This window comes from Rugamonas aquatica (assembly GCF_009380215.1).
GTDB classification, from domain to species: Bacteria; Pseudomonadota; Gammaproteobacteria; order Burkholderiales; family Burkholderiaceae_D; genus Rugamonas; species Rugamonas aquatica_B.
Genome location: NZ_WHUG01000005.1, coordinates 227,810 through 342,871 on the forward strand (window position 1 = coordinate 227,810; position 115,062 = coordinate 342,871).

A 115,062-nucleotide genomic window follows, 5' to 3' on the forward strand; every position below is an offset into this window, starting at 1 on the left:
TGGCCGAGTAGTCCATGTAGATCGGGAAATGCGGGGCGGTCTGGAACTTCACTGGCGCGATGTTTTTTTCTGGGGCATTCATCTGGTAACTCCGGGTTTTCTGTGTAATCTCTTAACCAAGCGCGGCGTGGTTACGGTGCATCACGACCACGTTTTGTTCAGCATTCTTTTGCTTCTGTTGATCGACCAGATCCTGCAACGAGACGGAATCCAGGTAATCCACCATTTTTTCGTTCAGCGTGGCCCACAGCTCGTGGGTCATGCAGCGCGCGCCGCTGGCGGCGTCCGCGCCGTGGCAATTTTCCTTGCCGCCGCACTGGGTCGCATCGAGCGGCTCATCGACGGCGATGATGATGTCGGCCACCGTGACCTTGTCGGCACGCCGGGCCAGGCTGTAGCCGCCGCCCGGGCCGCGGATCGATTCGACGATCTCATGACGGCGCAGCTTGCCGAACAACTGTTCCAGGTAGGACAGCGAAATGGCCTGGCGCTGGCTGATGCCGGAGAGCGTGACCGGGCCTTTGCCTTGGCGCAAAGCCAGATCGATCATCGCAGTCACAGCAAAACGGCCTTTGGTGGTCAGACGCATCACTACCTCGGTTCAACTGGGTTAAAATATCGACCTTGTCGCTAATCACAAAGGCTGATTAGTTGATCGATTTAGTCAAGTATACCAAACTTTAACAAAGTTTGCCCGGAGGCCCTTGTGCCCAAAGGGTTGCTTAGCGTTTCAACAACTCCATCGGTTTAAACAACTGGTGCATATCCCGATTGCCGATGAAGCTCAGGTTGTAGGGGTGTTCCGCCGCGATCTGCGGGAATTCCTTCATTACCGGCAGCTTGCTCAGCAACTCAGCGATCTTCCCCCACAGAATCATCGTCGGCGTCCTGGATGCCTGCGCGGCCAGGCCGGCCATCACGGTCTGGAAGAACGGCAGCCAGGCCTTGGCATCCTTGGCCGGGGCCACGTGGCTGCGGAACACCAGCGAGGCGTTCAGCAGCAAAAAGCCCTGTTCGGTCAGTTTCTGCTGCATGTCGGCCAGGGTCTGGATGTGGCTGCCTGCGCCGCTGCGGGCGCGGGCGGAGACGGCGGCCATGGCTTCGCCGGCGGTGTTTTCCAGCGCCAGTTGGCCGTCGGCCACCAGCAACATCTTCATGAAGTTGCGCAGCGAGGTGGCCTTGTTGACCGGCTTGGACAGGCCTCCCCCCTCCTCGTTCGACCACAGGCTGCCGACGGCGCCATCCATGAAACAGACGCCGGTGGCGCTTTCCGCGCGCGGATACGGGCCTTCACCGACCAGCACGTAGCGCACCTGCTGCAACGGCAGCGCGAAGGCGGCGAACAGGCGCTGCTCAGTCGGCAGGTATTGGTCGTTGGCCAGTTGCGGCAGGTAGTCGGGCGTGGCGACCATCATCGCCTCCAGGCCTTGCACCAGCAAAGGACGCCAGGAAGCATCTGCGCGCGCCAGCGCATCGAGGATCGAAGTGGGGATCGTCATGAGAGGAAAGCTTTTGGGGAAAGGCGAGATTGTAGCGCCGAACGGCATCGCGGCCCAACATCTAAATGCGGCGGCTCATGCCTCCTGCTGCTGCGCCCCCTGCGCGCGCAGCCAGTCGAATACCTGCCCGACGATCTCCGAACGGGGCTGTTCCGCCACGCCAGACAGCCACCAGGTGGCGCCGGGAGCGCGCGGGTAGTCGGGCAGGATGTGCAAGCGGCCGGACGCCAGGCTGGCGTCCACCAGCAGGCGCGGCAGGCAGGCAATCCCGCGTCCGTCCAGGGTGGCATCGAGCAGCAGACGCGCATCGTCATAAATCGCCCGCTTGCGAAAGTGCACCAACGGCCCCAGGAAGAGCGGCGCCGTGGCGTCACCGGTCAGGCTTTCTTCCAGGCAGACCAGATCCACGTGCTGATGGTGCTGCGCCTGAGGCACGCCGTCCAGCCGCGCCGCCAGCTCACTGTTCGCCACCAGCAACCATTCATCCTGCAACAGCGGGATTTCCTGCAAGTCCGGCTGCAGGATGGGCCGGTCGCTGATGGATATGTCGACATCGATTTCATCGACAAACCGTGCGCTCTCATCCACCGACAGCAGCAGGCACAGCTCAGGCAACTGCGCTTCCAGCGCGCGCAGCCTCGGCTGCAGCCAGCCATGCAGCAACGGCGCCGGACACACCAGCACGACCAGCCCCGGATCGAGGTAAGTGGCGATGCGCCCCAGGCCGCTGCGCAGGACGGTCAGCGAGCGTTGCACGCTGCGCAACAGCACCTCGCCGGCCACCGTCAGCTCGACGCCCCTCCCCGCCCGGCGAAACAATGGCTGCTTGATCTGCTCTTCCAGCAGTTGCACCTGATGGCTGATGGCCGACTGCGTCACATGCAATTCATCGGCCGCACGCGAAAAATTGCCATGGCGAGCCGCCGCCTCGAAGCCCATCAATAGTTTCAGCGAAGGAATACGATGTTCTGACATATGAGAAAACTTAATAGATTAAAGCAAATCATATCATTTGTTCTCATGACTTGATCCGTCCACAATGCCGTTCTTGTTACTCACTCAAGGGATGGATGATGAATACACGTCGATACTTCTTACGTCATTGCATGGCCGGTGGCGGCGCGGTGGCTCTGGGCGGCCTGCTGGCGGCCTGCGGCGGTGGCGGCGACGGCGCCGCAGGCACCGCTCCGGTCACGCCCCCGGCGACCAGCGGCGGCGGCAACAACGGCTCGGCAAACAACACCGACAACTGGCGCATGCCCGACGAGGCCGAAGCCCACAAGGCGACGTGGATGGCCTACGGCGCCTCCAGCGCCATCTGGACGCGGGCCCAGGTGCCGCAAGTGCAACTGGCGCTGGCGCGCATCGCCAACGCGATCGCCGCCTACGAACCCGTCAACATGCTGGTGCGCCAGGACGAACTGGCTAGCGCGCGGCAACTGCTGGACGCGCGCGTCACGCTGATTCCCGCCGAGCTGGACGACCTGTGGATGCGCGATACCGGCCCGGTCTTCGTACGCAAGCCTGGCGGCGAGCGGGTCGGCGTCAAGTTCAACTTCAATGGCTGGGGCAACAAGCAGCAATTCGGCAAAGACGGCCGGGTGGCCGACCTGGTCTGCGCGAGCGCCCAGGTGCCGCTGCTGTCCACGCGCCTGGTGCTCGAAGGCGGCGGGCTGGAAGTCGACGGCAAAGGCACGGCCATCATCACGGAAAGCTGCGTATTGAACAGCAACCGCAACCCGGGCTTGAGCAAGGCCGAGTGCGAGGCGGAGCTGCGCCGCCTGCTGGGCATCCGCAAGGTGATCTGGCTGCCCGGCATCATGAACAAGGACATCACGGATGGCCATACCGACTTCTACGCACGCTTCGTACGCCCCGGCGTGGTGGCGGCGCACCGCGACATGGACCCGGACTCGTACGACTACGCGCTGACTCGCCGTCACCTGGACATCCTGAGTGCCGCCACCGATGCCGACAACCAGCCCTTGCAGATCGTCGTGGTCGATGGTCCCGGCCGCATCCGGCCGGGCAACAATCCAAATACCTTCGCTGCCGGCTACATCAATTACTATGCGACCAGGGGCGCCATTTTCATACCCGAGTTCGGCGATGCACAGGCCGATGCCAGGGCCAAGGCGCAATATGCGGAACTGTACCCGGGGCGGGCGATCGTCCAGATCAATATCGATCCCATCGCGGCCGGTGGCGGCGGCATCCATTGCACCACGCAGCAGGAAATTGCATAAGCCAGGAGAAGACCATGCTACGTCGAAATTTCCTTACCCGTGCGATGCATCTGGCGGCCGGCGCCACCATCGGCCTGCCCGCGCTGCCGGCCCTGGCCGCAGGCGAAGGCTGGCGCATGCCCGACGAAGGCGAGCGCCATGCCGCCACCTGGATGGCCTTCGGCGCCAACGACGAGGTGTGGGGCAAGCGTCTGAAGGCCGGCGCCCAGGCCAACCTGGCGCGCATCGCGCAAACCATCGCCAACTATGAGCCGGTGCACATGCTGGTCAACGAGGAAGATTACGACCTGGCCGCCCGCCTGTGCGGCAACAAGGTCAAGCTGCTGGCGCAGCCGATAGACGACCTGTGGATGCGCGACACCGGCGCCGTTTTCGTCAGGAAGACCGGTGGCGCGCTGGCCGGCGTGAACTTCAACTTCAATGGCTGGGGCGAAAAGCAGGACTACCATGACGATGCGCGGGTGGCCGCTTTCGTGGCCGAACGCGCCGGCGCTGTCGCGCTGGAAAGCAGCCTGGTGCTCGAAGGCGGCGGCATCGAAGTCGATGGCCGTGGCACGGCCATCATCACGGAAAGCTGCGTACTGAACGCCAACCGCAATCCCGGCGTCGGCAAGGCGGCGTGCGAGCGGGAACTGCGCCGGGTGCTGGGCATCGACAAGGTCATCTGGCTGCCAGGCATCGCCGGCCAGGACATCACCGATGGCCACACGGATTTCTATGCGCGTTTTTGCGCACCTGGCGTGGTCGTGGCCGGTTTCGAAAGCGATCCATCCTCGGCCGAACACGCCGTCACCCAGCGCCACCTAGCCATCCTGCGCAAGGCCACGGATGCTCGCGGCCATCCGTTGCAGGTGGTGGTCTTGCCGGGTCCGGCCGACATCCGTCCGCAGTACAGCAACAAGGAGTTCGCCGCTGGTTACATCAACTTCTACGTCTGCAATGGCGCCGTGCTGTGCCCGGAATTCGGCGACGCCAAAGCCGACCGCAACACCAAAGCCATCCTGCACGAGCAGTTTCCCGGACGCGACATCGTGCAGCTGAATATCGACGCCATCGCGGCCGGTGGCGGCGGCATCCATTGCACCACGCAGCAGCAGCCGGTGTAACTCCGGTGAACGCTCAGTTCCATTGCTCCACGCGAGATGCACATCGGCGATTCGGCCTGTCCCATCTAGAGTGAATGGCGGCTTGTACAGCAGACGTTGGCTGGCTCAGTCCGAATCACTCCCAAGTCACGTTGCTGATGCCTGCTTCTTCCGTCAATACATTGCGTAGCGTATCCAACAGTGGTTGCGCACCTTCGGCTGGGGCCTTGTTACGCCCGAACATACTTTTTGCTTTCGGTTCAAGGTAACACCGCCACTTGTTCTGTACACCTTCCCTGTTGGCACAACACAACCAGTATTCGTAGTCATCTTCAGTGCGGTACTCGATGAACCAGCCCCAGTCTTCGCGCTGTGGATATGACGTCATCATGCCCCGCTGTGCAAGCTGTCGAGACAGCCAAAAGGCTAGCTCAGCTCCGTACACTGTCGGATTCACTTGGGCTGCATCAGGCAGAAATGGGATAAATATATTCGACTCAAAGTCGACGCTGGTTTGCATGGGATTTATGTCGGTATTCAAAAGTGATTAACGAAGAAGCAAAGCGTCCGCGCCTGGCCGGCAGCCAACGATAAAGACGCTAACGTCATGCCGGCTGAACCACCAGCCGCACGTCAAATGCCACGCATACACGGATAATGGTGTCGAACCTTGGAGCACCGCCAGGACGTAAGGCCTTGTACAAAGCCTCTCTGGTGATGCCTGCCGCTTCGGCAATTTCGGCCATACCATGTGCGCGGGCTACGTCACCTAACGCCGCTGTCAGCAAACCAGCATCGTGAGCTTCCAATACATCCGTAAGGTACGCCGCAATCGTTACTGCGTTGTTCAGATGAGGAGCAGCATCGAACGCGGGTAGTTCAGCGGCGCGGATACATTTTCTCACCGTAACCTCCTTCAGCGAGCGCTTTCGTTCGGTCAGCGACAGCTTATCTGTAATCAGTCGACCACACAATCTCAGGCATCCAGCTCGGCGCGATTGCGGCTCAATTGCTTGGCGCGGTAGAGCGCGGCGTCGGCTGCGCGCAGCAGTTGTTCGGCCGATTCGCCGGCCTTGGGTGTCCATGCGGCCACGCCGATGCTGGACGGGATCGTCATGAGAGAAAGCTTTTTTTGGGGGGGGAAAGGCGAGATTGTATCGCCTATCCCCTTTTTGCCTACAAGCTGAATTATTCGCCGTCGAGCCAGCCGCCGCTGAAGCCGGCGTTCCGCAATCCATTGCGCAGGTAGGTGTTACGGCGCAGCAGGCTCCAGGGAAAATCGTTTAGATGGTTTTCCACCATGATGACGGTCGGCCCTTCGTTGATGCCGAAATGGTAGGGTGACACCCAGCGCCTGCAGCCGCTTTCGCGCAGATGGAAAATCGTCGAGAACGACGCTTTGAAACCGTAGGGATTGGCCTCGCATAATTGCAGTCCCTGAAAATACGCGATGCTGGGCAGGGCAAGCTCCGGCGCGAACGGCAGCGAGGCCGCCACTGCCCACGGCGCCACAGTCCCGTCGTCGGGACCGTAAGGAGCGCCTCGTCCCACGTAATCGTAGAACTTGCGCTGCACGCCGTCAATCTTGCGGGTGGCCGGGCCGGGACCATCGCTGGCCGTGATGCCCCAGCACAGCGCGCCGTAATCCGGAAAGCCGAGCGGGTTCTCGATCGCGTAGCGCTGCTGGACGTAGACCGCGCGGCGGCTGTTTTCGAAATAGTCGAGATCGTGCTCACGCATGAAGTCGTCGCGGATGCCGCGCAGGTCCAGCCAGATGTGCGACATCTGGTGGATGAACAACGGCCCCGCGTACAGATAATCGATGCCATACACCGTTTTCCATTCATACGTACTGGCCCAGGCGTCGTAGCTTTCGCGCCCGATGGCGAAGATGGGAGATCCCAGCGCCAGCACGTAAAGTATCAGCGCTTCGTCGTAGCCTTCCCAGTGCCAGCGCAGAAAACCGGTCTCCGGCTTCCAACCGTGACACAGCAGCGCCTTGCGCCGGCGCATCCATTGCCAGTCCACCCGCCGGTACAGCATGTGCGCCAGTTCGCGGATCTCACGCTCATCCGCCGACTCGCCGCCGAAGTATTCGGCCGCCGTCAACATGCCGGCGATCAGCAGCGCAGTGTCGATGCTGGACAGCTCACACTTCCAGGCCCGCGCACCGCTCTCCATGTCGAGGAAATGATAGTAGAAACCCTTGTAGCCGGTGGCGCCGGGCGCGTCGCTTTGCTCGCTGCCGGCAAAGAAGCGCAGGGTTGTCAGCGTGCGCAGCACAGCCTCGCTGCGCGGCATGCAGCCCCGTTCGACGCCTATCGTATAGGCGGTCAGCGCCATGCCGACGGCGGCGATGCTGGCCGGCCAGCCCGGTTCGGTCTTGTCGCGTATCAGGCCGTTGGCTGGGTTGATTTCGTGAACGAAGTAATCGAATGAATCCTTCTGCATTTCGGTCAACAGCTTCAGCGCCGCCGCATCGATAGTACTGGGGCGACGCTCAACAGGCGGCATAGTGGTCATAGCGAGCCCGACAGATAAAAACCTCATGCTGTCACAAGGATACGCCTGCGTATGTGCATCAACGTACGAATGGGGAGATCTGCTGCGCGGGATCTTCGAGCACATCCAGGTGCGAGATCAGCACCAGCATGTCGCGCGGGAGCGCGCTCGCATCAACATGCGACTGCAATTCAACTTGCAGCGATTGAAATTTTCTAGCACTATTTGCTAACCTTCCTGTCAACTTATGTGCAACCCAAACCCTGCGAGGCTTTTGTGGCGACTCCCGACATCTCCCGGCTGAAAATCGAGCGCGGCGCGACTCCCCAGGTACCGGGCCAGCGCTCCAAGCGCCGCCGCTGGATCAAGATCGCGCTGGTGGTGATCGTCGCCGGCATCGGCGGCAAGGTCGCCATGGGCCAGTTCAGCGGCAAGACCAGCGTGGACACCGTCACCGTCGCGCAGACCTGGCCGTCGCAAAGCTACACCCTGCTCAACGCCACCGGCTATGTGGTGGCGCAGCGCAAGGCGGCGTTGTCGTCCAAGGCCACCGGCCGGCTGGAGTGGCTGGGCGTACTCGAAGGCAGCAAGGTCAAGAAGGACGAGGTGATCGCGCGGCTGGAAAACCGCGATGTCAGCGCCACGCTGGGCCAGGCGCAGGCCAACGTCAAGGTCGCGCAAGCCAATCTGGAACAGGGCCAGGCCGAACTGCTCGACGCCCAGGCCAACTTCAAGCGCACGGCCGAACTGCTGAACCAGAAATTCATCACCGCCTCTGCCTACGACACCGCGCAGGCGAGGCTGACCAAGGCCAAGGCCAACATCTCGGGCTACAACGCCGCCATCGCCGCCGCCAGGGCCAACGCGCAGGCGGCCCAGGTGGCGCTGGACCAGACCGTGATCCGCGCCCCGTTCGACGGCGTGATCCTGACCAAGAACGCCAACGTCGGCGACAACATCACGCCCTTCTCCTCCGCCGCCGACAGCAAGGGCGCGGTCGTCACCATCGCCGACATGGATACGCTTGAAGTGGAAGCCGATGTCTCCGAGTCCAACCTGAGCAAAATCCGCGTCGACCAGCCGACCGAAATCCTGCTCGACGCCTTCCCCGAGCTGCACCTGGCAGGCACCGTCTCGCGCATGGTGCCGACCATGGACCGCAGCAAGGCGACCTTGCTGGTCAAGGTGCGCTTTGGCGACCGCGATCAGCGCGTGCTGCCGGACATGAGCGCCAAGGTGGCCTTCCTGTCCAAGGCGGTGCCGCCGGAGGACCGGCAGGCCGTGACCGCCGTCCAGGCGGCCGCCATCGTCACGCGCGACGGCAAGCCGGTAGTGTTCCTGCTCGACGGCGACAAGGTCAAACAGGTCGCCGTCACGCAGGGCCGCAAGATCGGCGAGCTCACCGAAGTCAAAGGCGTCAAGCCCGGCGACAAGGTGGTGCTGGCGCCGGACGCCAAGCTGCACGACGGCGCCCCGGTCAGCGTGGCGAAGAAATGACATGAGTGATCCTCTGGTACTGATAGAACACCTGGTCAAGTCCTACCGCCGTGGCGACCAGGTGGTGGAGGTGCTGCGCGATATCAGCCTGGCGATACCGGCCGGCGACTTCACCGCGCTGATGGGGCCTTCCGGCTCCGGCAAGAGCACGCTGCTCAACCTGATCGCCGGCATCGACAAGCCGGATCGCGGCGTGCTGCGCATCGCCGGCCTCGATATCGCCGGCATGGGCGAGACTGACCTGGCGCAATGGCGCGCCGCCAACGTCGGTTTCATCTTCCAGTTCTATAACCTGATGCCGGTACTGTCGGCATTCGAGAACGTCGAACTGCCGCTGCTGCTCACGCCCCTGTCGCGGCGCGAACGGCGCGAGCGCGTCGAGCTGACGCTGGAGATGGTCAACCTTGCCGACCGCATGGACCACACGCCGAACGAACTGTCCGGCGGACAGCAGCAGCGCGTGGCCATCGCCCGCGCCATCGTCACCGATCCGACGATCATCGTGGCCGACGAACCCACCGGCGACCTGGATCGCAACTCGGCTTCCGAGATTCTGGCCTTGCTGCAGCAACTGAACCAGCAACTGGGCAAGACCATCATCATGGTGACGCACGACGCCCACGCGGCGGCGCAGGCGCGCACCATGATCCATCTCGAAAAGGGCGAACTGCTCGACGGCCTGCCGGCCGTACACGCCTGACGCCACCAACGCCATGTACACGCTGCGGCTGATCTTCAAGAACACCATGCGCCACAAGCTGCGCACCTCGCTGACCATCCTCGGCCTGGTGGTGGCGATCTTTTCCTTCGGCCTGCTGCAAACGGTGGTGGACGCGTGGTACGCCGGCGCCGAGGGAGCATCCAACACCACGCTCGTCACGCGCAACAAGACTTCGCTGGTGTTCCCGCTGCCGCTGTCCTACCAGGCGCGCATCCGCGCGGTGCCCGGCGTATCCGGCGTCGGCTTCGCCAACTGGTTCCAGGGCACGTACAAGGATCCGAAGAACTTCTTCGCGCAGTTCGCCATCTCCGGCGAGACCTACCTGAACATCTACCCCGACTACCTGCTGCCGCCCGACGAACGCGCCGCCTTCCTGCGCGACCGCAAGGGCTGCATCGTCGGCCGCAAGCTGGCCGACCAATACGGCTTCAAGGTCGGCGACATCATTCCACTCAAGGGCACCATCTACCCCGGCAACTGGGAGCTGGTGGTGCGCGGCATCTACGACGGCAAGCAAAGCACCACCAACACCGCCACCCTGTTCTTCCACTGGGACTACGTCAACGAAACGATGAAGAAAGTCGCGGCGCGCCGCGCCAACCAGATTGGCGTGTACGTGGTGCAGATCGACCAGCCCGAGAACGCCGCCGCAATTTCCTCCGCCGTCGACAAGGAGTTCGCCAACTCGCTGGCCGAGACGCTGACCGAAACCGAGAAGGCCTTCCAGCTGGGCTTTGTGTCGATGTCGGAGGCGATCGTGGTGGCGATCCGCGTGGTGTCATTCGTGGTCATCATCATTATCGCGGCGGTGATGGCCAACACCATGGCCATGAGCGCGCGCGAGCGGCTGGGAGAGTACGCCACGCTGAAGGCGCTGGGCTTCGGCCCCGGCTTCCTGGCGCTGATGATCTTCGGCGAATCGCTGCTGCTGTCGGCCTTCGGCGCGGCGATAGGCATCGTCATCCTGTTCCCGTTCGCCGCCTTCCTCGGCAAGGTGATGGGCACCATGTTCCCGGTGTTCGAAGTGTCGCAGCTGACGGTGATCCAGCAGGTGCTGGCGGCGCTGGCCATCGGCTCCGTGGCCGCCATCGCGCCCACCGTGCGCGCGGTGCGCATCAACATCGTCGACGGCTTGAGGAGCATAGGTTGAAGATCCCTCTTTCCTACGTCGCCCGCAACCTGTGGGCCCGCCGCCTGACCACCGCGTTGACCGGCGCCGGCCTGGCGCTGGTGGTGTTCGTGTTCGCCACGGTGCTGATGCTGGACGAAGGCCTGCGCAACACCATGGTGACGACCGGCGAATACGACAACGTGATCCTGATACGCCGCTCGGCCGACACCGAAGTCCAGAGCGGCGTCGATCGCACCCAGGCCAGCGTGGCCTCCAGCCACCCGGCCATCGCGCGCGGCGCCGACGGCCAGCCGCTGCTGTCGAAGGAAACCGTGGTGCTCATCTCGCTCAACAAGCGAGGCTCGGCCAAGCCGTCCAACGTCATCATCCGCGGCATCTCGGAGCGCGGCATGATGCTGCGGCCGCAGGTCAAGCTGACGGCCGGCCGCATGTTCCGGCCAGGCGCATCCGAGATCATCGCCGGCGCCAGCATCGCGCGCCGGTTCGAAGGTGCGGGCATTGGCGAGACGCTGCGCTTCGGCCAGCGCGAATGGACCGTGGTCGGCCTGTTCGACGCCGGCAACAGCGGCTTCGATTCCGAGATCTGGGGCGACGCCGACCAGTTGATGCCGGCCTTCCGCCGCAACGCCTATTCGGCCATGGTGCTGCGGCTGGCCGGCACCTCGCTGTTCGACGGCTTCAAGAAGGACATCGAAAGCGACCCGCGCCTGACGCTGGACGCCAAGCGCGAACAGACCTTCTACTCCGACCAGTCGAAGGCGCTGTCCACCTTCATCAGCGTGCTGGGGCTGATCCTGTCGGTGATCTTCTCGATCGGCGCGATGATAGGCGCCACCATCACCATGTACGCCTCGGTCGCCAACCGCGTCGGCGAGATCGGCACCTTGCGCGCGCTGGGCTTCCAGCGCCGCAGCATCCTGGCCGCCTTCCTGGCCGAGTCCATGCTGCTGGCGGTGGCGGGCGGCGCGCTGGGCCTGGCCTGCGCCTCGCTGATGCAGTTCCTGTCCTTCTCGACCACTAATTTCCAGTCCTTCTCCGAGCTGGCCTTCGGCTTCCGGCTGACGCCCGCCATCGTGGTCAAAACGCTCATGTTTTCGCTGGCGATGGGCGTGGTCGGCGGCTTCCTGCCGGCGCTGCGCGCGGCCCGCATGAAAATCGTCGATGCACTGCGGGCAGCATGAAAAAAACGCGGCCCGATATGTACCGGCCAAGCAACAGTAGCGAAAAGAAAGCGTGCTAGACTTGCCTGAATGCAAATTCCGCTGCCCATGCTATTTTGCCTTCGGATACGCCGCCGACCATGCTGCCCCGGGACCGCCCACCTGCCCCGTCAACCGCCGCGCCGCGCCAGCTCTGGCACCGGTTGCTGTTGTGCTGCGCGTTGCTGATGCTGGCGCTGCCGGCGCCGTCGTGGGCGGCCAGGGAGCGCAAGGTGCTGGTGCTGTACTCGCTGGGCGCCGATTCGGCATCGGCCTGGCAACGCCTGATCCACAAGGGCCTGTCCTCCGAGCTGGCCGACAAGAACCTGACCTCGGCGCTGGGCATCTTCGAAGAGCGCTTCGACGCCGTGCGCGTCGGCGACGAGCAGGCGCAGGCCGGCATGGAGCAGTACCTGCGCACCAAGTACGCGCACATCCAGTTCGACGCCATCATCACCGAGAACTATGTGGCGGCCCGCTTCCTCAGCGAGCGCCCCGCCCTGTTCCGCGGCGTGCCGCGCCACTACATGAACCACGGACGCCTGAACTGGCAGCCTGCCGACGGCATCGCCTACCAGGTGCAGGCCGACTTCGGCCGCACCATCGGCATCATCCCGCAGGTGGCGCCGGATGTGCGGCACGTGGTGGTGATCGGCGACAGCACGGAACGCATGCAGGAATCGGTGAACGGCGTGCGCCAGGTGGCCGGCAACTACGCCAGGCAGATGAGCTTTGAATACTGGGACCAGCTAAGCTACGCCGAGATCTTCCGCCAGGCGGCGCTGCTGCGGCCGGGCAGCGCCATCTTCCTGCTGCCCACCTATCACGACAGCACCGGTACGCGGCGCCGGCCGGTGGACATCGCGCGCCAGCTGGCGGCCACCACGCAGGTGCCGATCTTCACCAACTGGGAAGCCATCGTGGTGCCCGGCGTGGTCGGCGGCTACGTGGTCAGCGCAGAGCGCATCGGCCGCGCCATCGCCAAGATCCTGATGCAGCAGCAGCCTGACATCGCCGGCATCCCCGGCTACCTGTTCGACTACGGCGCGGTGCAGCGCTTCCACCTGCAGAATATTCCGCCGACGGCGCAGTGGGTCAACCGGCCGCAGAGCATATTCGAACAGTACCTGTGGCAGATCCTGGCCGGCGCCACGCTGATCGTGCTGGAAGGGATATTGATCTCGGCGCTGATCGTGGCGCTGCGCAGCCGCCGGCAGACGCTGCGCGCGCTGCACGATGAACGCAACCAGCTGGAAGCACGCGTACTTCAGCGCACGCTGGAGCTGATGGTGGCCAACACCAAACTCGAACAGCTGGCCACCACCGACCCGCTGACCGGCATCGGCAACCGCCGCCGCATGACGGAGCAGATCAACAAGGAGCTGGAACGCAGCCGCCGTTTCAAGCATCCGCTGTCGCTGCTGATGGTCGACATCGACCACTTCAAGAACGTCAACGACATCTACGGCCACGAGGCGGGCGACCGCGCCATCGTGGCTGTGGCCCGGGCGCTGGCGGGCGGCATGCGCAATATCGACATGGCGTCGCGCTTCGGCGGCGAGGAGTTCGTGCTGCTGATGCCGGAGACCGATGTCGATGTCGCCAGCGGCGCTGCCGAGCGGCTGCGCACCGATGTCGCGGCGCTGTGCATCGACGGCGACAACGGCGAGCAGATCAAGCTCACCGTCAGCATCGGCGTGGCGGCATCGCTGCCGGAGGGGCCGCCGGACAGCGCCTCCTCGCTGATCTCGCGGGCCGACAAGGCGCTGTACCAGGCCAAGCACGAAGGCCGCGACCGGGTCGTCAGCGCCTGATTCGGCGATTCGCTCGGCATTCGCCGGCGACACAACTTAAATACGAATCATTATCATTTGTATTGACATTACTCTTTGTGAAAGATAAGCTGGCGGCATAGCATTTAAGACAAGCTTTCAATTTTAAGACGCCGCCATGCCCCACACCCTTGCGTTCCTGCCCCACTACGCCGCCGCCCATGCCCGCACGCTGCGCCAATTCATCGAAGCCTTCTGGAATGAGGGCTGCCTGGTCGGCGCCATCGAACCGGAGCAGAGCCGGCTGCGGCTTGAAGGCCGGGACGAGCACGATGCGCCGCTGGTCTACCACATCGATATCGCCGGCCACAGCGCATTCGACCGCCTGCGCCTGAGCGGCGAGGTACGCGCCGCCGGCTCCTCCATGCCGGACATCGCCGCCACGGTGTCGGCGCTGGTGCGGCACCTGCAACCGCAAGCGGAAGCCTTGCGCCGCTTCGTCGCCGAGTTGCAGCAGACGGCGCTCAAGCAGGCCTGGTCGATGACCACTGCGCCGCAGGCCACGCTGCAATCGCCCTACGCCTTGCAGGAAGCGGAATTGGGCGACGGCCATCCTTACCATCCGTGCTTCCGCTCGCGCATCGGCTTCAGCATCGACGAGCACCGGCGCTACGGCCCGGAATTCGCGCAAGCCTTCACGCTGACCTGGCTGGCGATCGACCGCGAAGCCAGCGAAACCCACCAGCTGCCGGAACTCGACTACGACACCTTCATGCGCTCGCAGTTGGGAACGGAGGAGTACCACCGCCTGCTGGGCCGGATCGAAGCACAGGGCCAGGCACCGGCGCGTTACCGCCTGCTGCCGGTGCATCCGTGGCAATGGGAGCACGCCATCGCGCCGCACTTCGCCGACTGGCTGGCCGACGGCACCTTGCTGCACCTGGGCGCAGGCCGCGCCGAATGGATGGCGCAGCAATCGATACGCTCGCTGAGCAGCGTGACAGCCGATGGCCGCTGCAACCTGAAGCTGCCACTGGCCATCGCCAACAGTTCGGCCGACCGCATCCTCTCCGACCATCACGTGCACAACGCGCCTCTGATCTCGCGCTGGCTGGACGCCATCTGCCGCGACGACGCCTTCCTGGCCGACGGCCAGCGGCTGGCGGTACTGGCCGAACCGGCCGGCATCACGGTCGCGGCGCAGCGCCAGCGCAGCGGCGCCTACGGCATGCTGGGCGCGATCTGGCGCAGCGCGCCGGAGTCGGTGCTGACGCAGGGCGAACAGGTGTTCCCGATGACCGCACTGACCACGCTGACCGGCGCCGGCGAACTGACCATCGGCCCATGGCTGGCGCGGCACGGCACGGAACAGTGGGTGGCCGCGTTACTGGAGGCGAGCGTTCCGCCGCTTATGCACCTGATGATGGAGCACGGCGTACTGCTCGAATGCCATGCGCAAAACACCCTGCTGATCTTGCGCGACGGCCTGCCGCGCCGCATCGCCATCCGCGACCTGCCCGGCGGCCTGCACTATCTGCAAGGCGCCACCAACGAAGCGCAGCTGGCCGGACTGCGCACGGCGCCGGCTTACCGAAACGCGCTCAACGCCAGCGCAGGCTTCATGTTCGACTCGACGACGGAGGCGCGCGACTACCTGCTGGAGGTGCTGTTCTTCATCAACCTGGGCGAACTGGCGTGGAGGCTGGAGCGCCATCACGGCTATGCGGAGACGCTGTTCTGGTCCCAGGCCGCGCGCACCATCCTGGCCTATCAGTCGCGCTTCCCGGCGAGCGCCGCGCGCCATCGCGAGTTCGACCTGCTCGGTGCGACACTGCGGATCGAATGCCTGGCGGCGCGCCGCCTGCTCGCGTGGAGCACGCAGCGCCTGCGTACGGTCGCCAACCCGCTGGCCGGCGCGAAGGCGACGCCCGTCGTCAGCGGCGGCAACGCATGAGTGTCGCGCAAGCCGCATCGCGGCAGGCTGGCCTGACGCGTGCGGTGCTGGTCACGGTCGCCGGCCATTTCGGCGCGGCGTTCGCAGCCTTGTGCATGCCGCCGTTCTATGCGCAGATACTGGAATCGAGCTTCCCCGCGAGCGCCCCATCGGCGGCGCTGGCCGGCTGGTACTTCACGCTGCCGACGCTCGCAGCCGCCATCGCCAATCCGGCCTGGGGGCGGCTGGCCGACCGCATCGGCCGCCGCGCGTCGCTGATGCGGGCGCATGCCGGCTTATGCCTCAGCTTTATCCTCACCGGCCTGGCGCGCACGCCGACGGAATTCGCACTGGGCCTGATGCTGCAAGGGCTACTGGGCGGAACCTTCTCCGCGTCCAACGCCTATCTGGCGGAACAACTGCCGCCGGCGCGGCTGGCGACACTGCTCGGCGTGATGCAGGCGTCGGCGCGAACCGCCTTGTTCGCCGGCCCGGCGCTGATCGGCATGATGAGCGGGCACGCCAACATGCTGCAGCTGTTCCTGTACCTGGCCTTGTTCCCCGGTGTCGCCTGCGTGGTGCTGTTCCTGCTGCCAGATGCTGTGGAGCCGCGCAGGCATGCCCATGCGCCGGCCGTATCGAACGCCGGCGCGCCATCGGACGCACAAGCCATCGCCGCCGCCGGCTGCGGCGTCAGCGCAGCGAACCTGTACCGGTTGCAGGCGCTGTTCGCCATCGGCACCGTCCTGTCCTATCCCTATTTTGTCAGCGATCTCGCACAGCGGCTGCAAATCGGCGCCGCCACCGCCGGCATGATGTTCGGCCTGCCGCACGTCCTGTTCCTGCTGCTGGCATGGCCGTTGGGACGCAAGCTCGGTTACGCCAACGCCCGCGCAGCCCTCGGATGGTACGCCGCGCTGACCAGCGCCGGCCTGCTGGCGCAGGCGTTGGCTGACGCGCTGCCTTTGCTGCTGGCCGGCCGCATCCTGATGGGCATAGGCATGACCGGCGCCTACCTTGCCATCAATACGCTGGCCGCTGCTACCTCCACCGTCGCCCGCGCCGGCCGCCACTTCGGCAGCCTGGAAGGAGCCAACAAATGGGGCGCCGTCAGCGCCGGCCTGCTGGCCAGCCTGCTCGCGCCATCGCTCGGTTATGCCGCACCGCTCTGGCTGGGGACAGCCGTCGTCGCCGCGCTGTTTATTTCACTGAAATGGAGACTGCTATGAACTCACCGCTGTTACCCAAGCATCTGCAGCCCGCCCCTTCCGATACCGAGAGCTTCGCCGAACGGCAGCATGGCCGCCTGCTGATCAACTGCTATGCGCGCGAGGTGGCGATGCAGGAGCACACGCTCGCCGTGCTGCCAGCCGGCCGCAACGCGCATCCGGCGATGCCTGCCGCGTATCACGGACAGGTGCTGGAAATCGCCTTGCCGCGCGTGGACAGCCAGTTGTGCGTCGGCGTGCTGCACGTCTCGGCCACCGCCAATTTCGACTACACCACCAGCGTCTACCTGCGCCAGGGACAGGAAGCGTGGCGCGAAGCGGGCTGGCGGGAACTGGCGCGCCTCATCATCGAAGACCTTTCGCTCCGCGCCGCGACACCGTTCAACGACGAACTGCTGCAACAGATCGGCGACAGCATCGCCACCATGCAGGACGTGATGGACCGCCGTCCGACGCCGGCGCTGCCGCCGGCTGTCGCAGTCGCCACGCCGCTGCAAGCCTATATCGAGAGCGAGCAAGGACTGCTGACCGGACATCCCTTCCATCCGGCGCCGAAAAGCCGCGCCGACTGGTCGCCCGCCGAGCAGCGCGACTACTCGCCGGAACACAAGGCCAGCATGCGCCTGCACTACTTCCAGATCCCGCAACAGTGGCTGCTGAGCGACAGCATCGACGCCGGCGCGCTGCAAAGTCTCGCCGCGCAGGGCCTGGAGCCAAGCGACGGCGGAGTGATCGTGCCGCTGCACCCATGGCAAGCCGGCTGGATGCGCCGCCAACCGCGCATCGCCAGCGCCTTGCGCAGAGGCGAGATTCTCGACCTCGGCCCTCATGGCCGCCCCTTCCATCCAACGGCGTCGGTACGCACGCTGCTGGCCGAGGACGCGGGGTCTTTCGTCAAGCTGTCGCTGAATATGCGCATCACCAACTGCATCCGCAACAACGCCCGCCACGAACTGCAAGGCGCGCTGACCGGTTCGCGGGTGTACCGCACCATGCAGGCCGACATGCAAAGCCGCTTCCCCGGTTTCCGCGTGCTGGAGGAACAGGCCTACGTCACCGTCGATCTGCCCGGCGCCGACCCTGCACTGGTCGACGGTTTCGGCGTGCTGCTGCGCGAGGGCGTGTCTGGCCTGCTGCAACAGGGCGTGCAGCCGATCGTGTGCGCAGCCTTGTTCGGCAACGGCGAACAAGGGCGCAAGCGGGTCTTCGCCCAGATCGAGCGCTACGCGCTGCATCGCGGCTACACGCTGGAGCATGCGGCGCGCAGCTGGTTCGCGCGCTATGCGGAGACTGCCGTACATCCCATTCTGTACCTGCTGTTCGAACATGGCGTGGCGTTCGAGCCGCACATGCAGAACACTGTCGTAGGCCTTGACGGCGAAGGCGCGCCCAGCCACTTTATCTTGCGCGATCTGGAGCTCACGCGGCTCGCGCCGCAGGCACATGCGCTGGCCCACGCCATGCAACTGGAACCGGACACGCTGTCGGCCTTGTGCTGCACCGATGAACGGGCCTGGACGCGCATCGGATACTGCCTGTTCGTCAACAACCTGTGCGAGGTCATCGCCTGCATCGCCAACGGCAACCATAGCCTGAACCTGGCCCTGTGGGGAGTGCTGCGCAATTCGCTGCAGGACTACCTGGCGAAATTCCCCAATCCGTCCGCCAGCCGCCGCATCCGGGGTCTGCTGGCAGGCGAGCCTTTGCCGGCCAAAGGCAATCTGCTGACGCGCTTCCTGCGCCAGGCAGACCGCCAGGCCAGCTACCTTCCCTTGTATCACCCGCTTGGCGTCGTCAACGGCGCGGCGGCATCCTTATAACAACCGCTCTCCAAAATAATGAAAACAGTTCTGAAACCTTTACCCCTGCTGCTGGCAGGCTTCGTTTTCTCCGCACAGGCGGACGATATCCAGACCATGCAACAGGTAACCGTGACCGGCAGCAGCGACGGCCTGGCCGCCAGCGCAGGCGGGACCAAGACCCAGGGCAGCCTGCTCGACGCGCCGCAATCGGTCAGCATCGTCAGCCAGGAAAATCTGCGCAACCGCGCCGCGCTGACCAGCAAGGATGCGCTGGACTATGTCAGCAGCGTGGTGGCCGGCCAGGGCGAAGGCCGGCGCGACGAGTTCTATATCCGCGGTTTCTACTCGCTGCGCGACACCAGCCTCGATGGCGTGCGCGACGACACGCTGTACTCGCGCGACCTGGCGACGGTCGAGAAGATCGAAGTAATCAAGGGCGCCGCTGCGGCGCTGTATGGACGCGGCTCGGCCGGTGGCCTGATCAACCGCGTCAGCAAGCAGCCGCGCGCCAAGCAGGAAACCGAAGTCTCCGCCACGGTGGCGTCGGATAACGAGCGGCGCGTCAGCGTCGACGCCGGCGGCGCCCTCGGCGGCGGCATCGACGGCCGCCTGATCGCCGTCTACGATACCGGCGACAGCTATCGCGACGTGGTCGAACACACGCGCAAGCTGCTGGCGCCTTCGCTGAAATTTGCGCTGTCGCCTGCTACCTCGCTGCTGCTCCAGGCGGAGGTGCAGCGCGAGGACCGCACGCCGGATCGCGGCGTGCCGTCGCTGAAGGGCCGGCCGGTCGATGTCTCGCCGTCGACCTACTACGGCGAACGCTACGACTACACTCGCACCGACAGCGATATGGCGAAGGCCAAACTGGAACACCGCTTCAACGATCGCCTGAAGCTGGAAAACACCTTCCAGTACAGCCGCACCGAACTTGAAGGCGTGAACACCCGCAACCGCCGCGTCAATGCGGACAACACCGTGTCGCGTCAGATCACCTACTTCCCGCAGACGCAGCGCAACCTGATCAACCAAACCGAGTTGACCTACACGCTGGACCAGCACGCGCTGCTGGTCGGGCTGGAGCTGTCGGACCAGAAGCGCGATGTCGTCACCGCGCAGACCGGCATCGCCTATCCGGTGAGCCTGTACGCGCCGCAGCATGTACTGCCTGCGCCTAATCTGAGCACTCTGCCGGTCTCGCTGAACAACGCGTTCACGGCCAAGACGCAGGCGCTGTACCTGCAGGACCAGATCAGCATCGCGCCGCAGTGGAAGGCGCTGGCCGGCGTGCGCTTCGACCGCTTCCAGCAGGAGCAGAACAATCGCCTGACCAAGGTGTTCAGCGAACGCACCGATAACGTTGTCTCGCCGCGCGCGGGCCTGGTGTATCAGCCGCTGGACGGCCAGTCGTGGTATCTGAATCTGAGCCGTTCGTCGCAGCCGGGTGGCGGCGACCTGCTGTACAGCGGCAGCACGCCTCTGTCGCAAGTCAAGCCGTTGCAGACCGATTTGCAGGAAGTGGGCTACAAGCAGGAATGGCTGGGTGGACGCTTCTCCACCACCGCCGCGCTGTTCCGCATCGAGCAGCGCAACCAGTTGACGCTGGACCCGAGCGATCCGGCCGGCCTGCGCCAGCTGCAAGTCGGTAAGCAGCGCAATCAGGGCGTGGAGCTGGAACTGCAAGGCGCGCTTTGGCAAGGCGGACGCTTGAACGCATCCTACACCTACAACGATGCGCGCATCGTCGCGTCCAACGATATCCCGAGCGGCAACCGTGCGGAGATGACGCCGCGCCATCGCGCATCGCTGTGGGTGGACCAGGAGTTGGGCGGCGCGTGGAACGCGGGCCTCGGTGTGCTGCTTAGCAGCGCCCAGTTCGCGCTGTCGGACAACGCCGTGCAGCTGCCTGGCTACGGCCGCGTGGATGCGGCGATCGGCTATCGCGGCAAGCAGTATGAGGTGCGCTTCAAGTTGAACAACGTCGGCAATGCGCGCTTCTACGAATCGGCCATCAACAACGTGCAGATCCAGCCGGGTGCGTCGCGCAATGCGAGCGTGACGCTGACCAGCCGGTTCTGATCCAACGGGCGCTTATTCGGCGTCTGGCTGCTGCGACGGGTGCGCCTGCTGGAAGGCAGGCAGCTCGCCGCAGGCGGCGTGGATACGCATGACCGTCGGATACGGCGCCAGATCCACGCCGAAGCGCTGGGCGCTGAATACTTGCGGCACCAGGCAGCAATCGGCCAGCGTCGGCGTGTCGCCGTGGCAGTAGCGGCCGGTGCGCGCGTCGTCGGCCAGCAGGCGCTCCAGTGTCTCCAGGCCGATCTGCAGCCAGTGCTGCTGCCATTGCAGCTTGACCTCTTCGCTTACCTTCAACGGGCCCTTCAGGTACTTCAGCACACGCAGGTTGCCCAGCGGGTGCGTGTCGGCGGCCACCGTCAGCGCCAGCGCGCGCACGCGGGCGCGGTCGGCCGCGCCGGACGGCAGCAGCGGCGCTTGCGGGCGCGTCTCCTCCAGATATTCGATGATGGCCAGCGACTGGCCGATCACGCTGCCGTCGTCATCCAGCGTCGGCAGCAGCGCAGATGGATTGAGCGCGCGGTAGCTATCGGTGAGCTGTTCGCCGCCGTCGCGCAGCAGGTGGACCGGCACGGCGTCGTAGGCCAGCCCCTTCAGGTTCAGCGCAATGCGAACGCGGTAGGCGGCGGAGCTACGGAAGTAGGTATAAAGCTTCATGCAAGTTCTCGTTCAAAAATGTGAGCCGGCTGCGGACGGTCCATCATCCACAGCATGACCGCCGACAGCAGCGCCGGCACGGCGGCGATCACGAAGATGGTGCTGTTCGGCCAGTTCATGCGTATCAGTTCTCCGCCCAGCACCGGGCCGATGATGGAGCCGACGCGGCCCACACCCAGGCTCCAGCCGATGCCGGTCGAGCGCAGCGTGGTCGGATAGTAGTTGGCCGCCAGCGCATTCACTGCCGGCTGACCGCCGACGATGCAGAAGCCCGCCACCAAAATCGCCAGGAACAGGAAGGCCAGCGAAGCCTCGGGACGGCCGATCAGCACTATCGCCACGGACGCCACCAGGAAGCCAGGTATCAGCACGCGGCGGAAGCTGGAGCGGTCGATCAGTTGGCCCATCATCAGCGTGCCGATGGTGCCGCCGATAGGCAGGATGGTGCCGGCCAATACCGCCATGCTGGTCGACATGCCGGCGTCCTTGAGGATGGTCGGCAGCCAGTTGGACAGGAAGTACAGATTGAGCAGGTTGAGGAAGTTGACCAGCCAAAGCAGCACGGTGGTGCGCGCGCGACCTTCACGGAACAGCTCCGCAACCGAACCGCGCTTGCCGGTCTTCTCATGCACCAGGTAGCGGCTGCCCGCATGCACGGTGGACGTCGGATCGATGCGGCGCAGCCACTGCGCCACGCGCTCGACGCGCTTGCCGCTCAGGACCACGTACTGCATCGACTCCGGCAGCATGAAGATCATCAGCATGCCGATCGCCAGCGGCAGCACGCCGCCGACGTAGAACACCGACTGCCAGCCATACGAAGGAATCAGCGCGGCCGAGGCCAGGCCGCCCACAACGGCGCCCACGGTGAAGCCGCAGGAGACCAGCATCATCAGCGTGACGCGGCGGCGCAGCGGGCTGTATTCGCCGGCCAGCGCCATCACGTTGGGCATGATCGCACCGAGACCGACGCCGGTGACGAAGCGCAGCCATTGCAGCTGTTCCAGCGTGGTGCAGGAAGGCGTGAGCAGCATGCAAACCGAGAAGAACATGGTCGCGCCGATCAGCACCGGACGGCGGCCGATCTTATCCGCCATCACGCTGAACACCAGCGAACCAAGCAGCATGCCAAGCAGGCCGGCGCCGAACACCGGCCCCAGACTGGCTTTGCTGACATGCCATTCCTGGATGATGGCCGGCGCCACATAACCCATCGCCTGCACGTCGAAGCCATCCATCAGGATGCACAGGCCGCACAGCAGATACACGCCGATCTGGAAGGCGCTGATCTTGTTGTTGTCGATGAGCGCGGGGATATCTACTTGTTGTTCCATCTTGTCTCCTCCTGCCTCGCCGGCGCTTTAGCTGCGCTCTTGGTAGTGCGTGACGGTTTGTTCGATGGCGCCGAAGATGCTGGCGCCCTGCTCATCGTGCATCTCGATCCGCACGCTGTCGCCGAACTTGAGGAAGCCGGTCTGCGGCTTGCCGCTCTCGATGGTCTCGTACATGCGGACTTCGGCCAGGCAGCAGTAGCCCACGCCGCCGTTGGCGATGCTCGATCCATGCAGGCTGCCCTGCTTGTTCGACACCGTGCCGGAGCCGATGATGGTGCCGGCCGCCAGCTCACGCGTGGCGGCGGCGTGCGCCACCAGTTGCGCGAAGTTGAAGGTCATGTCTTCGCCGGCGTTCGGCTTGCCGAAAGGCTGCTTGTTCAGATCGACCAGCAGCGGCAGATGCAGCTTGGTGTCGGCCCAGTGCGCGCCCAGTTCGTCCGGCGTGACGGCCACCGGCGAGAAGGCGCTGGCAGCCTTGGACTGGAAGAAGCCGAAGCCCTTGGCCAGTTCGTTCGGGATCAGGTTGCGCAGCGAGACGTCGTTGACCAGCATGACCAGGCGGATCGCCTTGGCGCAGTCGTCGGCGCTGGCGCCCATGCGCACGTCGCCGGTGATGACGGCCACTTCGGCCTCCAGGTCGATGCCCCACTCTTCCGACAGCGCGAAGATCGGATCGCGCGGGCCGATGAAGCTGTCCGAACCGCCCTGGTACATCAGTGGGTCGGTGTAGAACGATGCCGGCACTTCGGCGTTGCGCGCCTTGCGCACCAGCTCAACGTGGTTGATGTAGGCGGAACCGTCGGCCCACTGATAGGCGCGCGGCAGCGGCGAGTGGCAGTACTGCTGGTCGAACGGGTGGGTGTCGACGGCGTCGCCGGCGTTCAGCGATGCGTAGACCTGCTCCAGGCGCGGCGACACCAGCTCCCAGTTGTCCAGCGCGTGCTGCAGCGTGGCGGAGATTTTCGGTACGTGCTGGTAGCGCGACAGGTCGCGGCTGACCACCACCAGGCGGCCATCGCGGCTGCCGTCTTTCAGGGTTGCGAGCTTCATGCTTTCACCTCCGGGGCGTGCATCCAGGCGGCGTGCTTGGGCGCCTTGCGGGTCTGCGACCACTCTTCCAGCATCTCCCATTTGACGGCGTCGAGCTTCTGCATCATCTCCGGCGTGCCGGTGTTGACCGCCAGTTCGAGGCGGTGGCCGTTCGGGTCGAAGAAGTAGATCGATTTGAAGATGGTGTGGTTGATCGGGCCGATGACGCTGATGCCGGCGGCGACCAGGCGCTCCTTGGCGGCCAGCAGTTCGTCCATGGTCTCGACTTCCATCGCCAGGTGCTGCACCCAGGCCGGGGTGTTGTGGTCGCGGTCCATCGGCGCCTGCGTCGGCAGCTCGAAGAAGGCCAGCACGTTACCGTGGCCGGCGTCCAGGAACACGTGCATATACGGGTCCGGCGCTTTGGTGGACGGCACTTCGTCTTCGGCGATCGCCAGCACGAAGTCCATGTTCAGGTGTTTGACGTACCACTCGACGGTCTGCTTGGCGTCGATGCAGCGGTAGGCCACGTGATGTATTTGCTTGATTTTCATGCTTGTCTCCAACTGGGTCATTCCGCATTAAATGCGAATTTCAGATATCATACAAACGATATTTTTCAGCTCACTTATCAGGTTTTCCGATGAATCCTAGTTTGCGCCAGATGCGCGCCCTGGTGGCGCTCGCCAAAACCGGCAGCTTTACGCTGGCCGCCGAGCATCTCAATGTGACGCAGTCCGCGCTCAGCGGACAGATCAAGGAGCTGGAGCAGATGCTGGGGGTGCGCGTCGTTGAGCGTACCACGCGCAAGGCGCAGTTGTCGGAGATCGGCCGCGAGCTGACGCCGCTGTTCGAGAAGATGCTGCAAGACCTGGACCGCGCCATGGCCGACATCGCCAGCCGCAAGGCGCTCAAGCAGGGTTCGGTGCGGGTGGCGGCGCCGCAGATGCTGTCCTGCACGCTGATACCCGAGGTGATCGCCGCCTACAAGACGCGCTATCCGGACGTGCAGGTGTGGCTGGCGGACAGCCCGGTGGAGATGGTGTCGGCGCGGGTATTCAGCGGCGAGGCCGACTTCGGCATCGGCCCGGACCGCGACACCACGGCCGAGATCGAAGCCCAGCCGCTGTTTGAGATGCCCTTCGTGGTGGTGTATCCGCCCGGCCATCCGCTGGAGCAGCGCGAGCGCATCACCTGGGCCGACGTCAACGAGTTCCCGCTGATTTCGCTGCAGGGGCAATTCACCGAGCGGCTGTTGCGCGACATGCACGCCTCGTTCCGCGAACAGTCGCTGAGCCCGTACAACGAAGTGACCTTCATGACCACCGCGCTGGCCATGGTGCATGCGCGGCTGGGCATCACGGTCTGCCTGCCGTACGCGGAAAAAATGGTGCAGCTGTACGGCTTGCAGATGCGGCCGCTGGAATCGCCGGCGCTGACGCGGCGCTTCTTCGTCTACACCCGCAATGCGCGGGCACTGTCGCCGGCGGCCGAGAGCTTCGTCGCCTTCCTGCAAGAGTTTGCCGCAGCCCATCACTGGAATGTGCCGCAGGGCTGATCGTTTTATAATTGATCCATGACAGCAGATACCATCGCCATCAATCAACAGATGGACCAGTTCGACGGCCACCACAGCGTCTGGCTGTTCGGCTACGGTTCCCTGATTTACAAGGCCGACTTCCCCTACCTTGAACGCCGCCCGGCCAGCATCGCCAACTGGACGCGGCGCTTCTGGCAAGGTTCGCACGACCACCGCGGCACGCCGGACGCGCCGGGGCGGGTTGTTACCATCATCGAAGAGGCCGGCGCCATCTGCCACGGCATGGCCTACCTCATCACGCCGGAAGTGTTCGCCCACCTGGACCATCGCGAAAAGAACGGCTATCTGCGGCTGGCGATCGCCATCGCGTTCGAGGAAGGCGACAGCGTGGAAGGCCTGGTCTACATCGCCACGCCGGACAACACGGCCTTCCTGGGCGCAGCCTCCGAACAGGAGATCGCGCGGCACATCGCCCGCTCAGCCGGCCCCAGCGGGCCGAACAGCGATTACCTCAATCACCTGGCCAGCGCCTTGCGAGAGCTGGGCCGCCACGATCAGCACGTGTTCGAGATCGAGCGCCACCTGGCGGCGCTGAAGGACTAGTTGAGACTGGCCAGGTAGGCGCACAGCATGTCGGCCAGCGCTTCCGAGTAGGCGTGGGTTTCTTCCTCCGTGCGCGGCGTTTCCGAAAACTGTTTGCCGACCGCGCCGAAAGTCGTCATGACGAGGTCACTCGCCAAGGCTCGCACGCTGTCCGTAACCGATGGCAGAACTTCCAGCATGAAGGCGTTCATGATGTCATCGACGGCCGACCGCGCAGCGTGGGCTTCGGGACTGTCGCGATAGTATGGCGCGGCGTCGTTGAGCGCGGTGCGGATGTCGGCCTCTTCCACTTCCGAACGCAGAAAGGCATGCACCAGCGCGCGCAGCCGTTCCAGCGGCGGCTTCTGCTTGTCCTGCAGGATGTTGACCAGCATTTCCGTGGTCTGCCGCCACTCGTCCGCTTGCAGCCTGAACAGGATGGACGCCTTATTCGGAAAGTACTGGTACACCGATCCCACGCTCACTCCCGCTCGCTCCGCCACCCGCGTGGTGGTAAATCGGCGCACGCCCTCTTTCGCCAAAACCTGAATAGCCGCCTCCAGAATCGCGGAAACCAGGTCGGCGGAGCGGGCCTGTTTCGGCTTCCTGCGCGAGGAGATTGAGGCTTTGGGGCTGTCTGTCATGGGGAGGATCAGGAACGCGAATTGGAAACATGAAGGATTCTTCATATTATATCCGTTCTTACTTCTAAAGGAATCCAGCATGACTACCCTGACCTCCCAACCTGTTGCCGCCCTGCTCGACCGCTTGTTCGAAGAAACCGCCGCCGTGCGCATCGCCGACATCCCGGCCGTCGCCGAGCTGACCAAGGACGAACGCGAACGCCTGATGCGCAGCAAGACCGAGTACCTGAACCTCTACCATCGCCTGAAGGATGCGCCATTGCCGGTGTCGCGCGAGACCGGCGCGTTGCTGTACATGCTGGCGCGCAGCAGCGGTGCGCGTAATATCATCGAGTTCGGCACGTCGTTCGGTCTCTCGACGTTGTACCTGGCTTCCGCCCTGCGCGACAACGGCGGCGGCCGCTTAATCACCACCGAGTTCGAACTGTCCAAGGTGGAGCGGGCGCGTGACAACCTGATGGCCGGCGGCTTGCTCGACCTGGTGGAAATCCGCGCCGGCGACGCGCTGGAAACGCTGGCCTGCAACCTGCCCGAGCGCATCGACCTGCTGCTGCTCGACGGCGCCAAGGCGCTCTATCCAGAGATCCTGGCGCTGGTGCAAAGCAGGTTGCGTCCGGGTGCGATCATCGTCGCCGACAACGCCGATTACAACCCGGACTATGTGGCGATGGTGCGCTCGCCAGCATCGGGCTTCATGTCGATGCCGTTCGCCGATGATGTCGAACTCTCCGTCTACACCGGTGCAACGGGCGCGTCAGAATAAATCCATCTGCCCCGCTGCGGCCGCCGCCTTGGCGCGTGCGCCCAGCGGCGGCACCACCAGCGGCCGCGTGAACTGCGATGCGTCCATGTTGTAGAAGCGGCTGCCGCGCCCGGTCAGGTCGAGACGCTCGGTGGCGATCTTGAAGCGCTGGCGTATCAGCTCGGCCCATACGCCCTCGCCTTTCATGCGGGCGCCGAAGTCGCTGTCGTAGTCTTTGCCGCCGCGCATTTCACGCACGCGGTTCATCACCCGCTTGGCGCGATCGGGAAAGTGCGCCTGCAACCATTGGTGAAACAAGGGCGCCACTTCCCACGGCAGGCGCAGCACGGTGTAGTGGGCGCTGACGGCGCCGGCTTCCTTGACCGCTTCCAGGATGCGCTCCAGATCAGGCTCCGTGATGAAGGGGATGATCGGCGCGATGCTCACCGCGACCGGTATGCCGGCGTCCGTCAGCGTGCGTATCATGCGCAGGCGGCGGGCAGGTGCGGCGGCGCGCGGTTCCAGCGTGCGCGAGATGGCCGGGTCCAGCGTGGTCAGCGTGATGGCGACGCCGGCCTGCTGCCGGGCCGCCATCGCCGACAGGATGTCGATATCGCGCTCGATCAGCGAGGACTTGGTGATCAGACCCACCGGGTGCTGGCATTCCTGCAGCACCTCCAGCACGCGGCGCGTGAGTTTGCGCTCGCGCTCGCAGGGCTGGTAGGCGTCCGTGTTGACGCCGAGGGCAATCGCGGACGGCTCGTAGGCAGCCTTGGCCAGCTCGCGCCGCAGCACTTCCGGCGCGTTGACCTTGGCGAAGATCTTGCTCTCGAAATCCATGCCCGGCGACAGGCCGAGGTAGCTGTGCGTGGGCCGCGCGAAGCAGTATATGCATCCGTGTTCGCAACCTCTGTACGGATTCAGCGATACGCTGAACGGCAAGTCCGGCGAGGCGTTGCGGCTGAGGATGGATTTGCAGTACTCGTCCGTGACCACAGTCTTCAACGCGGAGGCTTCTTCCTCTTCGCGCTCCCAGCCGTCGTCGTAGGCGACGCGGGCTTTGACCTCGAACCTGCCCTGTAGGTTCGACACCGCGCCACGGCCTTTTTGCGCCTTCAGCGAAGGCGGCGGCAGCATCACTTGTTCATGGTTGTTTTCATCGTGGGACATCGCGGCACCAAACTACTGTATACATATACAGTATTCTAGGCGCTAAAAATGGCGATATCAAGCGAAATATCAATCTCGCGGACTTGCTGTCTTGGGGACAACGTGGTCAAGCTGGTATCATGCGGGCTTCCGGGGGAAGGACTTTCCCCGCGCCACGCGCGCCCCCACCCACGCATCGCCAGGATGCCGCCGATGCGGTATCCCGGCTCACCCAATACGAGCACACACATGAACAACTCGACTCAACCATTGCCGTCTTTTTTTAGCCGGATTTCCATCGCGATCGGCGCGTTCTTCCGCGCCCTGTCCGACGCCGAATACGCAGCGCGCCTGACGCGCATCGACGACGCGCCGCAACCAGCCGCCGCACCTGTCGCCGCGCCGGCTCCAGCACCTGCTCCAGCACCAGCGCCTGCGCCGACGCCTCTGCGCGTCGCCACGCCGGATGCCGCCTTGCAGCTGCTTGGCTTGTTCCAGCGCGAAGCGCGCCTGATCGACTTCACGCAAGAAAACCTGAGCGCCTATTCCGACGCCGACATCGGCGCCGCCGCGCGCGTGGTGCATGAAGGTTGCAGCAAAGTGCTGCGCGAGCACTTCACCATCGAAGCGGTGCGCAGCGAGGCCGAAGGCAGCCGCATCGTGCTGGAAGAAGGCTTCGACGCCAGCGCCGTGCGCCTGACCGGCAACGTGGTCGGCAGCGCGCCGTTCCGTGGCGCCTTGAGCCATCGCGGCTGGCGCGCTTCCAACGTGCGTCTGCCGAAACTGGCCGAAGCACATGACGCAGCCATCCTGGCGCCGGCGGAGGTGGAATTATGAGCGACCCACGCTACGCCATCGGCATCGACCTTGGCACCACGCACAGCGCGCTGTCCTATGTGGACTTGGGCGCCAGCGACGGCGAGAAAACCCAGCACGGCGTGCTGGCCATTCCGCAGCTGACCGCACCGGGCACGGTGGAAGACCTGCCGCTGCTGCCGTCCTTCCTTTACCTGCCGCACGCGGACGAACTGGCGCCGGGCGAATTGAGCCTGCCGTGGCCACAATCCGAACAAGAACAAACCGGCGTGGCCGGCGAGATGGCGCGCAGCCGTGGCGCCACCACGCCTATCCGCCTGGTCTCCAGCGCCAAAAGCTGGTTGAGCCATCCTGGCGTCGACCGCCGCTCCGCCCTGCTGCCGAACGACGCGCCGGAAGAAGTGACGCGCGTCTCGCCGCTGGAAGCATCGACCCGCTATCTGACGCATCTGCGCCAGGCATGGGAGCAAGCCTATCCTGACGCGCCGTTCGGCGAACAGGCAGTGACGGTGACGATTCCCGCATCGTTCGACCCGGGCGCGCGCGAACTGACAGCCGAAGCGGCACGCGCCGCCGGCTACACCAACCTCACCTTGCTGGAAGAGCCGCAAGCGGCCCTGTACAGCTGGATCCAGGGCAGCGAAGGCCGCTGGCGCAAGGAAGTCAAGCCGGGCGACATCATCCTCGTGGTCGACGTCGGCGGCGGCACCAGCGACTTCTCGCTGATCGCCGTGCTGGAACGCGACGGCGTGCTGGAACCGCACCGCATCGCAGTGGGCGACCACATTCTGCTCGGCGGCGACAATATGGATCTGGCGCTGGCGCATCTGGTGGCGCGCAAGCTGGCCGCCAACGGCACGCAGCTCGACGCATGGCAAATGCGCGCGCTGACCTACGGCTGCCGCAGCGCCAAGGAAAAACTGCTGGCCGACGCCAGCGTCGACACCTGGCCTATCGTGGTGCCGAGCCGTGGCTCGAAACTGATCGGCGGTTCGATCCGCACCGAACTGACGCGCGACGAAGTCACCACCTTCATCCTCGACGGCTTCTTCCCGCAGGTGGATGCGGCGGCACGTCCGGCGGTGCGCACGCGCGCAGGCCTTACGCAGCTTGGCCTGCCGTATGCGCAGGACGCGGGCATCACGCGCCATCTTGCTGCATTCCTGGCACGCCAGGTCGGTGCGACCAGCGAACTGGAAGGCTACGCCGGCAAGCAGAACGCCGACGCCACTTTCCTGCATCCGACTGCGGTGCTGTTCAACGGTGGCGTGTTCAAGTCGGAGCTGCTGGCGCAGCGCGTCATGAGCGCCATCAACGACTGGCTGTACATGGAAGGCTCCGAGCCTGCGCGCATGCTCGGCGGCGCGGACCTGGACCTGGCCGTGGCGCGCGGCGCGGCTTACTACTCGTATGTGCGTCGCGGCAGCGGCGTACGCATACGCGGCGGCACGGCGCGCGCCTACTACGTGGCGATCGAATCGTCGATGCCGGCGATTCCAGGCATGGAGCCGCCTATCCAGGCGCTGTGCGTGGCGCCGTTCGGCATGGAAGAAGGCAGCGAGATCGAATTGCCGAATCAGGAATTCGGCCTGGTGGTCGGCGAGCCTGTGCAGTTCCGCTTCTTCGGTTCGTCGGTGCGCCGTCAGGACCAGATCGGCGACCTGCTGGACTTCTGGGGTCCCGATGAGCTGATCGAGATGAACGAGATCCAGGCGACGCTGTCGCCGGAAGGCCGTCTGGCCGGCGACGTGGCGCAGGTTCGCCTGCATGCGATGGCGACCGAATCGGGCACGCTGGAACTGCTGGCAGTGGCCAACGACGGCCAGCGCTGGAAGGTGGAGTTCGACGTGCGCACCGGCGCAGCGTAAGCATCGCTGCCTGAGCATGAGTCAATACGTCGTCAGCATCGACCTGGGCACCACCAATACGGTGCTCGCTTACGCGGAGCCGGGCAGCGCGCAGATACGCCTGTTCGAGATCGAGCAGCTGGTGGCGCCCGGTGAGGTTGCTGCGGGCGCGCTGCTGCCGTCCCTGCGCTACCACCCGGCGCAGGGTGAGCTGGCGGACGGCGATCTGCAACTGCCGTGGCCTGCCGAGGATGTGGCGGGCCTGTCGCAGGTCGTCGTCGGCAGCCTGGCGCGCAAGCTGGGGGCGCAGGTACCGGGGCGCCTGGTTTCCAGCGCCAAGAGCTGGCTGTCGCATCCGCATGTGGACCGCACCGCGCCGATACTGCCGTGGGGCGCGGAGGCCGATGTGGCCAAGGTGTCGCCGGTCGCGGCCAGCGCTTCCTATCTGGCGCATGTGCGCGCTGCGTGGAACGCGCGCTTCCCTGCGCATCCGCTTGAGCACCAGCAGCTGGTACTGACGATACCTGCTTCATTTGACGAAGGCGCGCGCGCGCTGACGCTGGAGGCTGCGCGCATGGCCGGCCTGGCCAGCCTGCGTTTGCTGGAGGAACCGCAGGCAGCCTTCTACGACTGGCTGTACCGCCAGCGCGCAACGCTGGCCGCCGATCTGACGGATACGCGCCTGGTGCTGATCTGCGATGTCGGCGGCGGCACTACCGACTTCAGTTTAATCAAAGTCGACATGGCCGACGGCCAGCCGCAGATCAGCCGCATCGGCGTCGGCAACCACCTGATACTCGGCGGCGACAATATGGACCTGGCGCTGGCGCATCTGGTCGAGGCACGCATGGCGTCGGCGGCCGGGGATGGCGCGGCGCCGGCACGCTTGTCGGCCAGCCGTTTGTCGCAACTGGCGGAGCGCTGCCGGGCCGCGAAGGAACTGCTGCTGGCGGCCGACGCGCCGGAAAGCACCACTGTCACGCTGCTCGGCTCCGGCTCGCGCCTGATCGGCGGCTCACGCTCCGCCGACCTGACGCGTGATGAAGTCGCGGAGCTGGTGGTAGATGGTTTCTTCCCCTTGAATGAAACGCAGGAAGCCGCGCGGCGCGGCCGTGGCGCGATCGTGGAGTTCGGCCTGCCCTACGCCAGCGACGCCGCCATCACGCGCCACCTTGCCAGCTTCCTGCGCCAGCACGCGGCAGCCGCGCGCGAGGCGCTGGGCATACCGGCCGACGACAGCACCAACATCCCCATTCCCGACTCGCTGCTGCTCAACGGCGGAGTGTTCCGCGCGGACGCGCTGGCCAGCCGGCTTGAAGCCACGCTGGCCAACTGGCGCGGACAAGGCCTGAACGTTCTGCACAACGACAATCCCGATGTAGCGGTAGCGCGCGGCGGCGTCGCCTACGCACTGGGCCAGGCGGGGCAAGCGCCGGTGATCGGCGGCGGCTCGCCGCGCAGCTACTTCCTGCTGCTCGACGACGAAGCACGCCCTGACAAGCCACGCCGCGCCATCTGCATCCTGCCACGCGGCAGCGTGGAGAACCGCGAAATCCTGCTGACCGACCGCACCTTCGCGCTGCGCGTCGGGCGGCCGGTGCGCTTCCATCTCGCCTCATCGATCGCCGAAGCGGCAACGCCGCAAGCCGGTGAGCTGGTCGAACTGCAACCCGATGAATACGTCCAGCTTCCGCCTATCGCCACGGTCCTGCGCGACAGCAGCGCCACCGATGCGCGCAAGGAGATCCCTGTACAACTGGCCGCCACGCTGAGTGAAGTCGGTACGTTGGATGTGCATTGCGTCGCCATCGAAGGCGCACAACGCTGGCTGCTGGAGTTCCAGCTACGCGGCGACGCTGCCGCCATCGACGGCGACGGCGACACCGACGCCGCAGCACCACAGGAAGCGCCAATGCCCGCAGGCTTCGACGCCGCCATCGAAAAGATAGACCGCATCTTCGGCAGCCGCGCGCAGCAGGTGGATGTGAAGGAAGTGAAGCAGTTGCGCACGCAGCTCGAACACCTGCTGGGCAGCCGCGAAAGCTGGGCCACGCCGCTGCTGCGCCGCCTGTTCGATGCCTTGATCCAGCGCGCCAAAGGCCGCCGTCGCTCGTCCGAACATGAGCGCGCGTGGCTGAACCTGACCGGCTACTGCCTGCGTCCCGGCTTCGGCTACACGCTGGACGAGTGGCGCATCGAGCAGCTATGGGCGATGTTCGACACCGGCGTCCAGCACCACAAGGACAGCCAGGTCTGCGCCGAATGGTGGACGCTGTGGCGTCGCGTGGCCGGCGGCCTGAGTGTGGAAGCGCAGTTGCGCGTGCTGGACGATTTCGCCTTCAACGTGCAGGCCGACGATCAGGAACGCGGACGCCGTCCGCACACGCTGGTCAACGGCAGCGAGGAAGACATGCTGCGCCTGGGCGCATCGCTGGAGCGCATCCCCGGCAACTACAAGGCCGAAATCGGCGCGTGGATGCTGGGCCAGTTGCAGGCCGCGACCAAGGCCGCAGCGAAAGCCGCCGTCAACAAAACACGCAGCGGCGCCGATGCCGCAGGCAAGGCCGAAGCGGCACAGGCTCGCTTCCTGTGGGGCCTGAGCCGGGTCGGTGCGCGCCAGCCTTTCCACGGCAGCGCGCATGACGTGGTGGAGACTGCCGTGGTCGAGCAATGGCTGGCGGTTATTCTGTCGCTGGATTGGAAGAAGGTGGAGCCGGCCGGTTTCGCCGCAGCCCATCTGGCGCGCATGACGGGCGACCGTTCTCGCGATATCGGCGAAGCGCTGCGGGCCGACATCCTGCGTCGCCTTGCCGCCGTTGGTGCCCCCTCCAACTGGAGCGCGATGGTGCGCGAGGTGGTGCAGCTCGATCAGGCCGACGAGAAGCGCATGCTGGGCGAAGCCCTGCCGCCGGGTCTAAAGCTGATCGCCTGACGGCGGGCGCGCAACGTAGCCCGCCTGCTGCGCGACGAAGCCGTCGAAGGCGTCGATCAGCGGATTGAATTTATTTATATCGTTTTCCAGCTGGGCCAGCGCGTAGACGGTGGCCTCCAGCGTGGACAGCTGGTCCGGCAGATGCGCCTTGCGGATCAGGTAGTGCGACGGCGGCGTGTCACGCAAGGGCAGGCGCGGAAGGCTTTGCAGCGCCGGATTCAGATACAGCATCTTGCGGCTTTTGCGCCAGGTTCCATCCAACACTACCAGCCGCAGATCCTGCGGCGCCTGCAGCCACTCCGCATCGAAGGGCTGCGCTGCGGCCAGGCCCAGCGACTTGTCCTCCACCGTATCAGGATACAGCAGCACGCTGCGCCGCTCAGGCGACAGCAGCTCTTGCAGACGCTCCGGTGCGAACGCCTCCCCTACTTCCAACCGGCTGCTGGACAGACTCAGATGCAGCAGGCGCGCGCTGCCCTTGGCGTTGTTCACTTCCATCGGGTGTTGAAGGATCAGCACCTCCACCTGGTTCGGCAAAGCCGCGACCCAGCGGCAGATGCAGGTCTGCTGCGGACGCAGGCACGCGGCGCAGTGCGCGCGCGTGGAACGTGGAGTGGGAGGTGTGGATGAAGCGGCGGTCGTCATAGACCGCCATTGTACCGAAGCTTAGAATTCTTCCCAGCCGTCCGATTCGCTGGAGGCCACCGTCGCGCGCTTGGGCGCGGCCGCCAACGCTTTCCTGGCCGGTGCGGCTACCGTCGGCGCAGGACGCGTCTTCGGCGCTGCGGCGCGTGGCCGCGCATGCGGCAGGGCTGGCGTCTTCATCGCCATCTGCACCGCATCCAGCTTGAACACGCTGACCACGTCGGCCAGCTTGGCCGACTGCTCCTGCATCGATTCCGCCGCCGCTGCGGCCTGCTCCACCAGCGCCGCGTTCTGCTGCGTCACCTGGTCCATCTGGGTGATCGCATCGTTCACCTGGGCGATGCCGATGCTCTGTTCTTCGCTGGCGTTGCTGATCTGGTTCATGATCTGCGTCACGCGGCCGATGCTGTCGACGATCTCGCTCATGGTCTGGCCAGCCTTGTCGACCAGGTCGGAACCCAGCGCCACCTTCTGCACCGAATCGTCGATCAAGCCTTTGATGTCCTTGGCTGCGGCGGCCGAGCGCTGCGCCAGATTGCGCACTTCGGATGCCACGACCGCGAAGCCCCGCCCCTGCTCGCCCGCGCGCGCGGCCTCCACCGCAGCGTTCAGCGCCAGGATATTGGTCTGGAAGGCGATGCCGTCGATGACCGAAATGATGTCGACGATCTTGCGCGACGAATCGTTGATCGATCCCATCGTGTGAACCACCTCGCCCACGACAGCACCGCCACGGCTGGCGATCTCCGATGCGCTGACGGCCAGCTTGTTGGCTTCGCGAGCATTTTCAGCGTTGAAGCGCACGGTGGACGTCAGCTGCTCCATCGAGGATGCAGTCTCCTGCAGCGAGCTGGCTTGTTCCTCGGTGCGCGAGGACAGGTCGTGGTTACCGGCGGCGATCTCGGAGGACGCGTGGGCCATCAGATCCGTCCCACTGCGAACTTGACCTACGATATTAACCAGGTTCGTGTTCATGTTCTTCAGGGCGGTCATCAGCTGGCCGGTTTCATCGCTGCTGCCGACCGGGATGTCGCTGGTCAGGTCGCCCGACGATACCGTCTCCGCCACCTTCACCGCTTCGTTGATCGGCTGCGTGATGGTGCGCGTGATCCACCAGGCAGCGGTAACACCGAGGATAATCGCGGCCACGCCCAGCAGCATGAGCAGCGTGCGGCCGCTGGTGTACTGGTGCTGGATGTCGACTGCCGCCTGATCGAGCAAGGCGCCCTGGCGGTCGGCGAATTTTTTCAGCGCGTCGAGGTAGAGGGTGCGGCTCTGCGCCATGTCACCCTCGTAAAGCTTCTTGCCCTTTTCCAGATCGCCAGCGTTCTTGGCGGCGAAGACGGACTTGCGGATCTCGGTGTAGGCTTTGCGGGTCTCCAGCACCTTTTGGAACAGGGGCTTGAGTTCTTCGTCTTCTATGTCGGCGCCGATCTGGTCCTGGATCTTGGTAGCGCGGCCGGAGGATTCGGCCATCATGCCTTCAAGCGTCTTCTGGTCGGCGGCATCGGCCACCATCCATGCGCCGGTGGTGCGGGCGGCGTTCACTTCGATGATCTTGCCCCACTCCGCGATCAACCGCTCGTCGCGGATCTTCACGTTAATCATGTGATCGGTCATCGCGCTGGCACTGCTTAGCCGCAGGATGCCGATAATCGTCATCGCGGTCAGCAGTAACAGGATGAGCGAGAAACCGAAGCCGAGGCGTGTGCCAATTTTCAGGTTGTTCATAGCTGCCCTCAAAGCGGATGTGAAGAAACTCTCTAATCCATCCTAGCACCATTTGAGGCGAAACTGTAGCTCTAAAGGAAATATTTTTTTTGAGCAATATGACCTTCACTCGCTCCGGTTTGGGGCTCCCAGCAGCTCCTCCACGCCGGCGATGGCGGCGGGATCCTTGATGACGGCGCGCAGCCAGACGTGCAGCGGCATGTCGCCCCAGCTGGCGGCCCGGTCGGCCAGGTAGGCCACGGGGCTGTGCGGCTCCGTGCGGCGGAAGAAGTCGGCGACGGCGCGCAGCTGCGCCAGCGCCTGATGGCGGTCCTGCAGCGGCCCACCTGCCCTGGCGGGCGCCGCGCCGTTTGCGGCATCCTGTACTGCCGCCAGCGCCGCCGTGCTGCCCACAGGCGCGATGCTGCGGATGACTGCCTGCACGGCGTCCCTGGCGACGCTGAAGCCTGGGCCGTCGGCGCCCAGCCGCTGGTCGACGATGCGTTCCAGGTCGGCCAGCACGGCGAGGCAGTATTCGGCGTCCGGCAGCAGCGCCGAGCCTTCCGTCAACGGCGTCTCCTTCACCAGCGCCGGCGTGCGGGCCAGGAGCCAGAACAGGTTGCCGATGCGCTGATCGTAGTCGCCGTCGTCGGCTTGCGGGTACATGCCGTCCCAATAGCGCTCGCACAATTCGGCCAGCACCGCGTAGCCGTCACCCAAGCCGCGCAGGCCGCGCGTTTTGGCTTGGGCTTCGGCCAGCCAGACGGCCAGCCGCATGTCCTTGCTGCGGCGGGCGATCATGTCGGCGCAGCGCGCGCCGACGAACTCCCAGTCGGCTTCCTTCAAGGCCGACACCCATTCGCCCTGGTCGAGCGTGGGGTCGTCGTACAGGCGCGCTTGCGCGATCTGGTCCACCTCCGCGCTGAAAGCGACATCTTCGCCGCAAGGATCCATTGAGCTGATCGGCTCCAGCAGTTGGGCGACGTTAAACATGGAGGCCTCCGCACTATTTGATGGTGTATTTAAACTGGCCCTGTTTGCTGGCGCCGACCCTGATCCGGGTAATGGCCACGCCTTCCGACATTCGCTGCAGAACCGCCTCGGCGATCTCCGGCAGCAGGCTGCCGTTGAGGATATGGTCGACGTTGCGGGCGCCGGAATCAACTTCGGTGCAGCGCGCCAGCACCGCGTCAACCAGGGCCTGGTCGTAGCCGAATTCCGCGTGGTGGTGATCGCGGATGCGCAGGCCAATGCGGTCCAGCTTGAGCGCGACGATCCGCGCCAGCACTGCGTCCGGAATCGGGTAGTACGGCACCACTTTCAAGCGGCCGAGGAAGGCCGGTTTGAAATGCTTGAACAGATGTGGGCGCAGCAGCGCTTCCAGATCCGCCGCCGCTGGCGGCGCTTCCTTGTTCAGGCAGGCCTGCATGATGGCGGCCGAGCCGGCGTTGGAGGTGGCGATGATGATGGTGTTGCGGAAGTCGATCTCGCGGCCCTCGGCGTCGTCCATCACGCCCTTGTCGAAGACCTGGAAAAACAGTTCGGCCACGTCGGGGTGGGCTTTCTCGATTTCGTCCAGCAGCACCACGCTGTAGGGATTGCGGCGCACCGCCTCGGTCAGCACGCCGCCCTGTCCGTAGCCTACGTAGCCGGGCGGCGAACCTTTCAGGCCGGAGACGCTGTGGGCTTCCTGATACTCGCTCATGTTGATCGTGATGAGTTTGCGCTCGCCGCCGTACAGCAGGTCCGCCAGCGCCAGCGCGGTTTCGGTCTTGCCGACGCCGGACGGGCCGGCGAACAGGAACACGCCCTTTGGTTTGTTGGGGTCATCCAGATTGGCGCGCGCGGTGCGAACGCGCTGGGCAACGGCGGCGATGGCGTGGTCCTGGCCGAGAATGCGCGACTGCAGCGCCTCCTGCAGTTTGAGCACGGTGCGGATCTCGTCCTTGACCATCTTCCCCAGCGGGATACCGGTCCAGCCGGAGACAATGGCGGCGACGGCAGCGGCGTCCACGTCCACCGGTACCAGCGGCGCTTCCCCCTGCAGTGCTGCCAGTTCCTCGCGCAATGCGCGGACCTGCTCCGCACCATCCGCTGCAGCCCGCAGGCGCGCGATGGCAGCAACGATGGATTGCTCGCGCTGCCAGCGTTCGTTGTGTTGTGCGTACTCCGTCTGCAGCAAGTCGTGCGCGCCCTGTAGCTGCGCCAGTCGTTGCGCATGGGTGCGTCCGCAGTCCTCGCGCTTCAGGGCGGCGATTTCAACGCACAGGCGCTCCATGGCCTTGGCCGCGTTCTCCAGCAAGGCCGGCGTTCCGCTCTGCGCCAACGCGACGCGGGCGCAAGCCGTATCGAGCACACTGACCGCCTTGTCCGGCAGCTGTCGGCCGCTAATGTAGCGGTGCGACAGCCGCACCGCCTCGGTGACGGCTTCATCGCGGATGTGGATGCCGAAGTGGCGTTCCATCAGCGGCGTCATGGCGCGCAGCATGGCACTGGCGATCTCCTCGCTCGGCTCTTCGACCTTGACGACCTGAAAGCGCCGCGCCAGCGCCGCATCCTTCTCGAAGTACTTCTTGTACTCGCCCCATGTGGTGGCGGCGATGGTGCGCAGTTCTCCGCGCGCCAGCGCAGGCTTGAGCAGGTTGGCGGCGTCATTCTGGCCGGCTTGGCCGCCCGCGCCTATCATCGTGTGGGCCTCGTCGATGAACAGGATGATGGCATGCGGGCTTTGCTTGACTTCGTCGATCACGTTTTTCAGCCGGTTTTCGAACTCGCCCTTGACGCTGGCGCCGGCCTGCAACAGGCCCATGTCCAGCGTGCGGATCTCGACGCCTTTCAGTACGTCCGGCACATCTCCTTCAGCAATGCGCAGCGCCAAGCCTTCTACCACGGCGGTCTTGCCGACACCAGCCTCGCCGGTCAGAATGGGATTGTTCTGGCGGCGGCGCATCAGGATGTCGATCGCCTGACGTATCTCCGCTTCTCGGCCAATGACGGGATCGAGCTTGCCGTCGCGTGCGAGCTGCGTCAGGCTGGTGGTGTACTGGTCCAGCGCCGGCGTGCGCGGGCTGCTTTGCGGTGCCATGTCGGCAAGCGGGGTGGCGGAGCCTGCGTCGGTTGCGGGCGTTTCTTCCTGCGAGCCATGGGTGTATTTCTCCAGCTTGTGCTTGACCTCATCGATGGGGATTTGTCCGAACAGCGGCGAGGCGCGCTGCGCCAATTGCGCCAGGTCCGGCGTCGTCAACAGCGCCACCAGCAGGTGTGCGCTGCGGATGCGGTCCGGCTGCGGCGTCGCCAGCGAAGCAATCAGCCACGCATGCTCCAGCAGCTGCGGAAGGTGGCGCGAGAAGACCGGCGTGCGGGTGCTGCCGGTCTTGAACTGGCCAACCTCATGGTGCAGATCGGCTTCCAGCATCTCGGGGCTGACGCCGCACTGCAAGGCGATCAGCACCACGTCGCAGCGTTCCTGCTCCAACAGGGCGAGGAACAGATGTTCCACTTCCACTTCGTACTGCCCCAGCGCCACGCAGATGCTGGCGGCGCGGGTGGCGGCCAAGCGGGTGGTGTCATTCAGTTTGCCGATCAGGGTTTTCAGATTGAGGTTCATGCTCAGGCTCCGCGGGTACTGCGGTTGATCGAATAGTGCAGCGACGAGGGCTGCAGGACGGCGTCGAAGCTGACCATCTCGCGCATCGGCAGCCCGGCCAGTGTGGCGCTGATGGCGAAGCTGACCCGGTTGATCGATCCGATCTCGCGCTCCAGGCGGGCCTGCACATTGCGCAGGCGCGGCTCGTGGCGTTCGATTGCGGCCTTCAGGCAGGCGCAGATGCGGGCCCGGTCCTCGCTGCTGCTCAAGCACATGCCGGCGAAGTCGATCAATCCGTAGTTGACGATGGAGCTGGCGCACTCGGGAAAGGCTTGCAGCATTTCCTCTGGTAGCGCGCAGCGGGTGTTGAGCAAGTCCTCAAGATCGCGAGCAACGGCGTCTTTCAACTGCTCTGTTGACAATCCATGCGCAGCGCGGGCATGGTCACTCCGAGGGTCCAGCAAACGGTCGAACAGGCCGCGCGTAAAGCCATTCATCGCATGCTCTCAAAAAGAAAGCCAGGCCAGGCCGGCCTGGCCAGAAAACGCACCGCGGCGAATCGCCGCACACTCCGCAACGGGCGCAAGGGAACAAGGTTCAGACGATGCGGTTGCTGGCCAGATCCCAGCCGCCAGAGGTATTGCCGCCGGCGCCGCCGCTGATTTTCTGTTGGGTGTACTTCCACTTGATCTTCGAGAATTTCAGCGCCACGTCTTCGGTGAGGATGTCGCCTTCCTCAACGGCCGGGGACACCGCGCCGATCAGGACATTCTCGACTTCGATCTCGAAGTACTTAACGCGCTCGCCCTGCGCATCGGCGCGCATGAACTCAAACTTGGCCTTGGGGATGGTGCGGCCCGCCGAGCAGGTTTGCAGCAGGATAGGAGTGGACAGGTCGGCCAGCTTGGAGATCACGATGTCGCGATGCTCGCAGCGTTCCGCTGTGTGGCCGCCGCCGGTGGAAGCTGTGGCCGATTTTGGCTGCTCCACGCCGAAGCTGACAGATTTGCACTCGATCCAGTCCTTGTGACGATCGTCGTTGGACTCGCCCTTGATACCATCAATGTACAGATAAACGTCGATTGCCATTGCATGCTCCTGTCTCAGGTTATAGTGAACATCAGTAGTTGGTCGATTGCGGCAGCTCCGCGACCAGACGGAGGGAAACGGACAATTCATCCAGCTGGAAGTGCGGCCGCAGGAAGGACACGGCGCGGTACACGCCCGGCCGCCCCGCCACCTCATGCACCTGCACCGATGCTTCGCGCAGCGGGAACTGCGCCTTCTGCTCCTGGCTGGCGTTGTCGTCCAGCAGAACGTATTTCATCAGCCAGCGGTTGAGGAAGTCCTCGACATTGGAGGCCGCCGCAAAGCTGCCGATCTTGTCGCGCATCATGGCCTTCATGTAGTGAGCGACACGCGAGACGGCGAAGATGTACTGCAACTGCGACGACAGCACGGCGTTGGCGTTTGCCGCGTCCGAACTGTACTTCTTGGCCTTCTGCGCCGACTGCGCGCCAAAGAAGGCGGCGTAGGCGGTGTTCTTGCAGTGGACCAGCGATATGAAACCGAGATCGCTCAGCTCCTTCTCACGGCGGTCGGTGATGGCGACTTCGGTTGGACACTTGAGCGCTACCTCGCCTTCATCGGTCTTGAAAGTGTGGGTGGGCAAATCGTCCACCAGGCCGCCGCCTTCGACGCCGCGAATCGCTGCGCACCAGCCGAAATCGTCGAAGGCCTTGGTCAGTTTGGCGCCGAAGGCATAGGCGGCGTTACACCACAGGTACTTCTGATGGTCGGTGCCATCCACTTCCTCGACGAAGTTGAAGCCTTCGACCGTGGTGCCATCGACCGGATTGAAAGGCAGGCGCCCCAGGAAACGCGGCAGCGCCAGGCCGACGTAGCGTGAGTCCTCGGATTCGCGGAAGGCCTTCCACTTGGCGTATTCCACCGTATCGAATACCTTGGACAGGTCACGTGGCTTGCTCAAATCGCCGTAACTCTCCAGACCAAAAAGCTCCGGTGCTGCCGACGCGATGAATGGTGCATGCGAAGCGGCGGCGACGTGCGACATCTGCTCGATGAAATACATGTCCTCAGGCTGGCGCGAGACTTCAAAGTCGCCCAGCAGCGCCGCATAGGGCGCGCCGCCGAAGGTGCCGAATTCCTCTTCGTAGACTTTCTTGAACATCGAACTCTGGTCGAACTCCAGCGCGGACTGGAAGTCCTTCACCAGTTCGCGCTTGGTGGCGTTCAGCATACGTATCTTCAGGCCTTGGCCGGTGGCGGAATTCCGCACCAGGTAATGCAGGCCGGTCCAGCTTTGCTCTAGCTTCTGGAAGGCCGGCGCGTGCATGATGGCGCTCAGTTGACTGGAAATCAGCCGGTCCAGTTCCGCCACCCGTGCATCCAGCGTGGCGGACAGGTTATTCGACATCACCACCGTCCCCTCCAACACCTGGCTGACTAACTCGGAGATGATGTCCTTGGCGCGCTCGTGCTCCACGCTGGACTTGGCGACCTTGCTTTGCTCGACGATCTGGTCGAGCAGGTTAAGACCTTCCACCGACGGTACGGCTTCCTGCATCAGGTTTGCTTGTGCGGACATCTCACCCTCCCTTGGCGGACTTCAAGCTGGCCAGCTTGTCGGTATTACTCAGTACATCGCTCAGGATGTCTTCCAGCTTGTCGTTCCCCGCCAGCTTGTTGCGCAGGTCGGCGAGCTTGCTGCGCGCTTCCAGCAGCTTGCTGAGCGGCTCGACCTGCTGCACGATAGCCTCGGGACGAAAATCCGACATCGCCTTGAAACGCAGCTCCACATTGAAGCTGGTGTCGTCGCCGCTGAGCTGATTGGGCACCTGGAACCGCGCCACCGGTTCCACGCCGCCCAACACTTCATCGAAGTTTCCGCTGTCGATGTTGACGAACTTACGGTCTTTGAGGCGTTTCTTTTCCACCTCCGAATTGCCGCCAAAATCGCCGACCACGCCGACGACAAACGGCAGCTCCTTGTTCTCCATCGCGTCGCCGATCTCCACGTCATACGTCATCTGCACACGAGGCGGACGTACTTTGGTCAGGCGCTTTTGAACACTGTCTCCGTTAGCCATACACACTCCATCAAAAGAAAAAACGCGGATAGCGGATTTACTTCAATCCGCCAAAAGGATCATTGCCATTGGATTGCGTTCCGGTCTTGGGCTGAGCTGCCGGAGGAACGGCCACTGTCTTCTTGGCCGCGACGGGAGGGGCTGGCTTGCGCGCGGCATTCGATGTGGGCACAAGAACATCTTCACCCAAACTGTTACGCAGCAGCTTCGCCAAGTCCTGCGCTTCCGAACGCAGCGATCCGCTCAGATTATTCTGCTGGCTCAGGTCCGACAGCGCCTTGGTCGATAGTCGCAATCCGCTGACTGCGACGATGCTGTTACCGAGTTTGTCGTTGGGATCGCGCAGCAACGCCTCCTGCGCATTGATGATCGCCTCGCCGTAGCTGGCGCGGTCGAATTTGATCTGCGCCATATGCAACCAGGGCGTCTTGTCAGCCGGGTAGCTAGTCGCCGCATTCTTCAGGATACTCTGCGCCTTGTCGGCGTGGCCGGATGCCAGCGCGGTATCGGCTTCCGCCAGCGCGTTCTCCAGTGTCGATGCCTGAAGCTTGTCGGCGCGGACCGAGTCGCCATCTGTTGCGCAGCCTGACAGCAGCATCAAGCTCGCCATACAGGGCAGCCATGTTCTTGGCGTGATCATCACTTTCTCCTTTTGCATATGCGGACAAGAAGGGACCCATTATTCATGAATGCCCAAGCCCGCCATTGCGCTTACTCAATCGCCGTGGCGTTTCCGATTTGCTTGCGCCGCCTCAAATTTCTGCTGCGAGGCTTTCGTTCTAATGGCTGAATCGCTTGGAGAAAATATGAACGCGCAGAAGACTATCGTGATCGCGGGACTGCTGGCGTTACAGGGCTGCGCGGCAGGCTCCATCGCGGGCGCGGCGATGGAAATCGTCGGCATCCGAAATCCGCCCGAGCTGCCCGATGCGCAAAAACCGCCGCGCACTGTGGCGATCCGCCTGCACGCGAGCCAGAACCTCAATGCCGGCAATGGTTCCCAGCCTTTGGCGCTTGCGGCGCGCATCTACAAACTTCGGCAGACGGCAACGTTCCAACAAATGACATTCGACGGTTTCCTCAGCGCTCACGGGGAGCGCGAACTGCTTGGCAACGATCTGCTGGAGGTCAAGGAAGTGATGCTGATCCCCGGCCAGCGCTACGAAGTCGTGGAGAAGGTGGGACGCGAAGCCTACTTTATCGGCGTGGTCGCGCTCTTCCGCTCACCCGCAGAACAACGCTGGCGGCTTGCGTTCGCCGCCGGAGATGCGGAGAAGTCCGGCATCACCATAGGCCTGCACGCCTGCGCGATGAGCGTAGGCGCCGGCTCACCGGCTTACGGCGATGCAGGCAAACCACTGGCCACCGTTCATTGTCAATAAAATTGGAGACAGCATGAGTATTCCGTCCAAGGTTCTTTGGGGTGAGGGTTTGTTCCTGCGGCCGCAGCACTTCCAGCAGCAGGACCACTATCATGAGGCGCGGCTGCAGCAGACCGCTCATGCGCTGCATCCCTATCTATGGGGAGTGCGAAAAGTCGAATGGGACCTGGATGCGCTGAAGACCGATCGCCTGCGCCTGCATTCGCTATCGGTGATGTTCCAAGATGGGGAGATCGTCGACGCGCCTGCCAGCGATCCGCTGCCCACCGCCGTCGATCTCTCCACATTGCCGCCGACCTTACAGGAACTGACCTTCTACGCGGCGCTGCCTACGCTGTCGCCAGCCGGCGGCAATGCGGCGACGGCGGATCAACAGAACGGCGCACGCTACCAACAGGCCTCGCGCGAGACGGCGGACCTTTACACGCAGGCGGTCGGCACGGAAGTGAGCTATCTGAAAAAATCCGCGCGGCTGGTATCGGACCAGGAACCGCTGGGTGCCTTCGATTGCATACCGGTGATACGACTGCGGCGCGTGGTGACAGGCGGCTTCGAGCCAGACCCGCAGTTCATCGCCCCGAGCCTGTCGATCGCCAGCGCGCCGGGCTTGAAGGCGCTGCTGGACCGGCTGATGGACGCCTTGCAGGCCAAGGTGCAGTCGCTGCAAGGACATATGCGCGAGCCTAGCCGCAACGTTATCGAGTTCCGTTCCGGCGACGTATCGTCCTTCTGGCTGCTGCACACGGTCAGCACTTCCGCCGCGGCGCTGATGCACTACGTCCGCAATCCCGCGCTGCATCCGGAGCGGCTGTTCGAAGCACTGCTTGCGCTGGCTGGCGCAATGATGACCTACTCGAAGCAGTATTCGCTGATACACCTTCCCTGCTACCAGCATAATGACCCGGCCCAATGCTTCTCCAGCCTGGATCTCATCATCCGCGACCTACTCGACACCGTCATCTCGACGAAGTACTTTTCGATCGCCCTGTCGGAAGAGAAGCCCAGCTACCACCTGGGTAAACTCGATTCCGGCAAGATCGACCAGCGCACCACGCTTTATCTCGCGGTCAGCGCATCGCTGTCCGCGCTGGAGCTGGTGGAAATCGTCCCGTTGCGCGTCAAAGTCGGCGCGCCGGATGACGTTGAAAAATGCGTGCTCTCCGCCATGCCCGGCGTGAAGATCACCCATGCACCGCAAGTGCCGGCTGCTATTCCAGTGCAACCGGATACCTACTACTTCGCATTGGAGGGCAAAGGCATGTTGTATGAGCAGATGTTGAAAGCACAGTCGATTTCGATCTACGTTCCGGCAGGCATACGCGACCTGCGTCTTGGCCTGATAGCGGTGACAGCATGACGCCGCCCGTCGAACGCCGCGCCATCCCCACGCTGATGGGCGGTCAGCGCCGCCAGCAGCAGCCCGGCTACGGCCATGTGCAGACGCTGGTGGACCTGCTGCAGGATGGTTTCTACCTGCTGTTCATGCTGAAGAACGGCAGCGTACCGCCGGGCGAAGCATCCCTGCTCGACACAGTCACCGCCTACCTCGCAGAGTTCGACCGCGAGGCCCGCAAGCTGCGCGCGCAGGGCGAAGACATCGACGCCGCCAAGTACGCCTTCTGCGCGGCGCTGGACGAGATCATCCTGTCGTCATCCTGCCCGATGCGCTTCGCCTGGGAACGCCGCCCGCTGCAACTGGTGATCTTCGGCGACCAGCTGGCCGGCGAGCACTTCTTCGACCGCCTCGAAGCGCTGCGCAGCGCTGGAGGCACGCGCCTCGCCGCGCTGCAGGTTTTTCATATGTGCCTGTTGATCGGATTCCGTGGGAAGTACGTGCTGGACGCCGGTGACAAGCTGGCCTACATGACCGCCCGCGTGGGCGATGAAATCGCCCACATTCAGGGCAAGAGCAAGGGTTTCGCACCGCAGGCCGAACGGCCCGACCAGATCGTCCACAAGCTGCGCAGCAATACCCCGCTGTGGGCCATGTCCGCCGTGTTTGCGCTGATAGGATTGAGCGCCTACCTTGGACTGTCGTCGTCGCTATCGCATTCAACGCAGAACACGTTGGCCGGCTACAGCGACCTGGTGAAACTGGCGCCGCGTCCGGCCTACGTGACGATCACCCTGCCCTGAGCCTTATTGCGCAACGCGGAACTCGATGCGACGGTTACGCGCACGACCTTCCGCGTTGTTGTTTTCAGCGACAGGCCGATCCGGCCCCTGTCCCGACACCATCACCATCTCCGCGGGGATGCCCTTGCCGGCGAGGTAGGTGCGTACGGCTTCGGCGCGCGCCTGGCTCAAGGCGAGATTGCTCTCCCTCAGGCCAACGTTATCGGTATGGCCGATCACCTCAACCTTCTTGCCTTTAACCTTTTGCAGCGCGGCCGCCATTTCATCGAGAATGCCTTGGCCGGACGCGGTCAATGTCGCCTTGCCGCTCTCGAATTCGATGATGCGCTTGGCCAGCGTTTCATCCAGCAGATTCTGCTCGGTCGCGCTGACGCGCAAGCCGTTATTGACGGTGTAACTGGGATTGAGGCTGGTGGCGATATCGCTGGCGATCTGCTGACGCTGCGCCTCGTTGGCCACCTCGCCGCGCAAGGCGACGTTGGTGCCGTCGATCTTCAGCTCTCCCTTGCTGATCAGCTTCAGATTCGGTTGAATCAGCTTTTGCACGTAACCATTCCAGTTGGGCGGCAGCGAGACCGGCGAGATCGCAACCTGGTCGACCACACGGTCCGCTCCGTACAAATCGCGCACACGCTGAAGCAAGGCAGCCTTGCTTGCCTCGTCGGGCACCGCACCGCTGACCAGGATCTGTCCCGGCTTCGGCGTGGCAGGTTGCGGCGCCTGTGCGTCGCAATGGAGTGATATAGACAGCAAAGCCGGCATCACCGCCGGCCAGATGGTCCGCTGGCGCATCGCATGGCTCCTTGTCAGACAAAGGTTTCGTGAAACAGTGCATGGGCCGAGCGCAGCGACAACTGCCCCTGCTCCAGGTATGCCGACAGCTTCTGCACGCCGGCATCACCGACGATGAGTTCATCGACCCATCCCGCGTACTCGAAGGCGATCTGCTGTTCGGCCGCGTAACTGGGGTCGATCAGCGCTTGCAGGACTTCCGGCGCAGCGCCGCAGAAGCCGACCACCAGCGACGACTGCCCGCGCTGTTCGCAGAAGAACAGGCTCAGTTCAAAATCCGCATGCTGCAGAAAGGGCGCGATCAAGTCCAGCCAGAACGACGCCACGAGGTAGCGCTGAGGTGCACCCGGCGGCAATGGCAGCACCAGGCTTTTGTCCAGGCGCGCAGCGCCACTACGACGCACCGGCTGCAACAGCAGACCGACCGCCAGTATCATCTGGCGCACAGAGACGCGGCCCAGCATCGCCTCCAGGCCGGCGACGTTGTGGCGATCGAGGAAATCCATGAAGAGCTGCTCGTGGCCAGCATCGCCAGGATCGATATCGACGGTGGTGGCGGCCATCGTGTGCAGGCTCGCCTCTGGTTCCGCAGCATCGAGCACCTCGCTCGCCAACGGCTCCAGCACGTTCCACAACGGCGCAAACACCAGCGGGCTACGCGCCACGAAACTGCGCGGCTCGTCGATCTCGATGGCGCTCATGCTGAGGAAGGGATAGCGCCGCTGCGACAGGTCGCTGCTGGCCCGCAGATGGCCTGCGATAGCGCGCCTGCTGCGCGTGCCGACGAAGGCGAAGTCCAGCGGAGGCATGGCGTCATAATTGAGCTTCCAGCGCGGGTCGGCGCTCAGCAGGTTCATGACCTCAGCCAGCCAGCCGTCCAGCAGGTTGGCCAGCGCCAGGTTGTCTGCGGCCTTGATAAAGTCGCCGCGCGTCGGCAGCTTGCCGAAGTAGCCGATGCGGGCGGTTTGCGCTGGCCGCTTCATCGCGCAGCTCCGACTATCGTTTCCGGCAGCTTCAATCCACGGAAGCCCTGGTCCTGCGGCGCTGCGCCGCTGCTTTCCGGACTGCTGATGATCTTCAGTCCCATCGTCACCGTGATCGCGCCGCTTGTCCAGCGCAACTCGAACATGCCGCCTTCGCGCTTCTGCTTGGCCGCTGCGTCGATCATGCGCTTCAGGCCAAACTGGCCGGGCTCATTGAACACGTCCACGCTGCGGCCATCGAAGGCCACCGCCGTGATGCGCGCTCCAGGCGCGCCTTGGGGACTCGGATGAACCATGTTCGCCCATTGAGCCGGCGTGTTGCGGTAGCGTAGCTGCTGGCCGTCGATATCGACCGTGTATTCCAGCGTGCCGGGCGCCGGCATCGGCTGGATCTGGAAGATAGTTTGCGCGGCGGCGGACGACGATGCGACGCCGCCGGCGGCTATCGGCGCTATCCATCCGGGGAAACGCGCCACGATCTGTGGGGACAGCGTGATACCCATGTCCGCCCACGTGCGCGGCGCCAGCACGTCGCCGCGCCGCAGCACCAGCGGCCCCATGGCGCCGGTGGCAAACTTGGCGATCAATCCATCCGGCCCGAAGAACTGGGCGATCTCCGCGCTGCCGGCTTCGATGCGGGCGTTCGGCGAGAACGGATATTTGTTCGCCAGCGATTGCTGGAACGGTTCGTAGACCTGCGCTACCCAAGTCTTATTGATCTCCGCCTCGGCCGGGCCGACCAGCACGGCGAAGGTCTGCATCAGCGGCCGCACCAGGATGGGACGGATGGACTGCTTCTGCGCGTCGCTCATCCCGGTCAGCATTTGTTCATCGACGTAGCGCAGCGCATCGGCCAGCTCGGAGCCGCTGCCCTCCAGCGTCTGCTGCATGAACTGGCGCGCGCCGGGGCCGGGATCGCCCTGGTTCTTCAACTGGTTCAAGCGGCTGCGTAGTTTCGACAGCGTCTCCATGTAGGACCGCATCAGCGATGCATCCTTGTCCTTGGCCGCCACCAGCTTGCCGACGCCGGCGAACTCGCGGCCGATGGGCCCCATCGGCTTGTCGGCCCTGGCCTGGTCCAGCTGAACGTTGACGTTGATCTGCGAAGGCCCGCGCCGCAACACACTGTTCTTGACCCAGTTGACGAAACCCGTCTGCGCCTCCTTCAATTCGGCGCTCATGATGGCCGGATTGTCCCACGACGTTTGCTGGTGGATGGCTGTCAGCAGCTTGGAGATGGGCGAGGACTGCGGATCGCCCAGGCGGTTCATCGCCGCCACCGCCGCATCGAAGCCATTCAGGTTGGCGATGGTGACGCCCTGAACGAACTTCTGCCACTCGCGTGCGTAATCGGCCTTGTACAAATCGGTCAGCCCTTTCTGGATTTGTTCGGGGCTGCCTTCCAGCGTCAGATCGTCACGGGCCGCCGTTTTCAAGACCCAGTCGGCGCTTTGCAGTTCGTGCGTGGCCGCTTCGCGGAAGGCGTCCTGCACGAACTTCTCCCATGCCTCGCGGGTGTAAGCGCCGGGGATGGCGTAACTGCCCGTCATCAGCGCCTGATCCTGCTCGCCCACCATGCGGGCCACCGTCATCGCCGGGTAGCGCGTGTTGGCGCGGGCGCGGATGTCGGCGTAGACGCGCTCCCTGGCCGGCATGCCGCGCACCACGCGGCGCAGGTTCTCGCGCGCCTGGTCCACCAGCGCCAGCTTCTGCTCGATGCGCGGCCAGGAGGGATCGGCTGTCTGCGCAAGGTAGAACGTCATCAGCCGTTCGGCGCTATGTATCATCTGCTCGCGCGGCATGGCGCCGCGGTTGTTCTCCAGCCAGCCGCGCCAGTAACGGGTCAACTGGTCGTTCAGGTGGCTGGGCTCAGCGCGGGAAGTATCGGCCAGCATCAGGTAGCTCTTCAAGGCGTTGTAGGCGTCTTCGACACTGACGGCGGAGGCTTCCTGGAACTGGCGGCCCGGCGTGGCTGGAACCGTGGCAGCCTGCGCACCCGGCGCCTGCAGTTGATCGGCATGCGCGTTCATCTCCGACAGCAGCGTCTCCAGATTGGCGACGACAGGCCTGAGCATCACCTCGCGCACGCCGGCGAAGTACTCCTCGCGCAGCTTGCGCTCCAACAGTTCGCCCTGATACAGGCCCATACGCAGCGACCATGGCCGGTCGGTGCGATATTTGTCCAGCTGCTCGATACGATCCTGCAGGATCTCCAGCGCCTCCAGGCGAGATTGCAGATCCAGACGCTTGGCTTGCAGCTTGATCACCTTGTCGAGATCCGCCTGCACGTTGCTGACCAGCTGGCGGTTGCCAAGATACGACCAGCTCCAGCCGCCCAGCGACACGCCCAACAAAACCGCCGCTGCGAAGAAGGCCGCATAAGTCAGGCGCACCTTGTTCTTGCTGGCGTACTGCGATACCAGATCTTTGTCAGCGAAGATCACGTTGCGGAACAGCTTAAGCAGAAAGAATCCCGACTGCCCGCTGCCCGCCACCGGCGGCGCGTCCGGCACCGCCAGGTCGAAGCGCTTCGCCAGCCGGCGCGATTGCTCGCTGACCGCCACACCTTCCTGCAAGGCGCTAGTGAAGTAATAGCCGCGAAACACCGGCTTGAATTGAAAAGGGTTTTCCTCGAACAGCGTGACGAGGAAGCTGCGCAGCGGCGCGCGTATCGTCGCGAACTCCAGCGGAAAGGTGAACACGCCGGGCTCCATGCGCTCGCGCCGCTGCTGGCTCATATTAGCCACGCTCAGTTCTTTCAAGCCGGCGCACAGCTCATCGAAGCTGTGATCGAAGAAGGCCATCATCTGCTGGCTGCTGGCCTTGCGCTTGTAGGGCATCGTGGCGCCCCACACGCGCTCGCGCTCGCCGCGTTCGGCGCGGGCGAAGAACTCGCCGAAGCCCGCGATCAGATCGGCCTTGGTGAACACCACGTACACCGGCGCGAACACTTCCAGCCGCTCGATCAGATCCTGCACCCGCTTGCGCAGGCTGCGCGCCAGCTTGATGCCGACTTCAGGATCGTCGCCGCGCAGCTCGGCGATGCTGACCGCGATCAGGATGCCGTTGATGGGCGCACGGCTGCGGTACTTCTTCAGCAGGTCGAGAAAGCCGTGCCATTCGGCGCGGTGCTCGTCCAGCACTGCGTAGCGCCCTGCCGTGTCGAGCAGGATTCCGTCGGTAGTGAAGAACCAGTCGCAGTTGCGGGTACCGCCCACGCCGTGCACGATCTTGCCGTCGGCGAAGGGGAACTGCAAACCCGAGTTGGTGATGGCCGTGCTCTTGCCCGCTGCGGGATTACCGATAATCATGTACCACGGCAGCTCATACAGCGCGCGCGTGCCGGACACGATGCCCATCTTCGAACCGCGTATGGTCTCGATCGCCTTGAGCATGTTGTCGCGGATCGCCTTGACCTCGGCGCCCGACTGGTCGCGCGCCTGCAATTCCGCCTGCGCGGTGGCGGCCTGCGCGCCGATGGCCGCACCCAGCTCCTCGGACTCGCGCGTGGCCCGCCGGCGCCGCCACAGCCAGACCAGGCCGGCCAGTAGCAGCATCAAGCCGGTCGCCGCCAGCGCCCAGATCAGGGCCAGTTCCAGCACTTGCGCGCCGAGATAAAAAAACGCCGCCATCGCAGTCAGGCCGATGATGGTCAGGTGGCGGGTATCGGTAAGGAAGTACCAGATTCTTCGCATCATGGGACGAGGCCGGCGTGGAAGATAGCGCCTGAGCAGCAAGCGGACCGATCAATGGTGCCACCAACAATGCGGCAATTTCTTGACGCAAAACAACGAAGCCCGTGCGCCGTCTTATTTCCGCACCGTGCCCGCCACGCGCAGCTCGGTGTGGCCGAAGTCCATCATGGTCCAGCGCCCGCCCCAGTGCAGGCCGACCGACTCGGCCGCCTCGCCGTACAGACGGTAGCCGCGCATCGCCCATGGATCGCGCTCCGAGATCAGCAGCTTGCCGTCGCGCAGGAAGGCACAGTCCGCCGCCAGGCCGAACTGGTGATAGCTCTGGAAGGCCTTGGCGTTGGTGACGGCGGGACCGGCTGCCGCCAGCGCATTCTGCCGCTCCGGGCTGCGATAGCCCTCCAGGATCGCCATGTCGTAGCCGTGGTTCTCTTTCATGATCTTGAACACCAGCAGCAGGCGCTGCGCAAAGACGGGATCAAGCAACTGCCAGTTGCGATTGGCGCTGTCGAGCATGGGCCGCACCAGCGTCACCTCCGCCGTGGTGAACACCAGCGGCGGCAATGGTGCCGGGGCCGCCAGTTGCTCGCCTTTCAGCAGGTCCGCGATCTGGTCGTTGATGGCGTGGCTGTCGCTGTCGAAGCCGCCCAGCATATTGCGGCCGCTGAGCACCAGCGCCAGCATCGGCGGCACGGTCAGCAGCACGGCGGCCGACAGCACCAGTAGATATCGACGCCGCAAAAAATGCAGCGCGCGCATCAGACCGCCGCCGGCGCTGCGCCCGGCATGCGCCGCCTGCTGCGCGCCCTGCCGGTAGCCGCCGCGCAGCCCCTGCCCGATGCGGCGACCGATGGCCGACATCGACTGCGTCACCACGTCGCGCCCGGCTGGGAACAGCACCAGCCACGCGCCCACGCATGCCAGCACAAAGAACAGCAGTACCGAAAAGAGAAACATGATGCGCTCCGTCAAAGCGAGGTCGCACCGCAGATCGGACACTGAAGGGCGAGCACGCTTCATCGTAGGCGCTTGCGCCGGCGGCGTGAAAGACCAGATCAAATTCGGAGGAAATACCGTGGATACGTCGAAGCAAAAACCCGACCTGATGAGTTCGAATCGCCCGGCGGCGGACAGCGGCAAGCGCATCCTGGCGAACCTGGAGCATGGTCCCCGCCCCGCCGCCAAGGCGCCGCGCACAACCGGCTGGACCATCGACGGCTGGACCATCGGCCTGGGGCTGCTGCTGGCGACCATGTGCACGGTCGCGTGGTTGATGCACGAGAGGATGCTCACGCCGAGCTCGTTCTCGCACAGCCGCGACAGCGTCAGCGCCAGCACAGAGCGGCGGCAGGCCGAGCCGGATGCCACCGCCTCGGTGCAAGCCGAACAGCCGGCGGCCATCGTCAACGAGGTCGTGGCAAGGCCGCTGGCGGCCGTTCAGGCATCGTCCATACCCAGGCCCGTCATCATCGCGCAGGCCAGGCCCGAGGCGCCGCGCGTAACATCCACGTCGCACAAACCGGCCACAGCAACCAGCGTCATCATCGCAGGCGCCGCGAACACGCGTCCGACGGCGGCGCGCACCACCGCCGCCACTCCGGTGACAAGCGGCGACACCGACGTCGCCCTGCTCACCGCACTGGTCGCCCACTCGGCCAAGCCGGCCACCGTGCTGCCCGAGCGCAGCCGCGACGTGGTCGAGCGTCAGGAAGGCGACAGCACCGCGCAACTGCTGGCGCGCTGCAAGCAGCTGGGGCTGATCGAAGGCATGTTGTGCCGGTCACGCATCTGCTCAGGCCGCTGGGATGCCGACCCGGCCTGCAACGCTCCCTCGCATTGATCAAGGCGCGGCCTTGCCTCCGCGCGCAACCAGTGCATCGATCATGGCTTCGCTGTAGATTTCGCCTTTGCCGTCGGCGGCGGCGATCATGTCACGCCACAGCGGCACGATGCCCACCTTGAGCTTGCTGTAGCGCTCGAAGCCGCAGGCATAGATGCCGCGGTAGGTGGCGAGGCTGTGTTCCAGCTTTTCGCATTCGCCCAGGGTGGCGTCGGTGTAGGCCTTGCCCTGCTCGGCGCTCCAGATGCCGGTATGCAGCAGGCCATCGAGCGCCATCGCCTCGGCTCCGCCCTCGTGCACCCACGGCGGCGACTGCTCGCTGATGCCGCCACGACGCACATCGTTCTGCCACAGGTGCGCCATTTCATGCGCCACCACCTGAGTGATGATCTCCCGTTTCTTGGGGTTTTCGGGTGTCAGCAAGGCCGCGCCGCCAAGGCGGTAGGCGATCTGCGCACCGACCACGCCGCCCTTGAACGACAGGCCAGGCGTGGCGGTATCGTTGACGGCCACCATCAGCAGCATGGGTTTCCTCAATTTATGGCCATACGCCGCGCTGTAGTACACAGACATCTTGGCGGTGGTGTCGAGCAGCAGGCTTTTGGCCCAGTCTGAAAGTTGAGGATCGAGCAGTACCCGCCCTTCACCGGCGGCCACCGGCGACTGCGGGCCGAAGTAGGCATACGGTGTCGCGCTGTCGGACGCTGCGTCTGCTGTGGCAGGCATCAGCACGTTTTCCTTGCCGAGTCCTTCCAGCGTGAAGTTGGCCTCGATATCGCGCACCGCCTTGTCCTGCAATGCCTCGCCCTGCAGGAAGCCCAGGTAAATCAAGCGGCCGCCATCCGAAAACCGGTCGGTCGCCAGGTAGTACTTGCCCAGGGGTTGTTCAATGGCCGAGATTTCCACGCTGAGCTGTCGCAGCGGCTTGCCGTCGGCGGCGGCCAGAGCGTCGTGGGTGGCGTCGGTGGTCAGGGTGACGCCCGGCGTCAGCACCTTCCATGCGGACTTGCGCAAGTCGCCCACCGGCTCGAACCGCATCGCCGTCACCGGCTGCGAAAACTGATAGTCGGCGCGCCAGGTATCGGGCCCCACGTGCGTCAGGCGCACCTGGACCGGCAAGGGCTCCGCACACAGGCCGGCGGCCATCGGCAAGGCCAGTGCCACCGCGACAAACAATCTCTTCAGCATTTGCGCTATCCCGTCAAAGTGGTGAGCCGCAAAATATAGCATAAAAGACATGTCCGGCTCACGTCCGCAGAGATGATTTCCCGTCGGTTATCTGTCTATAATAAAGGAAGGAAACTGGTCTGATGGGGAGCGCCGATGTGGTTAACCGCCGTGGTTTTTACAGCAGCAGCCGCCGCAACTCCGGTCGCCGAGCGAGCATCAGTCAGCTCCAGCCCAGCCTCGGTCAAGATCGGCCTGCAAAGCGTGATTGCGCCATTCGTGCTGTCGGATCACGCATCCGGCTTATATGCGGACGTACTGCGCGCCGCGTTCGCATCGCAGCAAATCGCCGTCGAATTTCTTTATTTGCCCAATGTGCGTTTTGAAGAACAATTTCGTCAAGGCGTGTTCGACATCACAACGGCATCCTCCTCTCAACAAGTGCAGGGAGGTTATCTGAGCCGGTGGCCGGTTTCGTATTTTCACAACATGGCGATTACCTTGCGCAGTCGGATTCCCGCGCTATCCACCGTGGAGGACTTGAAAAAGTATCGGGTGATCGCGTTCCGCAACGCGCAAAAGGTGCTGGGGCCAGCCTACGCCGCAGCGATGGCGAATCATCCGAATTACAGGGAAACGGTAACCATGCCCTCTGGCACCCTCTTCCTGGACCGCACAGACGTCATTATTTCGCAACCCGATGTGTTCCGGTACTACCTCAAACTGCAATTGCCACAGAAGCGCAATGCCGACGCAGAGCTGGCATTCCACGATGTGTTGGGGCCGGGCAGATTTTACTGGATGCGGTTCCGTACAGAAGCCCAGCGTGATGCGTTCGAGCGCGGCATCGCGCAGATTTACACCACAGGGGAGATCGACCGTATTCTGGAGCGCTACCAGCGCGATTACAACGTCACGCGCGATTTCTTTATCGCTCTGGATTGCCATTTCCGACCCGAGCTGGCGCCGCAGAAATGCAAAAAGCTCAGCAAGGCCTGGAACGACACACCCAACTGAACGCGGGCATCTTCACAAAGTAGCGGCGCCAGATGCAAAAAGGCCGCATATGGCATTACAACGATCTTGATCGTTGCAAGCACACATGCCGCCTTTCGTATTCTGGCTCCCGACCTGGACTCGAACCAGGGACCTGCGGATTAACAGTCCGTAGCTCTACCTTCCGTTCGGTCTTTTATCTCATTTCTCTCGTCACGATCTCACTCAGTACGCCAGCACCTTGCCTCATCCCTGTGGGGGATGGCGACGCTTCCCAATTCAGTTCGCCACGCAGCGCCGGTCTCAAATTCTCACAATGCTGTTCAAAGCGTGCATGTAGCGCGGTCAGGTTGTCGCCAACATAGACCACCTTATCCACCGCAAACCAGCCAATCGACGTATTGCAGCCCTTGCCATTGGCGGACCAGTTCAGCCCTCCGAACGCCCGATTCTGGAAGGGCACCCTGGCTACGTGGTCATAGAAGCCTACCTGGAACTTTTTCAGCCCAATCATCGACTGGAATTCACCGGTCCAATCACCCGCCCCCTTCTGCGTGGACTGCGCGGACAAACGGAAATAAGCGTCACTGTTATACGGCGCAGACCAGCCGGCAAAGAAATGAGTATCGTTGCCAGTCATGAGGAAGGTCTTGCCTTCGCCAATCGCGTCAGCCGCGTCGGACTGCACATACAGATAGCTGCCGCTGGATGGCAAGGTTCCCGCAGGTGCGCGCCACAAACCAGCGGGCATGGCAGCCGGCCCCGATGGCTGTTGGGCATCGTTCGCCGCCCAGCGAATTTCACCACGCAGGGCACCTGGGTCATTTTCGCAATGCTGCTCAAACCGCAAGCGCAATTCCACCAACTGATTCCCCACATAGGTCGCCTTATCGACTACCACACCAGAGGTAGCGGTATTACAGCTTCGCCCATCACCGCCCCAACTGAAGTTGCCGCGTGAAGGATCGGCATTTCCAGAATTGCTCAGCCCCGCGTAATAACCAGGCTGAATCTGGCTCGCGTTACGCATCGTCACAAAGTGCCCATTCCAACGTTCGTCACCATACAGGCTCAGGTCAAAGATATTGCCGGTAGCAGTCACATTGATCAAGCTGTCTAATGACGTGTAGAGATAAGAGGACTGGTTTCCGGCAAAGTCGCTGCGGTCGCTTTCCAAATAAACGTAATTTCCCGCAGGCGGGGTATTGGCGGATGACGGGCGCCAGAACAGTGAAGGCACAGCAGACGCAGGTCCGGCAAAGGCATCCGGCTGATCTGCCCGCCAGTGCAGTTGCCCATGCAGCAGCCCGCTATCGTTACCGGCCCCATTAATACCGAGCTCTTCGAAACGCAAGTCCAGCGCCACCACTTTTCCTGCCATATAGCTGATGCTGTCAATGACGGCCCATCCCTGGGGCGAAAACTGCCCATAGCTGTCCAGGGAAACGGTCAGCGCGCCGCCACTCAGCTTGGCGTAATCTCCTTTGACGAACTGGGCCTGCCCTGGTTGGGCAGCCAGGCTTACCGTCCACGTGTGGCCACCATGCACGTTAAATGACAGGCGATTGTTTTGCACATCAACGCTGAACTGGGCGCTGGCACTGGTTTGCAGGTCAATCAGACCTTTAGCCAAGGCCTCGCCCGCATCGCTCTGCATATAAAGATAGTTTCCGCCAGTCGGCAGCGCTGTCGCTGGCGCGCGCCACGAGCCAACTGCTGTGTTGCCAGCGACAGGCTGCCGCGGTACCAACGCAGGACTGATCCAATGGATCGCGCCGCGCAACGCGCCAGCGCGCCCCTCGCAGTGCTGTTCGAAACGCAGATCGATCGCCGTTACGTTGAAATTCTGGTCGCTTGTGACGGAATCGACGACAAACCACCCAGTGGATTTGCTACAGCCCCGTCCAGCGCCGGTCCAGCTTAAGCCCCCCTTGACGGGGTTATCAAAACGCGAACCATGCACGGCTGGATAATAACCTGGCAGCAAATTGTATGAACCAGACATGCCTCGCAACTCGGCCGACCAAAGTTCGCGGCCTTGAATTGCAATGTTCAGATTGACGACGCCACCGTCGACTGTCAGGTTGGCGTTGCGCTGATCGTAGCGATAAGTCTTGCCCAGGCCAACATAATCGCCGTCCTCGCTTTCAAAGTAAGCATAGTTGCCGACACTATTGGCGACATCCGCAGGCGGACGCCACAGAGAAGCTGGCGCCGGCACGACGGGTGCCGGTGGTTTGCTTGCATCATCGGCATAGTATGTAACTTCGCCATGCAGGGCTGCAGCGCCCCCATTGCAATGACGCTCGAAACGAACCTTGATTTCACTGACTTGCGCGCCCACGTATTTCACGCTGTCGATGCTGAACCAGCCGCTGGAACTTGAGCATGCCCGCCCCTCGCCAAACCAGGTGAGTCCACTCTTAGCCCAGTCCATACCATCAGCATATCGCGGCACATCGGCAACCATGCCAGCTTTCAGTTGCGCTTGCTCCGTGCCGCCGGTCTGGAATACACCAGTCCAGGTTTCGTCACCTTCAACTCTGACCACCAGCTGATTATGGTCACTGGTCACGGAAATTTTGGCATCGCTCAGACTGTAACTAAAACTCCCCCCAGCGCCGATCAGATCACCAGCGTCGCTCTGCAGGGTAATTTTTGTCAGCCTGGCCGTGACAGGGGGCGTCACAACCGGCGGAGTGGGTGTACTCGCAGTCGGCGAGCCACTCCCGCCCCCTCCGCAGCCATTCAGCAATACAAGTAACAGGGCAAGCAGGAAGCGGACTAGTCTGATCATGGACAGTAGTTGCAAAATAGTAAAATTCCATTATGCATCACATCCTGTCATTTTGGTATTTTTCACAAGAATACAATTCACGTGCAGACGAAGGATCTTAAGTATTTCCTCTTGGTCGATAGCCTTCAATGAAGCGGCGACATCCCGCCCTACTCGTCGCTCAATGCCGCCTGGTTCGCGCTGCGTCAATAAACAGGCCTAAAACGCAAAAACCCAACCGGGTTAGGGCTGGGTTCTTGGCATGCTACTGTATTCTGGCTCCCCGACCTGGACTCGAACCAGGGACCTGCGGATTAACAGTCCGTCGCTCTACCGACTGAGCTATCAGGGAAAAGAGGCCGCATTATATACGGCCGATTTCTAGCTGTCTAGGCTAGCGGGCAAAATTCCAAAAATCAGAAGCTGCCCTTGAACTGCACACCGAACTGACGCGGTTCGTTGACGAAGCCGGTCAGGTTGTTGAAGTCGATCGCGCCGGTGATGCGCTCGGTGTTGGTGATGTTGCGACCGAACGCCGCCACTTCATACTTGCCGCCCTGCCAGTTGTAACCCACGCGCAGGCCGCCTTCAACCATAGGCTTGCCGGTGAATTCCTTGGCTTCGTACAGGAAGAAGTTGATCTTGCTGCGGTATGCCCAGTCGGTCAGCACGAACAGGTTGCCGTCGGCCAGCGCCCAGTTGTAGCGCGCGGTCGCGTTGACGATGTACTTCGGCGCCTGTGGCAGCGGGTTGCCGTCGATGGCGACGCGGCCGGCCGCGTTCAGCGGATTGGTCACGGTGCACGAACCGCACTTGGCCACGGACAGCGATGGATCCTTGATCTCGGTGAAGTTGTACGAACCGCCAGCCGTGACTTTGAAGTCAGGCGTGATGAAGGCTTCGAAGTCCGCTTCCACGCCACGGCCCACCGTCTTGGCTGCGTTGATCAGCTTGGTGACGTTGGTGTTGCCGCCAACCACGGTCAGCTGCTGATTCTTCACATCGTAGTTGTAGACGCTGACCGATGCGCGGGCGCGGCGGTTGAACAGGTCGGCCTTGATACCGGCTTCGTACGAGGTGATGGTTTCAGCATCGGCCACGGTGATCGGCACCGATGCCGAAGCGGCAGCGATACTCGGCGCGCGGAAGCCGGTCGCTACGCGAGCGTAGGCGTTGACGTCCTTGTTGATCTTGTAGGTCGCGCTCATGTCCCAGTTGGCCTTGCTCTTGCTCTCGTCAACCGAGTCAGGACCGGTCTGCGTGACGTTCATGCGCGCGGTGGTGGCGAAGTCCTTCTTGTCGTGGGTGTAGCGCACGCCGCCGCGCAGCACCAGCTGGTCCGACACATCATAGGTCAGCGAGCCGAACACCGCAGCAGCGGTGTTGTTCTGATGGCTGGCCAGGTGCGAGGTCTGCAACTGGGTGTTGCTGTCGAAGTTGTCGCTGTAACCGCTGGCGCTTTCCTTGAAGTAGTAGACGCCGGTCTGCCAGTTCAGCGGACCCGCGTTTTTCGACTCGACGCGGAATTCCTGGGTGTACTGGTGCAGGCCGCTCAAGCCCCCGCCGGTCTGCACCTGGAACGGGATGAAGCCTGGACCGGCCGGGCTGCCGCCGTCGATGTCGCCGCGGCTGTAGTAGTTGTCCACGGCTTCGTAGCCGGTGATCGAGAACAGCTTGACCGCACCCAGATCCCAGGTCAGGCGGGCGCTGGCGCCGTTGGTGCTCAGGCTCTGCGTGTTCTGGCCGTTGGTGGCGATCTTGGTGAAGTCGTAACCGTCAGCGAAGTCGTTGGTGCCCTTCTTGATCAGGTTGGCGCGGAACAGACGGGCGCTGCCGTCGGTGGTGCGCGAGTGCATGTTGAACAAGGCGCTGAAGGTGGTGCTTGGGGTGTACAGGAACTGCACGCGTTCGGCGTGTTCGTTGTAGCCTTCCAGCACATCGTTCTGCTTGGTGAAGGTGTTGTCGACGAAGTTGTCGCGGTGCTGACGCAGCGTCGATACGCGCATCGCCCACTCGCTCGACAGCGGCACGTTCACGGCGCCTTCGGCGTTGATGGTGTTGTGGGTCGCCCACGACAGGTTGTAGTAACCCTCGATTTTCTTGGTGTTCGGTTTTTCCGATTCAAACTTGACCACGCCGGCCGGGGTGTTGCGGCCGAACAGCGTGCCCTGTGGGCCGCGCAGTACTTCCACGCCAGCCACGTCGAAGATAGGGAAGCCTTTCAGGATGCCGTTTTCCTGCACCACGTCATCATACACCAGCGATACCGGCTGCGAAGCGAAGGTGCTGAAGTCGGTGTTGCCGTAGCCGCGGATGTAGAAGCGCGGGAAGGTACGACCATTCGACGATTCCACGTTCAGCGACGGCACTTTGCCGGCCAGCACGCGGATATCCTGGCCGCCGGACAGCAGCACGTCCAGCTTCTCATCCTTCAGCAGGGTGACGGAGACCGGCACGTCCTTGATGTTCTCGGCACGGCGCTGGGCGGTGACGGTCACGGTTTCCAGCTGTGGCTGGACGGCGGTTTGCGCGATGGCGGAACCGATAGGCATAACGGCGCTCAGCGCCAGCAAGCGCTTGTGCATCTTCGACAGTTTGATCATTCAATATCCCGATTTGAGGTAACGCAAAGAGTAAAAAACAGTGTGTCTCCTGTTCTCTCTTTCTTTTGATACTGTCCGATCATCTGACGTGACCGTGGCAGCGCAAGCGGAGTTGAGGCCGTTTTCGATGCTTAGAATGCACCGACTTGCAAAAAGGCGGTATTTTCTTTCATTGATAGCAGGTATTGCAAGAGCAATATAAGCTTATGCGGATTTACTGTTAGAAATTTGGCGCGCCAGCAGGGCGGACTGAATAATAAAAGGCTAAAACAGTCGGCCCCGCCTGGGCTGGTGATGGATAGATCAAGCTTGCCGTTCAGGCATGGCGGATCGCTAAACGTTGTTGTTTCGCCACAGGCCGCGCGGCCGGACGCGGTGCCGGAGCGCCGCCGCGCTCCTCGGTGCCCAGCACGAAGCGGCTCATCGCCCCCACCAGCTGCTGGGTCTGTTCTTCCAGGCTGGCCGAGGCCGCCGCCGTCTGTTCGACCAGGGCGGCATTCTGCTGGGTCATGTCGTCCATCTGCGTGACAGCCTCGTTGACTTGCTCGATGCCGGTGCCCTGCTCGGCCGATGCGGTCGCGATGTCCGACATGATGATGGTGATGCGCTGCACGCTGCTGACGATCTCGCCCATCGCCTCGCCGGCCTGGTCGGCCAGGCGGTTGCCGATCTCGACCTTCTCGACGCTGCGGCCGATCAGCTCCTTGATTTCCTTGGCTGCCGCGGCCGAGCGCTGCGCCAGGTTGCGCACCTCGCTGGCGACCACCGCGAAGCCACGGCCCTGCTCGCCCGCGCGGGCCGCCTCCACGGCCGCGTTCAGCGCCAGGATGTTGGTCTGGAAGGCGATGCCGTCGATCACGCTGATGATGTCGACGATCTTGTGCGAACTCTCGTTGATCTCGCCCATCGTCTGCACCACCTGCGACACCACCTCGCCGCCGTGGGTGGCGACATCGGCCGCGCTGATCACCAGCTGGTTGGCCTGGCGCGCATTGTCGGCGTTCTGGCGCACGGTCGAGGTCAGCTCTTCCATCGACGACGCGGTCTCCTCCAGATTGGACGCCTGCGATTCCAGCCGCGCCGACACATCGGCATTGCCGCTGGCGATGTCGCGCGTGGCCGCGCTGATATGGTCGATGCTGCCGCGCACCTCGCCGACGATGCCGCGCAGGCTGTCGTTCATGTCCCGCAGCGCGCGCAGCATCTGCCCCACTTCGTTGGGCGCGCCGACATCGAAGTCGTTGACCAGATTGCCGCGCGCCACGCTCTGCGCCACGGCGATCGCATTGTTCAGCGGCCGCGTCACCGAGCGCGAGATCAGCAGCGCCACATAGCCGGCCAGCGCCAGCAAGCCCAGCATGGCGCCCAGCATCGTCCAGCGGGTGACGTAGAAGGCGCGGATCTTGTCGTCGAGGATGGTGTCGAGCTGCTTGCTGGCCGCCGCGTTGAGCGCGAACTGCAGGTCGATGGCCTTGGTCGACAGCGCCACATAATTTTCCGCCGAATAGGTCAGCGCTTCGGGCTGCACGATTTCCTTGTTGGCCAGCTCGATAATCTGGCGCGCGGCCTGGTCGGCGTCGCGCATGGCGGGGGCCAGCGTGGTTTCAAACTCGCCGTTGTAGCGGGTGGCCTTGTAGAACGCGGTCAGCGTCTGGTCCAGGCGGTCGGTCACGCGCGCCACGATGGACGACAGTTGCTGGCGGTCGGCCGTGGTCGCCTCCTTCTTCGCCAGCAGGCCGGCGCCGCGTGCGCGCGTCTTGCCCAGCTCCTCGGCCAGATAGGGCAGCTGATAGAACATGGCCTGGATCAGCTGGTAGGTGTCGCGGTCGGGGTCAAGGCTGAGGCCGTAGAAGTCGCCGATCAGGTCGTTCACCTTGAGCAGCTTGGGCACCAGCGCCGTATGCGCGGCGTAGCTTTGCGTGACCGGGATGCTTTTATTGGCGACCTGGCTGCGTAAGGTTTCCCAATCGCCGCGCGCCTGGGCCCAGGCGGCGTCCAGGGTGGTGTCGTGCAGGCTTTTCACCAGCGCATCGGTGGTCGCATAGGCGCTGTCGGCCTCTTTCTGCTTGGCCGCGCGCTTCTCCTCGGCGGCCGTCACCCCGCCCAGCACCAGCGCCGACAAGCCCCGATGCTGCTGGGTCAGCTGCACCACGCGCAGGCCGTCGAGCACGGCGGGGACGCCGGTACGCTCATCCAGGTAGGCATCCAGCGACTTGCCCGCCTCCCGCATGTAGAGCCAGGTCGGTATGCTCGCCAGTATCACGGCAATCAGGCTCAGGATCAGGAATTTGTGCCCCAGCCGGAGGCCGCCAAGAGAGGAGTGCTTGTCCATGTCGCGCTTTCGTGAGTGCCAATCACTGGACCGCCCCGCTCCAGGCCCCTGCAGCGGTCCCCTGCTTTCGATCATAGTCCGATAAAACTCGGCTGTGGTGGCTTTAAAGGCACAAGCAACCTGATCGCCCCGCCACTACATGCCCAGGGATTTCAGCAGCTCGTCATTGGCCTCGTCCTCGGACGAGCTGTCGGACGCCATCGATGAGCCGCCCTGATTGCTGCGCTCCTGTTCCATCAGCGCGTCCGGATCTGTCACCTCGCTGGAATCGAAGTCGTGCAGACGGATGAACTCGGTTCGGTCGATCGCCAATTCCAGATAAAAGATATTACTCTTTTCCGTGTAGAAGGTGACGCGCCGCATCTCAGGGCGATCCAGCGGCGTGTCGACGCTGAGCATGACCTGCTTGGTCAGCACCAGCATCTTCGGCTGGTTCTGCGTGATATTGGTTTGCAGTTCGCGCCGCACCTTGCCGGTGAAGTCGCCGACGATCTGGTTCATCAGCTCGCCCATGATGTTGGACACCTCGTCCGACGTGTGGGAGCTGGCCAGCTCCGACTTCGGCATGCCCATGTGCAGCATGTAGCGCTCGTAGATTTCCATGGCGGTGTCGGCCGCGAAGTTCAGCACCACCAGGCCGGTGAAGCCGCCGTCGAACAACACGAAACAGCCGATGTCCGGCTTCAGGCCGGTCTTGGTGATGCGCTGCACCATGCCGGAATAATTGACCTTGCTCTGGGTGGCGACGTTCAAGACACGGGTGACTGAATTGCACAGACTCATCAGCAAGTCTTCGGTCCCGTACACGACTTCCTTGTTTTCCTCGCTCATAATCTACCTCTATTTATTTTTAAAAGATGAAAGCACAGTTTCCTGGTCCAGCGAGAGACGGAACAAGACCACTTCGCTCAGCAAGCGGACGACCTCATCTTTCCATTCCTGGTTACTGCCTGCGGCCGGCATGGCGGCCAGCGTATTGCGCAAGAGCGCGACTTCGCGCTCCAAGGCACGCACCCGCTGCACCTGATCGACCGCCTCGGCTGAGATGACCATCGCGTTCCCTTCTGGCCAGAAATAAGATTCAGAATACCGAGGTGCAAGATTCCCGTCTACCGGAATCGCGCATTTCGGTGAGAATTAGCTGCCAAAATGCAAAAACCCCAACGGCTGCAAAAAAACGCTGCAAAGCCCGTGATTTCCGACTGGACAGTAGCCATAATGGCATGACACCGTTCACCAACGAAACGCCCATGCGCGCCCTACTCCTCGCCCTGAGCCTGACGCTGCCCGCCAGTGCGGCGGCCCAGGCTGTGATGACTTGGCTGATGCCGGACCTGCCACCGGCGTCGATACGCGCGCGCGACCAGCCCAGCGCCGGCATCACCGACGCCCAGATCGCCTACGTGCAGGCGCACTGGCCGGAAGTCCAGCACCGCTTCGTGTATGCCAACCTCAAGCGCACCTGGACCATGCTGGATGCGGGCGAGCCGGTGTGCTACTCATTTACCCTGATTAACGCCGAACGCTTGAAGCGCGCCCACATCGTCGAAACCGGCCTGTTGCCGCCGCTGCAGCTGGTGGTGCGGGCCGAGGTCGCGGCGGCGCTGCCGCTCAACGCCAACGGCGAGGTCGACCTGCCGCGGCTGCTGGCGATGCCCGAACTGCGCGGCCTGATCAGCGAGAAGCGCAGCTTCGGCACGCAGCTCGACACGGCGCTGCGCCGGCGCCCGCCGAACTCGACGCTCAAACAGACGGTGATCGGCAGCTACGGCGAAAACATCCTGTCGAAAATGCTGCTGAGCCGGGCCGACTACACCATCGATTACGACTTCATCCTTGCCTATTACAAGGACCGCAACCCCAGGCTGGGGGTGCTGCGCAGCTTCCCTATCGCCGGCAACGCCGAGCCGATCAAGCTCGGCTTCGCCTGTCCGAAGACGGACTGGGGCAAGGCCACGGCGCGCAAGCTGGACGAGCTGCTGGCGAGCAAGGAAGGCGCGCGAGCCCTGCGCAACAGCATCGACAAATGGATCAGCCCGGATGCCCGGCAACGCTACGCCGAGCAGTTCTCGGCCTTCTACCGGCGCCGCGAAAAGCCGATGCTGGCGCCAGGCGGGCCTTAGACCAGGGACGGAGGGCAAATCCATGCACATACTTCTTGCATTAGTGGTAGCCATCATGTGCAACTGCGTCCGCGCGGAAGAGCTGCTTGCGCCCAACTTCAACCAGCGCGAGCCTTGGAAAGCCTACATCCTGGAACTGCTCACCACGGCGCTGGCCAAGGCGCCGGCTGCGGAACCGGATCAATGGCGCTGGGTGGACACACGCATGAACCAGGATCGCGCCTTTGCGATGCTGCGCGCCGGGCGGGATCTGGATATCTACTGGAGCATGACGTCGATGGCCCGCGAACAGGGCGTGATTCCAGTACGCATCCCGCTGATGAAAGGCTTGCTGGGCTGCCGGCTGATGATTATCCGCAAGGATTCGGTCGAGCGCTTCGCGCAGGTCAAGACCATGGCCGACCTGAAGCGCATCAGCATCGGCCAGGGCCTGGATTGGCCGGACACCGCCATCAACCTGGCGGCGGGGCTGCACGTGGTGACATCGTCCTCGTACGAGACGCTGGTGCGCATGTTGACGGCGAAGCGCTTCGACGGCATCGCCCTGGGAGCGAACGAGGTTGATGAGGAGCTGGCCAAGCAAGGGGATGCCGATCTGACCATCGAGAAAACCTTCGCGATCGCCTACCCTGCGCCGGTGTTTTTCTTTGTTTCGCCGAAGAAGAAGGCGCTGGCCGAGCGTATCGAAAAAGGCTTGCGCCTGATGATGGAGGACGGCACGTTCAACGCCATATTCGACCGGCGCTGGAGCAAATCGCTGATTGCCAACAACATGAAACACCGGCTGGTGTTTCACATCCCCAATCCTCTGCTGTCACCGCAGACGGCGGAAATGATACGGCGCCATCCCGAATATTTCCTGTTCCCGCCCGCGCTACCGGAAAAGTAAGCGCTGAAATCGACACGCCATGTAACATTAAGTAACGCACTGTATCTGAAATTGCCAAAATTGATACATTTTACGCTTTCCATATGAGAAAGTGTTTTCATGAAATCAATTTTAGGCCACAGCATGCTGTGCTTGTTGACCGCCGGCCTGCTGGCCAGCCCGCAGGCGGACGCCGGCGAGGTGGCGGCGGGCAAAAAGCCGGTCGTCAGCATCCGTAGAATGAGTGACCTGGTCAAAGAATTGGCCAGCCCGAAATACGCCGGCCGCTTGCCGGGCACAGCGGGGGACCGCCTGTCGCTCAATGTCATCGTCAACGAGTTCAAGGCCATCGGGCTGGTTCCCGCCGGCACCGACGGCTATCTGCAACCCTTCACCACGACCATCGTCGAGCCGGACGGCGAAAGCCACGGCAACCCGGAGAATCCCCTGCTGGGCGAGCGCATGGCGACCAGCAATGTGATCGGCATCATCCCGGGCAACGATCCGGAATTGTCCGATGAAGTCATCATCATCAGCGCCCACCGGGACCATCTGGGGCAGACGCCCGACGACATCCACTACCCCGGCGCCAACGACGACCTGTCCGGACTGGCGGCGACGATGGAGCTGGCGCGCATGTTCATGCAGCACAAGGGGGAAAATAAACGCACGCTGATGTTTGTCGCCTACGGCGCGGAAGAGCAGCATGAAATGGGTTCGATGCACCACGTCGCCCACCCGCTGCCGAACTTCCCGAACGAGAACATCGTGCTGATGATATCGATCGACATGATCGGACTGGGCTACGACAAGTGGAGCAGCTACACGCCGGCGCAGCTGAACCGCTACGCCAACACGTGGTTTGACGAGGTCTACAACGGCGTCAATGACGACAGCGACGACTATTCACACGAATATCCGCCCGAGAAGAGCGGAACATTTTCCTACGATGCCGGCCCCTTCGGCAAAATCGGCATCAACAACCGGGTATTCGGCAAGGCCGAGGGCATCCCCCACTACCACAAGACCACCGACAGCTGGGAGAACGTGCACTTCGGCCCGGCGGCCATAGTCACCAGGACGATTTTTGATTTTCTGTGGAAGGTGGACCAGGATCCAAGAGCGCACGCCAAGCCTTGAGTTAAGCGCCTGCAAGCCAGCCGTTCTAAACAACGGCTACGTCTAATGAGACGGGAACGAAAAAAGGGGATACACGCCGAAACATGTAACCCCTTGATTCTGTACAACTTAAATTCTGGCTCCCCGACCTGGACTCGAACCAGGGACCTGCGGATTAACAGTCCGTCGCTCTACCGACTGAGCTATCAGGGAATTGAGGCCCGAATTATATCTGCTCAAAACGGATTTGGCGACCCCGTCGTGAAATTTTTTATGCTGATTTGCAAGATCGCCAACTTCGCGGCACTAAACAGCGTGCTCCACCGGCGCCACCCTCGGCACGCGCAGCGTGAAGCAGGCACCCTGCCCCGGCTCGCTGTCCACGCGCACGCTGCCGCGCAAGGCGGTCGTTACCTGGTTGTACACAACATGCAAGCCCAGCCCGCCACCGCCCTGCCCCAGCCGGGTGGTGAAGAAGGGATCGAACACGCGCGCCAGATCGATCGCAGGGATGCCGACGCCGTCGTCGGCCACGCTCACTTCAATCCAGTCATCGGCCTGCCGGTGCGCCGCGATCCGGATCTGGCCCTGCACGCCGCCGGGGAACGCATGTATCAACGCATTGTTGACCAGATTGACCAGCGCCTGCCCCAGCGGGTCCGGATAGCTGTCCATGGTGATGCCTTCGTCCACCTCGCACAGCACGCTGTGGCCGCTCTGGCGGATGGCCGACGCCAGCGTCGCCAGGATCTCGCCAAACGTCTTTTTCAAATCGAACTCGCGCCGCCCCGTACCGGACTGGTCCACCGCGACCTGCTTGAAACTGTCGACCAGCTCGGCCGCCCGGCCCAGGCTATTGAGCAGGATATCCGCGCCCCGGTCGACGCCGCCGATGAAGTCGTGCATGCGCGTGCGCGTCACGCCCGCTTCAAGCTCCGTGGAGATCGCCTCGGCATTGCTCTTGAGCGTGCTGGCCACCATCAAGCCATTGCCGATCGGCGTGTTCAGCTCGTGCGCCACGCCCGCCACCAGCTTGCCCAGGGCCGACATTTTCTCAGCCCGCAGCAACTCGGCCTGCATCGTACTGATCCGGTCCAGCGCGGCCTTCAGGTCGCTATTGCTGCGCAACAGCGCCCGGTTGACCTTGAGCAGGTCGGCATTGCTGGCGATGAGTTTCTGCTGCTGGTCCATGACCTGGAAGTCGGCCTCGATCGCCCGCTTGATCTCCCACAGCAGATCGACGTAACGCTGCTGATACACGCGCTTCTTGCTGTCGAGCACACAGATCGTGCCGAACACCTCGTCATCGGGCCACACCAGCGGCACGCCCAGGTAGGAAATCATGTTCAGCGCAACGTCGGGATTGTCTTTCCAGTGCTCGTCTTCCAGCGCGTGAGGCACGTGCAGCATGGCGCGCGTGGCCATCACCGTTTCACAGTACAGGCCGGTGTTCAGATTGGCTTTTTCATCCGCCTCGTAGGGATTGCCGGGCGTATGGCTGGAGACCAGCACTTCGATCTGCTGCGGCAGCACGCGCATGATCAGGCCGGCCGGCACATCGAACACCTCGGCCATCACATTCGTGGTCTTCTGCCACTTCCCCAGGAAATCATCGGAAACAACATGCTCTTGAACCATCACGACAGGCTCCTTGATCAGTCGAAAACTGTGCAGTGATCCAGATGGTAGGCCGATTCGGCGAATAGTTGTAAAAAAATTCTCGCCGCAATGCAAAAAGCCCAACCGGTTAAGGCTGGGCTTTTCTGTGTTCTGGCTCCCCGACCTGGACTCGAACCAGGGACCTGCGGATTAACAGTCCGTCGCTCTACCAACTGAGCTATCAGGGAATTGAGGCAACATTTTATACTGTTTAGATCATTCTATCAAGGTTTCTGACAGAGCAAGTTTTTCAGTATTTGTTGCATCCTTCCGAGTTAAGCTTAGTCGCTCAACCCGAAGAAGCAAGAGTTTAAAGCACTTTGGCGATCGCGTCAATGACGATGTCGATATTGCGGGAATTCAGCGCCGCGACGCAGATGCGGCCGGTATCGACGGCGTAGATCGACTGTTCGCGCAGTTTCTCCACTTGCGCCTTGCTCAGGCCCGAGTACGAGAACATGCCGACCTGGTCGCGCACGAAGGCGAAATCATGGGCTGGCGCCTTGGCCTTGAGCTTGGCCACGAAGGCTTCGCGCATTTCCTTGATACGCACGCGCATGCCGGCCAGCTCGTCTTCCCACAGCTGACGCAGTTCCGGCGTGGTCAGCACGGTGGCCACCACCTTGCCGCCGTGGACCGGAGGATTCGAGTAGTTGGTGCGCACCACGCGCTTCAGCTGCGACATCACGCGGCCAGCCTCTTCGCCGGTGGCGGCGACCACGCTCAGCGCGCCCACGCGTTCGCCGTACAGCGAGAACGACTTCGAGAACGAATTCGACACCAGCAGCGGACCGCCCGCAGCGGCGAAGCGGCGCACCACGGCGCCGTCTTCCGCGATGCCGGCGCCGAAGCCCTGGTAAGCCATGTCCAGGAACGGCACCAGGCCGCCATTGGTGACGGCGGCGATCACTTCATCCCACTGGGCCGAGGTCAGGTCGGCGCCGGTCGGGTTGTGGCAGCAGGCGTGCAGCAGCACGATGGAGCCGCGCGGCATGGCCTTCAGGGCGGCCAGCATGCCGGCGAAGTTCACGCCGTGGGTCGCCGCATCGTAGTAGGCGTAGTTGTTGACGGTGAAGCCGGCGCTCTCGAACAGCGCGCGGTGGTTTTCCCAGCTTGGGTCGCTGATGTAGACCTGCGAATCCGGTGCGAAACGCTTGAGGAAGTCTGCGCCGATCTTCAGCGCGCCGGTGCCGCCGATGGCCTGCACCGTCACCGCCCGCTTCTCTTGAATTACCGCGCTGTCGGCGCCAAATACCAGCTCCTGCACCGCCTTGTCGTAGGCAGCCAGGCCTTCGATCGGCAGGTAGGTGCGCGGGGCCGGCGCGGCGATCAGGATTGCTTCCGCTTTCTGCACGCACGACAGCAGCGGCACTTTGCCGTTGTCGTCATAATAGACGCCCACGCCCAGATTGATTTTGGCCGGATTCTGGTCGGCGTTAAATGCTTCGGTAATGCCCAGGATAGGGTCGCGTGGGGCCATGTCGATGGCGCTGAACAAGCTAGGATTCGTCATGATAAGATTGGATTCGATTGGAAGCGGTACGCAGCGGTTGAAGGTAGACAGCGCCCCTCGAAAAAAACGCTCAGGCCGCTGGCAGGCCATTATTTTAACAAAGGTCGGACAAGATGGCTGATTTACCAGTAGTAGACACCCCAGGCGCAACGGTAGTCACCTTCCCGGACTCGCCGTTCAAGCTGCACCAACCCTTCCCGCCCGCCGGCGACCAGCCCACCGCGATCGACCAGCTGTGCGAGGGCATCGACGACGGCCTGTTCTTCCAGACGCTGCTCGGCGTGACCGGCTCCGGCAAGACCTACACGATGGCCAATGTGATCGCCCGCAAGGGACGTCCCGCCATCGTCTTCGCGCCGAACAAGACGCTGGCCGCGCAGCTGTACTCGGAGTTCCGCGAATTCTTCCCGGAGAACGCGGTCGAGTACTTCGTCTCCTACTACGATTACTACCAGCCGGAAGCCTACGTGCCACAGCGCGACCTGTTCATTGAAAAGGATTCGTCCATCAATGAGCACATCGAGCAGATGCGCCTGTCGTGCACCAAGTCGCTGATGGAGCGGCGCGACGTCATCATCGTCGCCACCGTGTCGGCGATCTACGGTATCGGTAATCCGACCGAATATCACCAGATGATCCTGACCTTGCGCGCCAAGGACCGCGTGTCGCAGCGCGACATCATCGCCCGCCTGATCCAGATGCAGTACACCCGAAACGAAGTGGACTTCGGCCGCGGCACCTTCCGCGTGCGCGGCGACACGCTCGACATCTTCCCGGCGGAGAATGCGGAACTGGCGGTGCGCCTGGACCTGTTCGACGACGAGCTGGAATCGATCCAGCTGTTCGATCCGCTGACCGGCCGCGTCAAGCAGAAGATCCCGCGCTTCACCGTGTATCCGGGTTCGCACTACGTCACGCCGCGTTCGACCGTGCTGCGCGCGATCGAGACCATCAAGGTGGAGCTGCGCGAGCGGCTGGAGTTCTACCGCAAGGAGAACAAGCTGATCGAAGAACAGCGCCTGGAACAGCGCACCCGCTTCGACCTGGAGATGATGACCGAGATCGGCTTCACGAAAGGCATCGAGAACTACTCGCGCCACCTGAGCGGCGCCCAGCCCGGCGAACCGCCGCCGACGCTGGTCGACTACCTGCCGAAGGATGCGCTGATGTTCCTCGACGAGTCGCACGTGCTGATCGGCCAGCTGAGCGCCATGTACAACGGCGACCGCTCGCGCAAGGCCAACCTGGTGGACTACGGCTTCCGCCTGCCGTCCGCGATGGACAACCGGCCGCTGAAGTTCGAGGAGTTCGAGCAGAAGATGCGGCAGACGGTGTTCGTCTCCGCCACGCCGGCCGATTACGAAAAGACCCACGCCGACCAGGTGGTCGAGCAGGTGGTGCGCCCCACCGGCCTGGTGGACCCGCAGATCATCGTGCGCCCGGCCAGCTCGCAGGTGGACGACCTGATGTCCGAGATCACGCTGCGCGTCGCCAAGAACGAGCGCGTGCTGGTGACGACGCTGACCAAGCGCATGTCCGAACAGCTGACCGAATACCTGAGCGACCATGGCATCAAGGTGCGCTACCTGCACAGCGATATCGAGACGGTGGAACGGGTCGAGCTGCTGCGCGACCTGCGCATCGGCACCTTCGACGTGCTGGTGGGGATCAACCTGCTGCGCGAAGGCCTGGACTTGCCCGAGGTGTCGCTGGTGGCAATCCTGGACGCCGACAAGGAAGGCTTCCTGCGTTCCGAGCGTTCGCTGATCCAGACCATCGGCCGCGCCGCGCGTAACCTGAACGGCGTGGCGCTGCTGTATGCGGACCGCATGACCGACTCGATGGAACGCGCCATCGGCGAGACGGAACGCCGGCGCGCCAAGCAGATCGCCTTCAACACCGCCAACGGCATCGTGCCGCGCGGCGTGCACAAGGTGATTCGCGACATGATCGACGGCGTCTACAGCCCGCAGGATGCGCGTGAAGAGCTGCAGGTGGCGCAGGAGACGGCCAAGTACGAATCAATGAGCGAGAAGCAGATCAGCAAGGAGATCAAGCGCCTGGAGAAAGCCATGCTCGATCACGCCAAGAACCTGGAGTTCGAAAAAGCCGCGCAGGTGCGCGACCAGCTGCATGTGCTCAAGCAGCAGCTGTTCGGCGCACCGGGCGCGGACAATATCGCCTGACGCTTATTTGCCGGCCGGCGGCGCCTTGACGAATGTGCTCAAGGCGTCGATCAGTTGCGGCGCCACCGGCAGTTCCGGACTGCCGTAGGATTTCATCTGCAAGGCTTCGTCGCTGCCGACGATCTTCAGCAGGTGATTCATGCCCTCCACTACCACCAGCCTGGCGCGCGGCGCAGCAGCAGCCAGCGCCTGCGCTTCCGAGACCTGCACCTGAATGTCCGATGTCCCTTGCAGGATCAGCACCGGCATGGCCAGCGCCGCGATCGCCGTGCGCGGATCGTACTTCAGCGACGAAATCAGATACGGCTGCACCGACGGATGGTAGAGCATCATCAAGCCTTGCGGCACATCGTCAACCGTCTTGCCCTGCTTGAGCGCGGCCAGTATGCGCTCGCTCTGATCGAAGACCGGCGGCGGCAGCTTGGACTTGAGCTGGTCGTGCAGGATCTCGTCGAGCGGATGGCCGGCGCCGGCGATCAGCACGCAGGCATCGGCCGGCGCCTGCCGGCAAGCCTCGGCGGCGATCTGCGCGCCTTCGCTATGCCCGGCCATCACCACGCGCGAGAAGCGCGGATCGGCGCGCAGCTTGCGCAGCCAGGCGGTGGCGTCTCCGATGTAATCGTCCAGCCGCAGATCCTGCTCCTTCCACACCGGCAGCGCGCTGGCGCCTATGCCGCGCTTGTCGTAACGCACCGAGGCGATGCCGCGCCTGGCCAGCGCCTCGGCCACCATGAGCAGCGAATCGTTAGGCCCCGGCAGCAGCTTGCTGTTGCCGTCGCGGTCAGTCGGGCCGGAGCCTGCGTGCAGCAGCACCACCGGCACCTTGCCGCCGCCATCCGGCAGCAGCTCCGTTCCATACAAGGTGCCGCCGCCTATATCCAGCGACACCGGCCGCTGCGCCGCATGGGCGGACAGCGACACCATCAACAACGACAGCAAGAGCTTGAAGCGCATACCTATTCTCCGATCTGTTGAGGAAGACGTTTATACAGCAGCAGCGAGTACCCCACCGCCAGCGGGGTCCAGGCCATCATCAGCACCAGCAGCACCCACTGCGGGGCGCCCAGCCACAAGGCAAACAGGCCCAGTACGCCGCTGCCCACCATCAGCTGCGCCGCCAGCCGGTGCGTGGCGTACCAAACACGTTCGCTGGCGATGGTCCACGGCGTGCGTATGCCCAGGAAGAAGTTGCGGCGCACCTTGCCCATCGGGTCGCCGGTCAGGATAAGCAGGATGAAGACGCCGGCCGGAATCGCCCGCTCCATCGGCACGGCGATGTGCAGCGTGGCCGCCAGCACCAGCACATAAACATAGGCGAGCATGCCGACGACAACGCCGAACGTGTAGTAGTAAGTCGATTCGAAGCCGGCCATGTCGAAGCGCCGCGGCGAGATGGCCGGCAGCACCACGCCCGTCAGCGCGATCACCGCCATCAGGCCGGGGCCCAGCAGCCATAAGGCCGCGCGCGAACTGTAGCCGTCCACCACGCCGTCGATATTCCAGTGCGTGGGCACCTGCTCGGGCAGCTGCGGCCAGAAGTAGACGGTGGCCGCGCAGGCGGCGGCGATCAATACGAAGCAAAACATCAGATAGCGTGTTCTCATTTTTTCCTCGGTTTGGTTTCGGGGCCGGCCAGGTCCATTATCCACGACAGCACATCCTGAAGCACCGTGGTGTTCAAGCCGTACCAGATGGCCTGCCCTTCGCGGCGGCGGGTAATCAGGTCGGCTTCCGCCAGCACCGCGAAGTGGTGCGACATGGTGGGTTTGCTCATGTCGAAATGCGCCGCCAGGTCGCCGGCCGTCATCTCGCCCGGACGCAGCAGGCGCAATATCTCGCGCCTTGCCGGATCGGCGATCGCCTTGAACGCATTGTTGGAAGCCTTCATATTAAGACAGATATCTAATTAGATAATCATCTAAATATAGACCCGCATCGAACCCCGGTCAAGCGATTTGACGCATGCCGTGAGCATGGCTATGATTTGCTTTTTAATTAACTACGAAAGCAACGACCAATGCGCCTTACCGCCACCCTGGCTTTGATACCCGCCCTGCTCTTCAGCCCCACCGCCGGCGCCTTCGAGCGCCAGGACTGGCTCGACGACTATGCAGCGCTGAAGACGGCACTGGAGCAACGCTACGCCAACCTGGCATGGTTTGCTTCGCCACAGAGCGGCGTCAATCTGCCGGCGCTGGACAAGCGCACCCGCCGCCTGCTGGAGATTGCCGAAGACGATGCGATGGCCAAGGCAGCGCTGTCGGGCTTCATCAATGGCTTCCATGACGGCCACCTGTCCTCCGCCGGCCCGGTGCTGCAAACGAAAATCGCGCAGCCGCTGGCGATGCCCAAGGTCGACTACTCCAAATTGAATGCGACGCAGGCCTGCGCGATACTCGGCTATGCGCCGCAACGCGGCGTGGCGTTCTCGCTGCCGTTCGAGAGCCTGCCCGGCACGGTGCTGGAAGCCGACGGCCTGGCGCGCACCTTCCGCAGCGGCGTGGTGACGGCGCCCGATGGCACGCGCCTGGGCGTGGTGCGCATCTCCCGCTTCCGCGAGCAGGACGCCTCCCCTGCCGCCTGCATGCAAGCCTGGTCGGAGCGCCAGGCCAAGGGCGCGATGAGCGACGCCGACATCAAACCGGTGAAGGAAGCCGCCGGCGCGGCCTGGATGCGTACGCTGGCGGCGCAATTGCAGCACTTCCGCGAGCAGAAGGTGGCGGCGGTGATGGTCGACGTGGGCGGCAACTCTGGCGGCAACGACAGCGGCGACTGGGCCACGCGCCTGTTCACCGCGCGCGACGTGCATTCGGCGCCGATGCTGATGGTGGCGGCGCCGGTGGCGGCACAATACTTCGACGAGCAACTGGGCCAGCTGCGCGCAGCGCAAAAGGAAACGGATGCGACGCCGGAAGCGCAGACGATGCTGGAACAATCGATCGCCGCGTTCGAAGCGCGCAAGGCCGGCATCGCGGCGCGCGGCTGCGACCTGTCGTGGGCGTGGAGCGAGCAGCGGCCGTGGCAGCCGTATGGATGCAGCCGCCTGATCGAGGCCGGCTATGCCAGCGGCCAGGCCAGCTACCTGCCGGCCAAGTCCTTCGGCAACCAGAAAATCGCCTCCAGCATCTACTGGGCGGCCGAGGTGGATGAGTTGCGCGGCGCCTGGAGCGGGCCGGTGTATGTGCTGACCGACGGCGGCACGGCGTCGTCGGCGGAGATGTTTGCGTCGCTGATGCAGGATGCCGTCGGCGCCCGCATCGTCGGCGGCGCCAGCAGCGGCGACGGCTGCGGCTTCATGGCCAGCACGCCGCCGGTGGAGCTGCCGCATTCGCATCTGCGCTACCGCGTGCCCAACTGCACGCGTCTGCGGGCCGACGGCAGCAACGAGGTCACAGGCGTCAAGCCGGACCTGCCCATCCTGCCGGCCGATGGCGAGGGCGACCGCGCCCGCGCCTGGCGTCTGCTGGATACGGTGGCAGCCGACCTGCGCGCGCGCAGCGCCAAACCTTAAAGGGTTTTGACGAACTCGCGTATGCCGCCGAGCAGCATTTCGATGGACATCGCGGTCAGGATCAGGCCCATCAAGCGTTCGAAGGCGGTCATCACCTGAGGGCCGAGGACTTTCTGCAGTTTCTCGGCGCTCAGGAACACCGCCAGCCAGACCAGGCCCACGGCCGCCAGCGCGGCCACGTGCACCAGCACCTCGCCGGTGCTCTCGCGCGAGAACAGCAGCACCGTGGCCAGCGCCGACGGCCCGGCCAGCGCCGGGATCGCCAGCGGCACGATGAACGGCTCGCCGCCCTCGGTGCGGCCCAGCACGCCGTCCGGATGCGGGAAGATCATGCGGATCGAGATCAGCAGCAGTATCACGCTGCCGCCGATGCGCAGCGACACTTCCGACAACTGCAGCGCGGTCAGGAAGTGCCGGCCGAAGAACATGAAGATCAGCAACAGCACGAAGGCGATCGCGCACTCGCGGATGACGATGCGCGAGCGGCGCGCGACCGGCACGGGGTTGAGCACGCTGGCGAACAGCGGCACGTTGCCGAACGGGTCAGTCACCAGCAGCAGCAGGATGAAGGTCTGGAAAAAGTTCTGGGTCATGGCATCCCTGGGTCAAATGAAAAACGGGAGCCGAAGCTCCCGTTTGCAGTGTACCACCAGATTCAGCTTATGCCGATTTGCGGCGGCGTGCTACCACACCAATCAAGCCCAGGCCTGCCAGCAGCATGCCGTAGGTTTCTGGTTCTGGTACTGGCTGCGCGTAAGTGTAAGTCACGTGGGCGTAGCCATTGAAAGCCGTTACGCTCAGCGACTTGGTGTTACCCGAAGTGCCATTGAACGCCGAGCTGGCGGTGCCAACCAGACTGGCGTGCACGGCGCCAGCGCCAGAGAACAGCGACAGCGTGCCGGCGTCCGAGAACACTGCCGAATTGCTGAACAGCGTGGCGCCAGGGGCGTAGGTCGCACCCGACAGGCCGCTGTAGTTGGCGACGCCGTCAAAAGACTCTTCGACGAAGCTCTTGGCAACGGTACCTTGCAGTACCACCAGCGTGCCGGTCGCAGCGCTCAGCACCAGTTTTTCGCTAGCGGAAGCGTCGATCGTCGAGCCGGAACTGGTGCTCATGTTTTCCACCTTCAGCGTCGGCGTGAAGGAGCTGAACAGCTCAACTTTCACCGATTGCAAGGTACCCAGCGTGGTGTCGAATTTGGTCAGGTCCAGCACGCCATTACCAATTTTGGCATTAGCGATGACGTTGGAATTGACGGTAACGGTATGGCTAGCAGCGTGGGCAGCAGCCGCGCCGCTCAGAGCCGCGATGGCGACGAGAGTTTGAGTCAGTTTTTTCATGTTCTATCCGTGTTAATGTCCGTTTTTCGGCGGGCGTATCGAGTTGGTGCAGCTCAGGCCTTGCGCGCTTTGCGCTTGGCGACGACGCCGACCAGAGCCAGGCCGGCCAGCAGCATGCCATAGGTTTCTGGCTCAGGAACTGGAGCGGTGGTGTAGGTGTAAGTTACCTTGCCGTAGCCACCGACGGTGGTCATGAAGTTTGCTTCAACGCCGTCGCCGTTGGCTTGGGTGAAAGCCTTGGCCGCGAACAGCGTAGCAACATTGCCGTTGCCGGTGAACAGGGCCAGATCGCTGGAGCCGTTGAAGCTGGCGCTGTTCGACAGCGAGTAAGCGTTGGTCAGGTTGAGGATGCCCTTGCCGTCGATGGTGGCATCCTGGTTCAGCAGAGGCGCCGAGAACAGCACCAGGGTGCTGTTGTCCGGACGGTTCAGCCACACGTCCACGCTCAGGCTGACTGGAACGGTAATCGCGTCGTCGTTGTAGTTGGTCAGGTCGACTTTACCAGCGACGTCTGCGAACAGATCGAATTTAACGGAAGTCAGCGTGCCCAGCGATGCATTGAACTGTGCGAAATTCAGCACGGCGGTCAGATCGGTCTGGGTGCTAGCGATGACATTGCTGGTGAAGGTTTGAGTGGCAGCCGATGCAGCTGCGGAAACGAAGCAACCTGCTACGAAGAGAGCTTGCGCGATTTTGTTCAAATTCATTGATATTCCAATTCAGATTATTTTTTCACAGGGGAAATATTTTTGCCCGGCCAGACTTCGTGGCGTGGCAAAAAATCTGTTTCCGCCAAACCTTAAAGCAATCTTAACACAAAATATCCTATTTGCATTTCTTTTTCCACATCTAACAGGATATATTTGCAACTATTGTTGCCTTAGAGTATTTATTTGTCGTCAAGTAACCACATGTAAAAAAAGCGGCCATCGGCCGCTTTTCTGCAGGGCAACAAACAGCTTAGTTTGCGCTCTCGCCTTTCTTGATCCATGCCGCCAGCTGGTGCGGACGGATGCCGTCGTAGTCTTCGAACGGCTGATGGATCCACGGGTTGTGCGGCAGTTCTTCCATCTGGTAGTCCGGCTTGAACACCGAGCTGCCCTTGGTCCAGATCACTGCCGAACGCACTTCGGTCACGCCTTCGAAGTTATCCTTCAAATGCTTCATCACCTTGACCAGCGTGACGCCCGAATCCGCCAGATCGTCGACCAGCAGGATGCGGCCGCTCAGCGGGCCCTTGGTCATCGTCATGTATTTGGCGATGTCCAGATCACCGCGCACGGTGCCGGCTTCTTCGCGGTACGAGCTGGTCGACAGGATCGCCAGCGGCACGTCGAAGATGCGCGAGAACACGTCGCCAGGACGCACGCCGCCGCGCGCCAGGCACAACACCTGGTCGAACTTCCAGCCCGACTCGTGCACCTTGAGCGCCAAGCGCTCGATCAGGCGGTGGTATTCATCCCAGGAGACCCAGAGGTGTTTTTCGTTCGTTTGTGGGGTCGTCATTTTTGTGCAATCCTTTTATTACTCGAATGGATGACGCAGCACGATCGTTTCTTCGCGATCCGGGCCGGTCGATACCATGTCAACCGGCACGCCGACCAACTCTTCGATACGTTTGATATAAGCGCGGGCCGTGGCCGGCAGCGCCGCCAGCGACTTGGCGCCCACGGTGCTGTCGGTCCAACCCGGCATTTCTTCGTACACCGGCACGCAACGGGCGGCTTCTTCAGCGCCGGACGGGAAGATGTCCACGGCCACGCCGTCGATGGTGTAGCCGGTGCACAGCTTCAGCGTTTCCAGGCCGTCCAGAACGTCCAGCTTGGTCAGGCACATGCCCGTCACGCCGTTGATCTGCACCGAACGGCGCAGCAGCGCCGCGTCGAACCAGCCGCAGCGGCGGGCGCGGCCCGTCACGGTGCCGAATTCGTGGCCCACTTGCGCCAGGTGATGGCCAACGCCTGCATCGGTCGGCAGTTCCGAAGGGAACGGGCCGGAGCCGACGCGGGTGGTGTAGGCCTTGGTGATGCCCATGATGTAGTGCAGCATGTTCGGACCGACGCCGGCGCCGGCGGCGGCATTGCCGGCCACGCAGTTCGACGAGGTGACGAATGGGTAGGTGCCGTGGTCCACGTCCAGCAGCGAGCCTTGCGCGCCTTCGAACAGCAGGTTGGCGCCGGCCTTGTGCGCTGCGTACAGCGCGCTCGACACGTCGGTCACCATAGGACGCAGGCGCGGCACGTAGGCCAGCGCGTCTTCCAGGGTCTTCTGATAGTCGACCTTAGGCGCCTTCAGATAGTGTTCCAGCACGAAGTTGTGGTAGTCCAGGTTCTCGGCCAGTTTTTCTGCGAAGCGCTTTTCGTTCAGCAGGTCGGCGACGCGGATTGCGCGGCGCGCGACCTTGTCTTCGTAGGCCGGGCCGATACCCTTGCCGGTGGTGCCGATCTTGGCTTCGCCACGCTTGGCTTCACGGGCCAGGTCCAGTGCCGAGTGGTAAGGCAGGATCACAGGCGCTGCGTCCGACACCTTCAGGCGCGACGCGACTTCGACGCCGACCTTTTCCAGCTTGTCGATTTCGCGCAGCACGTCCGGCACCGACACCACCACACCGTTACCGATGTAGCAGGCCACGCCCGGGCGCATGATGCCCGACGGGATCAGTTGCAGCGCGGTCTTGACGCCGCCGATGACCAGCGTATGGCCGGCGTTGTGGCCGCCCTGGAAGCGGACCACACCTTGTGCATGATCGGTCAACCAGTCGACGATCTTGCCTTTACCTTCATCGCCCCATTGGGTACCGATGACGACGACGTTTTTTGCGTTTTTCTTTGACATCACACTAACCTAAGTTTTTAAGAATCCAGTTGCTACCATTATCGTCGAGAACCAGAGCGCGGTCGCACTCGAACTCGTCCAGTTCGTTGCTGTGACCCGGCAAACTTTGGATCACGACTTCGCCGGACTTGCGCAGTTCGGCGATTTTTTCCTTCAATTCCGGCGCATTGCCCCACGGCGCGCGGATCGAATGCTTGCGCTCCGCGGTCGGCAACAGTCGCGCCAGTTCGCGCAGGTCGAGCGAGAAGCCGGTGGCGGGACGCGCCCGGCCGAAGGCCTCGCCTACGTGATCGTAACGGCCGCCGCGCGCCACGGCGTTCGGCAAGCCCGGCACGTACAGCGCAAACATCGCGCCGCTTTCGTACTGATAGCCGCGCAGGTCGGCCAGGTCGATCGCCACTTCGGCGCGGTTGATGGCCGAGGCCGCCAACGCCGCCAGTTCGGCCAGCGCCTTGGCGATGCCCGGCAGATCGGGCAGCACTTCGCGCGCCCGCTTCAGCACTTCGACATCGCCGTACAGATTCGGCAGGGCCAGCAGCGCGTCGCGCACCACCGGCGAGTATTTTTCAGTCAGGGCCTGCAGGCCCGGCACGTCTTTGGCGCGCAGCAGCAGGTACAGGCTGGCTTCGTCCTTGGCCGCAGCGGCATCGCCTTCGATGATGGCACGCAGCACGCCCACATGCGTCAGGTCCAGGCGGACTTCGGTGAAGCCGGCCAGGGCCAGCGAGGCCAGCGCCAGTTCCTGGATCTCGGCGTCGGCTTCCAGGCCGGCGTGGCCGTAGATCTCGGCGCCGATCTGCAGCGGCTCGCGGGTCGAGTGCAGGCCCGACGGACGGGTATGCAGCACGCTGCCGGCGTAGCACAGGCGCGTGACCGAGGCACGGTTCAGCAGGTGGGCGTCGATGCGCGCCACCTGGATGGTCATGTCGGCGCGCAGGCCCAGCATACGGCCAGACAACTGGTCCACCAGCTTGAAGGTGCGCAGGTCGGTATCCTCGCCGGCGCCGGTCAGCAGCGACTCCAGGTATTCCAGCAGCGGAGGCATCACCAGTTCATATCCGTACAGACGGAAATTATCCAGCATCAGGCGACGCAACTCTTCAATCTTGCGGGCTTCCGACGGCAAAACGTCGGCGATATTCTCGGGCAAAAGCCAATTCGGCATGGGGAGGCAATTTAAAAATGAACAATGTGACGCACGCGCCGTGGCCCGTGAAGCGGAAGGCCGAACCTGATATTTTACGCGAAAATGCGTTGCGGGAGGGGAAAAAGATACGATTGATGTCATTCCCGCGCAGGCGGGAATCCATACTGACTATGGATTCCCGCTTTCGCGGGAATGACTATACAACTTATTTTTTGGCAGGAGCCGGGGCTGAGCCGGCGGCGCCGGAGCCCTTGAAATACTTGAAGAAGTCCGAGCTCGAATCCATCACCATCACGTCGCCGTGATTTTTGAAGGTGGCGCGGTAGGCTTCCAGGCTGCGGTAGAACTTGTAGAACTCAGGGTTCTTGCCGAACGCTTCAGCGTAGATCGCCGAAGCCTTGGCATCGCCCTCGCCTCGCATCTGCTCCGCATCGCGATAGGCTTCCGCCAGGATCACGGCACGCTGACGATCAGCATCGGCACGGATCTTCTCCGAGTCGGCCGAACCGGTCGAACGCAGCTCGTTGGCCACGCGCAGACGCTCGGCCTTCATGCGCTCGTAGACCGAGTTGTTGATCTGCTCAACATACTCCACGCGCTTGAGGCGCACGTCGATGATCTCGACGCCAATCTGTGCCGACTCCGCCACCACCTTGGCGCGGATGCCCTCCATCACCTTGCCGCGCTGGCCGGAGATCACTTCGCCCACGGTGCGCTTGGTGATTTCCTCGTTCAGCGCCGCCTTGACGATCTGCGACATGCGATCGCGGGCGCGATTCTCATCGCCGCCGAAGGTCACGTAGTACAGCTTGGGCTGGTTCTCGTTGCGGCCGATGCGCCATTTGACGAAACTGTCGACCAGAATGTTCATCTTCTCGGCCGTGATGAAGCGCTCGGCGTCCGGCGTCTCGATGGTCATGATGCGGTTATCCAGATACACGACGTTCTGGAACGGCGGCGGCAGTTTGAAATGCAGCCCCGGCTCGCGTATCACTTCCTTGATCTGGCCCAGCGCGAACACGATCGCATACTTGCGCTGGTCGACCACGAACATGGTCGACGACAGCAGCAGGAAGGCGACGAAGGCCGCTATGAGGGTACTGGCTATGCGGTTCATTAACGACCCTCCCGTTCACGTAAGGCATCGCGGGCGCGTGAATCGCGCTGGCGACTGACTTCCACCTGCGGCATCACATCGGCCGGCAGCGTGGTGGTCGATGGTGGCGTGGCGGCTGCCTGCGCGGCGGCGCGGGCCGCTGCGGCTGCGCTGTCGGTGGCCGCAGCCTGGGCGATCAACTTGTCCAGCGGCAGATACAGCAGGTTGCTGCCGCTCTTGGCATCGACCATCACCTTGCTTGCGCTGGTGAAGATCTGCTGCATGGTTTCCAGGTACATGCGGTCACGCGTGACGCCCGGAGCCTTCTGGTACTCGGTCAGCACCTGCTTGAAGCGCGCCGCGTTACCGGTGGCGTTCTCAGTGACCATCGAGCGATAGCCTTCGGCTTCCTGCAACAGGCGCGAGGCGGCGCCGCGCGCTTTAGGAATCACGTCGTTGGCGTAGGCCTGGCCTTCGTTCTTCTGGCGCTCGCGGTCCTGGCCTGCTTTGACTGCATCGTCGAAGGCGCCCTGCACCTGCTCCGGCGGTTGCACCGCTTGCAGGGTGACGTTCGAAATCAGCACGCCGGAAGCGTAGCGGTCGAGGATCTGCTGCATCAGCTGCTGGGTTTCGAGGGCGACCTTGTCGCGGCCCTCGTACAGCACGAAGTCCATCTTGTTCTTGCCGACGATTTCGCGGATCGAAGTTTCGGCCACCTGGCGTACGGTGTCCTCTTCGTCGCGGTTGTTCATCAGCCAGGCCACCGGGTCTTTCAGCTTGAACTGAACGGCGAACTGGATGTCGATGATGTTCTCGTCGTCGGTCAGCATCAGCGATTCGCGCGCCTGCTTGTTCTTGACGTTGCCGCGATAGCCGATTTCCACCATGCGCATTTGCGAGACCTTGACGGTTTCGTCGCTCTGGAACGGATACGGCCAGCGCCAGTTGAAACCGGAGCCGGCGAGGTGACTGACTTTGCCGAAGGTGTAGACCACGCCGGCCTGCCCTTCCTGCACGATGAAGGAGCCGCTGGCGAGCCAGATCAGCGCGACCACGGCGCCGATGGCACCGGCGGTGGCGCGCATGCCGGCCAGGTCGGAACGGCCGCCGTTGCCGCCGTTGCCGCCGCCATTGCCGCCGTTACCGTCGGGACGATTCTTCTGGCCGAAGAAGCTGTTCAGGCGCTGATTAAAATCGCGCCACAGCTGCTCCATGTCCGGCGGACCTTCGCCGGGCTTCTTGCCTTCATTGGCTTGCGGCTTGCCTTCTTTCTGGTCCGAGCCCCAGCGGGGATCGTTCAGCGACAGCTTCAAGCCGAGACGTTTCATAAGTGACGAGACACGCATTAGTGTGATCCGACATGAGTAAGGGTGGGACTGCTATCCGGTTCCGCTTCGGTTTCAGCTGGTTCTTCGTCTGCTTCTTCATCGACGTGGTAGGCCTGATTGAGCCGGGCACCCGGCGCGTTCTTGGCCCATTCCACGATGGCGCCGCGCAGGAGGTCCAGTCCTTGACCGGTGCGGGCGCTGAGGAAAACGCGGGAAATCTTATCATATTCATCCCGCTCAACCGACGGCTCCAGGCCTGCGGCGTCGATCTTGTTCCACACCAGAATCTGCGGAATATGATCGGCGCCGATTTCCTTGAGCACCAGGTTGACCTGCTCGATCTGCTCCATGCGCACCGGCGACGAAGCGTCGACGACGTGCAGCAGCAGGTCGGCATGGATGGTCTCCTCCAGCGTGGCGCGGAAGGCCGCCACCAGCTGGTGCGGCAGCTCGCGCACGAAACCGACCGTATCGGAGATCACCACATTGCCCACTTCCTGCCCCATGTAGACACGGCGCGAGGTGGTATCCAGCGTGGCGAACAATTGATCTGCTACATAAACGCCGGCCTTGGTGACGGCGTTGAACAGCGTCGACTTGCCGGCATTGGTGTAGCCGACCAGCGACACCGAGAAGGTCTGGCTGCGGCCGCGCGAACGGCGCTGGGTTTCGTGCTGCTTGCGCAGCTTGTCCAGACGCGCGCGCAAGGCCTTGACCCGCTCGCCGATCAGCCGGCGGTCGGTCTCCAGCTGGGTCTCACCGGGACCGCGCAAACCGATACCGCCCTTTTGACGCTCAAGGTGAGTCCAGCCGCGTATCAGGCGCGTGGCCAGATGCTGCAGCTGAGCCAACTCCACCTGCAGCTTGCCCTCGTGGGAGGCGGCGCGCTGGGCGAAGATGTCGAGAATCAGGCTGGTGCGGTCTAGCACCCGAATGTTCAGGCGCTTTTCCAGGTTACGCTGTTGAGCCGGCGACAGCGCGTGATTGAAGATGACGATTTCGATGCGGTGATCCAGCACGGCCAGACCGATTTCATCGGCCTTGCCGCTGCCGACGAAATAGGCTGCGTCCGGGGAGGAGCGCTTGGCCGTGATCGTCGTTACCGGTTCTGCACCTGCTGAACGGGCCAGCAGTTGCAGTTCCTCGACGCTGGCGGCAAAGTCGCCCTGACCGAAATCGATACCGACTAGAGCTGCGCGCATACGACGGTCAGGCAGATTGGGAAGAAGCGGTGTTGCAAGCGCTTATTCCGCTTCGGATTCAATGTTGAGGTTGACGGCGCGTGCCGGTACCACGGTGGAGATGGCGTGCTTGTAGACCATCTGGGTCACGGTGTTACGCAGCAGTACGACGTACTGGTCGAACGATTCGATATGGCCTTGCAGCTTGATGCCGTTGACCAGGTAGATCGAGACAGGAACATGCTCTTTGCGCAAGGCATTGAGGAATGGGTCTTGTAACAGTTGCCCTTTGTTGCTCATAACAGCTCCATTTTATGTTGTTGTGTTGGAATTGGAGGCGAAACGCTTAATTTCAAGTACGTGGCCCAGCGAAAGTCAAACATTTTTCGCTGAAACACCGTTCGCCACGGGGAGAATGGTGCTTCTAAGCCACTGTAACCTGTTTTTGCCTTTTTTGCAGGGCGCACCTGCAAAAAAAACCGCTTATTTCGACTGAGTTTTCGCGAATGGATTCTTACCGGTACGCAGTTCGATGCGCAGCGGCGTACCCACCAGGTTAAACGTATCGCGGAAATGCTTTTCCAGATAGCGCTTGTAGGGCTCGCCGACCGCGTCCAGGGCATTGCCGTGGATGACGATCACCGGAGGATTCATGCCGCCCTGGTGCGCATAACGCAGCTTAGGACGGATCGAACCCTTGCGGCGCGGCTCCTGCTTCTCCACCGCTTCGATCAGCGCGCGGGTCAGCTTAGGCGTCGACAGGTCGGCGAACGCGGCTGCATAAGCCTGGTCCAGCGACTTCATCAACGGGCCGATGCCCTGCGCCTTCAGCGCCGAGATGAAGTGCATCTTGGCGAAGCCGAGGAAGTCCAGCTTGCGGTCGATGTCGATCTTGATCTCGTCGCGCTCGTCGGTGCGCAGGCCATCCCACTTGTTGACGGCGATGACCAGCGCGCGGCCGGTTTCCAGCACGAAGCCGGCGATGTGCGCGTCCTGCTCGGAGATGTCCTGCTGGGCATCGAGCATCAGCACGACCACGTTGGCTTCCGAGATCGATTGCAGGGTTTTGACGACCGAGAATTTCTCGATCGCTTCGAACACCTTGCCGCGGCGGCGGATACCGGCCGTGTCGATCAGCGTGTACTGCTTGCCGTCGCGCTCAAATGGAATCTCGATCGAGTCGCGGGTGGTGCCCGGCATGTCGAAGGCGATCACGCGCTCTTCGCCCACCAGGGTGTTGATCAGCGTGGACTTGCCGACGTTCGGACGGCCGACCAGTGCGATCTTGATGCCGTGGTCAGTCTTCTCCAGCTCGGCCGCGTCTTCAGGACGCTGGGCGAAGGCCAGGTCGAGCGCCTCGTCCACCAGGTCGGCGACGCCGTCGCCGTGTGCCGACGAGATCGAGTAAGGCTCGCCCAGTCCCAGTTCGTAGAAGTCGGCGACGACTGCGGTGTAGCGCATGCCTTCCGACTTGTTCACGACCAGCATGACCGGACGGCCGCTTTTACGCAGGAAGTCGGTAATGGTTTTGTCATGCGGCGTCAGGCCCTGACGACCGTCGACCAGGAAGACGACGATGTCGGCTTCGGCCACGGCCTGCTTGGTCTGCTTGGCCATCTCATGCATGATGCCTTCCTTGGCGACCGGCTCGAAGCCGCCCGTGTCGATGACGAGGAAGGGACGTTCGCCGACACGGCCCTCGCCATAGTGACGATCTCGCGTCAACCCAGGCAAGTCCGCCACCAGCGCATCGCGCGAGCGGGTCAGACGATTAAACAAGGTCGATTTCCCTACATTGGGTCGACCCACTAGTGCGATTACCGGCTTCATTTTATTACTCGACCGCGAGAGCGGTCACTGTCCCTGATTGGGTTTGGAAAATCAAATTCGTGCCGGCGATGACAGGGTCCGATTGGATCGGGCTGCCATCGGTCGCGGCGCGACCTAGCAAAGCGCCATCTTCCCGCGACAGGAGATGGATGTAACCCTGGTAGTCGCCGACGGCTACGGCACGGCCGTAGGACACAGGCGTCGACAGGCGGCGGTAAGCCAGCTTGTCGTTCTTCCAGGCGTTGCTGCCGTTTTCACGGCTATAGGCTGCAACTTCGCCTTTGTCGTCGGAGACGAATACAAAACGCTGGTCCACCGCCACGCCCACGTCGGACGAGGCAGGCTTGCTCCAGTGCGGTGCGCCGGTGGTGGCGTCGTAGCAGGCCACGCGGCCCTGGTACGACACGGCGCAGACATCTTTTTCCAGGATCACCGGCGTGCCGGCGATATCGGTGACGCGTTCCAGTTCGGTGGCGCCGCGCGGTTCGCCGACCACCACTTCGAAGCGCAGCAGGCCGCCGGCCAGGGCCAGCGACAGCAGCTTGCCGCCCGGCTGGGCGACATACACATTCGGGCCGTTGATGACCATGCCCGGCGCGTTGCGCAGGGTCAGGGCCGGCGTGGTGCGGGCCACGCTCCAGCGTTTGACGCCGGTCTTGGCTTCATACGCGGTGATCTGGTTGTCGACACTGCGCACGACCACGACGCCGCCGCCCACCACCGGCGAGGACAATACCTCGCTGCTGGCCTGGGCTTTCCACAGCTGCTTGCCGCTGGCGTCGTACGCAAGGATAACACCCTTGACGCCGCCGACCACGGTTACCTCGCCATCGCTGCCGACGCCGGCCGTGAGGTCGGTGCCGGTCTTGACGTGCCATTGTTCCTTGCCGGTGGCCGCGTTCAGGCGCACCAGCGCGCCGCCGCCGTCGGCCACGTACAGGCTGTCGCCCACCAGCGCCGGGGTAAAGACGGCGGTGCCGGCCTTGCCCATCGAGTATTTCCAGACCGTCTTGGGCGTGACGCCGCCCTTCAGTTCAACCAGCGGTGCAGGCAGGTTCTTGGTTTCTTTGGACGAGAACAAGGAACAACCGGCCAACATCGCAAACACGCTTGCAGCAATAACTTTTTCGGTAATACGCATAAATTTTCAACCTTGATCGTTACGTATAACGTCGCCCTCGCGAAAGCGGGGGCCCATGCTGAATATGCTCAGCATGGATTCCCGCCTGCGCGGGAATGACGCGTGGTTATGCTGCGTCCTTGGCGGCAGGCACGGAGCCGCCGATGGCTTCGAATTTCAGCTGGATCAGCTGACGGCCAGGGTTCTTCTTGTCGGTGGCGTCCAGCGCGGCCTGGTAGGCGGCGCGGGCTTCCACCAGCTTGTTCTGCGCGACCAGGATGTCGCCCTTGCGGTCGGCCACGGTGCCGGCGAATTGCGGCGCCACTTCGCCGGACAGCACTTTCAGCGCTTCATCGTAGGCTTTCTCGTCCAGCAGCAGGCCGGCCAGGCGTACCTTGGCCACCGCCTTGAACTCGTCGCCGCCGTGATCGGCAGCCCATTGCAGCTGGGCCTTGGCCGATTTCAGGTCGTTGGCTTCGAAGCTGCTCTTGGCCGCCACCAGTGCGCTCATCGAGGCGTAGGCGGTGCTGCCGAATTTGCTTTCCATGTCGCCGGCGGCGCGCAGCACCTTGGCGTTGTCCTTGGTGCCCACGGCCGCTTGCAGCTCGTCGTACAGCGCCGACGCTTGTGCAGCCTGGGTGCGCTGGTAGTAGTTCCAGCCGGTGAAGCCCGAATACGCGGCCAGGCCGGCGATCAGCACCCACGAGGTCAGATTGCCGTACTTGTCCCACCATGCTTTGAGGGTCGCAATTTGTTCTTGTTCTTCGAGATCGTATGCCATGTCAGTTCGTCTGCTAGAGGTTAAGTAAATGCGGGTTATTGAAAGTACAGCTTAGTGATTGCAATGCTCGTCGTGCACGTGGTGGTGATGGTCGCCGCTGTCGGTGATCTGGTCGACGACGAAATCGACGACGTCGTCGAACGGCACCGTCGACTGCTGCGCCGCGCCCTCTTCCGCGCGCATCGCCTTGACGCTGGCGGTGTGGTTGGCCACTTCGTCTTCACCGATGATGACGGCGAACGAGGCGCCGCTGCCATCGGCTTTTTTCATCTGGGTCTTGAAGCTGCCAGGGCCATTGGCGGTCGAGGCGTGCATGACCACATCCAGGCCGGCGTCGCGCAGGCGCTCGCCCAGCACGAAGGCTTGCAGCTGCGCCGCTTCGCCTTGATGCACCAGGTAGACATCGCACTGGCTCGGCGCTTCCGGCTCGCCGGCTTCCTTCATCAGCTCCAGCAGGCGCTCGATACCCATGGCGAAACCGACGGCAGGCGTCGGCTTGCCGCCGAACGAAGCGATCAGCGGATCGTAACGGCCGCCGGCGCACACAGTGCCTTGCGAGCCCAGTGCATCCGTCACCCATTCGAACACGGTGCGGTTGTAGTAATCGAGGCCGCGCACCAGGCGCGGGTTGATGACGTACGGGATGTTGTTGTGGTCGAGGATCTTGCGCACGCCGTTGAAGTGGGCCAGCGACTCTTCGCCCAGGTAGTCCAGCAGCTTCGGTGCGGCGTTGACGATTTCCTGCAGCGCCGGGTTCTTGGTGTCCAGGATGCGCAGCGGGTTGCTGTGCAGGCGGCGCTTGGCTTCGGCGTCGAGCAGGTCTTCGTGTTTTTCCAGATACGCGATCAGGTCGACGCGGTGGCGCGCGCGCTCTTCGGCGTCGCCGATCGAGTTCAGTTCGAGGCGGATGTTTTCCAGGCCCAGGTCATCCCACAGGCGGCGGCACAGCATGATCATTTCGGCGTCGACGTCAGGGCCGTTGAAGCCAACGGCTTCGCAACCGAACTGGTAGAACTGGCGATAGCGGCCGCGCTGCGGACGCTCGTGGCGGAACATCGGGCCGGTGTACCACAGGCGCTTAGGGCCTTCGTAGACCAGGTTATGCTCGATCACCGCGCGCACCGTGCCGGCCGTGCCTTCAGGACGCAGCGTCAGCTTGTCGCCGTTCATCGAGTCTTCGAACGAGTACATTTCCTTTTCCACGATGTCGGTCACGGCGCCGATGGCACGCGCGAACAGCGCGGTGTTTTCCACGATAGGCGTGCGGATCTGCTGGAAGCCGTAGCTCTGCACCACCGATTGCGCGGTGTTCTCGAACAGCTGCCACAGATGCGAATCGGTCGGCAGGATGTCGTTCATGCCTTTGACGGCGGTGATTTTTTCAGTTTTAGACATATTCTTTACTGTAGTTCTTCTTAACGTAATTCAGCACGATTTCCTGGAACTCTTCGACAATGCGCTCACCGCGCAGCGTGGCGAACTTGGCGCCGTCGACGAACACCGGCGCGGCCGGCGATTCGCCGGTGCCCGGCAGGCTGATGCCGATGTTCGCGTGCTTCGATTCGCCAGGGCCGTTGACGATGCAGCCCATCACGGCCACGTTCATCGCCTCCACGCCCGGATAGGTCTTTTTCCACTCCGGCATCTGGTCGCGCAGATAGGTCTGGATGTTGTCGGCCAGTTCCTGGAAGGTGGTCGAGGTGGTGCGGCCGCAACCCGGGCACGCGATCACCATCGGCGTAAATTTGCGCAGGCCCATGGTCTGCAGGATCTCCTGGCCGACCACGACTTCCTTGGTGCGGTCGCCGCCCGGTTCCGGCGTCAGCGAGATGCGGATGGTGTCGCCGATGCCCTCTTGCAGCAGCACCGACAGCGCGGCCGTCGAAGCGACGATGCCCTTGCTGCCCATGCCCGCTTCGGTCAGGCCCAGGTGCAGCGGATAGTCGCAGCGCTTGGCCAGTTCGCGGTACACGGCGATCAGATCCTGCACGCCCGAGACTTTGCACGACAGGATGATCTTGTCGCGGCCCAGGCCCAGCTCTTCGGCACGCACGGCGTTCTCGATGGCGGAGGTAATCAATGCCTCGTACATCACCGCCTGCGCGGACCACGGCTCGGCGCGGCCGGCGTTTTCGTCCATGATGCGGGCCAGCAGCGCCTGATCCAGGCTGCCCCAGTTGACGCCGATGCGCACCGGCTTGTCGTAGCGCGCGGCCACTTCGATCATCTGCGCAAACTGCGAGTCGCGCTTGGCGCCCTTGCCGACGTTGCCCGGGTTGATGCGGTACTTCGACAGCGCCTTGGCGCACTCCGGATAATCGTTGAGCAGCGTGTGGCCGTTGTAGTGGAAATCGCCGACCAGCGGCACGTCGATCTCCATCTTGTCCAGCTGTTCGCGGATGTAGGGCACAGCGGCAGCGGCTTCAGGACGGTCCACCGTCAGGCGCACCAGCTCCGAACCGGCGCGCGCCAGTTCCTTGATCTGAATCGCGGTTTCAATCACGTTGGCGGTGTCGGTGTTGGTCATCGACTGCACCACCACGGGGGCGTCGCCGCCCACCCAGATCTTGCGCTGGCCGTGCATCACCAGCACGCGGCGGCTGGCGCGGCGATTCAATGGTCCCGAAGGGATAGCTGTTTGCGTTGAAGACATGATCGTTCTATTCGTACTTTTAACTTATTTGATGTTCACGCGCGAAATCGTACCGCCCGCGACCGGCGGCAAGGCCAGCGGCGCGCCGCCCAGCGTGGCTTCCACGCCGCCCGGTTTGCCGACGATCAGCAGTGCCGGATCCTTGATATCGAAGGTCTCGGTGCTGCCGGCTTTCACCAGCCGCGAAATCAGCGGCGTCGTGCCTGGGCGGCGGATTTCCACCCACGAATCCTGCGTCACTTTCAGCACCAGCTGGCTACCGCTGGCTGCCACCGGAGCGGCGGCCGGCGGCGATACTTGTGCAACCGGCGCGGCCGGAGCCGGTGCAGGCGCTGGCGCCGCAGCGGCTGGCGTCGTTGCCGTCGCCGTCGCCGGGGCGGCATCCGCCGGCGCGCCTTGCGGCGGCACCGAAATCAGCGGCACGCTTGGCGTCTGCAACGGCGCGGTTTCCTGGCCCGGCTTGGCGATCGTGGTTTCGATCGGCGCAATCGCCGCTTCGGCCGGCTTCGGCAACTCAGCGCTTGCGCTGGCCGATGCATCCTTGTCCGAGCGCTGGAACAGCGTGGCCGGGATCAAACCGGTCTGGTAGGCATACGCGCCGGCGGCGGCCACCACCACCACGGCCGCCACGCCGACCAGCCACGCGGCCGGACCGGGCGAACGTCCCGTCATCGACGGGAAGCGCGACTCGGTGAAGGTGGCGGCGATTTCCTTGCGCGGCGGCGCAGCCTCGTGGCTGGTCGGCGAAATCACTTCGATCATCGCCACCAGCGGCGTGGCGTCTATCTTCACGACCTTGGCGTAGGCGCGCACAAAGCCGCGCACCACGGCCATATTCGGCAGCGCGGCGTAGTCGCCCGCTTCCAGCGCCTTGACCTGGCGCGGGGCCAGCTTCAGCTGGTCGGCAATCTGTTCGACCGTCAGCCCCATCGCTTCGCGCTGGGCTGCCAGTTGTGCTCCGGGCGTGGCCAGGCTGCTGCCCTGGTCCTTTGGCGGTTCTGCCCACTCTGAATTCATTGGTATCCCTGTCTCACTCATCAAACGCCCCACGTTGATAAGCAGCATACTCGGTCGAGCCGGGGTGGTGGCGGCGCAATTGCGTCGCCCAGCCAGCTTCCGCACCCGTATCGCCCAGCTTATGCTGCACCTTAATCCCGAGCCACAGCACTTCGGCCGTCAGGCTCTCCATCTTTGCCACCTTGTTCAGACGGGTAATGAAGAAATTGGCGCGCACATAATCGCGCTTTTCAAAATAAACCCGCGCCAGATTGGCGTTGGTGGCCGGCAGGTCGGGCGTCAACTGCAAGGCTTGCAGCAGATAACGCTCCGCGCTGGCGTAATCCTTGATCTTCAGTGCGCAGGAACCGGCGTTGTTCGCGGCGTTGGCCGGCGAACGGTAGGACCGGTTGCCCAGGGCCGCATCGAACAGCGGCAGCGCCTCGGCCACGCGGCCGGCCTGGCACAGGAACGAGCCGTAATTGTTGGCCAGATCCGGGTTCGTAGGCGCCAGCTTGCGGGCGCGCACGAAGTTGTCCTCGGCCAGGCCATGCTCGCCCATCGCCTGGTAAATCAGGCCGCGCATGCCGTAGCCGTCGGCATAGGCCGGATCGGCCGCCAGCGCCAGCTTGACTTCGTCCAGCGCGAACGGGTACTGGCCCTGTTCGTAGTAGCCGACCGCCAACTGCATGCGGATCTCGACCTTGCGCTGGGCTGCGGTCTGGTCCGACACGGTGGGCAGTTCGGCCTGGCCGCTGTTGCCGCGTTCCGGTCCCGGCGATGCGCAGCCGGCCAACGCCCCTGCCGCGCACAAGGCGACGAGACTGAGCCGGCTCCGCTGCGCCAGGAAGGTCATCAGGAACGAATCTCCACGATCTTGCCGAAGTTGGCGCCGAATTTTTGCTGATACTCGGCCATCTTCTCCATGCGCTGGGCGACCTTGGTGCGGTCCTGGACTTCGCCGGCCAATTGGCCGCAGGCGGCGTCGATATCGTCGCCGCGCGTTTTGCGGATGGTAGTGACGATGCCGCCGTCGACCAGGATCTGCGCGAAGGCCTTGATGCGCGGGTTCTTCGAGCGCAGCAGGCCCGATTCCGGGAAGGGATTGAACGGAATCAGGTTGAATTTGCAGTTGACGCCGAACTCGCGGTCCTGCACCAGGGCCAGCAGTTCACGGGCGTTCTCGTCGGAGTCGTTGACGCCGTCGAGCATGCAGTACTCGAAGGTGATGAAGTCGCGCGGCGCAAATTCCAGGTAGCGCTTGCAGGCGGCCATCAGCTCTTTGAGCGGGTATTTTTTGTTCAGCGGGATCAGGCTGTCGCGCAGCTTGTCGTTGGACGCGTGCAGCGAGACGGCCAGCGCCACCGGCACTTCCTGCGACAGCTTGTCCATCATCGGCACCACGCCGGAGGTGGACAGGGTCACGCGGCGGCGCGACAGGCCGTAGGCGTTATCGTCCAGCATCAGCTTGAGGGCGGTGGCGGTCGGCTCGAAGTTCAGCAGCGGCTCGCCCATGCCCATCATGACCACGTTGGTGATCTGGCGTTCGCCTTTCGGGCCGGGCTCAATGCCCTTGGTGCGGCGCAGTTCGAACTCCGCCATCCACAGCTGGCCGATGATTTCGCCAACCGACAGATTGCGCGAGAAGCCCTGCTTGCCGGTCGAGCAGAAGCGGCAGTTGACGGCGCAGCCGGCCTGGGTCGAGATGCACAGCGTGCCGCGGTTTTCTTCCGGGATGAACACGGTTTCGACCGCGTTGCCGTTGCCGACGTCGACCAGCCATTTGCGCGTGCCGTCGGTGGACGTGTGGTCGCTGATGATGGCCGGCGCCGTGACGTGGGCGCGGGTTTTCAGTTTGTCGCGCAGCGACTTGGCCAGATCGGTCATGCTGTCGAAATCCGACGCGCCGAATTGGTGGATCCAGCGCTGCAGCTGCTTGGCGCGGAACGGCTTCTCTCCCAACTCGGCGCAATAAGCGATAAGCTGCGCGGGATCGAAGTCCAGCAAGTTGGTCAGAGGTGCGTTCATATTCTGGTTCAAAACAGTACTAATCATTTTTTCCGTTTCCGCACCGCGGCGCGGAAACGGATCTACTAAAAATTACTTACCGAAGAAGTAAGCGATTTCAACTTGGGCGGCTTCGACAGCGTCGGAACCGTGAACAGCGTTAGCGTCGATCGAATCGGCGAAGTCGGCGCGGATGGTGCCTTTGTCAGCCTTCTTAGGATCGGTAGCGCCCATCAGTTCGCGGTTTTTCAGGACTGCGTTTTCGCCTTCCAGAGCTTGGATCATGACTGGACCGGAGACCATGAAGTCAACCAGATCCTTGAAGAAACCGCGCTCTTTGTGCGCAGCGTAGAAGCCTTCGGCTTCTTCACGCGACAGTTGCTTCATTTGAGCAGCAACGATCTTCAGGCCAGCGCCTTCGAAGCGGCTGTAGATTTGGCCGATTACGTTTTTTGCAACTGCGTCTGGTTTGATGATCGACAGGGTGCGTTCGATTGCCATTTAAAAAACTCCAATAAAAAGAAAGGTTTAAAACAAAATTGATAACTCAATCAACCTTTGATTTTACCATAGAACACCCCATATACCGAGAAACGGCAGTAGATAAGCTTGCAAGATAGGCCATGACAGCCTGTTTGGCGAGGAAAAATCAGGCATATGGCCGTATTAAGCCATCTTTAAGCAGGTTTTCGGGCCTATTTTGCGCATTTTTACCCCGGCGTGCTATGCTTTTGGCAAGCGGTATTCGAATCACTATGAAGGAGGTTCTTTATGAACAACATGCAAAACACCTACGACCTGGCGGGAAGCCGCCAGTCGGTGCAGCACAAAGTGCTGCGCAACACCTACTGGCTGCTGGCGCTGTCGATGGTACCGACCATTTTTGGCGCGGTGCTGGGCGTCTCGCTGCACCTGCCGCTGGGCGGCGGGCTGATGGCGCTGCTGTTCCTCGGGATCGCCTTCGGCTTCATCTGGGGCATTGAGAAGAACAAGGATTCCGGCCTGGGCGTAGCCCTGCTGCTGGGCTTCACTTTCTTCATGGGCTTGTGGCTGACGCCTCTGCTGTCGCGCATCCTGGGCTTCTCGAACGGCGGCTTCCTGATCATGACCGCGTTTGGCGGCACGGCGTCGGTGTTCGCGGTGCTGGCGACCATCGCCACGGTATCGAAGCGCGACTTCTCGGGCATGGCCAACTGGCTGTTCGCGGGCGTGGTGGTGATCCTGCTGGCATCGGTCGCCAACATCTTCCTGGGCATCCCGGCGCTGGCAATCGTGATTTCGGTGGTAGCGATCGCGATCTTCTCGGCTTACATCCTGTATGACGTGCAGCAGATCATCAACGGCGGCGAGACCAACTACATCCGCGCCACGCTGAACATCTACCTGGACGTGTACAACATCTTCGTCAACCTGCTGTCGCTGCTGGGCATCTTCGGCGGCAACCGCGACTAAGCGACACCAGCAACACCATCGAAAGCCGGCCTAGCGCCGGCTTTTTTCATGATGGGGTCAAGTCTGACATTTGGACACGGCCTCTGCCGTAATAGCTGCCACGGCAGAGGCCGTGTCCAAATGTCAGACTTGACCCCAGGGTTAGCGAACGTGGAAGCGGGTGGTGGTGACGACCTGGGCGTTGGCGTCGATCAGGGCCAGTTGGTGCGGGCCGGGGACGGGGCGCCAGGCGTAGTCGGTGTTGGCCTGGCCTAGATCGGCGCCGTCGAGGCGCCACGACAGGCCCTTGCCGCCCTGTGCCTGGAAGAAGACGCGCTGGATGGCGTCCGGGATGTCGGGGTCAATGGCGATGATGCTCGCTTCGCCCGGATAGAGGATCTTCGCCGCGCGCTGGGTATCCTGCACCAGCGCGATCACCGGGCTTTCGGTGCCGGCGATGAACCATTCGCCACGCGCCGATTCCAGCGCCGGCTGGTAGACGATCTGCTGACGCACCACGCCGGCCGGCGGCTGCGGCGCCCTGCCCGGCTGCCCGCGATGCAGGTAATCCATCACGTCGCGCCACACCGGCGCCGCGCCGCTGACACCGGAAACATCCCACATCGACTGTCCATCGAAATTGCCGACCCAGACGCCTACCGTGTACCTGTCCGTGTAACCCATGCACCAGTTGTCGCGCATGTCCTTGCTAGTGCCGGTTTTGACGGCACTCCAGAAGGTCGTGGCCAACTCGTTCTTCAGCCCGAAGGTCAGGCTGCGCGCGGCGCGGTCGGACAGGATGTCGCCGATGATGAAGGCCGCCCTGCCATCCAGCACCCGCCGCGTAGACGCAGAAGCCGCGCGCGGCGCCAGCGTCACCGGGCCATACACGCCGCCGTTGGCCAGCGTGCGGTAGGCGTTACTCAACTCCAGCAGCGTGACCTCTGCCGATCCCAGCGCCAAAGAATAGCCGTAGTAGTCCGGCGATTCGGTCAGGCTGTTCAAGCCTACATCATGCAGGCGCTCGTAGAAGCGGTCCATGCCCGTCATCACCAGCGTACGCACCGCCGGCACGTTGAGCGAGCTGGCAAGACTGGTCCGCACACTGACGTGGCCTTTGAATTCCTTGTCGTAGTTCTGCGGGATATACAGGCCGGTCGGCGTGGAGATATCGATCGCCGTATCGTCCATCACCGACGCCGCCGTGATCAGCCGGCGCTCCAGCGCCAGCTCGTACAGAAAAGGCTTGAGCGTGGACCCGGCCTGCCGCAGCGCCGCCACGCCATCGACCTCGCCGGTACCGGCATTGCCGATATAGGCCAGGATCTCGCCGCTGGCGTTATCCAGCACCACCACCGCGCCGTCGTTGACGTTGCGCGTCCTCAGCGACATCAGTTGCTGGCGCAAGGCCGTCTGCGCGTAGCGCTGCAAGTCGGCGTCGAGCGTGCTGCGTACCGACTGTCCGCCACTGGTCAGCAACTGCTGCGCCACCTGCGGCGCTGGCGGCAGATCGGCCGCCATCAGCGGACGGCTCATCGCGATCATGGTCCGCAGTTCGATCTCGCTACAGGTGGCCGGCGCCTTGAGCTCACGCGACAACGCACACGCGCGCTGCCACACCACCTTGGGCGCCGCACCCGGCCCGCGCAGCAGGCTGGCCAGGATCATCGATTCGGTCAGGTTCAGTCCCGACGGCGCCTTGCCGAACAGGCCCCGCGCCGCCGCGCCCACGCCTTGCAACTCGCCGCGGAAGGAGACCAGGTTCAGATAGGCTTCCATGATCTGCGGCTTGGTCCAGCTGGCGTCGATCTCGCGGGCGGCCTTGATCTGGTCCCACTTCTGCCCCCAGCTGCGGCCCTTGGCGGAAGCCTGCAGATGCGGATCCAGTTGCGCGGCCAACTGCATGGTGATGGTGGAGGCGCCGCGCGGACGGCTGCGGAACAGATTGTCCCAGGCGGCCTTGGTGGCCGCGCTCCAGTCCACGCCTCCGTGTTCGTAGAAGCGCTGGTCTTCGGCTTGCAGCACGGCCGCCGGCAGGCTGGGCGAGATGTCGGCCAGCGCCACCCATGGCAGGCGGCGCACTTTCATGTCGATGCGCAGCGACTGCACCGGCTGGCCGTTGCGGTCCAACAGTTCGGCCTCCGAGGAGCGGTAGCCGGACCGCACCTGCTCCGGCGTCGGTACGCTAAACGCATCGGCACTCGGCGCGGCGCCATGTGCGGCGCCGGCCAGCGCCAGCAAGCTTGCTGCTATCAGTTTCATTTCACGCTCATCGGTGCATTCGGCGCTTCGCCAAACATCTCCGGGCTGTACATCGCTTCGACACGCGTAGAAGGCAGGTTGAACTGGCCCGGATTATTCAAACGCACAGTGTACTCCACGCTCCACTTTCCTTTCGGGACGAACTGGTAGAACGCGTGATAACCCTCGAAAGTACGCTCCTCGAACACCGGCCAGGTCCAGCCGATGCTCTTGTTGCCGGCGCTGAGCAACTGCGAATCGCGCCCCAGCCCGGAACCGAGCACGGTGGCGCTGGCCGGAATAGGATCGTCCACCACCACCCAGGTCATGTCCGACTGCGCTTCCAGGTCCAGATGCACGCGATAGACATCGCCACGCGACCAGACGCCGGCCTTCTTCTGCTCCACCGGCGTGATGGTCTTGGCGATCTTGTAGCCGCTCGATACGGGCGCCTTCAACGGCAGTGCGGCCAGCGTCTGCACCGTCACCCATGGCTTGCCGGTGCCAACGTGGCTCAGCTCCAGCTCTCCACTGCCGCGCGGCCAAGGCAGCATCGCGCTGCCGCCCTTGGACGTGCCGCCGAAAGCGATGCTCTTGCTGGCCTGCGCCAGCGTGGCGCTGCTGGTGCCGGTGACGGCCACGCTCTCGAACTTCTGCGAGAAGCGGTCGATCGCCAGCGTGCCCCAGGCATTGGCTACCGTCGTGCCCCAGCGGCCCTTCTTCTGGCGCCCCAGCGCGCCGCGCGCCAGACGGCCCATGTCGTCCTTCCAGGCCGGGTTGTCCGCCATCGCCAGCAGCAGCCGGTTGGCGTTGGTGTCGGCGGACGCCATCAACCACCACCAGTCGTCGGTGCGCTCGGTCGAGAAGCCCATCGTCGTGCCTTGCAGGTTCAGGCGCGAACGCAAAATCTGGTCGGCCTGCGCCAGCCGTTGCGCGCGCATCGGCAGCTTGGGCGAACGCTTAAGCACCAGGTACCAGTCGATGACGGCCGATGTCGGCCACAGGTTAGGCTCGGCGGCGAAGGACTCCAGCGCTTCCGGCAGGATGCCGTTGGAGCGCGACAGCGCCTCCAGCGCAGCCACCTTGCGGATCGCCAGGTCCGCGGTCGGCAGCGACGAGTAGCGCACCACCTTACCCTGCACAAAGGCCATCAGGCCAGTCTCCATGCGCCCCTTCAGCTCCGCCGGGATGTCGTAGCCCGCCTCCTGCGAGGCCGACAGCACATAAGCGGTCAGCGAGTCGGAGCCCTGCTGCATGCTGGCGAAGTATTTGACCAGACCATCGGCATCCAGATGCGCCGGCAGCGTATCGACCGCCGACTGCCACATCGCCTTGTCATGCAGCGCGATGGCGCGCGAGCTGACCTGCTCGAAGCAGCGGTATGGGTAGGCGCTCATGTAATCGCGCACGCCCGGCAGATCGCTGCCCAGGCGGGCGCTGAACTGCGTCTGCACGCCGCCGCGTCCCGGCAGCGCATCGTCCGGCAGGCGGACCTGCATCGACTGCTTGCCGTCCAGTTGCAGCAGCGTGGCCTGCGTGGTGCGTACCGGCACGGCGGCCACCACTTTCTGCTTGACCTTCAAGCGGTCGCGCGAGGCAGGACCGCCCTCGCCTTCGGCCACGATGCTGGCACTGACATCCCACGCCAGCGAGCTGACATTCAGCGGCACCTGATAGTCCCAGCCGATATCCTGCGCCTGCCCCGCCTCCAGCGACACCTGCTGCGGCGCCAACGCCTTGCCGCCCGCGCTGGCGGTCAGCGCGACCTTGACGGCGGCGTCGGTGGTGTTACGCAGCGTGAAGCCGGCGCGGAAGCGGTCGCCCTCGCGCACCAGCGCGGGCAGGCCTGACAGCAGTATCAAATCCTGCGAGCTGCGCACCTCGGTGCGGCCGGTGCCGAACAGGTCGGCGTTGGCGCTGGCGATGGCGACGATGCGGAAGGCCGTCAACGAGTCGTTGATCGGCACCTGCACCGTGGCTTCGCCGTTGGCGTCCAGAACGACGCGGCCTTTCCAGAACAGCAGCGTGTCGAACAGCTCACGCCCACCGCCCTTGCCGCCGCCACCGCCGTGCGGCACAGCCTTGCGGCCGAAGTGGCGCTTGCCGACCACCTGCATCTGCGCGGTCGCCGTCTGCACTTGCAGGCTGCGCTGCTGCATCATCGCTTCCAGCAGATCCCAGCTGGTGTTGGGCATCAGCTCCAGCAGGCCGACATCGACCGCCGCCAGCGCCACCTCCGCACCGGCGGGCGGCGCCGAGCCGTCCGCACGCGTGACCTTGACCGCCACCGTGGCCTTGTCGCGGATGTTGTAGACCGGCTTGTCCGCCGTGACCTGCACCTTCAGTTCATTGGCCGACCAGCCCACGCGAAGCGGCGTGATCCCCAGCTTGTAGGCGGGCTTGCCCAGGTCGACCAGCGCGGTCGGCTGCACGCTGGCCACACGGCCGCGCACCACCAGCGCCGATACGTACACATTCGGCGCATAGCTGTTCTTGACCGGGATGGTGAACACCGGCGCGCTGCCCGACAGCGGACGCACATAGGTATCGATGACGCCCTCGCGCTCCACCGTAATCAGCGCGGTCGCTTCGCGGAACGGCATGCGCACCTGGAAGCTGGCCGTTTCGCCCGGCTCGTAGCGCTTCTTCTCCGGCAGCAGGTCGATGCGATCGTTGTCGGTGGCGTTGAACCACCAGTCGGCGCCGTCGGCCACCCAGGTTTCGCGGTTGGTCATGGCGACGCGCTGTTGCGCATCCTGCGTTTTGGCGCGCAGGATCAGGTTGCCCGATGCGGGCGCTTTGACCTGGCAGATCAGCAGGCCCTTGTTGTCGGTCTTGCCCGCGCAGGCCGCGCCCAGGGCCTTGACCTCGTTGTTGTTCTCGTAGGCGTAGAAGCCGCCGATCAGACGGCGCCGATGCGAGTACGACTGCCGCTGGAAGAAGTCCACAGACACCGGAGCATCCGCCACCGGTTTGCCTTGCAGGTCCAGCACCACCACCTGGAACTTCAGCGCGTCCTTGCTCAGCACCCAGCCGTCGGGCTGTATGCCGATCACATAACTGGACGGCCACAATGGTATGCGCGTGGAGACGGACAGCGTTTCGCCGTTGGCGTCCTGGTAGGACATTTCGGCCGTCAAGTCACGCGGGGTTTGCACCACCGGCAGTTGATCGAGCGTGACGCGCGCGCCACCGGCCTTGTCCAGCGACAGGCTGCGGGTCTTGATGCCTGCGGGCCCGCTGACCGCACCGCTGTCTGCGTCGGCCTCGCCCTCTTCGAACATGCCTTCGTCTTCGTCGAAAGCGCCGTTGCTGCGCTCGACGCCGACCTTGACGTCGCCGGTGCTGAAGGTGAAGTCCGCATAGTCTTCAAAGCTGACCGCCTTGTCCTGCACCACGGTGCGCAACTGCACCGGCGCTCCGCCCGCGCCGCCACCGGACAGGTAGCTGAGCTGCACATCCAGATCCACCGTCGGCGCTTGGATGGCCGGCGTCTTCGGTCCTTGCAGGACGGCTTTCATGGTCGGCACACGGAACTGCTCGACGCGGAAGCGCCCCGCCGTGCGCCCGCCCAGTATGACCTGATACCAGCCCTGCTTCGCATCGGTCGGAATCGCCCATTGGTTTTCCGCGCTGCCGTTGGCGCCCCAGCTGATCGGCAGTTCGTATTTCTGCTCGCTGCCTTCGTGCATGACGAAGATACTGCCCGGCTGCGCCTTGCGCAGCGCTTCGCCCGCGCCGACCAGCGCAATGCCCTGCTGCACATGGCGGCGCAGGAAGTGCTTCATATGCACAGTCTCTCCGGCGCGCAGCAGCGTGCGGTCGAATACGGTGGCGGCGATGACGGTGTCGGCGCTGCTGTCCTCCGTCGGCAGATTGAAGCGCCAGCTCTCGATGCCGCGCGTCCAGCTGGACAGCGTGAAGGTCATGTCGGCGCCGCTGCGGGCGCTGATGAAGTAGCCGCTGGTGTTGTCGCAGCGGCCTTCCGCCAGCTCCTGCGCGATGCGGGCCACGCCCATGCCGTCGGTGGCGCCCTGCCACACCTGCTTACCGGCGCAATCGCGCACCGTCACCTGCGCCTGCGGCACGGGCTTGCCCTTGTCCAGCGACGTGACCCACACCAGCGACGACTGCGCGCCGCGCTTGAAGTGCGCCACCATGTTCGTCACCAGCGCCGCCGAACTGACGTAGGCGGTGGAAGGCTTGTCGTTCAGCGCCGCGCCCAGTTTGGGGCTGGCCAGTTCGACCACGTAGAAGCCGGGCTTGCGCAGCGGGATGCCGACCACTTCGAACGCCTGCTTGCCGCCCGGCTTGGGCATGGTGAAGCGCTCGACCGCACCGGCCGGTGCGCGCTTGCTGTCGCCCAGCAGCGGTTTGTAGAGCGCATCGCCGTACAGCTCCTGCGGTTCCCAGCCGTAGCCGGACATGCGGCGCAGCCAGGCCATGATCTGCTTGTCCTGCTCATCCTGCGCGACCGCGCCATCGTTGACGCGCAAGGCGGCGCCGTCGACCCGCGACGTGCGGCCGGCCAGGCTGCCCTCGATATTGCGCACCGTGACCGGCAGCAGGCGGTCGCCCCTGGCTTCGATGATGCCGAAGCGCGCGGGGAACTTGACCAGCGGCGGCTGCGCGTCGGTCTGCACCGTCATCGGGAAGCGCGCCTGATTCAATAAGGTGCGGTTGGCGTCGTCCTTCAAACCGGCCGGCAGTGACAGCGTCAGTTTGGACTTTTCAGGGAAAGGTCCGTTGATGGTCAGCCAGCTGACATAGTCGGCCTTGGCCTCTTCCTTGTCGACGCCGGCCTTGAAGGTTTTGCCGCCAGGGCCGGTCAGCCTGATGGCCAACGCGTCGGCCATGCGGATCGGGGAGGTGAATTGCAAGCGCATTGGCAGGAATGGGATGCAACCGCCATCAACCTTCAATCGGTCGCAGCTGAAACTGGCGGTGAACTCGCGTCGGGTCTTGTACGTCCAGGTCTGGTCCTGCGTGGTGACGATGCCGCTGTCGGCGGTGATGCCCGCGCCCCAGACCAGCGACACTTCCGCATTCGCAGGCAGGCGGCGCTTGCATTGCAGGACAGTCAGCGGCAACTGCTCCAGGCGCTTGCTGCGCACCTTCGTTGTGGCGCCCCACACCACGCCGCGCGCCTTGAAGTACAGCGTGAGATAGCGGTCGGTGAAGGATTTGCGCTGTTCCAGTATCTGCTCGCGCTCCGCGCCTTTCAGCACGCGCACGCCGATTTTTTCGTTGATGCCTTCGGCGCGGCACCAGGCGTGGGCGGCGACGGTGTCGTCGCCGGCCGGCGCATCGAGACCGAGGATGAAGATCTGTTGTTCGTCGATGTCCGACGCGCCCTCGCGCGGCACCGATTGAACAATCGCGGGACCGCCGGTGTTAAAGGCGAAACGGTGTTCGCCGGCGAGCGGATTGCCCGCCAGGTCTTTGGCGTCGCTCTTCAGCGTGAAGCTGCACGCCACGCCGGCCGGCAGGTCGCGGACAAAATCGTAGCTCCAGTTTTTGCCGTCGATCCAGCGGCCCTTGCCCTCTTCCGGACAATCGACGGTGAACGGATCGCCCAGGCGCATGTCGCCCAAGGGGACCATCTGGCCGCTGAAGCGCGCCGTGACCTGGCGTACGCCTTTGACGACGCCGCTGGGAGAAAAGGAGGTGACGGTGGTTTGGGCCAGAACGGCCAGCGGCAGGCTGCACAGGGCAGCCATGCCTATAAAACGGGACAGGAGGCGCATGCCAACTCCGGTGCTGATAAGGAATCAGACCAGTGTTGCAAACGCCCCGGGCAAAGTCAACAACATTACCGGAAAAACATCAGGCCAAATTGAACACGCCCATCGATTCCACGTGCGAAGTGTGCGGGAACATATTGACCACGCCCGCCTTATCGAGCACATAGCCGGCGTTGACCAGGATGCCGGCGTCGCGCGCCAGCGTGGACGGGCTGCACGACACGTAGACGATACGCTTGGGCAGCAGGTCGGCGCGGGTCTGGCTCAGCGCCACCAGCGCTTCGCTGAGGGCCATGGCGCCGTCGCGCGGCGGGTCGATCAGCATGCGGTCGAACTTGCCCAGTTCGATCAGGTGATCAGCCGTCACTTCGAACAGGTTGCGGGTGTAGAAGGTCGTCTTGTCGGACAGGCCGTTGGCCTTGGCGTTGTCCAGCGCGCGCTCGGTCAGCGAGGTCGCGCCTTCGATGCCGACCACTTCGCGCGCCTGCGTCGCCAGCGGCAGCGTGAAGTTGCCCAGGCCGCAGAACAGGTCGGCCACGCGGTCTTCAGGCTGCACTTCCAGCAGGCGCAGGGCCTTGGCCACCAGCACGCGGTTGATGTAGTGGTTCACCTGCGTGAAATCGACCGGCTTGAATGGCATCTTGATACCGAATTCCGGCAACAGGTAGTACAGCTCCTGGTCCAGCGGGTAGAACGGCGCGGCCGTTTCCGGGCCCTTGGTCTGCAGCCAGAACTGGATGTTGTGCTGGTCGGCGAAAGCCTTCAGCTTGGCGTCGTCGCCATTGCCCAGCGGCGCCATGATGCGCAGCACCAGCGCGGTCACGCCTTCGCCGATGGCCACTTCGATCTGCGGGATCTGGTCGAACAGGGTCATCGAGCCGATCAGCGCGCGCAGCGGCAGCAGCAGGTCCGACACATGCTTGGGCAGGATCTGGCAGCTCTGGATGTCGGCCACGAAGATGGTTTTCTTTTCCTTGAAGCCGACCAGCACCGTGTTCTTCTTGGCCACGTGGCGCACCGACAGGCGCGCGCGGTAGCGGTAGCCCCAGGTCGGGCCGTACATCGGGCGCATCACCGACAGCGCACGCACCTTGCCGATGTGTTGCAGGTTATCTTCCAGCACGCGCTGCTTGATCGCCACCTGGGCGGTCGGCTCCAGGTGCTGCATCGAGCAGCCGCCGCACATTTCGAAGTGCACGCACTTGGGCTGCACGCGCATGTGGGATTCATGCAGCAGCTCGTCCATGCGCGCCATTTCCCAGTTTTTCTTCTTCTTGAACGTGGTGAATTTCACCGTCTCGCCAGGCAATGCGCCTTCGACAAACACCACTTTACCTTGGGAGCCGTCTTCATTTTCCAGATGGCCGACGCCGCGGGCGTCCATGTCGAGCGACTTGATGAAGATTGTATTTTCTTGCATAACGTTCAATGTTGGATTGGGAATGGCTAGCGCCGGCACTCATATGCCGGGGCCGACATGATAGCAGAATGGGAAGAGACTACAGCAGGGAATCGCGCACCACGCCGCGCGCGGCCATGGCCCGTTTCAGCTTGACCAGCGCTTCCTGCTGAATCTGGCGCACGCGCTCGCGGGTGACGCCCATTTCCTCGGCCAGCGTTTCCAGCGTGGCCGGGTCGTCGTTGTCGAGGCCGAAGCGGCGCATGATGACGATGCGCTGCTTGTCCGGCAGCTTGGTCAGCCAGTCGCGCACCAGCAGCGTCATCTCGTGGTGCTCGGCGCGCGCGTCGGGGCTGTCTTCGGCGTCGCCGGGCAGCATGTCCATCAGCGACGATTGCGGATCGTTGTCCAGCGGCGCGTCGAGCGAGGTGGCGTGCTCGGACAGCGCCAGGATGTCCTGCACCTCCTCCACCGGGCGGCCCACCAGCTCGGCGATGTCCTCGGCGGTGGCGTCCTTGCCGTTGTGGTGCTGGGCTTCGAGGTGGTATTTGCCGCGCAGGATCTGGTTCAGCTCGCGCACCATGTGCACCGGCAGCCGCACCGTGCGGGCCTGGTTCATGATCGCGCGTTCTATGCTCTGGCGTATCCACCAGGTGGCGTAGGTGGAGAAACGGAAGCCGCGCTCGGGCTCGAACTTGTCGATGGCGCGCATCAGGCCGATGTTGCCCTCCTCGATCATGTCGAGCAGGACCACGCCGCGGTTGATGTAGTGCTTGGCGATGGACACCACCAGACGCAGATTGTGTTCAATCATGGTCTGGCGGGCACTGAAATCGCCGGCCTTGGCCAGCGTGGCGTAGTGCACTTCCTGCGGCGCCGTCAGCAGCGGCCGGGTGCCGATCTGGTTCAGATAGTGCTGGGTGGTGTCGGTCGACAGCTCGGCCGCCAGCACTTTCTTCAGTTCGTCGACGCTTTCCAGTACCGCAGCGGGTTCGGCGACTTCAGCCTCGCCGTCCCCCGATTCGATGGCGACATCATCGCTGCTCTCGTCCGGGAATTCGTCCGGGGCCGAGTCGTCATCCATCGGGTCGTGCGGCGTCTGTGTCATGGCTAGTCTAGCGGTTAGGCAGGAATCTGGACGGGTCCACCGGTTTGCCCTGCTGCCTGATTTCAAAGTGCAGTTTGACGGAGTCGGCGTCGGAATCGCCCATTTCCGCAATCATTTGTCCCTTGGTCACGCTCTGGCCTTCCTTGACCACGATGGTGCGATTGTGGGCGTAGGCCGATAACAAGCTATTACTGTGCTTCACAATAACGAGATTACCATATCCGCGGATGCCGCTGCCTGCATACATCACTTTTCCGGCCCCGGCAGCCACGACTTGCTGGCCCGCCTTGCCGGCGATATCGACACCCTTGTTCTTGCCTTCGTCGAAGGTGGCGATGACGCGGCCGTCGGACGGCCACATCCAGCTGAGTTTTTCATCTTCGGCGCTGGCGGCGGCCGATGCGGCGGCGGCGACCGGCGGCGCGGCGACGACGGCCGGCGACGGCTTGATGCTGCCGCCGTTGCCTTCGCTCTTGCCGCTGCCCTCAGGGCGTTGCAGCTCGGCCAGCGCGCTTTCCGAATAGGCTTTCTTCTCGCCTTTCGGCTCGGTTTTCTTGACCACAGGCGGAGGCGGCGGCGTCTTCTCCGCCGGCGGCATGACGATGGCGCCGGTCTGCACGCCGTTGCTGGCCGCGCTGTCCGGCGGCAGCACGCGCAGCACCTGGTCGACCTTGATGTCGTTCGGGTTGGCGAGGTTATTCCACGTGACCAGGTCGCGGTAGTTCTGGCCGTATTCCAGTGCGATGCGGATCAGCGTGTCGCCCTTCTTGACCGTGTACAGGCCGCGCTCGTCGCGGGCGATCTGCGCCGTTTCGCTGGGGGTGGCGGGTTTGACTGGCGGCGGCACGGTGCGGTCGACGACCGGTGCCTGATTCGGGGTGGTGCTACAGGCGCTCAAGAAAGCGAGCGCAAAGCTCAGTGCGAGCAGGTTGCTTTTATTTGTCATTCTCATCTTAATCTAATGGTACGGGCACATCATATTGTGCCCGGACGCAGCGGGACGAAATGGCAGTCTTCCAGCGTTTGGCTGGTCCACTCCGCCTTGCCGACGCGTGTAATTAATTCCAGGTGCTGCGCGCGCGCGCCCACCGGCGCCACCAGCCGGCCGCCTATGGTCAGCTGATCCAGCAGTGCTTGCGGCACTTCCAGACCGGCGGCGGCCAGGATGATACCGTCGAACGGGGCCGCTTGCGGCAGGCCTAGCATACCATCTCCGTAATGCAAACGCAGGTTCGGCACGCGCAGCGGCCGCAGATTGGCCTTGGCCAGCTCGTGCAGCGGCTTGATGCGCTCGATCGAATACACCTCCTGCGCCACGCAGGACAGCACCGCCGCCTGGTAGCCGCAGCCGGTGCCGATCTCCAGCACGCGCTGCAAGGGACCGCCGTTGCGCATCACCTCGATCATGCGGGCGACGATGTAGGGCTGGGAGATGGTCTGGTGGTGGCCGATCGGCAGCGAAGCGTCGATATAGGCTTGCGAGGCCAGCGCCTCGTCCATGAACATATGGCGCGGCACGCTCTCCATCGCGCCCAGGACCACCGCATCCTTGACGCCCTGCCTCGCCACCCGCTGCACCATGGCGCGGCGCACCGCGTCGGACACCAGCGGATTGCCGCGCGGCGCCGGCGCTACCGCCGGCTGCGCCCGTTCCATCGCGTAGCTGTGCGACTTGGACGGCGCCGCCACCGGCCGCGCATTGGAATAACCGTGCTGCGGCGCCACGTGGCGGGCCGCGTTCTGGGTCGCCGTTTGCGGCGTGGCCACCGGCGCGAACACCGTCGCCTTCTTGGCCCCCTTATCGACTACCGAGGATAGCGGGAGGGGAAAGCTACGGTTCTTCTCGTTCATGCCAGGGCCTTTGCCAATGCATCGCGTTGAGTTTTGTGGGTCAAATCGATCTGCAGCGGCGTGATCGAGGTCAGACCCTGGGCGCAGGCATGGAAATCCGTGCCCTCGCCCGCATCCTTGGTCGCGCCCGGCGGGCCGATCCAGAAAATTTCCCTGCCGCGCGGATCCCTGGCCCGTATCACCGGCTCGGCCTGGTGACGCCGGCCCAGCCGCGTGGCGACCGGAGTCGTCAGCTGCTCGTAAGGGCGGTTCGGGATGTTGACGTTCAGCAGATACGGCGCCGGCAGCGCTTCATAATAGCGCTGGATGATGTCGCGCGCATGACGGGCGGCGTCTTCGATGTGCTCCCAGCCATAGGCGCCTTGCGAAAAGGCGATGGCGGGGATGCCGAACAGATAGCCCTCGGTGGCGGCGGCGACCGTGCCCGAATACAGCGTGTCGTCGCCCATATTCGGGCCGTTGTTGATGCCGGAGACCACCAGGTCGGGCCGGTAGTCCAGCATGCCGGTCAGCGCCACGTGGACGCAGTCGGTCGGCGTGCCGTTGACAAAATAAAAACCATTGGCGGCCCGCTGCACCGACAGCGGCCGGTCCAGCGACAGCGAATTGGAGGCGCCGGAGCGGTTGCTGTCGGGCGCCACGACCACGATGTCGGCGATGGGTGCAAGGGCCTCGGCCAGCGCGTTGATGCCCGGCGCCAGGTAGCCGTCGTCATTACTGATCAGGATTCTCATACAATGATTTTACCTGAAGCAATGGCCGGACTGCGCGTGCCGGCGGGCTCCACACCAGATAAATTTGCGCTAGCGCGACGGCGGCCTGGAAGCGGACAAATGGCCGTCGAGCGCGAGCAATTCGTCGCCGGCGCGGGTCCACAAGCCGCTGGGGCTGGGAACGCCACGCGGACGCAACGGGCGCGACAAGGCGTCGCCGTAATCGTCCATGGCGCCGTCCTGATGCAGCTCCGGCACCAGCGCCTGCTCGCCGATGCGCCCTCCCACCGGGCCGCCCAGCTGCATCTGCACATCGGCCAGTTGCTCGCGCACCTTGCGGGTTTCCGGGTGATCCGGGCCCAAGCGCCGGATCTGCGCCTGCAGCACGGCGTCGAACAGGCTGCCGGCGGCGTCCAGCTCTTGCATCCGCAACAGGGTGCAGGCCAGCGCGGCCTTGCTGCGCAGCGTGTCCGCATGCTCGGCGCCCAGCAAGCGCTTGCGCGCGGCCAGCACCTGCTCCTGCGCGATGCGGGCGTGTTCGGTGTCGCCGCGCTGGAACAGCATGTCGGCCCGGCCAGCCTTGCAGGCCAGCGTCAGCAGGTGTTCCGGGCCCAGCATGCGCAAATAGGCGTCCAGCACCGCATCCTGCATGGCCAGCGCATCGGCCAGCCTGCCCTGCCCCGCCAGCGTGGCCGCCAGATTGGCCCGCGCCGCCAGTGTATCGAGATGTTCCGGCCCCAGCACGCGCTCGCGCGCTTCGACGATGCATTCCTCAAGGAATTGCGCCTCGTCCAACTGCCCCTGCGAGCGCAGTACGCCCGCCAGATTACCCTTGCTGAGCAGCGTATCGGGATGATCCTCGCCCAAGCCGCGCTGGCGCAGCGTCATACTTTCCTCGAAACAAGCCGACGCCTGCCGCAACCGGCCCTCGCCACGGTAGAGCTCGCCCAACTGGTTGAGACCGAGTGCCAGCGGCTGCGACACTGCCCGCGCGCCGCCTGCCGCCAGCACCCGGCGCGCGTCGGCGATCGAGTCCATCAAGCGGATTTCGCGGCTCGATTGCCATGGGAAGTAGCCGCCGGCCAGCCAGTCGAGGAAGGCTTCGAAGGTGCGCGTCAGCGAAAAACGATCGCCGCCCCGGTCCATGCTCACCGCCAGTTGCTCGCCGTAGGCGAAGGTGCGGGTCTGCTGTAGCTGGACCTCATCAAAATAGCTGTCCAGCGACATGTAGGTCAGGCCGTAGCTGGTACTCAGCAGCTGCTCGAAGATGGGCTGGTAGCCAGTGATGCGCCGTTGCTGATCGCCGCGCCGCCACTGGGCGCGCTGCACGCTGTCGCCCATTTCGATGCGTGATGGCAGAGGATAGACCAATAATGGCCGCTGTTCGTCTTCATGGCTGCGGCGATAGGCGGTCGCGCGCGTGACCATCGCCTGCACGCCTTCCAGGCTCTGGCGGTTGGGCGTGAACACCACGACCAGCTTGCGCGGCAGCAAGGTCGTGCAGATGCCGGCGCTGTCGGTACGGCCGGTGCGGGAATCGACCAGCACATGGCGGAAATGGCGTGAAAGATTATCGGCAAAGCAACGGAACAGCGCGGGGCAGCTGTCGAACAACTGATCCCAGTGCATCGCCGCCAAGCGTTCGCCGTAGCTCTCATCGAAACGGCCGGCGCGCATCAGGTACAGCTGGCTGCTCTGGTCGACCCGGCTGACATATTGCTCCCAGCCGACGGCGGCCAGCACCTCGCGCGCCAACTCTTCCTCGTCCAGCAGGGCCGCGCCCTTGCCTCTGCGCATTAGCTGCTCGCGGCAAGCCTCAAATAGCTCCAGCACCCCGGGCCGCTCTTCGTGGTGGTCGAAATAATGGTGCAAGCCCGGCGCCTCCAGATCCCAGTCGATCATCAACACGGGCGACGTGGCGTTCTGCTGGCGGGCCAGCAACACCGCGATATTGGACAAGGCCATGGTGCGCCCCGTTCCGCCCTTGTAAGAATAGAAAGTGATAACTTCGCCGGTTCCGGTCAACGGCGGCAGCGACAAGGCAGTGGTTTCCATGGCGAACCTTTTTAGCGTGGGAAGTGTGGAGGAGGAATGGCACGCCATTCCGGCGGAATGTCTGGCATGACAAAACGGCCACAGTCATGCTCCGGCGGCGTGCATCGCTTTAGGTAGTGGTAATGCTCGGCAATGCGCGCAACGATTTTCTTGATGTCCGGAATGAATTCCGGATTGGTTTTCAAATCGGCACTGGCCAGCGTGTAGCGCGAAAAGTCGACATACATGCCCGGCCCGGAAATTTGTGGCGGCAAACCGTCCGGATGCGGGGTCATGATGATGGGGATAATCAGGTGGCTGGGCAGCGGATACCAATGCTTGCGCTCATTTTCAATAAGTTGCATTGCTGCAAACTCACGTCGGGTGTAGGCATGGGCTTCGTACTTCGGTGTATAAATAACAATCATGCAAGCGCTCTCACACATGGCGCGCGCCAGTTTCTGATCGATGTCGTCCCCGCCTCCGAGTTGCTCACTATCAACAAAGAGTTCGTTCTCGTTGTCGAAGTGCGGCTCCAGGTAGCACTTGAGCGCGTCCACCAGATCGTTTTTGAACTTGCTCATGTAAGCGTGCTGGCCGTGCGCGTAACTGAAAAAGCAGCCGTGACGGATAGTCATGACATCCTCCGATGCCGCTCCGACAGAGGGGCAGCGTTTAACCAACTCTAACAAGCCGTTCCGCAGACACTTTGTGCGAACGCAAACGTGCGGCAGGCCGAACTTTGCGCAAACGGGTGGCGGTTTCAGGTATCATAAAAATCTAACGACCGTTCTATTTTTAAAACAAGGAGACCATGATGAAAGCTGTCGTATGCCAAACCTGGGGGTTGCCGGACACCCTGACCGTCCAGGATTTACCCGACCCGCAAGCCGGTCCGGGACAGGTCGTGATCGATGTCAAAGCGGCCGGCGTCAATTTCCCGGACGTGCTCATCATTCAAGGCAAGTATCAATTCAAGCCGGAACTCCCCTTCGTTCCGGGCAGCGAAGTGGCCGGCGTGGTGCGCTCGGTTGCTGATGATGTGACAACTTTCAAACCCGGCGACCGGGTCATCGCCTTCACTTCCACCGGTGGTTTCGGGAAACAACTTTTAGCGCCTGTGCAAGCCCTGGCGCCCATGCCGCCAGGCATGGATTTCGAGACGGCGGCCGCGATCACTTTGACCTACGGCACTTCGCATCATGCGGTGGTGGACCGAGCCGCGCTAAAAGCTGGCGAAATCATGCTAGTACTTGGCGCGGCAGGCGGTGTGGGGCTGGCTGCGATCGAGATAGGCAAAGCCCTTGGAGCCCGCATTATTGCTTGCGCTTCGACCGACGAGAAGCTGGAAGTGTGCAAAGCGCATGGCGCCGACGTATTAATCAACTACAGCAAGGAAGATTTGCGCGAGGCGATCAAGGCGGCGACCGGCGGCAAGGGTCCGGACGTGATTTACGACCCGGTCGGCGGTGAATATGCGGAGCCGGCTTTCCGTTCCATAGCCTGGCGCGGACGCTATCTGGTGGTGGGGTTCGCCAACGGCGAGATTCCAAAACTGCCGCTCAATCTGACCTTGCTCAAAGGTGCTTCATTGATCGGTGTGTTCTGGGGTGAGTTCGTCAAACGCGAGCCCAAGGCCAACCTGGCCGGCATGCGTCAGCTGATGGGGTGGTTGCAAGAGGGAAAGATCAAGCCGCATATTTCGGGCCGGTACAAACTGGAACAGACGGCCCAGGCGCTCAATGATATGGCGGCCAGGAAGGTCACGGGCAAGGTGGTGATATTGCCATGACCGCAGTCATCCCCGCGAAAGCGGGAATCCGCGCACTGCTTGGATTCCCTCCATACTCAGCATGGATTCCCGCTTGCGCGGGAATGACAGCAGTCAATTTAGATACTAAAAGTTACTGCCCTGAATTCTTGTTTTTGAAGAATTCGATGACTTCGGCCTGCTCGCGGGTGCGTTTGAAGGACGGCAAACTCTGCCAAATTCGCTTGCCGTAGGGCTTGGAAATCACGCGCGGATCGCACAACATCAGCACGCCACGGTCGCCCTCGTCGCGTATCAGACGGCCGGCACCTTGCTTCAGGTTAATAATCGCCTCAGGCAAAGTGTGATGCATGAAGCCGTTTTTGCCCTGTTTTTCCATCACTTCGATGCGTGCGGCCAGCACCGGATCGTCCGGCGGCGCGAATGGAAGCTTGTCGATAATCACTAAAGACAGCGCATCGCCGCGCACATCGACACCTTCCCAGAAGCTTTGGGAGCCGATCAGCACGCCATTTCCCGCCTTGCGGAACTGATCCAGCAGCTCGGTACGGCCTTTATCGCCCTGGACAAACAGCGGATACGGCAGGCCGCGCTTCTCGAATTCATCGCGCAAACGCTCGGCGGCGCGCTTCACGGCGCGCAAAGTCGTGCACAAAAGGAAAGTTTTCCCGCCCGCCGCTTCGATAATCGGCAGCGCGTGATCCAGCACGGCGTCGGTATAACCCATGGAATTCGGGTCCGGCAAGCCTTGCGGGACGTACAAAATCCCCTGTTGCTCGTAGTTAAACGGGCTCGGCCAGGTCTTCGACGGCTCGCCTTCCAGCCCCATTTGTTCGGAGAAATGGGTGAAATCATTCTTCACCGCCAACGTCGCGGAGGTGAAAATCCAGCTCCGCGGCACGCCTTCGCGCTGACCGTTGAAGATCGGCGCGATCGACAAAGGCGTCTTGTGCAGCTGCAAGGACGACGCATAAGCCTCGACCCAGAACACCGCCTCGGCGCCCTTTTCCACCCGCGCCTTCGGATCGAATTTCCAATCCGACAATTTTTGCGCCAGTTCCAGGCCGCGTTGACGGCATTGTTCCAGCGTTTCCGCTCGGGCCGCCTGGGTTTCCAGCACCGCCAGCATGCCGTCCAGTTCGTCTTTCAGCGTCTGCAAGGCCGGAAAAAAGTCGCTCGACGGCGCGATTTGCGGCAGCGAAAGGCGCACGATATCTTGCGGGAAAGTCAGGCGCAGGTCGCGCGCCGCCTTCTCCACCACCGTGACGACCTTGCCCCAGTCGGCGCCGTCGCGGGCATTGGACAAGCCTTCGGCCAGCACATCGCGGCACAATTCCAGCACTTGCGAGGTGGAAAACGTGTCGCCGAAGAACAAAGTGGCGGTGTCCGGCAGCTGATGGGCCTCATCGAAGATCACGGTATTGGCCGACGGCAGCAACTCGGCGATGCCGGAATCTTTCAGCGCAACGTCGGCGAAGAACAGGTGATGGTTGACCACCACCACATCGGCCTGCTGAGCCTCCTTGCGCGCCTTCATGACGAAGCAATCCTGGTAATACTGGCATTCCGCGCCCATGCAATTGTCGCGGGTCGATGTCACCAGGTTCCAGATCAGCGCGTTTTCCGGCACGCGGGCCAGCTCGGCCTTGTCGCCGGAACTGGTCATTTTCAGGAAACGCGAGATTTCGCGCAGGTGGCCGACGTCGTCGCGCGAGGTCATGCGGCCGTTCTGCAGCGTGCGTTCCAGATGGTAATGGC

Annotated in this window: 96 protein-coding genes and 3 tRNA genes (2 of these 99 only partly in view); 29 read left to right on the forward strand and 70 right to left on the reverse strand. The window is 63.4% G+C overall.

Annotated features, from left to right (window positions below):
• The 4 genes from GEV02_RS15020 to GEV02_RS15035 all read right to left on the reverse strand — a co-directional run.
• Nucleotides 1–82: the 5' portion of an IscS subfamily cysteine desulfurase gene (locus tag GEV02_RS15020; RefSeq protein WP_008450511.1), read on the reverse strand. 1,175 nt of this gene lie to the left of the window's left edge; only the first 82 of its 1,257 coding nucleotides appear in the window; its start codon is at nt 80–82; the stop codon falls past the left edge of the window.
• A gap of 30 nt (nt 83–112) precedes the next feature.
• On the reverse strand, nt 113–589 hold the full coding sequence (gene iscR / locus GEV02_RS15025; protein WP_008450513.1) for a Fe-S cluster assembly transcriptional regulator IscR: 477 nt from the start codon (nt 587–589) through the stop codon (nt 113–115).
• Between the two features lie 133 nt (nt 590–722).
• On the reverse strand, nt 723–1,499 hold the full coding sequence (locus GEV02_RS15030) for a uracil-DNA glycosylase family protein (protein WP_152838767.1): 777 nt from the start codon (nt 1,497–1,499) through the stop codon (nt 723–725).
• A 75-nt stretch (nt 1,500–1,574) separates the two neighbouring features.
• A complete protein-coding gene (locus GEV02_RS15035) occupies nt 1,575–2,474 on the reverse strand; it encodes a LysR family transcriptional regulator (protein ID WP_152838768.1) in 900 nt (299 codons plus the stop codon).
• A gap of 98 nt (nt 2,475–2,572) precedes the next feature.
• Between GEV02_RS15035 and GEV02_RS15040 the strand changes: the two genes are divergently transcribed.
• Nucleotides 2,573–3,745: an agmatine deiminase family protein gene (locus tag GEV02_RS15040; RefSeq protein ID WP_235922787.1), complete on the forward strand. Its 1,173-nt coding sequence runs from the start codon at nt 2,573–2,575 to the stop codon at nt 3,743–3,745.
• A gap of 14 nt (nt 3,746–3,759) precedes the next feature.
• Nucleotides 3,760–4,851, forward strand: coding sequence for an agmatine deiminase family protein (locus GEV02_RS15045; RefSeq protein ID WP_152838769.1), 1,092 nt, complete (start codon nt 3,760–3,762; stop codon nt 4,849–4,851).
• 115 nt (nt 4,852–4,966) lie between these two features.
• Here the strand turns inward: GEV02_RS15045 and GEV02_RS15050 are convergent, their stop codons facing one another.
• The 4 genes from GEV02_RS15050 to GEV02_RS15060 all read right to left on the reverse strand — a co-directional run bounded on the left by GEV02_RS15050 (nt 4,967) and on the right by GEV02_RS15060 (nt 7,353).
• Nucleotides 4,967–5,350, reverse strand: a complete 384-nt coding sequence (locus tag GEV02_RS15050) for a hypothetical protein (protein ID WP_152838770.1) — start codon at nt 5,348–5,350, stop codon at nt 4,967–4,969.
• Nucleotides 5,351–5,435: 85 nt separating this feature from the next.
• Nucleotides 5,436–5,735: an addiction module antidote protein gene (locus tag GEV02_RS32900; protein ID WP_174999106.1), complete on the reverse strand. Its 300-nt coding sequence runs from the start codon at nt 5,733–5,735 to the stop codon at nt 5,436–5,438.
• 71 nt (nt 5,736–5,806) lie between these two features.
• Nucleotides 5,807–5,947, reverse strand: coding sequence for a diguanylate cyclase domain-containing protein (locus GEV02_RS32905; protein WP_235922788.1), 141 nt, complete (start codon nt 5,945–5,947; stop codon nt 5,807–5,809).
• Between the two features lie 71 nt (nt 5,948–6,018).
• A complete protein-coding gene (locus tag GEV02_RS15060) occupies nt 6,019–7,353 on the reverse strand; it encodes a glucoamylase family protein (RefSeq protein ID WP_152838772.1) in 1,335 nt (444 codons plus the stop codon).
• 255 nt (nt 7,354–7,608) lie between these two features.
• Between GEV02_RS15060 and GEV02_RS15065 the strand changes: the two genes are divergently transcribed.
• From GEV02_RS15065 to GEV02_RS15105, 9 genes are all read left to right on the forward strand, one after another.
• A complete protein-coding gene (locus tag GEV02_RS15065; protein ID WP_408014851.1) occupies nt 7,609–8,829 on the forward strand; it encodes an efflux RND transporter periplasmic adaptor subunit in 1,221 nt (406 codons plus the stop codon).
• Between the two features lies 1 nt (nt 8,830).
• The gene (locus GEV02_RS15070) at nt 8,831–9,529 is read left to right on the forward strand and encodes an ABC transporter ATP-binding protein (protein ID WP_152838773.1); all 699 of its coding nucleotides are present in this window, start codon (nt 8,831–8,833) and stop codon (nt 9,527–9,529) included.
• 13 nt (nt 9,530–9,542) lie between these two features.
• Entirely contained in the window at nt 9,543–10,700 is a 1,158-nt protein-coding gene (locus GEV02_RS15075; RefSeq protein WP_152838774.1) for an ABC transporter permease, read from the forward strand.
• On the forward strand, nt 10,697–11,863 hold the full coding sequence (locus tag GEV02_RS15080) for an ABC transporter permease (RefSeq protein WP_152838775.1): 1,167 nt from the start codon (nt 10,697–10,699) through the stop codon (nt 11,861–11,863). The genes GEV02_RS15075 and GEV02_RS15080 overlap by 4 nt, the downstream gene beginning before the upstream one ends.
• Before the next feature lie 119 nt (nt 11,864–11,982).
• Nucleotides 11,983–13,695 carry a GGDEF domain-containing protein gene (locus GEV02_RS15085; protein ID WP_152838776.1) on the forward strand — a complete coding sequence of 571 codons (1,713 nt, stop codon included), beginning with the start codon at nt 11,983–11,985 and terminating at the stop codon, nt 13,693–13,695.
• Nucleotides 13,696–13,831: 136 nt separating this feature from the next.
• Nucleotides 13,832–15,607, forward strand: coding sequence for an IucA/IucC family protein (locus tag GEV02_RS15090; protein ID WP_152838777.1), 1,776 nt, complete (start codon nt 13,832–13,834; stop codon nt 15,605–15,607).
• On the forward strand, nt 15,604–16,815 hold the full coding sequence (locus GEV02_RS15095) for an MFS transporter (protein WP_152838778.1): 1,212 nt from the start codon (nt 15,604–15,606) through the stop codon (nt 16,813–16,815). The genes GEV02_RS15090 and GEV02_RS15095 overlap by 4 nt, the downstream gene beginning before the upstream one ends.
• Nucleotides 16,812–18,635: an IucA/IucC family protein gene (locus tag GEV02_RS15100; protein WP_152838779.1), complete on the forward strand. Its 1,824-nt coding sequence runs from the start codon at nt 16,812–16,814 to the stop codon at nt 18,633–18,635. The genes GEV02_RS15095 and GEV02_RS15100 overlap by 4 nt, the downstream gene beginning before the upstream one ends.
• An 18-nt stretch (nt 18,636–18,653) precedes the next feature.
• Nucleotides 18,654–20,696, forward strand: a complete 2,043-nt coding sequence (locus GEV02_RS15105) for a TonB-dependent receptor (protein WP_152838780.1) — start codon at nt 18,654–18,656, stop codon at nt 20,694–20,696.
• Between the two features lie 12 nt (nt 20,697–20,708).
• Here GEV02_RS15105 and maiA read toward each other — a convergent pair whose 3' ends face one another.
• Genes maiA through GEV02_RS15125 form a run of 4 tightly spaced genes read right to left on the reverse strand, consistent with a single transcriptional unit; the run spans nt 20,709 to nt 24,270 of the window.
• Nucleotides 20,709–21,353 (reverse strand): maleylacetoacetate isomerase, encoded by a 645-nt coding sequence (gene maiA / locus GEV02_RS15110; protein ID WP_152838781.1) that lies wholly within the window; start codon nt 21,351–21,353, stop codon nt 20,709–20,711.
• Entirely contained in the window at nt 21,350–22,687 is a 1,338-nt protein-coding gene (locus GEV02_RS15115) for an MFS transporter (protein WP_152838782.1), read from the reverse strand. Before GEV02_RS15115 ends, maiA begins: the two co-directional genes overlap by 4 nt.
• 27 nt (nt 22,688–22,714) lie before the next feature.
• Nucleotides 22,715–23,737, reverse strand: coding sequence for a fumarylacetoacetate hydrolase family protein (locus GEV02_RS15120; RefSeq protein WP_152838783.1), 1,023 nt, complete (start codon nt 23,735–23,737; stop codon nt 22,715–22,717).
• Complete coding sequence (locus GEV02_RS15125; RefSeq protein WP_070268715.1) at nt 23,734–24,270, reverse strand: VOC family protein; 537 nt, start codon at nt 24,268–24,270, stop codon at nt 23,734–23,736. The genes GEV02_RS15120 and GEV02_RS15125 overlap by 4 nt, the downstream gene beginning before the upstream one ends.
• Before the next feature lie 89 nt (nt 24,271–24,359).
• Between GEV02_RS15125 and GEV02_RS15130 the strand changes: the two genes are divergently transcribed.
• Both GEV02_RS15130 and GEV02_RS15135 read left to right on the forward strand, forming a co-directional pair.
• A complete protein-coding gene (locus tag GEV02_RS15130; protein WP_152838784.1) occupies nt 24,360–25,274 on the forward strand; it encodes a LysR family transcriptional regulator in 915 nt (304 codons plus the stop codon).
• 18 nt (nt 25,275–25,292) lie between these two features.
• Nucleotides 25,293–25,859, forward strand: coding sequence for a gamma-glutamylcyclotransferase (locus GEV02_RS15135; protein WP_152803065.1), 567 nt, complete (start codon nt 25,293–25,295; stop codon nt 25,857–25,859).
• Here the strand turns inward: GEV02_RS15135 and GEV02_RS15140 are convergent.
• Nucleotides 25,856–26,482, reverse strand: coding sequence for a TetR family transcriptional regulator (locus GEV02_RS15140; RefSeq protein WP_152838968.1), 627 nt, complete (start codon nt 26,480–26,482; stop codon nt 25,856–25,858). The genes GEV02_RS15135 and GEV02_RS15140 overlap by 4 nt on opposite strands.
• A 79-nt stretch (nt 26,483–26,561) precedes the next feature.
• Here GEV02_RS15140 and GEV02_RS15145 point away from each other — a divergent pair, with 79 nt between their 5' ends.
• Complete coding sequence (locus tag GEV02_RS15145) at nt 26,562–27,245, forward strand: O-methyltransferase (protein WP_152838785.1); 684 nt, start codon at nt 26,562–26,564, stop codon at nt 27,243–27,245.
• Here the strand turns inward: GEV02_RS15145 and GEV02_RS15150 are convergent.
• Nucleotides 27,237–28,394, reverse strand: coding sequence for a PA0069 family radical SAM protein (locus GEV02_RS15150; RefSeq protein WP_152838786.1), 1,158 nt, complete (start codon nt 28,392–28,394; stop codon nt 27,237–27,239). The two genes, GEV02_RS15145 and GEV02_RS15150, sit on opposite strands and share 9 nt — an antisense overlap.
• Nucleotides 28,395–28,622: 228 nt before the next feature.
• Between GEV02_RS15150 and GEV02_RS15155 the strand changes: the two genes are divergently transcribed.
• From GEV02_RS15155 to GEV02_RS15165, 3 genes are read left to right on the forward strand one after another with little or no spacing between them, the layout of a single operon-like run.
• Entirely contained in the window at nt 28,623–29,210 is a 588-nt protein-coding gene (locus GEV02_RS15155) for a DUF2760 domain-containing protein (protein ID WP_070357643.1), read from the forward strand.
• Nucleotides 29,207–31,057 (forward strand): Hsp70 family protein, encoded by a 1,851-nt coding sequence (locus GEV02_RS15160; protein ID WP_152838787.1) that lies wholly within the window; start codon nt 29,207–29,209, stop codon nt 31,055–31,057. The genes GEV02_RS15155 and GEV02_RS15160 overlap by 4 nt, the downstream gene beginning before the upstream one ends.
• A gap of 16 nt (nt 31,058–31,073) precedes the next feature.
• On the forward strand, nt 31,074–33,968 hold the full coding sequence (locus GEV02_RS15165; protein WP_152838788.1) for an Hsp70 family protein: 2,895 nt from the start codon (nt 31,074–31,076) through the stop codon (nt 33,966–33,968).
• Here GEV02_RS15165 and GEV02_RS15170 read toward each other — a convergent pair.
• From GEV02_RS15170 to GEV02_RS15210, 9 genes are all read right to left on the reverse strand, one after another.
• Nucleotides 33,951–34,613 carry a tRNA-uridine aminocarboxypropyltransferase gene (locus tag GEV02_RS15170; protein ID WP_152838789.1) on the reverse strand — a complete coding sequence of 221 codons (663 nt, stop codon included), beginning with the start codon at nt 34,611–34,613 and terminating at the stop codon, nt 33,951–33,953. The two genes, GEV02_RS15165 and GEV02_RS15170, sit on opposite strands and share 18 nt — an antisense overlap.
• A 21-nt stretch (nt 34,614–34,634) precedes the next feature.
• A complete protein-coding gene (locus GEV02_RS15175) occupies nt 34,635–36,344 on the reverse strand; it encodes a methyl-accepting chemotaxis protein (RefSeq protein WP_152838790.1) in 1,710 nt (569 codons plus the stop codon).
• Between the two features lie 105 nt (nt 36,345–36,449).
• Nucleotides 36,450–37,316, reverse strand: coding sequence for a type VI secretion system protein TssA (gene tssA, locus GEV02_RS15180; protein WP_152838791.1), 867 nt, complete (start codon nt 37,314–37,316; stop codon nt 36,450–36,452).
• A gap of 13 nt (nt 37,317–37,329) precedes the next feature.
• Nucleotides 37,330–39,930 (reverse strand): type VI secretion system ATPase TssH, encoded by a 2,601-nt coding sequence (gene tssH / locus GEV02_RS15185; protein ID WP_152838792.1) that lies wholly within the window; start codon nt 39,928–39,930, stop codon nt 37,330–37,332.
• A 2-nt stretch (nt 39,931–39,932) separates the two neighbouring features.
• On the reverse strand, nt 39,933–40,406 hold the full coding sequence (tssE, locus tag GEV02_RS15190; protein ID WP_152838793.1) for a type VI secretion system baseplate subunit TssE: 474 nt from the start codon (nt 40,404–40,406) through the stop codon (nt 39,933–39,935).
• A 100-nt stretch (nt 40,407–40,506) separates the two neighbouring features.
• Nucleotides 40,507–40,998, reverse strand: a complete 492-nt coding sequence (locus GEV02_RS15195) for an Hcp family type VI secretion system effector (RefSeq protein ID WP_008450553.1) — start codon at nt 40,996–40,998, stop codon at nt 40,507–40,509.
• A 31-nt stretch (nt 40,999–41,029) separates the two neighbouring features.
• Nucleotides 41,030–42,517 (reverse strand): type VI secretion system contractile sheath large subunit, encoded by a 1,488-nt coding sequence (tssC, locus tag GEV02_RS15200; RefSeq protein ID WP_152838794.1) that lies wholly within the window; start codon nt 42,515–42,517, stop codon nt 41,030–41,032.
• A 1-nt stretch (nt 42,518) separates the two neighbouring features.
• A complete protein-coding gene (gene tssB / locus GEV02_RS15205) occupies nt 42,519–43,019 on the reverse strand; it encodes a type VI secretion system contractile sheath small subunit (protein WP_152838795.1) in 501 nt (166 codons plus the stop codon).
• Between the two features lie 37 nt (nt 43,020–43,056).
• The gene (locus GEV02_RS15210) at nt 43,057–43,659 is read right to left on the reverse strand and encodes a hypothetical protein (protein ID WP_152838796.1); all 603 of its coding nucleotides are present in this window, start codon (nt 43,657–43,659) and stop codon (nt 43,057–43,059) included.
• A gap of 166 nt (nt 43,660–43,825) precedes the next feature.
• Here GEV02_RS15210 and tssJ point away from each other — a divergent pair, with 166 nt between their 5' ends.
• From tssJ to GEV02_RS15225, 3 genes are read left to right on the forward strand one after another with little or no spacing between them, the layout of a single operon-like run.
• Nucleotides 43,826–44,401: a type VI secretion system lipoprotein TssJ gene (gene tssJ / locus GEV02_RS15215; protein ID WP_152838797.1), complete on the forward strand. Its 576-nt coding sequence runs from the start codon at nt 43,826–43,828 to the stop codon at nt 44,399–44,401.
• A 13-nt stretch (nt 44,402–44,414) separates the two neighbouring features.
• Complete coding sequence (tssK, locus tag GEV02_RS15220) at nt 44,415–45,758, forward strand: type VI secretion system baseplate subunit TssK (RefSeq protein ID WP_152838798.1); 1,344 nt, start codon at nt 44,415–44,417, stop codon at nt 45,756–45,758.
• On the forward strand, nt 45,755–46,537 hold the full coding sequence (locus GEV02_RS15225) for a DotU family type IV/VI secretion system protein (RefSeq protein WP_152838799.1): 783 nt from the start codon (nt 45,755–45,757) through the stop codon (nt 46,535–46,537). The genes tssK and GEV02_RS15225 overlap by 4 nt, the downstream gene beginning before the upstream one ends.
• Nucleotides 46,538–46,540: 3 nt before the next feature.
• Here the strand turns inward: GEV02_RS15225 and GEV02_RS15230 are convergent, their stop codons facing one another.
• The 4 genes from GEV02_RS15230 to GEV02_RS15245 form a co-directional block, all read right to left on the reverse strand.
• Nucleotides 46,541–47,329, reverse strand: coding sequence for an OmpA family protein (locus tag GEV02_RS15230; RefSeq protein ID WP_152838800.1), 789 nt, complete (start codon nt 47,327–47,329; stop codon nt 46,541–46,543).
• A gap of 14 nt (nt 47,330–47,343) precedes the next feature.
• Nucleotides 47,344–48,312, reverse strand: coding sequence for a type VI secretion system-associated protein TagF (tagF, locus tag GEV02_RS15235; RefSeq protein WP_152838801.1), 969 nt, complete (start codon nt 48,310–48,312; stop codon nt 47,344–47,346).
• On the reverse strand, nt 48,309–52,007 hold the full coding sequence (gene tssM / locus GEV02_RS15240) for a type VI secretion system membrane subunit TssM (protein WP_235922798.1): 3,699 nt from the start codon (nt 52,005–52,007) through the stop codon (nt 48,309–48,311). The genes tagF and tssM overlap by 4 nt, the downstream gene beginning before the upstream one ends.
• A gap of 114 nt (nt 52,008–52,121) precedes the next feature.
• Nucleotides 52,122–52,961 (reverse strand): M15 family metallopeptidase, encoded by an 840-nt coding sequence (locus tag GEV02_RS15245; protein ID WP_152838803.1) that lies wholly within the window; start codon nt 52,959–52,961, stop codon nt 52,122–52,124.
• Nucleotides 52,962–53,079: 118 nt separating this feature from the next.
• Here GEV02_RS15245 and GEV02_RS15250 point away from each other — a divergent pair, with 118 nt between their 5' ends.
• Nucleotides 53,080–53,844, forward strand: coding sequence for a hypothetical protein (locus GEV02_RS15250; protein WP_328595824.1), 765 nt, complete (start codon nt 53,080–53,082; stop codon nt 53,842–53,844).
• Here the strand turns inward: GEV02_RS15250 and GEV02_RS15255 are convergent, their stop codons facing one another.
• A complete protein-coding gene (locus GEV02_RS15255) occupies nt 53,845–55,032 on the reverse strand; it encodes a hypothetical protein (RefSeq protein WP_152838804.1) in 1,188 nt (395 codons plus the stop codon).
• Nucleotides 55,033–55,167: 135 nt separating this feature from the next.
• On the opposite strand from GEV02_RS15255, the gene GEV02_RS15260 reads away from it, so the two are divergent.
• Nucleotides 55,168–56,028 carry a substrate-binding periplasmic protein gene (locus GEV02_RS15260; RefSeq protein ID WP_152838805.1) on the forward strand — a complete coding sequence of 287 codons (861 nt, stop codon included), beginning with the start codon at nt 55,168–55,170 and terminating at the stop codon, nt 56,026–56,028.
• Nucleotides 56,029–56,203: 175 nt separating this feature from the next.
• Here the strand turns inward: GEV02_RS15260 and GEV02_RS15265 are convergent, their stop codons facing one another.
• The 6 genes from GEV02_RS15265 to GEV02_RS15290 form a co-directional block, all read right to left on the reverse strand.
• On the reverse strand, nt 56,204–58,804 hold the full coding sequence (locus GEV02_RS15265) for a hypothetical protein (RefSeq protein ID WP_152838806.1): 2,601 nt from the start codon (nt 58,802–58,804) through the stop codon (nt 56,204–56,206).
• A gap of 255 nt (nt 58,805–59,059) precedes the next feature.
• A tRNA-Asn gene (locus tag GEV02_RS15270) sits at nt 59,060–59,135 on the reverse strand.
• Nucleotides 59,136–59,199: 64 nt separating this feature from the next.
• The gene (locus GEV02_RS15275; RefSeq protein ID WP_152838807.1) at nt 59,200–61,386 is read right to left on the reverse strand and encodes a TonB-dependent receptor; all 2,187 of its coding nucleotides are present in this window, start codon (nt 61,384–61,386) and stop codon (nt 59,200–59,202) included.
• 316 nt (nt 61,387–61,702) lie between these two features.
• Nucleotides 61,703–63,718: a methyl-accepting chemotaxis protein gene (locus GEV02_RS15280; protein ID WP_152838808.1), complete on the reverse strand. Its 2,016-nt coding sequence runs from the start codon at nt 63,716–63,718 to the stop codon at nt 61,703–61,705.
• Between the two features lie 135 nt (nt 63,719–63,853).
• Nucleotides 63,854–64,549 carry a DUF3334 family protein gene (locus tag GEV02_RS15285; protein WP_152838809.1) on the reverse strand — a complete coding sequence of 232 codons (696 nt, stop codon included), beginning with the start codon at nt 64,547–64,549 and terminating at the stop codon, nt 63,854–63,856.
• A gap of 9 nt (nt 64,550–64,558) precedes the next feature.
• Nucleotides 64,559–64,771 (reverse strand): hypothetical protein, encoded by a 213-nt coding sequence (locus GEV02_RS15290; protein WP_152838810.1) that lies wholly within the window; start codon nt 64,769–64,771, stop codon nt 64,559–64,561.
• A gap of 197 nt (nt 64,772–64,968) precedes the next feature.
• On the opposite strand from GEV02_RS15290, the gene GEV02_RS15295 reads away from it, so the two are divergent.
• The 3 genes from GEV02_RS15295 (at nt 64,969) to GEV02_RS15305 (ending at nt 67,849) form a co-directional block, all read left to right on the forward strand.
• Entirely contained in the window at nt 64,969–65,841 is an 873-nt protein-coding gene (locus GEV02_RS15295) for a TIGR02285 family protein (RefSeq protein WP_152838811.1), read from the forward strand.
• Nucleotides 65,842–65,896: 55 nt separating this feature from the next.
• A complete protein-coding gene (locus GEV02_RS15300) occupies nt 65,897–66,730 on the forward strand; it encodes a substrate-binding periplasmic protein (protein ID WP_174999129.1) in 834 nt (277 codons plus the stop codon).
• 99 nt (nt 66,731–66,829) lie between these two features.
• Nucleotides 66,830–67,849, forward strand: coding sequence for a M28 family metallopeptidase (locus tag GEV02_RS15305; RefSeq protein WP_152838813.1), 1,020 nt, complete (start codon nt 66,830–66,832; stop codon nt 67,847–67,849).
• A 116-nt stretch (nt 67,850–67,965) separates the two neighbouring features.
• Here GEV02_RS15305 and GEV02_RS15310 read toward each other — a convergent pair.
• The 4 genes from GEV02_RS15310 to GEV02_RS15325 form a co-directional block, all read right to left on the reverse strand.
• A tRNA-Asn gene (locus GEV02_RS15310) sits at nt 67,966–68,041 on the reverse strand.
• Between the two features lie 93 nt (nt 68,042–68,134).
• Nucleotides 68,135–69,466, reverse strand: coding sequence for a GAF domain-containing sensor histidine kinase (locus tag GEV02_RS15315; protein WP_152838970.1), 1,332 nt, complete (start codon nt 69,464–69,466; stop codon nt 68,135–68,137).
• A 133-nt stretch (nt 69,467–69,599) separates the two neighbouring features.
• Nucleotides 69,600–69,675 (reverse strand) — tRNA-Asn (locus GEV02_RS15320).
• A gap of 122 nt (nt 69,676–69,797) precedes the next feature.
• Nucleotides 69,798–71,000, reverse strand: coding sequence for an amino acid aminotransferase (locus GEV02_RS15325; protein WP_174999131.1), 1,203 nt, complete (start codon nt 70,998–71,000; stop codon nt 69,798–69,800).
• Nucleotides 71,001–71,113: 113 nt separating this feature from the next.
• Here GEV02_RS15325 and uvrB point away from each other — a divergent pair, with 113 nt between their 5' ends.
• Nucleotides 71,114–73,186, forward strand: a complete 2,073-nt coding sequence (gene uvrB, locus GEV02_RS15330) for an excinuclease ABC subunit UvrB (protein ID WP_152838814.1) — start codon at nt 71,114–71,116, stop codon at nt 73,184–73,186.
• Nucleotides 73,187–73,189: 3 nt separating this feature from the next.
• Here the strand turns inward: uvrB and GEV02_RS15335 are convergent, their stop codons facing one another.
• From GEV02_RS15335 to GEV02_RS15345, 3 genes are read right to left on the reverse strand one after another with little or no spacing between them, the layout of a single operon-like run.
• Nucleotides 73,190–74,140: an alpha/beta hydrolase gene (locus GEV02_RS15335; protein ID WP_152838815.1), complete on the reverse strand. Its 951-nt coding sequence runs from the start codon at nt 74,138–74,140 to the stop codon at nt 73,190–73,192.
• Between the two features lie 2 nt (nt 74,141–74,142).
• Nucleotides 74,143–74,790: an SdpI family protein gene (locus tag GEV02_RS15340; protein WP_152838816.1), complete on the reverse strand. Its 648-nt coding sequence runs from the start codon at nt 74,788–74,790 to the stop codon at nt 74,143–74,145.
• On the reverse strand, nt 74,787–75,074 hold the full coding sequence (locus tag GEV02_RS15345) for an autorepressor SdpR family transcription factor (protein WP_152838817.1): 288 nt from the start codon (nt 75,072–75,074) through the stop codon (nt 74,787–74,789). The genes GEV02_RS15340 and GEV02_RS15345 overlap by 4 nt, the downstream gene beginning before the upstream one ends.
• Nucleotides 75,075–75,203: 129 nt before the next feature.
• Here GEV02_RS15345 and GEV02_RS15350 point away from each other — a divergent pair, with 129 nt between their 5' ends.
• Nucleotides 75,204–76,697, forward strand: a complete 1,494-nt coding sequence (locus tag GEV02_RS15350) for a S41 family peptidase (RefSeq protein ID WP_152838818.1) — start codon at nt 75,204–75,206, stop codon at nt 76,695–76,697.
• Here the strand turns inward: GEV02_RS15350 and GEV02_RS15355 are convergent.
• From GEV02_RS15355 to ndk, 19 genes are all read right to left on the reverse strand, one after another.
• Entirely contained in the window at nt 76,694–77,290 is a 597-nt protein-coding gene (locus GEV02_RS15355; RefSeq protein WP_152838819.1) for a MarC family protein, read from the reverse strand. The genes GEV02_RS15350 and GEV02_RS15355 overlap by 4 nt on opposite strands.
• A gap of 67 nt (nt 77,291–77,357) precedes the next feature.
• Nucleotides 77,358–78,038, reverse strand: coding sequence for a choice-of-anchor E domain-containing protein (locus GEV02_RS15360; protein WP_152838972.1), 681 nt, complete (start codon nt 78,036–78,038; stop codon nt 77,358–77,360).
• A gap of 53 nt (nt 78,039–78,091) precedes the next feature.
• Nucleotides 78,092–78,745 (reverse strand): choice-of-anchor E domain-containing protein, encoded by a 654-nt coding sequence (locus GEV02_RS33280; protein WP_152838820.1) that lies wholly within the window; start codon nt 78,743–78,745, stop codon nt 78,092–78,094.
• A 253-nt stretch (nt 78,746–78,998) separates the two neighbouring features.
• Complete coding sequence (locus tag GEV02_RS15370; RefSeq protein WP_008450601.1) at nt 78,999–79,544, reverse strand: phosphoribosyltransferase; 546 nt, start codon at nt 79,542–79,544, stop codon at nt 78,999–79,001.
• Nucleotides 79,545–79,562: 18 nt separating this feature from the next.
• The gene (locus GEV02_RS15375) at nt 79,563–80,873 is read right to left on the reverse strand and encodes an adenylosuccinate synthase (protein ID WP_070268654.1); all 1,311 of its coding nucleotides are present in this window, start codon (nt 80,871–80,873) and stop codon (nt 79,563–79,565) included.
• 4 nt (nt 80,874–80,877) lie between these two features.
• A complete protein-coding gene (locus GEV02_RS15380) occupies nt 80,878–82,038 on the reverse strand; it encodes an ATP phosphoribosyltransferase regulatory subunit (RefSeq protein ID WP_008450606.1) in 1,161 nt (386 codons plus the stop codon).
• 187 nt (nt 82,039–82,225) lie between these two features.
• Nucleotides 82,226–83,137, reverse strand: coding sequence for a protease modulator HflC (hflC, locus tag GEV02_RS15385; protein ID WP_152838821.1), 912 nt, complete (start codon nt 83,135–83,137; stop codon nt 82,226–82,228).
• Nucleotides 83,137–84,444 carry an FtsH protease activity modulator HflK gene (gene hflK, locus GEV02_RS15390; protein WP_235922789.1) on the reverse strand — a complete coding sequence of 436 codons (1,308 nt, stop codon included), beginning with the start codon at nt 84,442–84,444 and terminating at the stop codon, nt 83,137–83,139. The genes hflC and hflK overlap by 1 nt, the downstream gene beginning before the upstream one ends.
• A gap of 17 nt (nt 84,445–84,461) precedes the next feature.
• Nucleotides 84,462–85,646, reverse strand: coding sequence for a GTPase HflX (hflX, locus tag GEV02_RS15395; RefSeq protein ID WP_152838823.1), 1,185 nt, complete (start codon nt 85,644–85,646; stop codon nt 84,462–84,464).
• Nucleotides 85,647–85,688: 42 nt separating this feature from the next.
• On the reverse strand, nt 85,689–85,925 hold the full coding sequence (hfq, locus tag GEV02_RS15400) for an RNA chaperone Hfq (RefSeq protein ID WP_008450615.1): 237 nt from the start codon (nt 85,923–85,925) through the stop codon (nt 85,689–85,691).
• A gap of 183 nt (nt 85,926–86,108) precedes the next feature.
• Nucleotides 86,109–87,455 (reverse strand): ribosome biogenesis GTPase Der, encoded by a 1,347-nt coding sequence (gene der / locus GEV02_RS15405; RefSeq protein WP_152838824.1) that lies wholly within the window; start codon nt 87,453–87,455, stop codon nt 86,109–86,111.
• A gap of 4 nt (nt 87,456–87,459) precedes the next feature.
• The gene (bamB, locus tag GEV02_RS15410) at nt 87,460–88,596 is read right to left on the reverse strand and encodes an outer membrane protein assembly factor BamB (protein WP_152838825.1); all 1,137 of its coding nucleotides are present in this window, start codon (nt 88,594–88,596) and stop codon (nt 87,460–87,462) included.
• Between the two features lie 106 nt (nt 88,597–88,702).
• The gene (locus GEV02_RS15415; protein WP_152838826.1) at nt 88,703–89,356 is read right to left on the reverse strand and encodes a YfgM family protein; all 654 of its coding nucleotides are present in this window, start codon (nt 89,354–89,356) and stop codon (nt 88,703–88,705) included.
• A gap of 51 nt (nt 89,357–89,407) precedes the next feature.
• Nucleotides 89,408–90,751, reverse strand: coding sequence for a histidine--tRNA ligase (hisS, locus tag GEV02_RS15420; protein ID WP_152838827.1), 1,344 nt, complete (start codon nt 90,749–90,751; stop codon nt 89,408–89,410).
• A complete protein-coding gene (gene ispG / locus GEV02_RS15425; RefSeq protein WP_152838828.1) occupies nt 90,744–92,009 on the reverse strand; it encodes a flavodoxin-dependent (E)-4-hydroxy-3-methylbut-2-enyl-diphosphate synthase in 1,266 nt (421 codons plus the stop codon). Before ispG ends, hisS begins: the two co-directional genes overlap by 8 nt.
• A 24-nt stretch (nt 92,010–92,033) precedes the next feature.
• Nucleotides 92,034–93,026, reverse strand: a complete 993-nt coding sequence (locus tag GEV02_RS15430) for a helix-turn-helix domain-containing protein (RefSeq protein ID WP_152838829.1) — start codon at nt 93,024–93,026, stop codon at nt 92,034–92,036.
• A 13-nt stretch (nt 93,027–93,039) separates the two neighbouring features.
• A complete protein-coding gene (gene pilW / locus GEV02_RS15435) occupies nt 93,040–93,861 on the reverse strand; it encodes a type IV pilus biogenesis/stability protein PilW (RefSeq protein WP_152838830.1) in 822 nt (273 codons plus the stop codon).
• Nucleotides 93,861–95,033 (reverse strand): 23S rRNA (adenine(2503)-C(2))-methyltransferase RlmN, encoded by a 1,173-nt coding sequence (gene rlmN / locus GEV02_RS15440; protein WP_043481175.1) that lies wholly within the window; start codon nt 95,031–95,033, stop codon nt 93,861–93,863. Before rlmN ends, pilW begins: the two co-directional genes overlap by 1 nt.
• 72 nt (nt 95,034–95,105) lie before the next feature.
• Complete coding sequence (gene ndk / locus GEV02_RS15445) at nt 95,106–95,513, reverse strand: nucleoside-diphosphate kinase (RefSeq protein ID WP_008450630.1); 408 nt, start codon at nt 95,511–95,513, stop codon at nt 95,106–95,108.
• A 270-nt stretch (nt 95,514–95,783) separates the two neighbouring features.
• On the opposite strand from ndk, the gene GEV02_RS15450 reads away from it, so the two are divergent.
• Entirely contained in the window at nt 95,784–96,464 is a 681-nt protein-coding gene (locus GEV02_RS15450; RefSeq protein WP_152838831.1) for a Bax inhibitor-1/YccA family protein, read from the forward strand.
• 141 nt (nt 96,465–96,605) lie between these two features.
• On the opposite strand, the gene pbpC is transcribed toward GEV02_RS15450, so the two are convergent.
• The 9 genes from pbpC to GEV02_RS15495 all read right to left on the reverse strand — a co-directional run bounded on the left by pbpC (nt 96,606) and on the right by GEV02_RS15495 (nt 112,171).
• On the reverse strand, nt 96,606–98,705 hold the full coding sequence (gene pbpC, locus GEV02_RS15455) for a penicillin-binding protein 1C (RefSeq protein WP_152838832.1): 2,100 nt from the start codon (nt 98,703–98,705) through the stop codon (nt 96,606–96,608).
• The gene (locus GEV02_RS15460; RefSeq protein WP_152838833.1) at nt 98,702–104,431 is read right to left on the reverse strand and encodes an alpha-2-macroglobulin family protein; all 5,730 of its coding nucleotides are present in this window, start codon (nt 104,429–104,431) and stop codon (nt 98,702–98,704) included. The genes pbpC and GEV02_RS15460 overlap by 4 nt, the downstream gene beginning before the upstream one ends.
• Before the next feature lie 79 nt (nt 104,432–104,510).
• Nucleotides 104,511–105,848 (reverse strand): 23S rRNA (uracil(1939)-C(5))-methyltransferase RlmD, encoded by a 1,338-nt coding sequence (gene rlmD, locus GEV02_RS15465; RefSeq protein WP_152838834.1) that lies wholly within the window; start codon nt 105,846–105,848, stop codon nt 104,511–104,513.
• A gap of 79 nt (nt 105,849–105,927) precedes the next feature.
• The gene (gene rpoS / locus GEV02_RS15470; RefSeq protein WP_152838835.1) at nt 105,928–106,935 is read right to left on the reverse strand and encodes an RNA polymerase sigma factor RpoS; all 1,008 of its coding nucleotides are present in this window, start codon (nt 106,933–106,935) and stop codon (nt 105,928–105,930) included.
• A gap of 7 nt (nt 106,936–106,942) precedes the next feature.
• The gene (locus tag GEV02_RS15475) at nt 106,943–107,881 is read right to left on the reverse strand and encodes a peptidoglycan DD-metalloendopeptidase family protein (protein WP_152838836.1); all 939 of its coding nucleotides are present in this window, start codon (nt 107,879–107,881) and stop codon (nt 106,943–106,945) included.
• A gap of 29 nt (nt 107,882–107,910) precedes the next feature.
• Nucleotides 107,911–108,786 (reverse strand): protein-L-isoaspartate(D-aspartate) O-methyltransferase, encoded by an 876-nt coding sequence (locus GEV02_RS15480; RefSeq protein ID WP_152838837.1) that lies wholly within the window; start codon nt 108,784–108,786, stop codon nt 107,911–107,913.
• Nucleotides 108,783–109,520: a 5'/3'-nucleotidase SurE gene (gene surE, locus GEV02_RS15485; protein ID WP_152838838.1), complete on the reverse strand. Its 738-nt coding sequence runs from the start codon at nt 109,518–109,520 to the stop codon at nt 108,783–108,785. The genes GEV02_RS15480 and surE overlap by 4 nt, the downstream gene beginning before the upstream one ends.
• Nucleotides 109,521–109,589: 69 nt before the next feature.
• A complete protein-coding gene (locus GEV02_RS15490; protein WP_152838839.1) occupies nt 109,590–111,554 on the reverse strand; it encodes a KGGVGR-motif variant AAA ATPase in 1,965 nt (654 codons plus the stop codon).
• A gap of 11 nt (nt 111,555–111,565) precedes the next feature.
• Nucleotides 111,566–112,171, reverse strand: a complete 606-nt coding sequence (locus tag GEV02_RS15495; protein WP_152838840.1) for a toll/interleukin-1 receptor domain-containing protein — start codon at nt 112,169–112,171, stop codon at nt 111,566–111,568.
• 179 nt (nt 112,172–112,350) lie between these two features.
• On the opposite strand from GEV02_RS15495, the gene GEV02_RS15500 reads away from it, so the two are divergent.
• On the forward strand, nt 112,351–113,325 hold the full coding sequence (locus tag GEV02_RS15500; protein ID WP_152838973.1) for an NADPH:quinone oxidoreductase family protein: 975 nt from the start codon (nt 112,351–112,353) through the stop codon (nt 113,323–113,325).
• 112 nt (nt 113,326–113,437) lie between these two features.
• Here GEV02_RS15500 and GEV02_RS15505 read toward each other — a convergent pair whose 3' ends face one another.
• On the reverse strand, nt 113,438–115,062 hold the 3' portion of the coding sequence (locus tag GEV02_RS15505) for an ATP-dependent DNA helicase (RefSeq protein ID WP_152838841.1). The gene runs 412 nt beyond the window's last position; only the last 1,625 of its 2,037 coding nucleotides appear in the window; the start codon falls outside the window, past its right edge; its stop codon occupies nt 113,438–113,440.

What these genes read in the sequence shown, in the direction of transcription:
- GEV02_RS15350 (WP_152838818.1), top strand. Translation starts at nt 75,204, where the DNA reads ATGCGCCTTACCGCCACCCTGGCTTTGATACCCGCCCTGCTCTTCAGC.
- GEV02_RS15460 (WP_152838833.1), bottom strand. Translation starts at nt 104,431, where the DNA reads ATGCGCCTCCTGTCCCGTTTTATAGGCATGGCTGCCCTGTGCAGCCTG.
- GEV02_RS15305 (WP_152838813.1), top strand. Translation starts at nt 66,830, where the DNA reads ATGAAATCAATTTTAGGCCACAGCATGCTGTGCTTGTTGACCGCCGGC.
- GEV02_RS15070 (WP_152838773.1), top strand. Translation starts at nt 8,831, where the DNA reads ATGAGTGATCCTCTGGTACTGATAGAACACCTGGTCAAGTCCTACCGC.
- pilW (WP_152838830.1), bottom strand. Translation starts at nt 93,861, where the DNA reads ATGACCTTCCTGGCGCAGCGGAGCCGGCTCAGTCTCGTCGCCTTGTGC.
- GEV02_RS15355 (WP_152838819.1), bottom strand. Translation starts at nt 77,290, where the DNA reads ATGACCCAGAACTTTTTCCAGACCTTCATCCTGCTGCTGCTGGTGACT.
- surE (WP_152838838.1), bottom strand. Translation starts at nt 109,520, where the DNA reads ATGAGAATCCTGATCAGTAATGACGACGGCTACCTGGCGCCGGGCATC.
- GEV02_RS15060 (WP_152838772.1), bottom strand. Translation starts at nt 7,353, where the DNA reads ATGACCACTATGCCGCCTGTTGAGCGTCGCCCCAGTACTATCGATGCG.
- GEV02_RS33280 (WP_152838820.1), bottom strand. Translation starts at nt 78,745, where the DNA reads ATGAATTTGAACAAAATCGCGCAAGCTCTCTTCGTAGCAGGTTGCTTC.
- GEV02_RS15095 (WP_152838778.1), top strand. Translation starts at nt 15,604, where the DNA reads ATGAGTGTCGCGCAAGCCGCATCGCGGCAGGCTGGCCTGACGCGTGCG.
- GEV02_RS15375 (WP_070268654.1), bottom strand. Translation starts at nt 80,873, where the DNA reads ATGTCAAAGAAAAACGCAAAAAACGTCGTCGTCATCGGTACCCAATGG.
- GEV02_RS15290 (WP_152838810.1), bottom strand. Translation starts at nt 64,771, where the DNA reads ATGGTCATCTCAGCCGAGGCGGTCGATCAGGTGCAGCGGGTGCGTGCC.
- GEV02_RS15040 (WP_235922787.1), top strand. Translation starts at nt 2,573, where the DNA reads ATGAATACACGTCGATACTTCTTACGTCATTGCATGGCCGGTGGCGGC.
- rlmN (WP_043481175.1), bottom strand. Translation starts at nt 95,033, where the DNA reads ATGAACGCACCTCTGACCAACTTGCTGGACTTCGATCCCGCGCAGCTT.
- GEV02_RS15280 (WP_152838808.1), bottom strand. Translation starts at nt 63,718, where the DNA reads ATGGACAAGCACTCCTCTCTTGGCGGCCTCCGGCTGGGGCACAAATTC.
- GEV02_RS15300 (WP_174999129.1), top strand. Translation starts at nt 65,897, where the DNA reads ATGTGCAACTGCGTCCGCGCGGAAGAGCTGCTTGCGCCCAACTTCAAC.
- tssC (WP_152838794.1), bottom strand. Translation starts at nt 42,517, where the DNA reads ATGTCCGCACAAGCAAACCTGATGCAGGAAGCCGTACCGTCGGTGGAA.
- GEV02_RS15160 (WP_152838787.1), top strand. Translation starts at nt 29,207, where the DNA reads ATGAGCGACCCACGCTACGCCATCGGCATCGACCTTGGCACCACGCAC.
- GEV02_RS15490 (WP_152838839.1), bottom strand. Translation starts at nt 111,554, where the DNA reads ATGGAAACCACTGCCTTGTCGCTGCCGCCGTTGACCGGAACCGGCGAA.
- GEV02_RS15145 (WP_152838785.1), top strand. Translation starts at nt 26,562, where the DNA reads ATGACTACCCTGACCTCCCAACCTGTTGCCGCCCTGCTCGACCGCTTG.
- GEV02_RS15260 (WP_152838805.1), top strand. Translation starts at nt 55,168, where the DNA reads ATGTGGTTAACCGCCGTGGTTTTTACAGCAGCAGCCGCCGCAACTCCG.
- der (WP_152838824.1), bottom strand. Translation starts at nt 87,455, where the DNA reads ATGAAGCCGGTAATCGCACTAGTGGGTCGACCCAATGTAGGGAAATCG.
- GEV02_RS15195 (WP_008450553.1), bottom strand. Translation starts at nt 40,998, where the DNA reads ATGGCAATCGACGTTTATCTGTACATTGATGGTATCAAGGGCGAGTCC.
- ndk (WP_008450630.1), bottom strand. Translation starts at nt 95,513, where the DNA reads ATGGCAATCGAACGCACCCTGTCGATCATCAAACCAGACGCAGTTGCA.
- GEV02_RS15155 (WP_070357643.1), top strand. Translation starts at nt 28,623, where the DNA reads ATGAACAACTCGACTCAACCATTGCCGTCTTTTTTTAGCCGGATTTCC.
- GEV02_RS15165 (WP_152838788.1), top strand. Translation starts at nt 31,074, where the DNA reads ATGAGTCAATACGTCGTCAGCATCGACCTGGGCACCACCAATACGGTG.
- GEV02_RS15255 (WP_152838804.1), bottom strand. Translation starts at nt 55,032, where the DNA reads ATGCTGAAGAGATTGTTTGTCGCGGTGGCACTGGCCTTGCCGATGGCC.
- GEV02_RS15120 (WP_152838783.1), bottom strand. Translation starts at nt 23,737, where the DNA reads ATGAAGCTCGCAACCCTGAAAGACGGCAGCCGCGATGGCCGCCTGGTG.
- GEV02_RS15030 (WP_152838767.1), bottom strand. Translation starts at nt 1,499, where the DNA reads ATGACGATCCCCACTTCGATCCTCGATGCGCTGGCGCGCGCAGATGCT.
- GEV02_RS15100 (WP_152838779.1), top strand. Translation starts at nt 16,812, where the DNA reads ATGAACTCACCGCTGTTACCCAAGCATCTGCAGCCCGCCCCTTCCGAT.
- GEV02_RS15450 (WP_152838831.1), top strand. Translation starts at nt 95,784, where the DNA reads ATGAACAACATGCAAAACACCTACGACCTGGCGGGAAGCCGCCAGTCG.
- GEV02_RS15335 (WP_152838815.1), bottom strand. Translation starts at nt 74,140, where the DNA reads ATGCGCTTCAAGCTCTTGCTGTCGTTGTTGATGGTGTCGCTGTCCGCC.
- GEV02_RS15050 (WP_152838770.1), bottom strand. Translation starts at nt 5,350, where the DNA reads ATGCAAACCAGCGTCGACTTTGAGTCGAATATATTTATCCCATTTCTG.
- GEV02_RS15345 (WP_152838817.1), bottom strand. Translation starts at nt 75,074, where the DNA reads ATGAAGGCTTCCAACAATGCGTTCAAGGCGATCGCCGATCCGGCAAGG.
- GEV02_RS15210 (WP_152838796.1), bottom strand. Translation starts at nt 43,659, where the DNA reads ATGATCACGCCAAGAACATGGCTGCCCTGTATGGCGAGCTTGATGCTG.
- GEV02_RS15475 (WP_152838836.1), bottom strand. Translation starts at nt 107,881, where the DNA reads ATGACAAATAAAAGCAACCTGCTCGCACTGAGCTTTGCGCTCGCTTTC.
- uvrB (WP_152838814.1), top strand. Translation starts at nt 71,114, where the DNA reads ATGGCTGATTTACCAGTAGTAGACACCCCAGGCGCAACGGTAGTCACC.
- GEV02_RS15105 (WP_152838780.1), top strand. Translation starts at nt 18,654, where the DNA reads ATGAAAACAGTTCTGAAACCTTTACCCCTGCTGCTGGCAGGCTTCGTT.
- GEV02_RS15150 (WP_152838786.1), bottom strand. Translation starts at nt 28,394, where the DNA reads ATGTCCCACGATGAAAACAACCATGAACAAGTGATGCTGCCGCCGCCT.
- tssA (WP_152838791.1), bottom strand. Translation starts at nt 37,316, where the DNA reads ATGTTTAACGTCGCCCAACTGCTGGAGCCGATCAGCTCAATGGATCCT.
- GEV02_RS15495 (WP_152838840.1), bottom strand. Translation starts at nt 112,171, where the DNA reads ATGACTATCCGTCACGGCTGCTTTTTCAGTTACGCGCACGGCCAGCAC.
- GEV02_RS15325 (WP_174999131.1), bottom strand. Translation starts at nt 71,000, where the DNA reads ATGACGAATCCTAGCTTGTTCAGCGCCATCGACATGGCCCCACGCGAC.
- GEV02_RS15370 (WP_008450601.1), bottom strand. Translation starts at nt 79,544, where the DNA reads ATGACGACCCCACAAACGAACGAAAAACACCTCTGGGTCTCCTGGGAT.
- iscR (WP_008450513.1), bottom strand. Translation starts at nt 589, where the DNA reads ATGCGTCTGACCACCAAAGGCCGTTTTGCTGTGACTGCGATGATCGAT.
- hflC (WP_152838821.1), bottom strand. Translation starts at nt 83,137, where the DNA reads ATGAACCGCATAGCCAGTACCCTCATAGCGGCCTTCGTCGCCTTCCTG.
- GEV02_RS15265 (WP_152838806.1), bottom strand. Translation starts at nt 58,804, where the DNA reads ATGATCAGACTAGTCCGCTTCCTGCTTGCCCTGTTACTTGTATTGCTG.
- GEV02_RS15285 (WP_152838809.1), bottom strand. Translation starts at nt 64,549, where the DNA reads ATGAGCGAGGAAAACAAGGAAGTCGTGTACGGGACCGAAGACTTGCTG.
- GEV02_RS15130 (WP_152838784.1), top strand. Translation starts at nt 24,360, where the DNA reads ATGAATCCTAGTTTGCGCCAGATGCGCGCCCTGGTGGCGCTCGCCAAA.
- GEV02_RS15135 (WP_152803065.1), top strand. Translation starts at nt 25,293, where the DNA reads ATGACAGCAGATACCATCGCCATCAATCAACAGATGGACCAGTTCGAC.
- GEV02_RS15415 (WP_152838826.1), bottom strand. Translation starts at nt 89,356, where the DNA reads ATGGCATACGATCTCGAAGAACAAGAACAAATTGCGACCCTCAAAGCA.
- pbpC (WP_152838832.1), bottom strand. Translation starts at nt 98,705, where the DNA reads ATGAAACTGATAGCAGCAAGCTTGCTGGCGCTGGCCGGCGCCGCACAT.
- GEV02_RS15225 (WP_152838799.1), top strand. Translation starts at nt 45,755, where the DNA reads ATGACGCCGCCCGTCGAACGCCGCGCCATCCCCACGCTGATGGGCGGT.
- GEV02_RS32905 (WP_235922788.1), bottom strand. Translation starts at nt 5,947, where the DNA reads ATGACGATCCCGTCCAGCATCGGCGTGGCCGCATGGACACCCAAGGCC.
- tssE (WP_152838793.1), bottom strand. Translation starts at nt 40,406, where the DNA reads ATGAATGGCTTTACGCGCGGCCTGTTCGACCGTTTGCTGGACCCTCGG.
- GEV02_RS15480 (WP_152838837.1), bottom strand. Translation starts at nt 108,786, where the DNA reads ATGAACGAGAAGAACCGTAGCTTTCCCCTCCCGCTATCCTCGGTAGTC.
- GEV02_RS15430 (WP_152838829.1), bottom strand. Translation starts at nt 93,026, where the DNA reads ATGAATTCAGAGTGGGCAGAACCGCCAAAGGACCAGGGCAGCAGCCTG.
- hisS (WP_152838827.1), bottom strand. Translation starts at nt 90,751, where the DNA reads ATGTCTAAAACTGAAAAAATCACCGCCGTCAAAGGCATGAACGACATC.
- GEV02_RS15140 (WP_152838968.1), bottom strand. Translation starts at nt 26,482, where the DNA reads ATGACAGACAGCCCCAAAGCCTCAATCTCCTCGCGCAGGAAGCCGAAA.
- maiA (WP_152838781.1), bottom strand. Translation starts at nt 21,353, where the DNA reads ATGAAGCTTTATACCTACTTCCGTAGCTCCGCCGCCTACCGCGTTCGC.
- tssM (WP_235922798.1), bottom strand. Translation starts at nt 52,007, where the DNA reads ATGCGAAGAATCTGGTACTTCCTTACCGATACCCGCCACCTGACCATC.
- GEV02_RS15115 (WP_152838782.1), bottom strand. Translation starts at nt 22,687, where the DNA reads ATGGAACAACAAGTAGATATCCCCGCGCTCATCGACAACAACAAGATC.
- tagF (WP_152838801.1), bottom strand. Translation starts at nt 48,312, where the DNA reads ATGAAGCGGCCAGCGCAAACCGCCCGCATCGGCTACTTCGGCAAGCTG.
- GEV02_RS15500 (WP_152838973.1), top strand. Translation starts at nt 112,351, where the DNA reads ATGAAAGCTGTCGTATGCCAAACCTGGGGGTTGCCGGACACCCTGACC.
- GEV02_RS15360 (WP_152838972.1), bottom strand. Translation starts at nt 78,038, where the DNA reads ATGAAAAAACTGACTCAAACTCTCGTCGCCATCGCGGCTCTGAGCGGC.
- GEV02_RS15175 (WP_152838790.1), bottom strand. Translation starts at nt 36,344, where the DNA reads ATGAACAACCTGAAAATTGGCACACGCCTCGGCTTCGGTTTCTCGCTC.
- bamB (WP_152838825.1), bottom strand. Translation starts at nt 88,596, where the DNA reads ATGCGTATTACCGAAAAAGTTATTGCTGCAAGCGTGTTTGCGATGTTG.
- hflX (WP_152838823.1), bottom strand. Translation starts at nt 85,646, where the DNA reads ATGCGCGCAGCTCTAGTCGGTATCGATTTCGGTCAGGGCGACTTTGCC.
- GEV02_RS15125 (WP_070268715.1), bottom strand. Translation starts at nt 24,270, where the DNA reads ATGAAAATCAAGCAAATACATCACGTGGCCTACCGCTGCATCGACGCC.
- ispG (WP_152838828.1), bottom strand. Translation starts at nt 92,009, where the DNA reads ATGTCTTCAACGCAAACAGCTATCCCTTCGGGACCATTGAATCGCCGC.
- GEV02_RS15090 (WP_152838777.1), top strand. Translation starts at nt 13,832, where the DNA reads ATGCCCCACACCCTTGCGTTCCTGCCCCACTACGCCGCCGCCCATGCC.
- GEV02_RS15245 (WP_152838803.1), bottom strand. Translation starts at nt 52,961, where the DNA reads ATGTTTCTCTTTTCGGTACTGCTGTTCTTTGTGCTGGCATGCGTGGGC.
- GEV02_RS15075 (WP_152838774.1), top strand. Translation starts at nt 9,543, where the DNA reads ATGTACACGCTGCGGCTGATCTTCAAGAACACCATGCGCCACAAGCTG.
- GEV02_RS15085 (WP_152838776.1), top strand. Translation starts at nt 11,983, where the DNA reads ATGCTGCCCCGGGACCGCCCACCTGCCCCGTCAACCGCCGCGCCGCGC.
- hflK (WP_235922789.1), bottom strand. Translation starts at nt 84,444, where the DNA reads ATGAAACGTCTCGGCTTGAAGCTGTCGCTGAACGATCCCCGCTGGGGC.
- tssH (WP_152838792.1), bottom strand. Translation starts at nt 39,930, where the DNA reads ATGAACCTCAATCTGAAAACCCTGATCGGCAAACTGAATGACACCACC.
- GEV02_RS15315 (WP_152838970.1), bottom strand. Translation starts at nt 69,466, where the DNA reads ATGGTTCAAGAGCATGTTGTTTCCGATGATTTCCTGGGGAAGTGGCAG.
- tssJ (WP_152838797.1), top strand. Translation starts at nt 43,826, where the DNA reads ATGAACGCGCAGAAGACTATCGTGATCGCGGGACTGCTGGCGTTACAG.
- GEV02_RS15295 (WP_152838811.1), top strand. Translation starts at nt 64,969, where the DNA reads ATGCGCGCCCTACTCCTCGCCCTGAGCCTGACGCTGCCCGCCAGTGCG.
- hfq (WP_008450615.1), bottom strand. Translation starts at nt 85,925, where the DNA reads ATGAGCAACAAAGGGCAACTGTTACAAGACCCATTCCTCAATGCCTTG.
- GEV02_RS15035 (WP_152838768.1), bottom strand. Translation starts at nt 2,474, where the DNA reads ATGTCAGAACATCGTATTCCTTCGCTGAAACTATTGATGGGCTTCGAG.
- tssK (WP_152838798.1), top strand. Translation starts at nt 44,415, where the DNA reads ATGAGTATTCCGTCCAAGGTTCTTTGGGGTGAGGGTTTGTTCCTGCGG.
- rpoS (WP_152838835.1), bottom strand. Translation starts at nt 106,935, where the DNA reads ATGACACAGACGCCGCACGACCCGATGGATGACGACTCGGCCCCGGAC.
- tssB (WP_152838795.1), bottom strand. Translation starts at nt 43,019, where the DNA reads ATGGCTAACGGAGACAGTGTTCAAAAGCGCCTGACCAAAGTACGTCCG.
- GEV02_RS15340 (WP_152838816.1), bottom strand. Translation starts at nt 74,790, where the DNA reads ATGAGAACACGCTATCTGATGTTTTGCTTCGTATTGATCGCCGCCGCC.
- GEV02_RS15170 (WP_152838789.1), bottom strand. Translation starts at nt 34,613, where the DNA reads ATGACGACCGCCGCTTCATCCACACCTCCCACTCCACGTTCCACGCGC.
- GEV02_RS15230 (WP_152838800.1), bottom strand. Translation starts at nt 47,329, where the DNA reads ATGCGCCAGCGGACCATCTGGCCGGCGGTGATGCCGGCTTTGCTGTCT.
- GEV02_RS15275 (WP_152838807.1), bottom strand. Translation starts at nt 61,386, where the DNA reads ATGATCAAACTGTCGAAGATGCACAAGCGCTTGCTGGCGCTGAGCGCC.
- rlmD (WP_152838834.1), bottom strand. Translation starts at nt 105,848, where the DNA reads ATGCAAGAAAATACAATCTTCATCAAGTCGCTCGACATGGACGCCCGC.
- GEV02_RS15045 (WP_152838769.1), top strand. Translation starts at nt 3,760, where the DNA reads ATGCTACGTCGAAATTTCCTTACCCGTGCGATGCATCTGGCGGCCGGC.
- GEV02_RS15380 (WP_008450606.1), bottom strand. Translation starts at nt 82,038, where the DNA reads ATGCCGAATTGGCTTTTGCCCGAGAATATCGCCGACGTTTTGCCGTCG.